Origin of the sequence: Enterobacter cloacae complex sp. R_G8 (assembly GCF_024599795.1) — a bacterium.
Classification (GTDB): domain Bacteria; phylum Pseudomonadota; class Gammaproteobacteria; order Enterobacterales; family Enterobacteriaceae; genus Enterobacter; species Enterobacter dissolvens.
This window is the reverse complement of the sequence record NZ_CP102246.1, coordinates 574762-687161: the sequence shown is the minus strand read 5'-3', so window position 1 is coordinate 687161 and position 112400 is coordinate 574762. Positions and strand designations below refer to the sequence as shown.

General features: G+C 54.6%; 125 protein-coding genes, 2 tRNA genes and 4 rRNA genes (2 of these 131 only partly in view). 40 read left to right on the top strand and 91 right to left on the bottom strand.

From position 1 onward, the window contains the following. The 6 genes from NQ842_RS03285 to NQ842_RS03260 form a co-directional block, all read left to right on the top strand. On the top strand, positions 1-871 hold the 3' portion of the coding sequence (locus NQ842_RS03285) for an efflux RND transporter permease subunit (RefSeq protein WP_257256491.1). The gene continues 2246 nt to the left of window position 1, outside the view; the window shows 871 of its 3117 coding nt (coding positions 2247-3117); the start codon falls outside the window, past its left edge; the stop codon is at positions 869-871. 299 nt (positions 872-1170) lie between these two features. After that, positions 1171-1392, top strand: a complete 222-nt coding sequence (locus NQ842_RS03280) for a lipoprotein (RefSeq protein ID WP_013099001.1) — start codon at positions 1171-1173, stop codon at positions 1390-1392. A 488-nt stretch (positions 1393-1880) separates the two neighbouring features. Next, complete coding sequence (locus NQ842_RS03275) at positions 1881-2906, top strand: amino acid ABC transporter substrate-binding protein (RefSeq protein WP_046888999.1); 1026 nt, start codon at positions 1881-1883, stop codon at positions 2904-2906. 67 nt (positions 2907-2973) lie between these two features. Beyond that, positions 2974-4155: an amino acid ABC transporter permease gene (locus NQ842_RS03270; protein WP_014833505.1), complete on the top strand. Its 1182-nt coding sequence runs from the start codon at positions 2974-2976 to the stop codon at positions 4153-4155. A 9-nt stretch (positions 4156-4164) separates the two neighbouring features. Further along, positions 4165-5268 carry an amino acid ABC transporter permease gene (locus NQ842_RS03265; RefSeq protein WP_014833506.1) on the top strand — a complete coding sequence of 368 codons (1104 nt, stop codon included), beginning with the start codon at positions 4165-4167 and terminating at the stop codon, positions 5266-5268. A 7-nt stretch (positions 5269-5275) separates the two neighbouring features. Further along, complete coding sequence (locus NQ842_RS03260) at positions 5276-6034, top strand: amino acid ABC transporter ATP-binding protein (protein WP_014171880.1); 759 nt, start codon at positions 5276-5278, stop codon at positions 6032-6034. A 106-nt stretch (positions 6035-6140) separates the two neighbouring features. Here NQ842_RS03260 and rrf (NQ842_RS03255) read toward each other — a convergent pair. From rrf (NQ842_RS03255) to NQ842_RS03230, 6 genes are all read right to left on the bottom strand, one after another. Beyond that, positions 6141-6256, bottom strand: a 5S ribosomal RNA gene (rrf, locus tag NQ842_RS03255). 43 nt (positions 6257-6299) lie between these two features. Then, positions 6300-6375 (bottom strand) — tRNA-Thr (locus tag NQ842_RS03250). 14 nt (positions 6376-6389) lie between these two features. Next, a 5S ribosomal RNA gene (gene rrf / locus NQ842_RS03245) occupies positions 6390-6505 on the bottom strand. 69 nt (positions 6506-6574) lie between these two features. Further along, positions 6575-9479, bottom strand: a 23S ribosomal RNA gene (locus tag NQ842_RS03240). Positions 9480-9661: 182 nt separating this feature from the next. Next, positions 9662-9737, bottom strand: a tRNA-Glu gene (locus NQ842_RS03235). An 84-nt stretch (positions 9738-9821) separates the two neighbouring features. Beyond that, positions 9822-11361: ribosomal RNA gene (locus NQ842_RS03230) — 16S ribosomal RNA — on the bottom strand. The 16S, 23S and 5S rRNA genes sit together here with 2 tRNA genes alongside, the layout of an rRNA operon. Positions 11362-11835: 474 nt before the next feature. On the opposite strand from NQ842_RS03230, the gene NQ842_RS03225 reads away from it, so the two are divergent. Then, positions 11836-12390 carry a gamma carbonic anhydrase family protein gene (locus tag NQ842_RS03225; RefSeq protein ID WP_014833507.1) on the top strand — a complete coding sequence of 185 codons (555 nt, stop codon included), beginning with the start codon at positions 11836-11838 and terminating at the stop codon, positions 12388-12390. Here the strand turns inward: NQ842_RS03225 and NQ842_RS03220 are convergent. Genes NQ842_RS03220 through dprA form a run of 6 tightly spaced genes read right to left on the bottom strand, consistent with a single transcriptional unit; the run spans position 12366 to position 16149 of the window. After that, positions 12366-12614 carry a DUF1488 domain-containing protein gene (locus NQ842_RS03220; RefSeq protein ID WP_050861249.1) on the bottom strand — a complete coding sequence of 83 codons (249 nt, stop codon included), beginning with the start codon at positions 12612-12614 and terminating at the stop codon, positions 12366-12368. The genes NQ842_RS03225 and NQ842_RS03220 overlap by 25 nt on opposite strands. Then, positions 12611-13429 carry a shikimate dehydrogenase gene (gene aroE, locus NQ842_RS03215; RefSeq protein WP_257256900.1) on the bottom strand — a complete coding sequence of 273 codons (819 nt, stop codon included), beginning with the start codon at positions 13427-13429 and terminating at the stop codon, positions 12611-12613. The genes NQ842_RS03220 and aroE overlap by 4 nt, the downstream gene beginning before the upstream one ends. A 4-nt stretch (positions 13430-13433) precedes the next feature. Beyond that, entirely contained in the window at positions 13434-14006 is a 573-nt protein-coding gene (tsaC, locus tag NQ842_RS03210) for an L-threonylcarbamoyladenylate synthase type 1 TsaC (RefSeq protein ID WP_257256489.1), read from the bottom strand. Between the two features lie 4 nt (positions 14007-14010). Then, complete coding sequence (locus tag NQ842_RS03205) at positions 14011-14553, bottom strand: type I DNA topoisomerase (RefSeq protein WP_014833511.1); 543 nt, start codon at positions 14551-14553, stop codon at positions 14011-14013. Positions 14554-14579: 26 nt separating this feature from the next. Continuing rightward, positions 14580-15053, bottom strand: coding sequence for a DUF494 family protein Smg (gene smg / locus NQ842_RS03200; protein ID WP_013099011.1), 474 nt, complete (start codon positions 15051-15053; stop codon positions 14580-14582). Continuing rightward, a complete protein-coding gene (gene dprA / locus NQ842_RS03195) occupies positions 15025-16149 on the bottom strand; it encodes a DNA-protecting protein DprA (RefSeq protein WP_062935215.1) in 1125 nt (374 codons plus the stop codon). The genes smg and dprA overlap by 29 nt, the downstream gene beginning before the upstream one ends. Positions 16150-16276: 127 nt before the next feature. On the opposite strand from dprA, the gene def reads away from it, so the two are divergent. The 5 genes from def to mscL all read left to right on the top strand — a co-directional run bounded on the left by def (position 16277) and on the right by mscL (position 21053). Continuing rightward, complete coding sequence (gene def / locus NQ842_RS03190) at positions 16277-16786, top strand: peptide deformylase (protein WP_013099013.1); 510 nt, start codon at positions 16277-16279, stop codon at positions 16784-16786. Positions 16787-16811: 25 nt separating this feature from the next. Then, positions 16812-17759, top strand: a complete 948-nt coding sequence (fmt, locus tag NQ842_RS03185) for a methionyl-tRNA formyltransferase (protein WP_014833513.1) — start codon at positions 16812-16814, stop codon at positions 17757-17759. Between the two features lie 52 nt (positions 17760-17811). Then, positions 17812-19098, top strand: a complete 1287-nt coding sequence (gene rsmB, locus NQ842_RS03180) for a 16S rRNA (cytosine(967)-C(5))-methyltransferase RsmB (RefSeq protein WP_257256488.1) — start codon at positions 17812-17814, stop codon at positions 19096-19098. Between the two features lie 22 nt (positions 19099-19120). Continuing rightward, positions 19121-20497, top strand: coding sequence for a Trk system potassium transporter TrkA (trkA, locus tag NQ842_RS03175; RefSeq protein ID WP_013099016.1), 1377 nt, complete (start codon positions 19121-19123; stop codon positions 20495-20497). Positions 20498-20642: 145 nt separating this feature from the next. Continuing rightward, positions 20643-21053, top strand: a complete 411-nt coding sequence (mscL, locus tag NQ842_RS03170; protein ID WP_014833515.1) for a large-conductance mechanosensitive channel protein MscL — start codon at positions 20643-20645, stop codon at positions 21051-21053. Here the strand turns inward: mscL and NQ842_RS03165 are convergent. The 31 genes from NQ842_RS03165 to rpsJ form a co-directional block, all read right to left on the bottom strand. Continuing rightward, positions 21050-21265, bottom strand: coding sequence for an alternative ribosome-rescue factor A (locus tag NQ842_RS03165; RefSeq protein ID WP_248042710.1), 216 nt, complete (start codon positions 21263-21265; stop codon positions 21050-21052). The genes mscL and NQ842_RS03165 overlap by 4 nt on opposite strands. Before the next feature lie 57 nt (positions 21266-21322). Beyond that, positions 21323-21748 (bottom strand): Zn(2+)-responsive transcriptional regulator, encoded by a 426-nt coding sequence (gene zntR / locus NQ842_RS03160; RefSeq protein ID WP_014833516.1) that lies wholly within the window; start codon positions 21746-21748, stop codon positions 21323-21325. A 2-nt stretch (positions 21749-21750) separates the two neighbouring features. Further along, entirely contained in the window at positions 21751-22119 is a 369-nt protein-coding gene (locus NQ842_RS03155; protein ID WP_257256899.1) for a DUF1992 domain-containing protein, read from the bottom strand. Between the two features lie 107 nt (positions 22120-22226). Then, a complete protein-coding gene (gene rplQ, locus NQ842_RS03150; RefSeq protein WP_001216372.1) occupies positions 22227-22613 on the bottom strand; it encodes a 50S ribosomal protein L17 in 387 nt (128 codons plus the stop codon). A gap of 40 nt (positions 22614-22653) precedes the next feature. After that, positions 22654-23643 (bottom strand): DNA-directed RNA polymerase subunit alpha, encoded by a 990-nt coding sequence (locus tag NQ842_RS03145; protein WP_002919219.1) that lies wholly within the window; start codon positions 23641-23643, stop codon positions 22654-22656. 25 nt (positions 23644-23668) lie between these two features. After that, on the bottom strand, positions 23669-24289 hold the full coding sequence (gene rpsD, locus NQ842_RS03140; RefSeq protein ID WP_003863314.1) for a 30S ribosomal protein S4: 621 nt from the start codon (positions 24287-24289) through the stop codon (positions 23669-23671). Positions 24290-24321: 32 nt separating this feature from the next. Further along, the gene (gene rpsK / locus NQ842_RS03135; RefSeq protein WP_003031137.1) at positions 24322-24711 is read right to left on the bottom strand and encodes a 30S ribosomal protein S11; all 390 of its coding nucleotides are present in this window, start codon (positions 24709-24711) and stop codon (positions 24322-24324) included. A 16-nt stretch (positions 24712-24727) separates the two neighbouring features. Beyond that, positions 24728-25084 carry a 30S ribosomal protein S13 gene (gene rpsM, locus NQ842_RS03130; protein ID WP_013099021.1) on the bottom strand — a complete coding sequence of 119 codons (357 nt, stop codon included), beginning with the start codon at positions 25082-25084 and terminating at the stop codon, positions 24728-24730. Between the two features lie 146 nt (positions 25085-25230). After that, positions 25231-25347 carry a 50S ribosomal protein L36 gene (gene rpmJ / locus NQ842_RS03125; protein WP_000868187.1) on the bottom strand — a complete coding sequence of 39 codons (117 nt, stop codon included), beginning with the start codon at positions 25345-25347 and terminating at the stop codon, positions 25231-25233. Between the two features lie 31 nt (positions 25348-25378). Continuing rightward, entirely contained in the window at positions 25379-26710 is a 1332-nt protein-coding gene (gene secY, locus NQ842_RS03120) for a preprotein translocase subunit SecY (protein WP_003863305.1), read from the bottom strand. A 7-nt stretch (positions 26711-26717) separates the two neighbouring features. After that, complete coding sequence (rplO, locus tag NQ842_RS03115) at positions 26718-27152, bottom strand: 50S ribosomal protein L15 (protein WP_013099022.1); 435 nt, start codon at positions 27150-27152, stop codon at positions 26718-26720. 3 nt (positions 27153-27155) lie between these two features. Continuing rightward, the gene (gene rpmD / locus NQ842_RS03110; RefSeq protein WP_003863301.1) at positions 27156-27335 is read right to left on the bottom strand and encodes a 50S ribosomal protein L30; all 180 of its coding nucleotides are present in this window, start codon (positions 27333-27335) and stop codon (positions 27156-27158) included. Positions 27336-27341: 6 nt separating this feature from the next. Beyond that, complete coding sequence (gene rpsE / locus NQ842_RS03105) at positions 27342-27842, bottom strand: 30S ribosomal protein S5 (protein ID WP_003863299.1); 501 nt, start codon at positions 27840-27842, stop codon at positions 27342-27344. A gap of 14 nt (positions 27843-27856) precedes the next feature. Further along, positions 27857-28210, bottom strand: coding sequence for a 50S ribosomal protein L18 (gene rplR / locus NQ842_RS03100; protein ID WP_013099023.1), 354 nt, complete (start codon positions 28208-28210; stop codon positions 27857-27859). A 9-nt stretch (positions 28211-28219) separates the two neighbouring features. Continuing rightward, on the bottom strand, positions 28220-28753 hold the full coding sequence (gene rplF / locus NQ842_RS03095; protein WP_013099024.1) for a 50S ribosomal protein L6: 534 nt from the start codon (positions 28751-28753) through the stop codon (positions 28220-28222). Between the two features lie 12 nt (positions 28754-28765). Further along, positions 28766-29158, bottom strand: a complete 393-nt coding sequence (gene rpsH, locus NQ842_RS03090) for a 30S ribosomal protein S8 (protein ID WP_013099025.1) — start codon at positions 29156-29158, stop codon at positions 28766-28768. 33 nt (positions 29159-29191) lie between these two features. Further along, a complete protein-coding gene (rpsN, locus tag NQ842_RS03085; protein ID WP_013099026.1) occupies positions 29192-29497 on the bottom strand; it encodes a 30S ribosomal protein S14 in 306 nt (101 codons plus the stop codon). Positions 29498-29511: 14 nt separating this feature from the next. Next, a complete protein-coding gene (gene rplE / locus NQ842_RS03080) occupies positions 29512-30051 on the bottom strand; it encodes a 50S ribosomal protein L5 (RefSeq protein WP_001096202.1) in 540 nt (179 codons plus the stop codon). A gap of 14 nt (positions 30052-30065) precedes the next feature. Continuing rightward, complete coding sequence (gene rplX / locus NQ842_RS03075) at positions 30066-30380, bottom strand: 50S ribosomal protein L24 (protein WP_000729185.1); 315 nt, start codon at positions 30378-30380, stop codon at positions 30066-30068. A 10-nt stretch (positions 30381-30390) separates the two neighbouring features. Then, positions 30391-30762 carry a 50S ribosomal protein L14 gene (rplN, locus tag NQ842_RS03070; protein WP_002919748.1) on the bottom strand — a complete coding sequence of 124 codons (372 nt, stop codon included), beginning with the start codon at positions 30760-30762 and terminating at the stop codon, positions 30391-30393. A 166-nt stretch (positions 30763-30928) separates the two neighbouring features. After that, positions 30929-31183: a 30S ribosomal protein S17 gene (rpsQ, locus tag NQ842_RS03065; protein WP_008503489.1), complete on the bottom strand. Its 255-nt coding sequence runs from the start codon at positions 31181-31183 to the stop codon at positions 30929-30931. Then, positions 31183-31374, bottom strand: coding sequence for a 50S ribosomal protein L29 (rpmC, locus tag NQ842_RS03060; protein ID WP_013099027.1), 192 nt, complete (start codon positions 31372-31374; stop codon positions 31183-31185). Before rpmC ends, rpsQ begins: the two co-directional genes overlap by 1 nt. Beyond that, on the bottom strand, positions 31374-31784 hold the full coding sequence (rplP, locus tag NQ842_RS03055) for a 50S ribosomal protein L16 (RefSeq protein WP_002919759.1): 411 nt from the start codon (positions 31782-31784) through the stop codon (positions 31374-31376). The genes rpmC and rplP overlap by 1 nt, the downstream gene beginning before the upstream one ends. A gap of 12 nt (positions 31785-31796) precedes the next feature. After that, positions 31797-32498, bottom strand: a complete 702-nt coding sequence (gene rpsC, locus NQ842_RS03050; RefSeq protein WP_000529945.1) for a 30S ribosomal protein S3 — start codon at positions 32496-32498, stop codon at positions 31797-31799. A gap of 17 nt (positions 32499-32515) precedes the next feature. Beyond that, positions 32516-32848, bottom strand: coding sequence for a 50S ribosomal protein L22 (gene rplV, locus NQ842_RS03045; protein ID WP_002919773.1), 333 nt, complete (start codon positions 32846-32848; stop codon positions 32516-32518). A 14-nt stretch (positions 32849-32862) separates the two neighbouring features. Next, complete coding sequence (rpsS, locus tag NQ842_RS03040; RefSeq protein ID WP_001138117.1) at positions 32863-33141, bottom strand: 30S ribosomal protein S19; 279 nt, start codon at positions 33139-33141, stop codon at positions 32863-32865. A 16-nt stretch (positions 33142-33157) separates the two neighbouring features. Then, the gene (gene rplB / locus NQ842_RS03035) at positions 33158-33979 is read right to left on the bottom strand and encodes a 50S ribosomal protein L2 (RefSeq protein ID WP_000301859.1); all 822 of its coding nucleotides are present in this window, start codon (positions 33977-33979) and stop codon (positions 33158-33160) included. Between the two features lie 17 nt (positions 33980-33996). Further along, the gene (gene rplW, locus NQ842_RS03030; protein ID WP_000617546.1) at positions 33997-34299 is read right to left on the bottom strand and encodes a 50S ribosomal protein L23; all 303 of its coding nucleotides are present in this window, start codon (positions 34297-34299) and stop codon (positions 33997-33999) included. Beyond that, the gene (gene rplD / locus NQ842_RS03025; protein WP_000424395.1) at positions 34296-34901 is read right to left on the bottom strand and encodes a 50S ribosomal protein L4; all 606 of its coding nucleotides are present in this window, start codon (positions 34899-34901) and stop codon (positions 34296-34298) included. The genes rplW and rplD overlap by 4 nt, the downstream gene beginning before the upstream one ends. A gap of 10 nt (positions 34902-34911) precedes the next feature. Continuing rightward, positions 34912-35541, bottom strand: coding sequence for a 50S ribosomal protein L3 (rplC, locus tag NQ842_RS03020; RefSeq protein ID WP_003863274.1), 630 nt, complete (start codon positions 35539-35541; stop codon positions 34912-34914). A 32-nt stretch (positions 35542-35573) separates the two neighbouring features. After that, positions 35574-35885 (bottom strand): 30S ribosomal protein S10, encoded by a 312-nt coding sequence (rpsJ, locus tag NQ842_RS03015; RefSeq protein WP_001181005.1) that lies wholly within the window; start codon positions 35883-35885, stop codon positions 35574-35576. 381 nt (positions 35886-36266) lie between these two features. Here rpsJ and NQ842_RS03010 point away from each other — a divergent pair, with 381 nt between their 5' ends. Then, positions 36267-36740: an A24 family peptidase gene (locus tag NQ842_RS03010; protein ID WP_046889861.1), complete on the top strand. Its 474-nt coding sequence runs from the start codon at positions 36267-36269 to the stop codon at positions 36738-36740. On the opposite strand, the gene bfr is transcribed toward NQ842_RS03010, so the two are convergent. From bfr to fkpA, 11 genes are all read right to left on the bottom strand, one after another. Continuing rightward, positions 36724-37200: a bacterioferritin gene (gene bfr, locus NQ842_RS03005; protein WP_013099029.1), complete on the bottom strand. Its 477-nt coding sequence runs from the start codon at positions 37198-37200 to the stop codon at positions 36724-36726. The two genes, NQ842_RS03010 and bfr, sit on opposite strands and share 17 nt — an antisense overlap. A gap of 72 nt (positions 37201-37272) precedes the next feature. Next, positions 37273-37467 (bottom strand): bacterioferritin-associated ferredoxin, encoded by a 195-nt coding sequence (bfd, locus tag NQ842_RS03000; RefSeq protein WP_008503493.1) that lies wholly within the window; start codon positions 37465-37467, stop codon positions 37273-37275. A 178-nt stretch (positions 37468-37645) separates the two neighbouring features. Further along, on the bottom strand, positions 37646-38830 hold the full coding sequence (tuf, locus tag NQ842_RS02995) for an elongation factor Tu (protein WP_023326212.1): 1185 nt from the start codon (positions 38828-38830) through the stop codon (positions 37646-37648). A 69-nt stretch (positions 38831-38899) separates the two neighbouring features. Continuing rightward, a complete protein-coding gene (gene fusA / locus NQ842_RS02990) occupies positions 38900-41014 on the bottom strand; it encodes an elongation factor G (protein WP_013099032.1) in 2115 nt (704 codons plus the stop codon). Positions 41015-41110: 96 nt separating this feature from the next. Then, positions 41111-41581: a 30S ribosomal protein S7 gene (rpsG, locus tag NQ842_RS02985; RefSeq protein WP_003861706.1), complete on the bottom strand. Its 471-nt coding sequence runs from the start codon at positions 41579-41581 to the stop codon at positions 41111-41113. Between the two features lie 96 nt (positions 41582-41677). Beyond that, positions 41678-42052, bottom strand: coding sequence for a 30S ribosomal protein S12 (gene rpsL, locus NQ842_RS02980; RefSeq protein ID WP_000246815.1), 375 nt, complete (start codon positions 42050-42052; stop codon positions 41678-41680). 124 nt (positions 42053-42176) lie between these two features. Beyond that, positions 42177-42464 (bottom strand): sulfurtransferase complex subunit TusB, encoded by a 288-nt coding sequence (tusB, locus tag NQ842_RS02975; protein WP_013099033.1) that lies wholly within the window; start codon positions 42462-42464, stop codon positions 42177-42179. A gap of 7 nt (positions 42465-42471) precedes the next feature. Further along, entirely contained in the window at positions 42472-42831 is a 360-nt protein-coding gene (gene tusC, locus NQ842_RS02970; protein ID WP_257256487.1) for a sulfurtransferase complex subunit TusC, read from the bottom strand. Beyond that, a complete protein-coding gene (gene tusD, locus NQ842_RS02965) occupies positions 42831-43217 on the bottom strand; it encodes a sulfurtransferase complex subunit TusD (protein ID WP_014833520.1) in 387 nt (128 codons plus the stop codon). Before tusD ends, tusC begins: the two co-directional genes overlap by 1 nt. Beyond that, positions 43217-43939: a transcriptional regulator gene (locus NQ842_RS02960; protein ID WP_003861697.1), complete on the bottom strand. Its 723-nt coding sequence runs from the start codon at positions 43937-43939 to the stop codon at positions 43217-43219. The genes tusD and NQ842_RS02960 overlap by 1 nt, the downstream gene beginning before the upstream one ends. Positions 43940-44104: 165 nt before the next feature. Next, positions 44105-44926, bottom strand: coding sequence for an FKBP-type peptidyl-prolyl cis-trans isomerase (fkpA, locus tag NQ842_RS02955; RefSeq protein WP_013099036.1), 822 nt, complete (start codon positions 44924-44926; stop codon positions 44105-44107). A 238-nt stretch (positions 44927-45164) separates the two neighbouring features. On the opposite strand from fkpA, the gene NQ842_RS02950 reads away from it, so the two are divergent. Continuing rightward, positions 45165-45383 (top strand): protein SlyX, encoded by a 219-nt coding sequence (locus NQ842_RS02950; RefSeq protein WP_003861693.1) that lies wholly within the window; start codon positions 45165-45167, stop codon positions 45381-45383. A 51-nt stretch (positions 45384-45434) separates the two neighbouring features. On the opposite strand, the gene slyD is transcribed toward NQ842_RS02950, so the two are convergent. The 4 genes from slyD to kefG form a co-directional block, all read right to left on the bottom strand. Then, the gene (gene slyD / locus NQ842_RS02945) at positions 45435-46025 is read right to left on the bottom strand and encodes a peptidylprolyl isomerase (RefSeq protein WP_014833521.1); all 591 of its coding nucleotides are present in this window, start codon (positions 46023-46025) and stop codon (positions 45435-45437) included. A 94-nt stretch (positions 46026-46119) separates the two neighbouring features. After that, on the bottom strand, positions 46120-46320 hold the full coding sequence (locus NQ842_RS02940) for a YheV family putative zinc ribbon protein (protein WP_010436300.1): 201 nt from the start codon (positions 46318-46320) through the stop codon (positions 46120-46122). Between the two features lie 13 nt (positions 46321-46333). Then, positions 46334-48139 (bottom strand): glutathione-regulated potassium-efflux system protein KefB, encoded by a 1806-nt coding sequence (gene kefB / locus NQ842_RS02935; protein ID WP_046889427.1) that lies wholly within the window; start codon positions 48137-48139, stop codon positions 46334-46336. Beyond that, positions 48139-48690, bottom strand: coding sequence for a glutathione-regulated potassium-efflux system ancillary protein KefG (gene kefG / locus NQ842_RS02930; RefSeq protein ID WP_014833523.1), 552 nt, complete (start codon positions 48688-48690; stop codon positions 48139-48141). The genes kefB and kefG overlap by 1 nt, the downstream gene beginning before the upstream one ends. A 138-nt stretch (positions 48691-48828) precedes the next feature. On the opposite strand from kefG, the gene NQ842_RS02925 reads away from it, so the two are divergent. Further along, entirely contained in the window at positions 48829-50733 is a 1905-nt protein-coding gene (locus NQ842_RS02925; protein ID WP_248042113.1) for an ABC transporter ATP-binding protein, read from the top strand. A 14-nt stretch (positions 50734-50747) separates the two neighbouring features. Beyond that, positions 50748-51680, top strand: coding sequence for a LysR substrate-binding domain-containing protein (locus NQ842_RS02920; protein WP_050859985.1), 933 nt, complete (start codon positions 50748-50750; stop codon positions 51678-51680). 39 nt (positions 51681-51719) lie between these two features. Here NQ842_RS02920 and mdcH read toward each other — a convergent pair whose 3' ends face one another. The 8 genes from mdcH to mdcA all read right to left on the bottom strand — a co-directional run bounded on the left by mdcH (position 51720) and on the right by mdcA (position 58766). After that, on the bottom strand, positions 51720-52616 hold the full coding sequence (gene mdcH, locus NQ842_RS02915) for a malonate decarboxylase subunit epsilon (RefSeq protein WP_046889430.1): 897 nt from the start codon (positions 52614-52616) through the stop codon (positions 51720-51722). Beyond that, positions 52616-53233 carry a malonate decarboxylase holo-ACP synthase gene (locus NQ842_RS02910; protein ID WP_257256486.1) on the bottom strand — a complete coding sequence of 206 codons (618 nt, stop codon included), beginning with the start codon at positions 53231-53233 and terminating at the stop codon, positions 52616-52618. The genes mdcH and NQ842_RS02910 overlap by 1 nt, the downstream gene beginning before the upstream one ends. A 2-nt stretch (positions 53234-53235) precedes the next feature. Next, positions 53236-54195, bottom strand: a complete 960-nt coding sequence (locus NQ842_RS02905; protein ID WP_014833528.1) for an AEC family transporter — start codon at positions 54193-54195, stop codon at positions 53236-53238. A gap of 123 nt (positions 54196-54318) precedes the next feature. Continuing rightward, on the bottom strand, positions 54319-55119 hold the full coding sequence (mdcE, locus tag NQ842_RS02900) for a biotin-independent malonate decarboxylase subunit gamma (RefSeq protein WP_046889503.1): 801 nt from the start codon (positions 55117-55119) through the stop codon (positions 54319-54321). Further along, entirely contained in the window at positions 55119-55952 is an 834-nt protein-coding gene (locus NQ842_RS02895) for a biotin-independent malonate decarboxylase subunit beta (protein WP_013099047.1), read from the bottom strand. Before NQ842_RS02895 ends, mdcE begins: the two co-directional genes overlap by 1 nt. Then, complete coding sequence (gene mdcC, locus NQ842_RS02890) at positions 55945-56244, bottom strand: malonate decarboxylase acyl carrier protein (RefSeq protein WP_014833531.1); 300 nt, start codon at positions 56242-56244, stop codon at positions 55945-55947. Before mdcC ends, NQ842_RS02895 begins: the two co-directional genes overlap by 8 nt. 9 nt (positions 56245-56253) lie before the next feature. Then, positions 56254-57111, bottom strand: a complete 858-nt coding sequence (locus tag NQ842_RS02885; protein WP_013099049.1) for a triphosphoribosyl-dephospho-CoA synthase — start codon at positions 57109-57111, stop codon at positions 56254-56256. Then, positions 57111-58766 (bottom strand): malonate decarboxylase subunit alpha, encoded by a 1656-nt coding sequence (mdcA, locus tag NQ842_RS02880; RefSeq protein WP_013099050.1) that lies wholly within the window; start codon positions 58764-58766, stop codon positions 57111-57113. Before mdcA ends, NQ842_RS02885 begins: the two co-directional genes overlap by 1 nt. A 228-nt stretch (positions 58767-58994) precedes the next feature. Between mdcA and NQ842_RS02875 the strand changes: the two genes are divergently transcribed. From NQ842_RS02875 to NQ842_RS02865, 3 genes are read left to right on the top strand one after another with little or no spacing between them, the layout of a single operon-like run. Continuing rightward, positions 58995-60017, top strand: a complete 1023-nt coding sequence (locus NQ842_RS02875; RefSeq protein ID WP_014833532.1) for a hydrolase — start codon at positions 58995-58997, stop codon at positions 60015-60017. Continuing rightward, on the top strand, positions 60014-60232 hold the full coding sequence (locus NQ842_RS02870; RefSeq protein ID WP_013099053.1) for a YheU family protein: 219 nt from the start codon (positions 60014-60016) through the stop codon (positions 60230-60232). Before NQ842_RS02875 ends, NQ842_RS02870 begins: the two co-directional genes overlap by 4 nt. Positions 60233-60262: 30 nt before the next feature. After that, positions 60263-61132, top strand: a complete 870-nt coding sequence (locus NQ842_RS02865) for a phosphoribulokinase (RefSeq protein ID WP_013099054.1) — start codon at positions 60263-60265, stop codon at positions 61130-61132. 66 nt (positions 61133-61198) lie between these two features. On the opposite strand, the gene NQ842_RS02860 is transcribed toward NQ842_RS02865, so the two are convergent. Then, positions 61199-61603, bottom strand: coding sequence for an OsmC family protein (locus tag NQ842_RS02860; RefSeq protein ID WP_010436331.1), 405 nt, complete (start codon positions 61601-61603; stop codon positions 61199-61201). A 310-nt stretch (positions 61604-61913) separates the two neighbouring features. Between NQ842_RS02860 and crp the strand changes: the two genes are divergently transcribed. Continuing rightward, positions 61914-62546: a cAMP-activated global transcriptional regulator CRP gene (gene crp, locus NQ842_RS02855; RefSeq protein WP_000242758.1), complete on the top strand. Its 633-nt coding sequence runs from the start codon at positions 61914-61916 to the stop codon at positions 62544-62546. Between the two features lie 57 nt (positions 62547-62603). Next, a complete protein-coding gene (locus NQ842_RS02850; protein ID WP_014833534.1) occupies positions 62604-64691 on the top strand; it encodes a YccS/YhfK family putative transporter in 2088 nt (695 codons plus the stop codon). On the opposite strand, the gene NQ842_RS02845 is transcribed toward NQ842_RS02850, so the two are convergent. The 4 genes from NQ842_RS02845 to ppiA form a co-directional block, all read right to left on the bottom strand. Continuing rightward, the gene (locus NQ842_RS02845; protein ID WP_014833535.1) at positions 64688-65908 is read right to left on the bottom strand and encodes an aspartate aminotransferase family protein; all 1221 of its coding nucleotides are present in this window, start codon (positions 65906-65908) and stop codon (positions 64688-64690) included. The genes NQ842_RS02850 and NQ842_RS02845 overlap by 4 nt on opposite strands. 86 nt (positions 65909-65994) lie before the next feature. Beyond that, positions 65995-66558 carry an aminodeoxychorismate synthase component 2 gene (gene pabA / locus NQ842_RS02840; RefSeq protein ID WP_020690475.1) on the bottom strand — a complete coding sequence of 188 codons (564 nt, stop codon included), beginning with the start codon at positions 66556-66558 and terminating at the stop codon, positions 65995-65997. Between the two features lie 30 nt (positions 66559-66588). Next, complete coding sequence (locus NQ842_RS02835) at positions 66589-67173, bottom strand: putative adenosine monophosphate-protein transferase Fic (RefSeq protein WP_013099060.1); 585 nt, start codon at positions 67171-67173, stop codon at positions 66589-66591. Between the two features lie 105 nt (positions 67174-67278). Then, complete coding sequence (ppiA, locus tag NQ842_RS02830; protein WP_013099061.1) at positions 67279-67851, bottom strand: peptidylprolyl isomerase A; 573 nt, start codon at positions 67849-67851, stop codon at positions 67279-67281. A gap of 278 nt (positions 67852-68129) precedes the next feature. On the opposite strand from ppiA, the gene tsgA reads away from it, so the two are divergent. Then, positions 68130-69314 (top strand): MFS transporter TsgA, encoded by a 1185-nt coding sequence (tsgA, locus tag NQ842_RS02825; protein WP_014833539.1) that lies wholly within the window; start codon positions 68130-68132, stop codon positions 69312-69314. A gap of 3 nt (positions 69315-69317) precedes the next feature. Here tsgA and NQ842_RS02820 read toward each other — a convergent pair whose 3' ends face one another. Continuing rightward, the gene (locus NQ842_RS02820) at positions 69318-70634 is read right to left on the bottom strand and encodes a cytosine deaminase (RefSeq protein WP_014833540.1); all 1317 of its coding nucleotides are present in this window, start codon (positions 70632-70634) and stop codon (positions 69318-69320) included. A gap of 241 nt (positions 70635-70875) precedes the next feature. On the opposite strand from NQ842_RS02820, the gene nirB reads away from it, so the two are divergent. From nirB to NQ842_RS02800, 4 genes are all read left to right on the top strand, one after another. Beyond that, complete coding sequence (nirB, locus tag NQ842_RS02815; RefSeq protein WP_046889437.1) at positions 70876-73419, top strand: nitrite reductase large subunit NirB; 2544 nt, start codon at positions 70876-70878, stop codon at positions 73417-73419. Continuing rightward, positions 73416-73742: a nitrite reductase small subunit NirD gene (nirD, locus tag NQ842_RS02810; protein ID WP_013099065.1), complete on the top strand. Its 327-nt coding sequence runs from the start codon at positions 73416-73418 to the stop codon at positions 73740-73742. The genes nirB and nirD overlap by 4 nt, the downstream gene beginning before the upstream one ends. 135 nt (positions 73743-73877) lie before the next feature. After that, on the top strand, positions 73878-75251 hold the full coding sequence (cysG, locus tag NQ842_RS02805) for a siroheme synthase CysG (protein ID WP_013099066.1): 1374 nt from the start codon (positions 73878-73880) through the stop codon (positions 75249-75251). A 145-nt stretch (positions 75252-75396) separates the two neighbouring features. Next, a complete protein-coding gene (locus NQ842_RS02800) occupies positions 75397-75567 on the top strand; it encodes a YhfL family protein (protein WP_008503029.1) in 171 nt (56 codons plus the stop codon). 144 nt (positions 75568-75711) lie between these two features. Here the strand turns inward: NQ842_RS02800 and trpS are convergent, their stop codons facing one another. The 12 genes from trpS to NQ842_RS02740 all read right to left on the bottom strand — a co-directional run bounded on the left by trpS (position 75712) and on the right by NQ842_RS02740 (position 85674). Continuing rightward, the gene (gene trpS / locus NQ842_RS02795) at positions 75712-76716 is read right to left on the bottom strand and encodes a tryptophan--tRNA ligase (RefSeq protein WP_013099067.1); all 1005 of its coding nucleotides are present in this window, start codon (positions 76714-76716) and stop codon (positions 75712-75714) included. Further along, positions 76709-77470 (bottom strand): phosphoglycolate phosphatase, encoded by a 762-nt coding sequence (gph, locus tag NQ842_RS02790; protein ID WP_014833543.1) that lies wholly within the window; start codon positions 77468-77470, stop codon positions 76709-76711. The genes trpS and gph overlap by 8 nt, the downstream gene beginning before the upstream one ends. Next, complete coding sequence (gene rpe / locus NQ842_RS02785) at positions 77463-78140, bottom strand: ribulose-phosphate 3-epimerase (RefSeq protein ID WP_008503032.1); 678 nt, start codon at positions 78138-78140, stop codon at positions 77463-77465. Before rpe ends, gph begins: the two co-directional genes overlap by 8 nt. A 41-nt stretch (positions 78141-78181) precedes the next feature. After that, complete coding sequence (gene dam, locus NQ842_RS02780) at positions 78182-78994, bottom strand: adenine-specific DNA-methyltransferase (RefSeq protein ID WP_257256485.1); 813 nt, start codon at positions 78992-78994, stop codon at positions 78182-78184. A 67-nt stretch (positions 78995-79061) separates the two neighbouring features. Beyond that, positions 79062-80369, bottom strand: coding sequence for a cell division protein DamX (gene damX, locus NQ842_RS02775; RefSeq protein ID WP_257256484.1), 1308 nt, complete (start codon positions 80367-80369; stop codon positions 79062-79064). A gap of 92 nt (positions 80370-80461) precedes the next feature. Then, positions 80462-81550 carry a 3-dehydroquinate synthase gene (gene aroB / locus NQ842_RS02770; RefSeq protein WP_257256483.1) on the bottom strand — a complete coding sequence of 363 codons (1089 nt, stop codon included), beginning with the start codon at positions 81548-81550 and terminating at the stop codon, positions 80462-80464. Between the two features lie 57 nt (positions 81551-81607). Next, positions 81608-82129 carry a shikimate kinase AroK gene (gene aroK, locus NQ842_RS02765; protein ID WP_003861630.1) on the bottom strand — a complete coding sequence of 174 codons (522 nt, stop codon included), beginning with the start codon at positions 82127-82129 and terminating at the stop codon, positions 81608-81610. Between the two features lie 286 nt (positions 82130-82415). Further along, a complete protein-coding gene (gene hofQ / locus NQ842_RS02760; protein WP_257256482.1) occupies positions 82416-83651 on the bottom strand; it encodes a DNA uptake porin HofQ in 1236 nt (411 codons plus the stop codon). Next, a complete protein-coding gene (locus tag NQ842_RS02755; protein ID WP_257256481.1) occupies positions 83566-83958 on the bottom strand; it encodes a DUF2531 family protein in 393 nt (130 codons plus the stop codon). The genes hofQ and NQ842_RS02755 overlap by 86 nt, the downstream gene beginning before the upstream one ends. Then, on the bottom strand, positions 83948-84403 hold the full coding sequence (locus tag NQ842_RS02750; RefSeq protein WP_153908162.1) for a HofO: 456 nt from the start codon (positions 84401-84403) through the stop codon (positions 83948-83950). The genes NQ842_RS02755 and NQ842_RS02750 overlap by 11 nt, the downstream gene beginning before the upstream one ends. Before the next feature lie 9 nt (positions 84404-84412). Next, a complete protein-coding gene (locus NQ842_RS02745; protein WP_014833549.1) occupies positions 84413-84901 on the bottom strand; it encodes a PilN domain-containing protein in 489 nt (162 codons plus the stop codon). Further along, positions 84898-85674, bottom strand: coding sequence for a DNA utilization protein HofM (locus NQ842_RS02740; protein WP_153908141.1), 777 nt, complete (start codon positions 85672-85674; stop codon positions 84898-84900). Before NQ842_RS02740 ends, NQ842_RS02745 begins: the two co-directional genes overlap by 4 nt. Before the next feature lie 120 nt (positions 85675-85794). On the opposite strand from NQ842_RS02740, the gene mrcA reads away from it, so the two are divergent. Further along, a complete protein-coding gene (gene mrcA / locus NQ842_RS02735; protein ID WP_118283873.1) occupies positions 85795-88347 on the top strand; it encodes a peptidoglycan glycosyltransferase/peptidoglycan DD-transpeptidase MrcA in 2553 nt (850 codons plus the stop codon). 88 nt (positions 88348-88435) lie between these two features. Here mrcA and nudE read toward each other — a convergent pair whose 3' ends face one another. Beyond that, positions 88436-88996: an ADP compounds hydrolase NudE gene (gene nudE, locus NQ842_RS02730; protein WP_014833552.1), complete on the bottom strand. Its 561-nt coding sequence runs from the start codon at positions 88994-88996 to the stop codon at positions 88436-88438. A 326-nt stretch (positions 88997-89322) separates the two neighbouring features. Between nudE and NQ842_RS02725 the strand changes: the two genes are divergently transcribed. From NQ842_RS02725 to hslO, 4 genes are all read left to right on the top strand, one after another. Beyond that, positions 89323-91461 (top strand): intracellular growth attenuator family protein, encoded by a 2139-nt coding sequence (locus tag NQ842_RS02725; protein ID WP_014833553.1) that lies wholly within the window; start codon positions 89323-89325, stop codon positions 91459-91461. Positions 91462-91523: 62 nt separating this feature from the next. Further along, the gene (yrfG, locus tag NQ842_RS02720; RefSeq protein ID WP_014833554.1) at positions 91524-92207 is read left to right on the top strand and encodes a GMP/IMP nucleotidase; all 684 of its coding nucleotides are present in this window, start codon (positions 91524-91526) and stop codon (positions 92205-92207) included. Continuing rightward, a complete protein-coding gene (hslR, locus tag NQ842_RS02715; protein ID WP_257256480.1) occupies positions 92204-92605 on the top strand; it encodes a ribosome-associated heat shock protein Hsp15 in 402 nt (133 codons plus the stop codon). Before yrfG ends, hslR begins: the two co-directional genes overlap by 4 nt. A gap of 24 nt (positions 92606-92629) precedes the next feature. Next, the gene (gene hslO / locus NQ842_RS02710; protein WP_040022722.1) at positions 92630-93508 is read left to right on the top strand and encodes an Hsp33 family molecular chaperone HslO; all 879 of its coding nucleotides are present in this window, start codon (positions 92630-92632) and stop codon (positions 93506-93508) included. Between the two features lie 34 nt (positions 93509-93542). On the opposite strand, the gene NQ842_RS02705 is transcribed toward hslO, so the two are convergent. Next, a complete protein-coding gene (locus NQ842_RS02705; RefSeq protein ID WP_257256479.1) occupies positions 93543-95291 on the bottom strand; it encodes a DUF4153 domain-containing protein in 1749 nt (582 codons plus the stop codon). A gap of 335 nt (positions 95292-95626) precedes the next feature. Here NQ842_RS02705 and pckA point away from each other — a divergent pair, with 335 nt between their 5' ends. After that, the gene (gene pckA, locus NQ842_RS02700) at positions 95627-97246 is read left to right on the top strand and encodes a phosphoenolpyruvate carboxykinase (ATP) (RefSeq protein WP_014833557.1); all 1620 of its coding nucleotides are present in this window, start codon (positions 95627-95629) and stop codon (positions 97244-97246) included. 96 nt (positions 97247-97342) lie between these two features. On the opposite strand, the gene envZ is transcribed toward pckA, so the two are convergent. Both envZ and ompR read right to left on the bottom strand, forming a co-directional pair. Further along, positions 97343-98689 (bottom strand): two-component system sensor histidine kinase EnvZ, encoded by a 1347-nt coding sequence (gene envZ / locus NQ842_RS02695; RefSeq protein WP_028027909.1) that lies wholly within the window; start codon positions 98687-98689, stop codon positions 97343-97345. Continuing rightward, complete coding sequence (gene ompR / locus NQ842_RS02690) at positions 98686-99405, bottom strand: two-component system response regulator OmpR (protein WP_006177890.1); 720 nt, start codon at positions 99403-99405, stop codon at positions 98686-98688. The genes envZ and ompR overlap by 4 nt, the downstream gene beginning before the upstream one ends. Positions 99406-99637: 232 nt before the next feature. Between ompR and greB the strand changes: the two genes are divergently transcribed. The 5 genes from greB to feoC all read left to right on the top strand — a co-directional run bounded on the left by greB (position 99638) and on the right by feoC (position 105656). Beyond that, positions 99638-100111: a transcription elongation factor GreB gene (greB, locus tag NQ842_RS02685; RefSeq protein ID WP_013099090.1), complete on the top strand. Its 474-nt coding sequence runs from the start codon at positions 99638-99640 to the stop codon at positions 100109-100111. Positions 100112-100197: 86 nt separating this feature from the next. After that, complete coding sequence (locus NQ842_RS02680; protein WP_062856735.1) at positions 100198-102528, top strand: Tex family protein; 2331 nt, start codon at positions 100198-100200, stop codon at positions 102526-102528. A gap of 303 nt (positions 102529-102831) precedes the next feature. Next, on the top strand, positions 102832-103059 hold the full coding sequence (gene feoA, locus NQ842_RS02675; protein WP_010436417.1) for a ferrous iron transporter A: 228 nt from the start codon (positions 102832-102834) through the stop codon (positions 103057-103059). Between the two features lie 30 nt (positions 103060-103089). Continuing rightward, positions 103090-105408 (top strand): Fe(2+) transporter permease subunit FeoB, encoded by a 2319-nt coding sequence (gene feoB / locus NQ842_RS02670; protein WP_257256478.1) that lies wholly within the window; start codon positions 103090-103092, stop codon positions 105406-105408. Positions 105409-105416: 8 nt separating this feature from the next. Further along, positions 105417-105656, top strand: coding sequence for a [Fe-S]-dependent transcriptional repressor FeoC (gene feoC, locus NQ842_RS02665; protein ID WP_013099093.1), 240 nt, complete (start codon positions 105417-105419; stop codon positions 105654-105656). On the opposite strand, the gene bioH is transcribed toward feoC, so the two are convergent. After that, a complete protein-coding gene (gene bioH / locus NQ842_RS02660; RefSeq protein ID WP_194516854.1) occupies positions 105628-106410 on the bottom strand; it encodes a pimeloyl-ACP methyl ester esterase BioH in 783 nt (260 codons plus the stop codon). The genes feoC and bioH overlap by 29 nt on opposite strands. A 35-nt stretch (positions 106411-106445) precedes the next feature. Here bioH and gntX point away from each other — a divergent pair, with 35 nt between their 5' ends. Both gntX and nfuA read left to right on the top strand, forming a co-directional pair. Further along, positions 106446-107129, top strand: coding sequence for a DNA utilization protein GntX (gene gntX / locus NQ842_RS02655; protein ID WP_257256477.1), 684 nt, complete (start codon positions 106446-106448; stop codon positions 107127-107129). A gap of 61 nt (positions 107130-107190) precedes the next feature. After that, positions 107191-107766, top strand: coding sequence for a Fe-S biogenesis protein NfuA (gene nfuA / locus NQ842_RS02650; protein WP_013099096.1), 576 nt, complete (start codon positions 107191-107193; stop codon positions 107764-107766). Positions 107767-107910: 144 nt separating this feature from the next. On the opposite strand, the gene NQ842_RS02645 is transcribed toward nfuA, so the two are convergent. Beyond that, positions 107911-109065 (bottom strand): IS481 family transposase, encoded by a 1155-nt coding sequence (locus NQ842_RS02645; RefSeq protein WP_373371034.1) that lies wholly within the window; start codon positions 109063-109065, stop codon positions 107911-107913. 379 nt (positions 109066-109444) lie between these two features. Here NQ842_RS02645 and gntT point away from each other — a divergent pair, with 379 nt between their 5' ends. Next, the gene (gntT, locus tag NQ842_RS02640) at positions 109445-110761 is read left to right on the top strand and encodes a gluconate transporter (protein ID WP_013099097.1); all 1317 of its coding nucleotides are present in this window, start codon (positions 109445-109447) and stop codon (positions 110759-110761) included. Between the two features lie 86 nt (positions 110762-110847). Here the strand turns inward: gntT and malQ are convergent, their stop codons facing one another. Then, positions 110848-112400: the 3' portion of a 4-alpha-glucanotransferase gene (gene malQ / locus NQ842_RS02635; RefSeq protein WP_257256476.1), read on the bottom strand. Its footprint extends 529 nt past the window's final position; only the last 1553 of its 2082 coding nucleotides appear in the window; its start codon lies off the right edge, out of view; the stop codon is at positions 110848-110850.

Genomic DNA, 112400 nt, shown 5'->3' with positions numbered 1-112400 from the left:
TTCGACGGCATTAGGGGGAACCTATGTAAATGACTTTATCGATCATGGACGGGTGAAAAAAGTGTATGTTCAGGCCGATGCGCGCTTCCGTATGCTGCCCGGGGACATCAACAACCTCTATGTACGCAGCGCGAATGGCGAAATGGTGCCTTTCTCCGCCTTTAGTACCTCTCGCTGGGTATACGGTTCCCCTCGCCTGGAGCGTTACAACGGAGTGCCATCCATGGAGATTATTGGTGAGTCTGCACCCGGTAAAAGTACCGGAGAGGCAATGGCACTGATGGAGAGTCTTGCTGCAAAACTGCCTTCCGGCATCGGCTTTGACTGGACAGGAATGTCTTATCAGGAGCGACTGTCCGGAAACCAGGCTCCTGCCCTGTATGCCATTTCACTGATTGTGGTGTTCCTGTGCCTGGCTGCCCTTTACGAAAGCTGGTCCATCCCATTCTCAGTGATGCTGGTGGTGCCGTTGGGGGTCATTGGGGCCTTTATTGCGGCATCGTTACGTGGCTTAAATAATGACGTCTATTTCCAGGTAGGTCTGCTGACAACGATTGGTTTGTCGGCCAAAAACGCCATTCTGATCGTCGAGTTTGCTAAAGATCTGATGGAAAAAGAGGGTAAAGGCATAATCGAAGCCACGCTTGAGGCCTCAAGGATGCGCCTTCGCCCAATTCTGATGACCTCGCTGGCCTTTATTCTCGGCGTTATGCCGCTGGTGATCAGCACTGGTGCCGGGAGCGGTGCGCAAAACGCAGTCGGGACAGGGGTAATGGGAGGCATGCTTTCTGCGACGCTTCTGGCTATCTTCTTCGTGCCTGTTTTCTTTGTGGTTGTCCGAAGACGGTTTACCCGCCACAAAGCGTGTTGAATACCTGAAAGGCACCGCGGGTGCCTTTTTTATTCTCAATATAAACAGTGTATTAGGTTTTATATTTGTCAGCTTTAAAAATCACTCGTTTGCATTAAGTAAAAATCTCATATTGCCACTCCATAATTTCTCCATTAATTCGCTCTGACTAAACGCTTTTCTCCACGATGTTTACAAACCACATAATTTGAGATTATTCCTCGTGTAACGCGGGGTTATCCCGGTGGTAAAATAAGCTCCAGTTCGTTAATGGCCCTCCTGGCTTTATAGCGAATGCGAAATAATACTGAGGTAACATCATGAAAAGATTCATTTCCGTTGCACTACTCGCTGCGCTGCTGGCTGGATGCGCGCACGACTCTCCATGTGTACCGGTATACGACGATCAGGGCCGACTGGTTCATACCAATACCTGTATGAAAGGCACCACTCAGGATAACTGGGAAACAGCAGGTGCTATCGCCGGCGGTGCTGCCGCTGTAGCGGGCTTAACGCTGGGTATTGTTGCCCTGACCCGGTAACGCCAGTGGCGTAACATACCTTGTGAAAGCGCGGCGTTGTCCGCGCTTTTGCTTTTAAATAGTGCAGTATTTTCAGATAAGTAAAAAAATAGCCCTGCTTTTATGCCTGGAAATTATTTCAGACTGAAGTCAATCACATTTTTTTCCTGCATCTTATTAAGTTTCATATTCTATCGTGATGATTTTCACCTATTAATCCCATTTATTACCCTGCCAATATTCACCTCAGAAACCATCTCTCATTTTAATCTCTCCGACAGGCAAACTTTTGCTCCGATTTGTGGCACAGGTTGTAATTTCGCACTGTTTCGGGGCGCTCGATTTATTTAAGCCTGTCTACACTCAGCATTAAGCGTTCACTTATCACTTATTTTGTCGAGCGCAAAACCTGGCATTACGTTTGCTTTATAAACGTTGGCCAACGCCACAGACGGGTAAAAGTGTTTAAACACCTCAATAACGATAAATTTAGCCACACAGGATGCATTATGAAAAAGACGATGATAGCCAGCCTGACCGCCGCGGGCATGTTGTTTGCTGTTGCGGGTCAGGCCCATGCGGGCACGACGCTGGATGCCGTTAAAAAGAAAGGTTTTGTTCAATGCGGTATTAGCGATGGTTTGCCTGGCTTCTCTTATGCCGATGCGAACGGCAAATTTACCGGTATCGATGTTGACGTCTGCCGGGGCGTCGCCGCTGCCGTTTTTGGTGATGACAGCAAAGTAAAATATACCCCGCTGACGGCAAAAGAACGTTTCACCGCGCTGCAGTCCGGCGAAGTTGACATGCTCTCACGTAATACCACCTGGACCTCCTCCCGTGACGCGGGCATGGGGATGTCTTTCACCGGTGTCACCTATTATGACGGCATCGGTTTCCTGACCCACAATAAAGCGGGCCTGAAAAGCGCCAAAGAGCTGGATGGTGCGACCGTTTGTATTCAGGCAGGTACCGATACTGAACTTAACGTCGCGGATTATTTCAAAGCGAACAACATGAAGTACACGCCGGTGACATTCGATCGCTCTGATGAATCAGCCAAAGCGCTGGAATCAGGCCGTTGCGATACGCTGGCTTCTGACCAGTCGCAACTCTACGCGCTGCGTATCAAGCTGAGCAACCCGGCAGAGTGGATTGTCCTGCCTGAAGTGATCTCCAAAGAGCCTCTTGGGCCCGTCGTTCGCCGTGGCGACGAAGACTGGTTCTCTATCGTTCGCTGGACCCTGTTTGCCATGTTGAACGCCGAAGAGATGGGCATCAGTTCGAAAAACGTCGATGAGAAAGCCGCCAAACCATCCACCCCGGATATGGCACACCTGCTGGGCACGGAAGGCGATTTTGGCAAGGATCTGAAGCTGGATAACAAGTGGGCGTACAACATCATTAAACAGGTAGGCAACTACGCTGAGATCTTTGAGCGCAACGTAGGCTCGGAAAGCCCGCTGAAGATCAAACGCGGCCAGAACAATCTCTGGAATAACGGCGGTATTCAGTACGCACCGCCAGTACGTTAAGTCTTAGCTGTAACGGGCACTGCGAACGCAGTGCCCACTCCAGAGTCATGGTTACCGAGGTTTCTTTATGTCCCATCGCCGCTCCCCCGTAAAAGGATCGCTATCCTTTTCTCATCCCGCGGTCCGCGCCTGGCTATTCCAGATTATTGCCATTCTTGCGGTTGTTCTTATCGCCATTTATTTGATTCATAACACGGTTACCAATCTGAATAATCGCGGTATTACCTCCGGCTTTGCTTTTCTGGATCGCAGTGCGGGTTTTGGCATTGTTCAGCATCTTATTGACTATCAGGAAGGCGATACGTACGGACGCGTGTTCCTGGTCGGTTTACTCAATACACTGCTGGTATCTGCACTGTGTATTGTGTTTGCGTCTATTCTGGGCTTTTTTATTGGCCTTGCTCGCCTCTCAGAAAACTGGCTGCTGCGAAAGCTGTCCACCATTTACATTGAGACGTTCCGTAATATCCCGCCACTGCTACAGATCTTTTTCTGGTATTTCGCCGTACTGCGTAACCTTCCTGGTCCACGTCAGGCTGTCGATGCCTTCGATCTGTTTTTCCTGAGCAACCGTGGTCTCTATATTCCTTCACCTGAACTCGCAGAAGGGATGTATGCTTTTATCGCCGCGATCATCATCGCGCTCGCCCTCTCTGCCGGGCTGTTTCGCTATAACCGCAAACATCAGATCAAAACCGGGCAGCTTCGCAAGACATGGCCCATTGCGGCGCTCCTGATCATCGGTCTGCCGCTACTGACACACTGGCTATTTGGTGCCGCGTTACACTGGGATGTGCCACATCTGCGGGGCTTTAACTTCCAGGGCGGGATGGTGTTAATTCCTGAACTGGCGGCCCTGACGCTGGCCCTTTCCATTTATACGTCCGCGTTTATCGCCGAAATTATTCGGGCGGGGATCCAGGCAGTTCCGCATGGACAGCACGAGGCAGCCCGCTCCCTGGGGTTACCTCATACGGTGACGCTTCGACAGGTCATTATTCCGCAGGCGTTACGGGTCATCATTCCGCCCCTGACCAGCCAGTACCTCAATATTGTCAAAAACTCGTCGCTGGCGGCCGCTATTGGCTACCCGGATATGGTGTCACTCTTCGCCGGCACCGTGCTTAACCAGACCGGACAGGCCATTGAAACCATTGCCATCACCATGTCTGTCTATCTGATTATCAGCCTGGCGATCTCACTGCTGATGAACCTGTATAACCGTCGTATAGCACTGGTCGAGCGCTAAGGAACTATGATGACTAAAGCGATATTGTCGCACTCCTCGCGTCCTGCCCACTCGACAGGTGGACGTTTTATTCTCTGGGCGCGTAAGAATCTGTTCTCCAGCTGGAGTAACAGCCTGCTGACGATTGTTTGCCTGTGGCTTATGTGGGAGTTGATCCCGCCACTCGTTAACTGGGCTTTCTTGCAGGCTAACTGGGTTGGTTCAACCCGGGCAGACTGTACCAAAGCAGGGGCTTGCTGGGTGTTTATCCACGAGCGTTTTGGTCAGTTCATGTATGGGTTGTATCCACACGAACAGCGCTGGCGGATTAATCTGGCGCTTGTCATTGGCCTCCTCTCCATCGCCGTCATGTTCCTGAAAACGCTGCCGCAACGCGGACGGTACATCGCCTGCTGGGCGGTGGTGTATCCGGTTGTTGTGTGGGTACTGCTGTACGGTGGTTTTCTGGGGCTGGAACGCGTGGAAACCCGACAGTGGGGCGGGTTAACGCTGACGCTGATTATTGCTTCTGTGGGGATCGCAGGCGCACTGCCATGGGGCATTCTGCTGGCACTTGGGCGTCGCTCAAAAATGCCCGTTGTCCGCGTGCTTTCCGTTATTTTCATTGAGTTCTGGCGTGGTGTACCGCTTATCACCGTTCTGTTCATGTCTTCAGTCATGTTGCCACTGTTTATGGCAGAAGGCACGACGATAGACAAACTGATCCGTGCCCTGGTGGGGGTCATTCTGTTCCAGTCTGCCTACGTTGCGGAAGTAGTACGTGGTGGTCTGCAGGCATTACCTAAAGGACAGTATGAAGCAGCGGAATCACTCGCACTCGGCTACTGGAAAACACAGGGGCTGGTCATCCTCCCGCAAGCGCTCAAGCTGGTTATCCCGGGGCTGGTGAACACCATCATCGCCCTCTTCAAAGATACCAGCCTGGTAATCATCATCGGATTGTTCGATCTCTTTAGCAGCGTGCAGCAGGCAACGGTTGACCCTGTCTGGCTTGGCATGTCCACCGAGGGTTATGTCTTTGCTGCTCTGATCTACTGGATCTTTTGTTTTAGCATGTCGCGCTATAGCCAGCATCTGGAAAAGCGCTTTAACACCGGGCGTACACCGCACTGAGGAAATTATGAGCCAAATTACTATGACACCCGCCGACGCGATGATTACGCTGGAAAACGTGAATAAATGGTACGGGCAGTTTCATGTCCTGAAAGATATCAATCTTAAGGTCAAGCAGGGCGAACGTATTGTACTTTGCGGCCCTTCCGGGTCCGGAAAATCGACAACCATTCGCTGCATCAATCACCTTGAGGAACATCAGCAGGGGCGTATTGTTGTGGATGGTATCGAGCTGAATGAAGATATTCGCAATATCGAACGCGTGCGTCAGGAAGTCGGGATGGTGTTTCAGCACTTTAACCTGTTCCCCCATCTGACGGTTCTGCAGAACTGTACGCTTGCGCCGATTTGGGTACGCAAAATGCCGAAAAAGGAAGCTGAAGCGTTAGCGATGCACTATCTGGAACGTGTACGTATTGCTGAACACGCCAATAAATTTCCAGGACAGATATCGGGTGGCCAGCAGCAGCGTGTGGCAATCGCCCGTTCCCTGTGCATGAAGCCCAAAATTATGCTGTTTGATGAACCAACTTCAGCGCTGGATCCAGAGATGGTAAAAGAAGTTCTGGATACCATGATTGGGCTGGCGCAATCCGGAATGACTATGCTGTGTGTAACTCACGAAATGGGGTTCGCCAGAACCGTGGCTGACCGGGTGATCTTTATGGATCGAGGTGAAATTGTCGAGCAGGCGCCGCCGGATGAGTTCTTTGCCCATCCTAAATCAGAACGTACGCGCGCTTTCCTGTCGCAGGTGATTCATTAATCGTTTGTTATGCCGGGTGGCGGCTTCGCCTTACCCGGCCTACGCTGTGTGCAGTGTAGAAATGCAAAAAGGCCATCCTTTCGGATGGCCTTTTCACTTAATTGATGTCTGGCAGTTCCCTACTCTCACATGGGGAGACCCCACACTACCATCGGCGCTACGGCGTTTCACTTCTGAGTTCGGCATGGGGTCAGGTGGGACCACCGCGCTAAAGCCGCCAGACAAATTCTTTTACTTCTTGCCGAACTTTAACCTAAGTATAAAGTGGTGCTGATACCCAGAGTCGAACTGGGGACCTCACCCTTACCAAGGGTGCGCTCTACCAACTGAGCCATATCAGCACACTAAATTTGATGCCTGGCAGTTCCCTACTCTCACATGGGGAGACCCCACACTACCATCGGCGCTACGGCGTTTCACTTCTGAGTTCGGCATGGGGTCAGGTGGGACCACCGCGCTAAAGCCGCCAGGCAAATTCTGTTATCTGTATCAGGCTGAAAATCTTCTGTCTCTCGTCCGCCGAAACAGCTTCGGCGTTGTAAGGTTAAGCCTCACGGTTCATTAGTATCGGTTAGCTCAACGCATCGCTGCGCTTACACACCCGACCTATCAACGTCGTCGTCTTCAACGTTCCTTCAGGAGACTTTAAGTCTCAGGGAGAACTCATCTCGGGGCAAGTTTCGTGCTTAGATGCTTTCAGCACTTATCTCTTCCGCATTTAGCTACCGGGCAGTGCCATTGGCATGACAACCCGAACACCAGTGATGCGTCCACTCCGGTCCTCTCGTACTAGGAGCAGCCCCCCTCAATTCTCCAGCGCCCACGGCAGATAGGGACCGAACTGTCTCACGACGTTCTAAACCCAGCTCGCGTACCACTTTAAATGGCGAACAGCCATACCCTTGGGACCTACTTCAGCCCCAGGATGTGATGAGCCGACATCGAGGTGCCAAACACCGCCGTCGATATGAACTCTTGGGCGGTATCAGCCTGTTATCCCCGGAGTACCTTTTATCCGTTGAGCGATGGCCCTTCCATTCAGAACCACCGGATCACTATGACCTGCTTTCGCACCTGCTCGAGCCGTCACTCTCGCAGTCAAGCTAGCTTATGCCATTGCACTAACCTCCTGATGTCCGACCAGGATTAGCTAACCTTCGTGCTCCTCCGTTACTCTTTGGGAGGAGACCGCCCCAGTCAAACTACCCACCAGACACTGTCCGCAACCCGGATCACGGGTCTACGTTAGAACACCAGCCATTAAAGGGTGGTATTTCAAGGTTGGCTCCACGCAGACTGGCGTCCACGCTTCAAAGCCTCCCACCTATCCTACACATCAAGGACCAGTGTTCAGTGTCAAGCTATAGTAAAGGTTCACGGGGTCTTTCCGTCTTGCCGCGGGTACACTGCATCTTCACAGCGAGTTCAATTTCACTGAGTCTCGGGTGGAGACAGCCTGGCCATCATTACGCCATTCGTGCAGGTCGGAACTTACCCGACAAGGAATTTCGCTACCTTAGGACCGTTATAGTTACGGCCGCCGTTTACCGGGGCTTCGATCAAGAGCTTCGCGTTACCGCTAACCCCATCAATTAACCTTCCGGCACCGGGCAGGCGTCACACCGTATACGTCCACTTTCGTGTTTGCACAGTGCTGTGTTTTTAATAAACAGTTGCAGCCAGCTGGTATCTTCGACTGATTTCAGCTCCACCCGCAGGGGCTTCACCTACATATCAGCGTGCCTTCTCCCGAAGTTACGGCACCATTTTGCCTAGTTCCTTCACCCGAGTTCTCTCAAGCGCCTTGGTATTCTCTACCTGACCACCTGTGTCGGTTTGGGGTACGATTTCGTGTTACCTGATGCTTAGAGGCTTTTCCTGGAAGCAGGGCATTTGTTACTTCAGCACCGTAGTGCCTCGTCATCACACCTCAGCGTTAAAAAGGTACCGGATTTACCTGGAACCTCCGCCTACATGCTTAAACCGGGACAACCGTCGCCCGGCTAACATAGCCTTCTCCGTCCCCCCTTCGCAGTAACACCAAGTACAGGAATATTAACCTGTTTCCCATCGACTACGCCTTTCGGCCTCGCCTTAGGGGTCGACTCACCCTGCCCCGATTAACGTTGGACAGGAACCCTTGGTCTTCCGGCGAGCGGGCTTTTCACCCGCTTTATCGTTACTTATGTCAGCATTCGCACTTCTGATACCTCCAGCAACCCTCACAGGCCACCTTCAACGGCTTACAGAACGCTCCCCTACCCAACAACACATAGTGTCGCTGCCGCAGCTTCGGTGCATGGTTTAGCCCCGTTACATCTTCCGCGCAGGCCGACTCGACCAGTGAGCTATTACGCTTTCTTTAAATGATGGCTGCTTCTAAGCCAACATCCTGGCTGTCTGGGCCTTCCCACATCGTTTCCCACTTAACCATGACTTTGGGACCTTAGCTGGCGGTCTGGGTTGTTTCCCTCTTCACGACGGACGTTAGCACCCGCCGTGTGTCTCCCGTGATAACATTCTTCGGTATTCGTAGTTTGCATCGGGTTGGTAAGCCGGGATGGCCCCCTAGCCGAAACAGTGCTCTACCCCCGAAGATGAGTTCACGAGGCGCTACCTAAATAGCTTTCGGGGAGAACCAGCTATCTCCCGGTTTGATTGGCCTTTCACCCCCAGCCACAAGTCATCCGCTAATTTTTCAACATTAGTCGGTTCGGTCCTCCAGTTAGTGTTACCCAACCTTCAACCTGCCCATGGCTAGATCACCGGGTTTCGGGTCTATACCCTGCAACTTAACGCCCAGTTAAGACTCGGTTTCCCTTCGGCTCCCCTATACGGTTAACCTTGCTACAGAATATAAGTCGCTGACCCATTATACAAAAGGTACGCAGTCACACCACGAAGGTGCTCCCACTGCTTGTACGTACACGGTTTCAGGTTCTTTTTCACTCCCCTCGCCGGGGTTCTTTTCGCCTTTCCCTCACGGTACTGGTTCACTATCGGTCAGTCAGGAGTATTTAGCCTTGGAGGATGGTCCCCCCATATTCAGACAGGATACCACGTGTCCCGCCCTACTCTTCGAGTTCACAACCTGTGCATTTTCGTGTACGGGACTTTCACCCTGTACCGTGCGACTTTCCAGACGCTTCCACTAACACACAAGCTGATTCAGACTCTGGGCTGCTCCCCGTTCGCTCGCCGCTACTGGGGGAATCTCGGTTGATTTCTTTTCCTCGGGGTACTTAGATGTTTCAGTTCCCCCGGTTCGCCTCGTTAACCTATGTATTCAGTTAACGATAGTGCAACGAATTGCACTGGGTTTCCCCATTCGGACATCGCCGGGTCAAGGGTTCATATCACCTCGCCGGCGCTTTTCGCAGATTAGCACGTCCTTCATCGCCTCTGACTGCCAGGGCATCCACCGTGTACGCTTAGTCGCTTAACCTCACAACCCGAAGATGTTTCACTTCTGATTGCGAAAATTTGAGAGACTCGAACACACATAACATGTGTGTCGTTTCAATTTTCAGCTTGATCCAGATTTTTAAAGAGCAAATATCTCAAACATGACTCGCAAGTCAGTTTTGAGATATGACGGCAGGTGACTTTCACTCACGAACCAGCAAGTGGCGTCCCCTAGGGGATTCGAACCCCTGTTACCGCCGTGAAAGGGCGGTGTCCTGGGCCTCTAGACGAAGGGGACGTACAGTCTCAATCGCAAGACGCCTTGCTATTTACTTTTCATCAGACAATCTGTGTGAGCACTTCAAAGGCAGGTTCTTTAAGGTAAGGAGGTGATCCAACCGCAGGTTCCCCTACGGTTACCTTGTTACGACTTCACCCCAGTCATGAATCACAAAGTGGTAAGCGCCCTCCCGAAGGTTAAGCTACCTACTTCTTTTGCAACCCACTCCCATGGTGTGACGGGCGGTGTGTACAAGGCCCGGGAACGTATTCACCGTAGCATTCTGATCTACGATTACTAGCGATTCCGACTTCATGGAGTCGAGTTGCAGACTCCAATCCGGACTACGACGCACTTTATGAGGTCCGCTTGCTCTCGCGAGGTCGCTTCTCTTTGTATGCGCCATTGTAGCACGTGTGTAGCCCTGGTCGTAAGGGCCATGATGACTTGACGTCATCCCCACCTTCCTCCAGTTTATCACTGGCAGTCTCCTTTGAGTTCCCGGCCTAACCGCTGGCAACAAAGGATAAGGGTTGCGCTCGTTGCGGGACTTAACCCAACATTTCACAACACGAGCTGACGACAGCCATGCAGCACCTGTCTCACAGTTCCCGAAGGCACCAATCCATCTCTGGAAAGTTCTGTGGATGTCAAGACCAGGTAAGGTTCTTCGCGTTGCATCGAATTAAACCACATGCTCCACCGCTTGTGCGGGCCCCCGTCAATTCATTTGAGTTTTAACCTTGCGGCCGTACTCCCCAGGCGGTCGATTTAACGCGTTAGCTCCGGAAGCCACGCCTCAAGGGCACAACCTCCAAATCGACATCGTTTACGGCGTGGACTACCAGGGTATCTAATCCTGTTTGCTCCCCACGCTTTCGCACCTGAGCGTCAGTCTTTGTCCAGGGGGCCGCCTTCGCCACCGGTATTCCTCCAGATCTCTACGCATTTCACCGCTACACCTGGAATTCTACCCCCCTCTACAAGACTCTAGCCTGCCAGTTTCGAATGCAGTTCCCAGGTTGAGCCCGGGGATTTCACATCCGACTTGACAGACCGCCTGCGTGCGCTTTACGCCCAGTAATTCCGATTAACGCTTGCACCCTCCGTATTACCGCGGCTGCTGGCACGGAGTTAGCCGGTGCTTCTTCTGCGGGTAACGTCAATTGCTGTGGTTATTAACCACAACACCTTCCTCCCCGCTGAAAGTACTTTACAACCCGAAGGCCTTCTTCATACACGCGGCATGGCTGCATCAGGCTTGCGCCCATTGTGCAATATTCCCCACTGCTGCCTCCCGTAGGAGTCTGGACCGTGTCTCAGTTCCAGTGTGGCTGGTCATCCTCTCAGACCAGCTAGGGATCGTCGCCTAGGTGAGCCGTTACCCCACCTACTAGCTAATCCCATCTGGGCACATCTGATGGCAAGAGGCCCGAAGGTCCCCCTCTTTGGTCTTGCGACGTTATGCGGTATTAGCTACCGTTTCCAGTAGTTATCCCCCTCCATCAGGCAGTTTCCCAGACATTACTCACCCGTCCGCCACTCGTCACCCGAGAGCAAGCTCTCTGTGCTACCGTTCGACTTGCATGTGTTAGGCCTGCCGCCAGCGTTCAATCTGAGCCATGATCAAACTCTTCAATTTAAAAGTTTGATGCTCAATGAATTAAACTTCGTAATGAATTACGTGTTCACTCGTTGAGACTTGGTATTCATTTAGTGTCCGAAGACATCAAGAATCCATGTCACTTTGAGTGCCCACACAGATTGTCTGATAAATTGTTAAAGAGCAGTTGCGACGCGCTTCAGCGCTCTGTCGCGAGGTGGCGTATATTACGCTTTCCTCTTTCAGAGTCAACCCTGATTTTCAGGATTTTTTCTCTTCAACCGACCGGGTTGTTTGTGAAGTGATTCACATCCGCCGTGTCGATGGAGGCGCATTATAGGGATCCCATTTTTAAGCACAAGTATTTTTTAGATCTTTTTTTCTGACTGCTGATTTTCCGCGCTTTTCGCTGAAATCCCGCCCGATCTGCTTAAATATTGACGTAATTTGCCTTGCCTCGATCCAATAATATGATCAAAGTCTTCTGTATAGCGCTCATCTGTCGAGGTAGATATGTCTGCAGTCTTACGTCCTTATAAAGATCTGTTCCCACAAAAAGGCGATCGCGTGATGATCGATGCCAGCAGTGTGGTCATTGGTGATGTCCGAATGGCCGATGATGTCAGCATCTGGCCGCTCGTTGCGATCAGAGGAGACGTTAACTACGTAGCAATCGGCGCACGCACCAATATTCAGGATGGCAGCGTGCTGCATGTCACCCACAAATCCTCCTATAACCCGGACGGCAATCCACTCCTCATCGGAGAGGATGTTACCGTCGGCCATAAAGTCATGCTTCACGGCTGCACGGTCGGAAATCGGGTACTGGTAGGAATGGGGTCGATTCTGCTGGATGGCGTCATCGTGGAGGATGACGTGATGATTGGTGCCGGGAGTCTTGTCCCACAACATAAACGGCTCGAAAGCGGTTATCTCTATTTAGGCAGTCCGGTAAAGCAGATCCGTCCCTTAACAGAAGCGGAAAGAGAAGGTCTGAAATATTCAGCGAATAATTACGTGAAATGGAAAGATGAGTATCTGGATCAGGACAACCAGATCCAGCCCTGATCGTCTTCCTGCTGATCGCGGATTAAATCGCTGGCTTCCTCTTCAAGATCCCAGCGATTTTCACAAAATACCTCTAATGGAGTTGAGCCACCAAAGCGGCGCTCGAGCGTTTCACCGCTAATGGCACATGTCAGTTGCATTCCGTGTACGAGCACCGGAAAACAGACCGCTTGCTTACTCTCGTCCCAGTGTTCTCTGTCGGGAAAGTGGATCGCCTGGTTCACGTCGTGAGTTCCTGCTTCAGCTTTTCAATGACCGGTTCTACAGCGGGTAACACACCGTGCCAGAGCAGTACTGCATGCGCAGCCTGCCCCACCAGCATGCCCAGACCATCAGCCAAATGTTTTGCGCCGTGTTGTTCACACCAGCTCAGGAAGGGGGTTTTCCCTTTCTGATAAAACATGTCGTAGCAATAGAGGTGGCTGTTTATCAACGAGGACGGGATCGCCGGTACTTCACCACCAATGCCGCTGGAGGTGGCATTAATGATAAGATCAAACTCATGATGAGCAAGTTCATCAAGAGCGATCGCGCTCACGCTGCCAGTATGTGCAAACAACGCCGCCAGCGCTTCCGCTCGGGCAAAGGTTCGATTGGTAATAGTGACCGCACAATCCAGTGAAAGGAGCGGTAACAATACGCCTCGCGATGCCCCACCGGCACCAATCAACATAACCCGGAACCCGGGTTTGATGAATGAGAGCCTTTCCAGGTCGCTCAGTAAGCCGATTCCGTCAGTGTTGTCTCCCAAAAGGCGGCCATCCTCCAGCCGTTTAAGCGTATTCACGGCACCCGCAAGAGAAGCGCGCTCAGTCAGCTCATCCGCACGTTCAAAAGCGTCTTCTTTAAAAGGCACTGTCACATTGGCACCTTTCCCCCCCGCGTCAAAAAAAGCATTCAGGGTGGTAACAAAGGCATCAACAGGTGCCAGCACTCGGCCATAGGGATGATCTATCTGCAGTTGTTCAGCAAACTGCTGATGGATCAACGGCGACTTGCTGTGTGCGATCGGATTACCAAAAACGGCATAGGTTTCCATCATATTACCCCTGGCGAAAACGTTCGCCGGTCAAGGCGTCGCGGATTTCCGATGGATTAAGACGACCTCCGGTTTCACCGACGGCTACCGGGAAGTCATTCCCGAACTGCGCCAGCACCTCTTCGGTGCTCCGGCAAGGAGGCTGCCCGGTAAGGTTGGCACTGGTTGAGACCAGCGGTTTACCAAACGCCAGACATAGCTCAACCACCAGCGGATGATCGGTGACACGGACAGCGAGGGAATCGAAACGGCCTGTTAACCAGCGGGGCGTTGTTAGCTGCGCCGGGAAAACAAAGGTCACCGGCCCTGGCCACGCAGAGAAAATGGTATCCCGTTGCGCCGGCGTGAGCATGGAATCATCAATATAAGGTTTAAGCTGCTCATAATTAGCAGCGATCAAAATCAATCCTTTTTCGACAGGTCTCTGTTTTAGCGTAAGTAAGCGATTCACAGCTGTCTCGCTGTCAGGATCGCAACCGACCCCAAAGACAGCTTCTGTTGGATAGGCGATGACTTCTTCATTTTTCAGAACCTCCACTGCATGCGCAATGGATCCTGATGGCAGGTTATTATTCACAGGTTTAATCCGCCGAAACCGGCTTTCCACATTGTTTACTGGCACAAAAGCGTTTCATACCTTGCGCCGTTTTCTTCTCTATAAGTAACGGATAATCGCAATGAGGGCAGATACCCGCTACCGGTTTAAAATTGATAACGAACTGGCATTCAGGATAGCGATCGCAGGAATGGAAGGTCTTGCCAAAACGAGAACGACGCTGTACCAGTTGTCCACGCTGGCACTGGGGACAGGCAATTGCTGTTTCATCTGGCTTATCAATTTGTTCTGTATGCTCACATTCAGGATAGCGACTGCAACCAATAAACATACCAAAACGGCCCTGGCGTAACGCCAGTTCACCGCCGCACTGTGGGCAAAGTTGCCCCTCCAGAATTTTAACGATATGTCCGTCCGCCTGGCTCTTCAGGGGACGAACATAATCACATTCCGGATAGTGTGAACAACCGAGAAACGGACCGTGTTTCCCGGACCGAATGACAAGTTCAGCCCCGCACTGTGGGCAGGGCTCGTTTTTATGCACCGTGAACAGTGCTGATTTGGCCATAACAACTCTTGGTGCTGCACATTGAATTAGTGCAGCATACCTTCATTCACTTCAAAGAGTAATTCTTCCATTTGCTGATAGGCATTTTCACAGCCTGGAATATTAAACAGAACCATCAGGATCACCCACTTAAGGTCATCCAGTTCGAACTCTGCCGTATCCAGCGCCATAACGCGCTCTATCACCATTTCTCTTGTTTCGAGGTTTAGCACCTGAATCTGCTCAAGGAATAAGATGAATCCCCGGCAGCTGGCGTCCAGCCTTTCACACTCTTCAGCGGTATAAATGCGCACAGACAATGGGTCAGAAGCAAGCTGCATCGGTTCGGCAAGGCCTTCCTGATAATCAGCCAGTTTTTCCAGCCACATCAACGCATTATAAATATCTTCCCGTTCAAACCCCGCATCGGTAAGATCCTGTGTCAATTTGTCCTGATCCACTCGCATTTCTGCTTCGTTATGGATGTAAGTCTCAAACAAATACATCAGTACGTCGAACATGGCTTGCCCTCCTCAATCGGACATAGCCGCCGGGTACAGCTGCGATCCACCCTGCTAACTCCAGTTCGAGTAGCTGTGCTACCGTTACTGGCACAGGTTGGCCGGCACGTTCAGCGACAACGTCAACAGGTGTTACCTCATCTCCTACGTTAGCCAGGAGGCTGGGAAATGGCAATGCCACCTTCTCCTGATCTGATGAAAAATGTCGCTTTTCGGGTTCATCTGTTAACCAGTGCAAGCCATATTGCAAATTTTCAAGGATGTCCTCGACGCTCGTCACAGGCGTTGCCCCCTGCTTGATGAGCCAGTGGGGGCCCTCACACCCCGGGTTACCTATCGGGCCAGGTAAGGCAAAGACTTCTCGCCCCTGTTCTAGCGCATACCGTGCCGTAACGAGTGAGCCGCTTCTTAAAGCGGCCTCCACCACCAGCACGCCCAGACTCAGACCGCTGATAATTCGGTTACGACGTGGAAAATTTGCCGGCCAGGGCGGCGCTGACAGCGGGAACTCCGACACAATAGCCCCCTCTGATTCGATAAGCCGTGCAGCCAGAGCCTGATGCCGACGGGGATAAATGCTAAACAGCCCGTTTCCAAGCACCGCGACACTTCGCCCTTTTACAGACAGCGCGGCGTGGTGAGCGACGCCGTCAATACCGCAGGCCAGCCCACTGGTGATCGTGAAACCACTTTGTGAAAGTTGTTCGCACAGGATTTTCCCCCATCGCTCACCGTACCAGGATGGTGCGCGGCTACCCACAACCGCCAGTTGAACGGTGTTAAGGGCTTCAGGATTGCCTTTAATAAACAATGCGCCGGGGTAGTCAGGGATCGTGCGAAGTAAAGGGGGGTAACGAGGATCATCCGCCGTCAGCAGATGATTCTCCGGCTGTTCTAGCCACGCCAGATTTCGTTGCAGTTCATTTTCATCAAGCGCAAAGAACTGTTGAGCCTGTTTTGTTGACAGCCCGGCATCTCTGACAACGGCATCATCAATCCTTGTCTGCATAAGTAGTCGCGCTGCCGCTGCGAGCATCTGATCACCACACAGAGAACCTGTGTGGATTAGCCGTAACCATATCTCCGTGGACGTCATCCTATTCCCTGCCATAAGCAGCCTCTGCAATCATTGCGATTGGTCACGGATGCTGTCAATCGATGGGGGATTTGTCTAGAATAGAGATAGTATTCTTATCAACTCCTGAACACGACTCTGGAAATTTATGGCAGTTTTGCAAGTGTTACATATTCCGGACGAGCGCCTTCGCATCGTCGCTGAACCGGTCAAAGAAGTGAATGCAGAAATTCAGCGTATCGTTGATGATATGTTCGATACCATGTACGCCGAAGAAGGCATTGGCCTTGCGGCAACTCAGGTGGACATTCACAAGCGTATTATCGTGATCGACGTTTCTGAGAATCGCGATGGCCGTCTGGTGCTGATCAACCCTGAGCTGTTGGAAAAGAGCGGTGAAACAGGTATTGAGGAAGGTTGTCTGTCCATTCCTGAACAGCGTGCTTTAGTTCCACGTGCCGAAAAAGTGAAAATTCGCGCCCTGGATCGTGAAGGCAACCCGTTCGAACTGGAAGCAGACGATCTGCTGGCGATTTGTATTCAGCATGAGATGGATCACTTGGTCGGTAAACTGTTTATCGATTACCTCTCACCATTGAAGCAGCAGCGTATTCGTCAGAAAGTAGAGAAACTGGATCGTTTGCGCTCTCGCGCATAACATCCCCCCGGATACAAGGATCATCGTGTCTAAAACACTACGTATTATCTTCGCGGGTACCCCTGATTTTGCAGCGCGTCATCTTGACGCGCTGTTATCTTCTGGCCACCAGGTTGTTGGCGTGTTTACCCAACCGGATCGCCCGGCAGGCCGTGGTAAAAAGCTCATGCCCAGCCCGGTGAAAGTGCTGGCAGAAGAACATGGGTTACCGGTTTATCAGCCAGCATCCCTGCGGCCACCGGAAAACCAGCAGCTTGTTGCTGACCTGAATGCCGATGTCATGGTGGTGGTGGCTTATGGGTTAATTCTGCCGAAAGCCGTGCTGGATATGCCACGACTGGGTTGTATCAACGTACATGGTTCTTTGCTTCCACGCTGGCGTGGTGCGGCGCCGATCCAACGTTCGCTGTGGGCGGGTGATGCTGAAACCGGTGTTACCATCATGAAGATGGATGTAGGTTTAGACACTGGCGACATGCTGTATAAACTGGCCTGTCCAATTACTGCAGACGATACCAGCGCCACGCTGTATGACAAGCTTGCGGACCTTGGCCCGCAAGGACTCATCAAAACTTTGCAGCAGCTTGCTGATAATACAGCAGCCCCTGAAGTTCAGGATGAGGCCCTGGTAACCTACGCCGAAAAACTCAGCAAAGAAGAGGCGCGGGTCGACTGGTCCCTCTCTGCAGCACAGCTTGAACGTTGCATTCGCGCCTTTAATCCATGGCCGATGAGCTGGATGATGATCGATGAGCAACCTGTCAAAGTCTGGAAAGCCTCCGTCATTGAAGGCAACACATCTGCTGAGCCCGGAACAATTATCGAAGCCAGCAAGAACGGTATCCAGGTGGCAACCGCGGAAGGGATCCTAAATCTGGAATCACTGCAGCCAGCGGGTAAAAAGGCGATGAGCGCTCAGGATCTGTTAAATTCCCGTCGCGAATGGTTTATCCCTGGCACTCGTCTTGCCTGAGCAACTTTATACTTAAAGCCCGGTGTTTCCGGGCATTTTTATTTTTACGGTTATGAAAAAACAAAATCTACGCAGTCTGGCGGCACAGGCCGTTGAGCAGGTTGTCGAGCAGGGTCAGTCACTCAGTAATGTCCTGCCTCCACTGCAGCAAAAAGTGTCCGACAAAGACAAAGCTCTGCTTCAGGAGCTCTGTTTTGGCGTCCTGCGCACCCTTTCTCAGCTTGAGTGGCTGATTAATAAGCTGATGTCGCGCCCCATGACCGGAAAGCAGCGTACCGTGCATTATTTGATTATGGTTGGCTTTTATCAGCTTCTTCATACCCGTATCCCACCTCATGCTGCGTTGGCTGAGACGGTAGAAGGCGCCATCGTGATTAAACGTCCCCAGCTCAAAGGACTGATCAACGGCGTACTGCGTCAGTTCCAGCGCCAGCAGGAAGAACTTCTGGCGGAATTTGAGCAAAGCGAAACCCGTTTCCTGCACCCCGACTGGCTTCTGAATCGCCTCAAAAAAGCGTACCCGCAACGGTGGCAGGAGATTGCCGAAGCGAATAATCAACGTCCGCCGATGTGGTTACGCGTTAACCGTAATCATCATACCCGCGATGCCTGGCTGGCCTTGCTGGAAGAAGCCGGAATGAGTGGTTTCACGCATGACGCCTATCCTGATGCTGTGCGTTTAGCCTCTCCTGTACCGGTGCATGCATTACCCGGGTTCGATGAGGGCTGGGTAACCGTTCAGGACGCTTCTGCCCAGGGCTGTATGACCTGGCTCGAGCCCAAAAATGGCGAACAGATCCTCGACCTGTGTGCCGCTCCTGGCGGCAAAACGACGCATATTCTGGAAGTCGCACCGCAGGCAAACGTAATGGCTGTAGATGTTGATGAGCAGCGTCTTTCGCGTGTATACGATAACCTGAAGCGTTTAGGAATGAAGGCACAGGTTATGCAAGGCGACGGACGTAAGCCCGCAGAATGGTGTGGCGAGACGCATTTCGACCGTATCTTGCTGGATGCTCCCTGCTCAGCAACCGGCGTTATTCGCCGTCATCCGGACATTAAGTGGCTGCGTCGCGATCGTGATATTAAGGAGCTTGCACAGCTGCAATCCGAGATCCTTGATGCCATTTGGCCACACCTGAAACCAGGTGGAACGCTGGTCTATGCAACGTGTTCCATACTTCCTGAAGAGAACAGTCAGCAAATTTCGGCTTTCCTTAAACGCACCCCTGGCGCTACGCTACGCGAGACGGGGACACCGGAGCATCCGGGCCAGCAGAACCTGCCTGGCGCTGAACAGGGTGATGGCTTCTTTTACGCTAAGCTAATCAAAGAGTGATGTTGAGAACAGGTCACGAGATATGAAGATTATCATTCTGGGCGCAGGACAGGTCGGCGGGACGCTGGCGGAAAACCTTGTAGGTGAAAACAACGACATTACGATCGTCGATACCAACGGCGATCGACTGCGCGTTCTGCAGGATAAATTTGACCTTCGCGTTGTGCAGGGGCACGGTTCGCATCCACGTGTCCTCCGTGAAGCCGGTGCTGACGATGCCGATATGTTAGTGGCCGTGACCAGCTCTGATGAAACCAATATGGTCGCTTGTCAGGTGGCCTATTCGCTCTTTAACACGCCGAACCGAATCGCCCGTATCCGCTCCCCGGATTATGTCCGCGATGCGGAAAAACTCTTTAACTCAGAAGCAGTACCAATTGACCATCTCATCGCGCCGGAACAACTGGTTATCGATAATATTTATCGCCTGATCGAATATCCCGGCGCACTGCAGGTCGTGAACTTTGCAGAAGGGAAAGTGAGTCTGGCCGTCGTTAAGGCCTATTATGGCGGTCCGTTGATCGGAAACGCGCTGTCTACTATGCGCGAACATATGCCGCATATCGATACCCGCGTCGCAGCCATTTTCCGTCACGACAGACCTATTCGACCTCAGGGCTCGACCATTGTCGAAGCAGGAGATGAAGTCTTCTTCATTGCTGCTTCTCAACATATTCGTGCCGTTATGAGTGAACTTCAGCGCCTCGAAAAGCCCTACAAACGCATCATGCTGGTCGGCGGTGGTAATATCGGCGCAGGTCTCGCCCGCCGTCTGGAAAAAGACTACAGCGTAAAGTTGATCGAGCGCGATCAACAGCGTGCCTCTGAACTCGCAGAAAAGTTACAAAACACGATCGTGTTTTATGGTGATGCATCGGATCAGGAATTACTGGCCGAAGAGCATATCGATCAAGTTGATCTGTTTATTGCCGTCACCAACGACGATGAAGCAAATATTATGTCCGCCATGCTCGCCAAACGCATGGGGGCAAAAAAGGTGATGGTGCTTATTCAGCGTCGTGCCTATGTTGACCTGGTGCAGGGGAGCGTGATTGATATTGCGATTTCGCCGCAGCAGGCAACGATTTCCGCACTGCTGAGCCATGTACGTAAAGCCGACATTGTTGGCGTGTCATCACTGCGTCGCGGCGTCGCTGAAGCCATTGAAGCTGTCGCTCACGGTGATGAAACCACATCACGCGTGGTGGGTCGTGCCATTGATGAAATTAAGCTGCCACCTGGCACAATCATCGGCGCCGTAGTACGCGGGAATGATGTCATGATTGCCAATGATAATTTGCGTATTGAACAAGGCGATCACGTTATTATGTTCCTGACGGATAAAAAATTTATTACCGACGTCGAACGTTTATTCCAGCCAAGTCCATTCTTCCTTTAATGAGTCAGGTGCTCGTAACAGAGCACCTGAGCATTATCCATCTGATTCCTGTGCCTTTTATTTTCATAACGTTTATTTATCCCCAATGGCAATTAGCTAATCATTTGTTAAACTTATAGTCGTCAGCTGGCACAAGGAGAACATAATGAGTTTTATTAAAGAATTTCGTGAATTTGCGATGCGCGGGAATGTAGTGGATTTGGCAGTGGGTGTCATTATTGGTGCGGCGTTCGGCAAGATCGTTTCATCTTTAGTGGCTGACATTATCATGCCACCTTTAGGGCTGTTAATTGGGGGCATTGATTTCAAACAATTCGCCTTTACGCTTCGGGAAGCCCAGGGGGATATCCCGGCAGTTGTGATGCACTATGGCGTGTTTATTCAGAACGTATTTGATTTCGTGATCGTAGCGTTTGCCATTTTTATGGCCATCAAGCTCATTAACAGGCTGAACCGTAAAAAAGAAGAGCCTGCTGCGGCACCTGCCCCAACGAAAGAAGAAGTGTTACTGACTGAAATTCGCGATCTGTTAAAAGAGCAGAATAATCGCGTTTAACAGCTAAAAGCAGGAAGGCCAGTGGTAAATAAGCGATTCGCTTGCTTGCCACTGGCCTCCCAGTTACTCCGTTTTGCATGCTTGTTTTTACGCAGATAACTTCCCTTCCCTTTTTTGTTCTTTTCAACTCGCTGTCGAAAAAGCGGGTCGTGAAGTAAAGCCTCAATGGCGTTATCTTTAATTTGTCCCTTCGTATGCTGATAGTGACTCATAATTTCTCCTGAGCATGGTTTATGTCGAGGGGAGTCTAGACCCGGGCTGATAAAAAATCAACAACCCTGGGTTTCTCCACTGGCCCCTTGTTCAAGGGCTTCCAGAATTGAGCAATATATACTGCTGTGAGCTGTACCACAGCACGCATCATTCAGTCTTTGCAGGGAGCGCTGCATGGTTTGCAGTTCCTGAATACGCGCTTCCACTTCATCCAGACGGGCCTGGACAATGCTTTTCGATTCCTGACAGGTGTGATGTGCCGGATCGATACGGATCGACAATAGCTCGCGGATCGAATCCAGCGTGAAGCCCAATTGCCGCGCATAACGAATAAACCGCAGCCGTTGCAGATCGTTGTCCGTGTAGAGACGGAATCCACCTTCGGTTCGCACCTCGTGATCGATCATCTGCTGCTTTTCATAGTAACGGATGGTATCCGGCGTCACGTTCGCAAGCTTTGCAAGTTCACCGATACGATACATGCCTACTCCTCATTTATCTTCTGCATCAGTCTTTCACTATACTCACCATGCAGAAAGTCAGTATCAATCCCCGCCTGGCGTAGTTTGAGTTCAACCAGAGCCAACCGGCGACATAATTCTCCGTGCCGTGGATCGTCTTTACGGATCCCTTTCAGCAAGTCAGCAAGCTCAACAGCCTCTTTGCGCTGTTCGAGCTCCGGGGGTAGACACCCCGCATTTTTTAGTAAGCGATATCCAGCCCGTAGTTCAGGGGGAATATGCGAATCATCACCCAGCACGAGCGGTTCACCGCTACCGGGCAGATTATCGAATTCACCTTTTGTTTGGGCATCGCGAATATGGCGTTCTGCCCACTGGTCGAGCAACCACATCATAAACTCCAGGGGATGAACAGAATTAATACAGATATTGTAGAGAAGTGGTGATAGTGCGGATATAAAAAAACCCGCCGGAGCGGGTTTTTTTACGTTACTGCAGATTACTCTGCAGCAGCTTCTGCTTTCGACTCAGAACGATCAACCAGCTCGATGTAAGCCATCGGAGCGTTGTCGCCTGCGCGGAAGCCACACTTCAGAATACGAGTGTAACCACCGGCACGGCTCGCAAAACGCGGGCCCAGCTCGTTAAACAGTTTTGCCACGATCTCGTTATCACGAGTACGGGCGAATGCCAGACGACGATTAGCAACGCTGTCAGTCTTGGCAAGAGTAATCAGCGGCTCAACTACACGACGCAGCTCTTTCGCTTTAGGCAGGGTCGTCTTGATGATTTCATGACGAACCAGTGAACCTGCCATGTTGCGGAACATAGCCTGGCGATGGCTGCTGTTGCGGTTCAGTTGACGACCACTCTTACGATGGCGCATGACCTTATCCTTCTCAGTAAAACCTTAACCTGTGATCCGGTTACTCGTCAGCAATGCTTGCTGGTGGCCAGTTTTCCAGGCGCATGCCCAGAGACAGACCACGTGAAGCCAGCACGTCTTTAATCTCAGTAAGAGATTTTTTACCCAGGTTCGGCGTTTTCAGCAACTCAACCTCGGTACGCTGTACCAGATCACCGATATAGTGGATAGCTTCTGCCTTAAGGCAGTTAGCAGAGCGGACAGTCAATTCGAGATCGTCAACAGGGCGCAGCAGGATCGGATCGAATTCTGGTTTCTCTTCTTTCACTTCCGGCTGACGTACATCACGTAAGTCAACGAAAGCTTCCAGTTGTTCTGCCAGGATGGTTGCCGCACGACGAATCGCCTCTTCAGGATCGATTGTGCCATTGGTTTCCATTTCGATGACCAGCTTGTCCAGGTCGGTACGCTGTTCTACACGCGCTGCTTCAACATTGTAGGCAATACGCTCTACAGGGCTGTAGCATGCGTCGACCAGCAGACGGCCGATTGGGCGCTCATCTTCTTCCGAATGAATTCGGGCAGAAGCCGGCACATAACCACGACCGCGCTGAACTTTGATACGCATGCTAATAGCTGCGTTCTCATCGGTCAGGTGGCAGATCACGTGCTGCGGCTTGACGATTTCAACATCACCGTCGTGGGTGATGTCGGCTGCAGTCACAGGGCCAATGCCAGATTTATTCAGAGTAAGAATAACTTCATCTTTACCCTGAACTCTCACCGCCAGCCCTTTCAGGTTGAGCAGGATTTCAAGGATATCTTCCTGAACGCCTTCTTTGGTGCTGTACTCATGAAGTACACCATCAATCTCAACCTCGGTCACCGCGCAACCCGGCATCGATGAGAGCAGAATACGGCGCAGTGCGTTACCCAGAGTATGGCCAAAGCCACGCTCTAAAGGCTCAAGGGTCACCTTGGCGTGCGTCGAACTCACTTGCTCGATATCTACCAGGCGCGGTTTTAGAAACTCTGTCACAGAACCCTGCATTGTGTCCTCTCTTTGGTACTAAGCTTTACTTGGAGTAAAGCTCGACGATCAGGTGTTCGTTAATGTCCGCAGACAGATCAGAACGTTCTGGCTGACGCTTGAACGTACCTTCCATCTTGCCAGCATCAACTTCCAGCCAGGTTGGCTTTTCACGCTGCTCAGCCAGCTCCAGAGCGGCTTTCACGCGAGATTGCTTTTTCGCTTTCTCACGAATGCTAACAACGTCATTCGCTTTAACCTGATAAGAAGCGATGTTAACAACACGACCGTTTACCATGATTGCTTTGTGGCTAACCAGCTGGCGTGATTCAGCACGAGTAGCGCCGAAGCCCATACGGTATACAACGTTGTCCAGACGACCTTCCAGCAGAGCCAGCAGGTTTTCACCTGTGTTGCCTTTCAGACGTGCTGCTTCTTTATAGTAGTTACGGAACTGACGCTCCAGCACACCGTAGATACGGCGAACTTTTTGCTTTTCACGCAACTGCACACCATAGTCAGACAGACGCGGTTTACGCGCACCGTGCTGGCCAGGAGCTTGTTCAATTTTACACTTGGTATCGATCGCGCGAACGCCAGACTTAAGGAATAAGTCGGTGCCCTCACGACGGCTCAGCTTGAGCTTAGGACCCAAATATCTTGCCATTTTCTATCTCCAACTAACCTAAAAAACGAGCGTTATACGCGACGTTTTTTCGGCGGACGACAACCGTTATGAGGGATCGGAGTCACATCAGTAATATTAGTGATGCGGAAACCAGCGGCGTTCAGAGCGCGAACAGTAGATTCACGACCCGGACCCGGACCTTTAACCATAACTTCCAGATTCTTGATGCCGTATTCTTTTACGGCTTCTGCGCAACGCTCTGCTGCAACCTGAGCTGCAAACGGAGTGGATTTGCGAGAACCACGGAAACCGGAACCACCGGCTGTTGCCCAACCCAATGCGTTACCCTGACGATCAGTAATAGTAACGATGGTGTTGTTGAAAGAAGCATGGATATGAGCCACGCCGTCAGAGACTTGTTTTCTTACACGTTTACGTGCACGAATTGGTGCCTTTGCCATTATTCAATCACCCCGATTATTTCTTGATCGGTTTGCGCGGACCCTTACGGGTACGTGCGTTGGTCTTAGTACGCTGACCGCGCACTGGCAGACCACGACGATGACGCAAACCGCGATAGCAACCAAGATCCATCAGGCGCTTGATGCTCATGCTGATTTCACGGCGCAGATCACCTTCAACGACAAATTTGGCAACTTCGTCACGCAGCGTGTCGATTTGTCCTTCAGACAGCTCACTGATCTTAACATCTTCAGCGATACCCGCTGCAGCCAGGATGGCTTTAGAACGGGTCTTGCCGATGCCGTAGATCGAAGTTAATGCGATCACAGCATGTTTCTGATCAGGAATGTTAATGCCTGCTATACGGGCCACTATGCACTCCTACTATTTAATATGTACGCACCATGCTGAAAAGCCCGTTTTCAGGATACTCAAATGGAAACGTACAGACATACAAAAGATTGGCTGGCTAATCTAGCCAGCTCAACCCAACTTTGCAAGAAAAATATGCGAAATAATCAGCCTTGGCGCTGTTTATGCTTCGGCTCGGCACTGCAAATCACACGGATGACACCATCACGCTTAACGATTTTGCAGTTACGGCATAATTTCTTGACGGAAGCACGAACTTTCATTTTTACTCTCCGTAACTTCTCAGGCGACCAATTAGCGGCCGTAGCCTTTCAGGTTCGCCTTCTTCAATGCAGACTCATACTGACTGGACATCATCAGAGTTTGCACTTGAGCCATAAAGTCCATAATCACGACAACAACGATAAGCAGTGAGGTCCCACCGAAGTAGAACGGTACTTTCATTGCATCACGCATGAACTCCGGGATCAGGCAGATAAAAGTAATGTAAAGCGCACCAACCAAAGTCAGGCGAGTCATTACTTTATCGATATACTTCGCCGTTTGCTCTCCCGGACGAATTCCTGGTACAAATGCACCGGACTTCTTCAGGTTATCTGCTGTTTCACGCGGGTTGAAGACCAACGCCGTGTAGAAGAAACAGAAGAAGATGATCGCAGACGCATAGAGTAACACATAAAGTGGTTGCCCAGGCTGCAAATACAGCGAAATTGTTGTCAGCCAGTTCCAACCAGTACCGCCCCCGAACCATGACGCGATGGTTGCCGGGAACAGAATAATACTGGAAGCGAAGATCGCCGGGATTACCCCTGCCATATTCACTTTCAGCGGCAAATGTGTGCTCTGTGCAGCATAGACACGACGACCCTGCTGACGTTTCGCGTAGTTCACCACAATGCGGCGTTGACCACGTTCAACGAAGACAACAAAGAACGTCACTGCAAATACTAATACTGCAACCAACAGCAACAGGAGGAAGTGCAGGTCGCCTTGACGCGCTTGCTCGATAGTATGGGCGATGGCTGGCGGGAGACCCGCAACAATACCGGCGAAGATAATGATTGAGATACCGTTACCGATACCACGTTCAGTAATCTGTTCGCCGAGCCACATCAGGAACATTGTCCCTGTGACCAGACTAACAACAGCGGTGAAATAGAATGCAAAGCCTGGGTTTAAGACCAGGCCCTGCATACCAGGCATATTCGGAAGACCGGTAGCAATACCGATCGACTGGAATATTGCCAGCACCAGAGTACCGTAGCGGGTGTACTGACTAATCTTACGACGTCCAGACTCCCCTTCTTTCTTCAGTTCTGCCAGGGCCGGATGAACGACCGTCAGCAGCTGGATAATAATGGATGCCGAAATATACGGCATAATACCCAGCGCGAAGATAGAAGCACGGCTGAGAGCACCACCAGAGAACATGTTAAACATTTCAATGATGGTGCCTCGCTGTTGCTCAAGCAGTTTGGCAAGTACAGCGGCATCGATACCAGGGATCGGAATAAAAGAGCCAATACGGAACACAATCAGCGCGCCGATTACAAACAGCAGTCTGCGTTTCAGCTCACCAAATCCACCTTTGGCACTTTGAAAATCTAATCCCGGTTGCTTAGCCATCTGCTACTTATTCCTCAATTTTACCGCCAGCAGCTTCGATAGCAGCACGAGCACCTTTAGTAACACGCAGGCCACGAACAGTTACCGGAGTAGAAACTTCACCAGCCAGGATCACTTTCGCGAACTCGATCTGGATACCGATAATGTTAGCCGCTTTCAGCGTGTTCAGGTCTACAACGCCGCCTTCAACTTTCGCCAGGTCAGACAGACGGACTTCCGCTGTGATCGCTGCTTTGCGAGAAGTGAAGCCGAACTTCGGCAGACGACGGTACAGTGGCATCTGGCCACCCTCGAAACCGCGACGTACGCCACCGCCAGAACGAGAGTTCTGACCTTTGTGACCACGACCACCGGTTTTGCCGAGGCCAGAACCGATACCACGACCCAGGCGTTTACCCGCCTTTTTAGAGCCTTCGGCCGGAGACAGAGTATTTAAACGCATCTCTTACTCCTCAACTTTAACCATGAAGTAAACCGCGTTGACCATACCGCGAACAGCAGGAGTATCCTCGCGCTCAACGGTATGACCAATACGACGCAGACCCAGGCCAAGCAGCGTTGCCTTGTGTTTCGGCAGACGACCGATTGCACTGCGGGTTTGAGTGATTTTAATAGTCTTTGCCATGGTCAATTACCCCAGAATTTCTTCAACGGATTTACCACGCTTGGCAGCGACCATTTCTGGAGAATTCATATTTTCCAGGCCATCAATAGTTGCACGAACCACGTTGATCGGGTTGGTGGAACCGTATGCTTTAGCCAGAACGTTATGAACCCCAGCAACTTCCAGAACGGCGCGCATTGCACCACCGGCGATGATACCGGTACCTTCTGAAGCTGGCTGCATGAATACACGAGAACCCGTGTGAACACCTTTAACTGGGTGCTGCAGGGTGCCGTTGTTCAGCGCGACGTTAATCATATTGCGACGGGCTTTTTCCATCGCTTTCTGGATCGCTGCTGGAACTTCACGCGCTTTACCGTAACCAAAACCAACGCGACCGTTACCATCGCCAACTACAGTCAGAGCTGTGAAGGAGAAAATACGACCACCTTTAACGGTTTTAGATACGCGGTTTACCGCGATCAGCTTTTCCTGCAGTTCGCCAGCTTGTTTTTCGATGTGAGCCATCTTACACCTCTACCTTAGAACTGAAGGCCAGCTTCACGGGCAGCATCTGCCAGTGCCTGGACACGACCATGATATTGGAACCCGGAACGGTCAAAGGATACATTGCTGATGCCTTTTTCCAGAGCGCGTTCAGCAACAGCTTTACCTACAGCTGCAGCAGCGTCTTTGTTACCGGTGTACTTCAATTGTTCTGCGATAGCTTTTTCTACAGTAGAAGCAGCTACCAGAACTTCAGAACCGTTCGGTGCAATTACCTGTGCGTAAATGTGACGCGGGGTACGATGTACCACCAGGCGAGTTGCACCCAGCTCTTTGAGCTTGCGGCGTGCGCGGGTCGCACGACGGATACGAGCAGATTTCTTATCCATAGTGTTACCTTACTTCTTCTTAGCCTCTTTGGTACGCACGACTTCGTCGGCGTAACGAACACCCTTGCCTTTATAAGGCTCAGGACGACGGTAGGCGCGCAGATCTGCTGCAACCTGACCAATCAGCTGTTTATCAGCGCCTTTCAGCACGATCTCAGTCTGAGTTGGACATTCTGCAGTGATACCGGCCGGCAGCGGATGCTCAACAGGGTGAGAGAAGCCCAGAGACAGGCCTACTGCATTCCCTTTGATCGCTGCACGATAACCTACACCAACCAGCTGCAGCTTCTTAGTGAAGCCTTCGGTAACACCGATAACCATTGAGTTCAGCAGGGCACGCGCGGTACCAGCCTGAGCCCAGCCGTCTGCGTAACCATCACGCGGACCGAAGGTCAGAGCATTATCTGCATGTTTAACTTCAACAGCATCGTTGAGAGTACGAGTCAGCTCGCCGTTTTTACCTTTGATCGTAATAACCTGACCGTTGATTTTTACATCAACGCCGGCAGGAACAACGACCGGTGCTTTAGCAACACGAGACATTTTTTCCTCCGATTAGGCTACGTAGCAGATAATTTCGCCGCCAAGACCAGCCTGGCGCGCTGCACGATCAGTCATAACACCTTTAGAGGTAGAAACAACTGCGATACCCAGACCGGCCATAACTTTTGGCAGCTCATCTTTTTTCTTATAGATGCGCAGACCTGGGCGGCTGACACGCTGAATGCTTTCTACAACAGCTTTACCCTGGAAGTACTTAAGAGTCACTTCCAGTTCCGGCTTGGTGTCGCCTTCAACTTTAAAATCTTCAATAAAACCTTCGTCCTTCAGCACGTTGGCGATTGCCACTTTCAGCTTGGAGGAAGGCATGGTGACCGCAGCTTTATTCGCGGCCTGACCGTTACGGATACGGGTCAGCATATCCGCGATCGGATCTTGCATGCTCATCTGTCTTTACTCCCGTGATTCAATTGGTGACAATTACCAGCTAGCCTTTTTCAAGCCTGGCACTTCACCGCGCATGGCGGCTTCACGCAGCTTAATACGGCTCAACCCGAACTTGCCCACATAACCATGTGGACGACCTGTTTGACGGCAGCGGTTACGCTGACGAGACGGGCTGGAATCACGCGGCAGAGTTTGCAGCTTGAGAACTGCGTTCCAACGATCTTCGTCGGAAGCGTTCACATCAGAGATGATCGCTTTCAGTTCAGCGCGTTTAGCGAAGAATTTATCAGCTAAAGCTACGCGTTTTACTTCGCGTGCTTTCATTGATTGCTTAGCCATTCAGTAACCCTACCTTACTTGCGGAACGGGAAGTCAAAGGCAGCCAGCAGAGCACGGCCTTCTTCGTCAGATTTCGCAGTAGTGGTAATGGTAATATCCAAACCACGCACGCGGTCGACTTTATCGTAGTCGATTTCTGGGAAGATGATCTGCTCACGGACACCCATGCTGTAGTTACCACGACCGTCGAATGACTTAGCGGACAGGCCACGGAAGTCACGGATACGAGGTACAGCAATAGTGATCAGGCGCTCAAAGAACTCCCACATGCGTTCGCCACGCAGAGTTACTTTACAGCCGATCGGATAGCCCTGACGGATTTTGAAGCCTGCAACTGATTTGCGTGCTTTGGTGATCAGCGGTTTTTGACCGGAGATTGCTGTCAGGTCAGCTGCTGCGTTATCCAGCAGTTTCTTGTCAGCGATCGCTTCACCAACACCCATGTTCAGGGTGATCTTCTCGACCCGAGGGACTTGCATGACAGAATTGTAGTTAAACTCAGTCATGAGTTTCTTAACTACTTCGTCTTTGTAGTAATCATGCAGTTTCGCCATCGTACTACTCCAAATTACTTGATAGTTTCGCTGTTAGACTTGAAGAAACGGACTTTTTTGCCGTCTTCGAATCTAAAGCCTACACGGTCAGCCTTGCCGGTTGCCGCATTGAAGATTGCAACGTTAGAAACCTGAATAGCAGCTTCTTTTTCAACGATGCCGCCTGGTTGGTTCAGGGCCGGAACCGGCTTCTGATGTTTCTTAACCAGGTTGATACCTTCAACAATGACCTTGCCGGAAGACAGGACATTTTTTACTTTACCGCGTTTACCTTTATCTTTACCGGTTAACACGATAACTTCGTCATCACGACGGATTTTCGCTGCCATGATTCGCTCCTTAGAGTACTTCTGGTGCCAGAGAGATAATTTTCATGAACTTCTCAGTACGAAGTTCACGAGTTACCGGCCCAAAGATACGCGTGCCGATTGGCTGCTCGCTGTTATTGTTCAAAATAACGCATGCATTACCATCGAAGCGAATGACAGAACCGTCAGGGCGACGAACACCCTTCTTGGTGCGCACCACTACCGCTTTCAGCACATCACCTTTTTTGACCTTACCACGTGGAATTGCTTCTTTGATGGTGATCTTGATGATGTCGCCTACGCCTGCGTAGCGACGGTGCGAGCCACCCAGAACCTTGATACACATTACGCGACGTGCACCGGAGTTGTCGGCGACGTTCAGCATAGTCTGTTCTTGGATCATTTTAGTGCTCCGCTAATGTCAACTACTACCTGAGACTCTAAAATCAGAGCCGTTAAAAAGCCCCATATCGAGGGCGCGGCATTATAACACCGCTTCTGCAATATGGGTAGAAAAAATAAACGGCTCATCGCTGAGCCGTTTATTCGTATTGAGAACGGGTACTGTATTACAGAACCGCTTTCTCTACAACGCGAACCAGCGTCCAGGACTTAGTCTTGGACAGTGGACGGCATTCACGGATTTCAACCTTGTCGCCGATACCACATTCGTTGTTCTCGTCATGTACGTGCAGTTTGGTCGTACGCTTGATGAATTTACCGTAGATCGGGTGTTTCACAATGCGTTCGATAGCAACAACGATGGATTTCTCCATTTTGTCGCTAACAACACGACCTTGCAGAGTACGGATTTTATCGGTCATTACGCACCCGCCTTCTCAGTCAGTAAAGTCTTAACGCGTGCAACATTGCGACGCACTTGCTTCAGCAGGTGGGTCTGTTGCAGCTGGCCACTTGCAGCCTGCATACGCAGGTTGAACTGCTCGCGCAGCAGGTTCAGCAGCTCAGCGTTCAGCTCTTCAACGCTCTTTTCACGCAGCTCTTTTGCTTTCATTACATCACCGTCTTAGTTACAAAGGTGGTTTTGATAGGCAGTTTCGCTGCTGCCAGGCCGAAGGCTTCACGGGCCAGCTCTTCCGGAACACCGTCCATTTCATACAGGACTTTGCCCGGTTGGATCAAGGCAACCCAGTACTCCACGTTACCTTTACCTTTACCCATACGAACTTCCAGCGGCTTCTCGGTGATCGGTTTGTCCGGGAATACACGGATCCAGATCTTACCTTGACGCTTAACTGCACGGGTCATTGCACGACGTGCTGCTTCGATCTGACGTGCAGTCAGACGACCACGGCCAACAGCTTTCAGACCGAAAGTGCCGAAGCTAACATCCGTACCCTGCGCCAGACCACGGTTGCGGCCTTTGTGCACTTTACGGAATTTTGTACGCTTTGGTTGTAACATCAGCGACGCTCCTTATTTACGGCCTTTACGCTGCTGCTTTTTAGGTTGAGCAGCCGGTTTTTCCGGTTGTTCAACAGCAGCCATACCACCCAGGATCTCACCTTTGAAGATCCATACCTTAACGCCGATTACACCGTAAGTGGTGTGCGCTTCAGAGGTGTTGTAGTCGATGTCAGCACGCAGAGTGTGCAGCGGTACGCGACCTTCACGGTACCATTCGGTACGTGCGATTTCCGCGCCGCCCAGACGGCCGCTAACTTCAACTTTGATACCTTTAGCGCCCAGACGCATTGCGTTCTGTACAGCACGCTTCATAGCACGACGGAACATAACACGACGTTCCAGCTGAGAAGTGATGCTGTCAGCAACCAATTTAGCGTCCAGTTCAGGCTTACGAACTTCAGCGATATTGATCTGTGCAGGAACGCCAGCGATATCCGCTACGACCTTGCGCAGTTTTTCTACGTCTTCGCCTTTCTTACCGATAACGATGCCAGGACGAGCAGTGTGAATAGTCACACGGATGCTCTTAGCTGGACGCTCGATAACGATACGAGATACAGACGCTTTAGCCAGTTCCTTAGTCAGGTACTGACGTACTTTAAAATCGCTGTCCAGGTTGTCAGCGAATTCTTTGGTGTTCGCAAACCAGGTAGAGTTCCATGGTTTTACAATACCCAGGCGAATACCATTAGGATGTACTTTCTGACCCATTGCTAGTCTCCAGAGTCTCAGCGATCGGACACAACCACAGTAATGTGGCTGGTGCGCTTCAGGATGCGATCTGCACGACCTTTCGCACGCGGCATAATGCGCTTCATGCTTGGGCCTTCATCTACGAAAATTTTCGCGACTTTCAGATCGTCGATGTCAGCGCCATCGTTGTGTTCAGCGTTAGCAATGGCAGATTCCAGTACTTTCTTGACCAATACCGCAGCTTTCTTGTTGGTATAGGTCAGGATGTCCAGGGCCTGCGACACTTTCTTACCGCGAATCAGGTCAGCAACAAGGCGAACCTTCTGTGCAGAAGAACGAGCATGGCGATGTTGAGCTAAAGTTTCCATCTCTTCCTCCTACCTTATTTCTTCTTCGCTTTTTTATCAGCAGCGTGGCCGCGATAAGTACGAGTCGGTGCGAATTCACCCAGTTTGTGACCAACCATTTCGTCGGTAACAAAGACTGGAACGTGCTGACGACCATTATGGACAGCGATGGTCAAACCGATCATGTTAGGAAAGATCGTTGAACGACGGGACCAAGTGCGCAGGGGCTTCTTGTCTCCGCTTTCCACCGCTTTCTCTACCTTCTTCAGCAAGTGCAGGTCAATAAAAGGACCTTTCTTGAGAGAACGTGGCATGGCTTATCCTCTAAAATTATTTGCTACGGCGACGTACGATAAATTTATCAGTACGCTTGTTGCTGCGGGTCTTCTTACCTTTGGTCTGAACGCCCCACGGAGTTACCGGGTGCTTACCAAAGTTACGACCTTCACCACCACCATGTGGGTGGTCTACTGGGTTCATCGCAGTACCGCGAACGGTAGGACGAACACCACGCCAGCGTGCAGCACCAGCTTTACCCAGAACGCGCAGCATATGCTCAGCATTGCCAACTTCGCCCAGAGTAGCGCGGCAGTCTGCTTCGACTTTACGCATTTCACCAGAACGCAGACGCAGGGTGACATAAGCACCGTCACGCGCAACGATCTGAACGTAAGTACCCGCGGAACGCGCCAGCTGACCGCCTTTACCTGGTTTCATTTCTACGTTATGAACGGTAGAACCAACCGGGATATTGCGCATCGGCAGGGTGTTGCCTGCTTTGATTGCAGCATCAACGCCAGACTGAATCTGGTCGCCAGCTTTCAGGCCTTTAGGGGCCAGGATGTAACGGCGTTCGCCGTCTTTGTACAGAACCAGCGCGATGTTCGCGGAACGGTTCGGATCGTACTCAAGACGCTCAACAACTGCTGGGATACCGTCTTTGTTGCGTTTGAAGTCAACAATACGATAAGCCTGCTTGTGGCCACCACCGATGTGACGAGTGGTGATACGGCCATTGTTGTTACGACCACCGGATTTGCTGTTTTTTTCCAGCAACGGAGCAAAAGGTTTGCCCTTGTGCAGCTCAGGGTTAACCACTTTAACTACGTGGCGACGACCCGGAGATGTCGGTTTACATTTAACAACTGCCATTGTATTACTCCTCCGACTTACTCAGCGCCGCCAACGAAGTCCAGGTTCTGGCCTTCTTTCAGGGTGACGTAAGCTTTTTTCCAGTCGCTACGACGACCGATACGCTGTCCGTGACGTTTAACTTTCCCTTTAACTACCAGGGTGTTAACGACTTCGACTTCGACTTCAAACAGTTTCTGCACAGCAGCTTTGATCTCTGCTTTGGTCGCGTCTTTAGCAACTTTGAGAACGATGGTGTTTGTTTTTTCCATCGCAGTAGACGCTTTTTCAGAAACGTGCGGTGCGCGCAGCACCTTCAGCAGACGTTCTTCACGAATCATGCCAGCATCTCCTCAACTTGCTTAACAGCATCAGCAGTCATTACGACTTTGTCGAAGGCGATCAGGCTAACCGGGTCGATACCAGTCGCGTCGCGTACGTCAACCTTGTGCAGGTTACGCGCGGCCAGGAACAGGTTCTCGTCCAGCTCACCGGTGATGATCAGCACATCTTCCAGAGCCATGTCTTTCAGTTTCTGTGCCAGCAGCTTAGTTTTAGGCGCTTCTACAGAGAACTTCTCGACAACGATCAGACGATCCTGACGTACCAGCTCGGACAGAATGCTTTTCAGCGCGCCGCGGTACATCTTTTTGTTAACTTTTTGACTGTGGTCCTGTGGACGCGCAGCGAAGGTCACGCCACCTGAACGCCAGATCGGGCTCTTAATAGAACCTGAACGCGCACGGCCGGTACCTTTCTGGCGCCATGGCTTTTTGCCAGAACCAGTTACTTCAGCACGAGTCTTCTGAGCACGAGTACCCTGACGAGCACCAGCTGCATAAGCAACAACAACCTGGTGAACCAGCGCTTCGTTGAAATCACGACCGAAGGTAGTTTCGGAAACAGTCAGCGCGCTCTGCGCGTCTTTCAATACTAATTCCATTGCTATCCCCTTACGCCTTCACAGCTGGTTTAACGATCAGGTCGCTACCGGTTGCACCCGGGACCGCACCTTTAACCAGCAGCAGGTTGCGCTCAGCGTCAACACGTACTACGTCCAGGCTCTGAACAGTTACACGTTCGTTGCCCAGCTGACCTGCCATTTTCTTGCCTTTGAACACTTTGCCCGGAGTCTGGTTCTGACCGATAGAACCCGGAACGCGGTGAGACAAGGAGTTACCGTGAGTAGCGTCCTGGGTACGGAAGTTCCAGCGCTTAACGGTACCAGCAAAACCTTTACCTTTAGAGGTACCGGTTACGTCAACTTTTTTAACGTCAGCAAACAGCTCAACGCTAATGTCCTGACCTACGGTGAACTCTTCGCCTTCAGCAAGACGGAATTCCCACAGACCACGGCCAGCTTCAACGCCAGCTTTAGCGAAGTGACCCGCTTCTGGTTTGGTTACACGGTTAGCTTTTTTAGCACCAGTGGTAACCTGAATAGCGCGGTAGCCATCGTTAGCCAGATCTTTAACCTGAGTAACGCGGTTTGCTTCAACTTCGATTACGGTTACTGGGATAGAAACGCCATCTTCAGTGAAGATGCGGGTCATACCCACTTTTTTACCGACTAAACCAATCATTGTTTCAACCTCTCAATCGCTCGATGACCTGATTAACCCAGGCTGATCTGCACGTCTACACCGGCAGCCAGATCCAGACGCATCAGAGCATCAACGGTTTTCTCAGTTGGCTCAACGATGTCAACCAGACGCTTGTGAGTGCGGATTTCGTACTGATCACGCGCGTCTTTGTTAACGTGCGGGGAGATCAGAACGGTGAAGCGCTCTTTGCGGGTCGGCAGCGGGATCGGACCACGGACTTGCGCACCAGTGCGCTTAGCAGTCTCGACGATTTCCGCGGTTGATTGATCGATCAGACGATGATCAAACGCTTTAAGGCGGATACGGATTCTTTGGTTCTGCATGAGACCAGAGCTCCAATTATTTTATAAACGAAAATGATTACTCCTCAAACCCATTACGATTGATGGGAGAGTGTAACCGTTCTTACGTAGCTCCCCAATTGGGAGCATTGTTGAGTAACAAAATGAGTCACTCCGGTTCAGATTGAACCCGCCGTCAATTACGACAAGCCCGCGCATTATACGTAAATCTGGGCAAGACGCAAGTGCCGTTTAGAATTTAAGCGCCAAAGGTGTACCTTGCGTAAGGCCTCGTACTATTTTCTGCAATCCGCCCCCTTTCCTCTGTTCTTATGAAACCATTACGCAATTTCATTTTTTGGCTATTGCCAGGCATTCGTGGTGTGAAGAGTATGCGCTGAAATTCACCTTGAGGTTTCGTTCATGCTTACTCTCCTCCCCTTCCTGCTCATCTATTTTGTTCTCTCAGGTTTACTGGTGCGTGAAGATATTCGCTCAGGCATTCTCCCTGATAAATATCTCTGTCCCCTGTTATGGGCTGGTTTGCTCTATCAACTCTGTCTTCACCCTGATTTTCTGCCTGGCGCAGTGGTCGGGGCGATGGCAGGGTATGTCGGCTTTGCCATGATCTACTGGGGTTATCGGCTCATATTTCGCCGTGAAGGGATGGGCTATGGCGATGTGAAGTACCTTTCGGCACTCGGTGCATGGCATGGTTGGTGCGTGTTGCCCGAACTGGCACTGGTTGCCGCACTATTGGCGCTGCTCTATCTTCTTATGACTTCGTTGTTCAACCCTGCCAGACAGACATTAAAAAACCCACTGCCTTTTGGGCCATTTCTGGCGGCAGCGGGTTTATGCGTAGGTTGGCAGACGCTGGTTAATCTTCCACTTTAATTTGCGACTGGAGATAGTTTTGCAGGCCAATTTTACCAATGAGATCCAGCTCAGTTTCCAGCCAGTCGATATGCCCTTCTTCATCGGCCAGAATCTGGATCATCATATCGCGGCTAACGTAGTCATGGACGCTGTCTGCGTAGGCAATAGCTTCGCGAAGGTCTTTTGCGCCTTCAAGCTCAAGTCTGAGATCGGATCGCAGCATCTCTTCGACATCTTCGCCGATACCAAGTTTGCCGAGGTCCTGCAGGTTGGGGATGCCTTCGAGAAATAAAATACGCTCGATATACTTATCGGCATGTTTCATCTCATCGATGGATTCGTGGTATTCGACATCGTTGAGGCGCATAAGGCCCCAGTTCTTAAACATTCTCGCATGGAGAAAATACTGGTTGATTGCGACAAGCTCATTTCCCAATAATTTATTGAGATAACTTATGATTTTAACATCACCTTTCATTATATAGTCCCTCCGCTTCCACTCATTGAAGCGTAGATCGGGCTACAGGGATGTCAAAAAAAAGATGGGCGCTTACGCGATCTCTTTGTATTCCGGGATCTGCATCAGTTCGTCCTGCATAATCTCACGGGCAGCACGTACGCATTTACCGCATTGATTTCCCACTGGAACAAACTTGCGAAGTTGCTGGAAGGACTGTGGCTGAAACTGGCGAACGGCCTGACGTATTTTTTTGTCACTCACACCATTACATAAACAAACGTACATAAAGACTCCCGTTCAAAATATGCGCAAAGTGTAAGTGAGAATGGTTATGATTACAATAGCACAAACGCCAGTATGCGGGGCGGGAGCAAACAAAAAATGCGAAAATTTGTGACAAGTACAAACGCTAAGAAAACAAAAAAGGACGCCGAAGCGTCCTTTTTTATTCGGGGATAATTAATTAGCCCAGAACTTTTGCAACCACGCCCGCGCCAACGGTACGGCCGCCTTCACGGATTGCGAAACGCAGACCGTCGTCCATCGCGATTGGGTGGATCAGAGTCACAACCATCTTGATGTTGTCGCCTGGCATTACCATCTCTACGCCTTCTGGCAGTTCGATGGTACCGGTCACGTCAGTTGTACGGAAGTAGAACTGTGGACGGTAGCCTTTGAAGAACGGAGTATGACGGCCGCCTTCGTCTTTGGACAGGATGTACACTTCAGATTCGAACTTGGTGTGTGGCTTGATTGAGCCTGGCTTCGCCAGTACCTGACCACGTTCGATTTCTTCACGTTTGATACCACGCAGCAGAACACCAACGTTCTCACCAGCACGGCCTTCGTCCAGCAGTTTGCGGAACATTTCAACGCCAGTACAGGTAGACTTCGCAGTCTCTTTGATACCAACGATTTCAACTTCTTCACCCACTTTGATGATACCGCGCTCTACACGACCGGTAACAACGGTACCACGACCGGAGATGGAGAATACGTCTTCGATTGGCAGCAGGAATGGCTTGTCAATCGCACGCTCTGGTTCTGGGATGTAAGAATCCAGGAAACCAGCCAGTTCGATGATTTTCGCTTCCCACTCTGCTTCGCCTTCCAGCGCTTTCAGCGCGGAACCACGAACGATTGGAGTGTCGTCGCCTGGGAAATCGTACTGAGACAGCAGTTCACGAACTTCCATCTCTACCAGTTCCAGCAGCTCTTCGTCATCAACCATGTCACATTTGTTCAGGAACACGATGATGTAAGGAACGCCTACCTGACGACCCAGCAGGATGTGCTCACGAGTCTGAGGCATTGGGCCGTCAGTCGCAGCTACTACCAGGATCGCGCCGTCCATCTGCGCAGCACCGGTGATCATGTTTTTAACATAGTCGGCGTGGCCTGGGCAGTCTACGTGTGCGTAGTGGCGAGTCGGGGTGTCATATTCAACGTGAGAGGTGTTGATGGTGATACCACGAGCTTTTTCTTCTGGTGCGTTATCGATCTGGTCGAATGCACGAGCAGAACCACCGTAGGTTTTTGCCAGAACGGTAGTGATTGCAGCAGTCAGGGTAGTTTTACCATGGTCAACGTGGCCGATAGTACCAACGTTGACGTGCGGTTTTGTACGTTCAAATTTTTCTTTAGACACGGCTATATTCCTTACTATAGTGCTCTCCCCTCAGGAGAGAGCACGGGACTTAGGTTTTAATCCTGTGGATTACTTACCACGGGCTTCAATAACGGCCTGAGCAACGTTGTTAGGCGCATCATCATACTTCAGGAATTCCATGGTGTATGATGCACGACCTTTGGTCAGAGAACGCAGCTGAGTTGCATATCCGAACATTTCAGACAGCGGAACTTCAGCATGGATCTTAACGCCAGTTACTTCGGATTCCTGACCGCGCAGCATACCGCGACGACGGCTCAAGTCACCGATAACGTCACCGGTGTTCTCTTCAGGAGTTTCTACTTCAACCTTCATGATTGGCTCAAGCAGAACTGGTTTTGCTTTCTTAAAGCCTTCTTTAAAGGCAATAGACGCAGCCAGTTTAAACGCCAGTTCAGAGGAGTCAACGTCGTGGTAAGAACCGAAGTGCAGACGGATACCCATGTCAACAACCGGATAGCCAGCCAGAGGGCCCGCTTTCAGCTGTTCCTGGATGCCTTTATCAACGGCAGGGATGTATTCGCCAGGAATTACACCACCTTTGATGTCGTTGATGAACTCGTAACCTTTCGGGTTAGAGCCCGGCTCCAGTGGGTACATGTCGATCACAACGTGACCGTACTGACCGCGACCACCAGACTGCTTAGCGTGTTTACCTTCAATATCGGTAACTTTCGCGCGAATCGCTTCGCGGTAAGCAACCTGAGGTTTACCCACGTTCGCTTCAACGTTGAATTCGCGTTTCATACGGTCAACGATGATGTCCAGGTGCAGTTCACCCATACCTGCGATGATGGTCTGGTTAGATTCTTCATCAGTCCATACGCGGAATGATGGGTCTTCTTTCGCCAGACGACCCAGAGCCAGACCCATTTTTTCCTGGTCAGCTTTGGTTTTTGGTTCAACCGCGATGGAGATTACCGGCTCAGGGAATTCCATACGCTCCAGAATGATCGGGTGATCCGGGTCACACAGGGTGTCACCAGTGGTCACGTCTTTCAGACCGATAGCTGCAGCGATGTCGCCCGCACGAACTTCTTTGATCTCTTCACGTTTGTTAGCGTGCATCTGTACGATACGGCCAAAACGTTCACGCGCCGCTTTCACGGAGTTCAGGATGGTGTCACCGGAGTTAACCACACCAGAGTATACGCGGAAGAAGGTCAGGTTACCCACGAATGGGTCGGTAGCAATTTTGAACGCCAGTGCAGAGAACGGCTCGTCGTCGCTTGCGTGACGCTCAGCCGGAGTATCTTTACCGTCGTCCAGGATGCCGTTGATCGCAGGAACGTCAACCGGGGATGGCAGGTAGTCAACTACCGCATCCAGCATCGCCTGAACACCTTTGTTCTTGAACGCAGAACCACAGGTTACCAGGATGATTTCGTTGTTCAGAACACGCTGACGCAGAGCTTTTTTGATCTCTTCTTCAGTCAGTTCTTCACCACCCAGGTATTTCTCCATCAGCTCTTCAGAAGCTTCAGCAGCGGATTCGATCAGGTTCTGGTGCCATTCGTCAGCCAGGTCCTGCATCTCAGCCGGGATATCTTCGTATTCGAAGGTAACGCCCTGGTCTGCATCGTTCCAGTTGATGGCTTTCATTTTCACCAGGTCGATAACGCCGGTGAAGCCTTCTTCAGCACCAATTGCCAGCTGCAGCGGAACAGGGTTCGCGCCCAGACGGGTTTTGATCTGACCAACAACTTTCAGGAAGTTAGCACCCATACGGTCCATTTTGTTAACGAACGCGATGCGTGGAACTTTATATTTGTTCGCCTGACGCCATACGGTTTCAGACTGTGGCTGAACACCACCAACTGCGCAATAAACCATTACCGCGCCGTCAAGAACACGCATGGAACGTTCTACTTCGATGGTGAAGTCAACGTGCCCTGGGGTGTCGATGATGTTTACGCGATGCGGTTCGTACTGCTTAGCCATACCTGACCAGAATGCAGTAGTCGCTGCGGAGGTGATAGTAATACCACGCTCCTGCTCCTGTTCCATCCAGTCCATGGTGGCTGCGCCGTCATGAACTTCACCGATTTTGTGGTTTACACCGGTGTAGAACAGAATACGTTCGGTAGTAGTGGTCTTACCGGCGTCGATGTGCGCACTGATACCGATGTTACGGTAGCGTGCGATGGGTGTTGTACGAGCCATTTGATTCCTCGTTTGTTTCTTTAGGCGTTCAGTTAAGTAACCCAGAGCGGGCGGCTTCTCTGAAGCGCCCGCCTGGTGACTAATACTCCGAAGGGATTACCAACGGTAGTGTGCGAACGCCTTGTTGGCTTCTGCCATACGGTGAACGTCTTCACGTTTCTTAACTGCAGTACCTTTGTTTTCTGCAGCATCAGAAAGTTCGTTCGCCAGACGCAGAGCCATGGATTTATCACCGCGTTTACGAGCAGCTTCAACGATCCAACGCATTGCCAGGGCATTACGACGAACCGGACGAACTTCAACTGGAACCTGATAAGTAGAACCACCAACGCGGCGGGACTTAACTTCTACAGTTGGGCGAACGTTGTCGAGAGCGACTTCGAAAGCTTCCAGTTCATTTTTACCAGAACGCTGAGCCAGGGTCTCCAGCGCGCTGTATACGATTGCTTCTGCAGTAGATTTTTTACCATCTACCATCAGGATATTTACAAATTTTGCCAGCAGTTCTGATCCGAATTTCGGATCTGGAAGAATTTTACGCTGACCAATGACGCGACGACGTGGCATGGGAATACTCCGTTGTTAATTCAGGATTGTCCAAAACTCTACGAGTTTAGTTTGACATTAAGATAAATCAGTTTGGCCTTACTTAACGGAGAACCATTAAGCCTTAGGACGCTTCACGCCGTACTTGGAGCGAGCCTGCTTACGGTCTTTAACACCTGAGCAGTCCAGCGCACCACGAACGGTGTGGTAACGAACACCCGGAAGGTCTTTAACACGACCGCCACGGATCAGGATCACGGAGTGCTCCTGCAGGTTGTGACCTTCACCACCGATGTAGGAAGTCACTTCGAAACCGTTAGTCAAACGCACACGGCATACTTTACGCAGTGCGGAGTTTGGTTTTTTAGGAGTGGTGGTATACACACGAGTACATACACCACGTTTCTGCGGGCATGCTTCCAGCGCAGGCACGTTGCTCTTTGCAACTTTGCGTGCACGTGGTTTGCGTACCAGCTGGTTAACTGTTGCCATTAAATAGCTCCTGGTTTTAGCTTTTGCTTCGTAAACACGTAATAAAACGACCTCATACAATATGAGGACGCGAAATTTTAGGGCTACGTCGAAAAGGTGTCAAGAAATATACAGCGATCTCAAATCACCAGTTCATTTGACTGGCGTGCGTCACAGTAAGATTGACGAAATCAGTATAGCCAACCACGTCAATTTTGGCTGAAATTTGACCAGAAAGACCCCGCGCATCCAGATCGTCCTTTAGCGCAGAGACAGTTATGGGGGCATTCGTGAGGATTTCAACGAAACGGCTACCTTCCAGCGCAGCGAGTACGCCATCCTGAATCAACAGCAGATCATCACCTTCGCGCAGCATGCTCAGTAACGTGTCGATATCACATTGCCACGGTGAGCGGCTCAGGGTATGGAGCATGGCGGCCTCAGAAAGTCAGAACAGTGTCGTAGTGGGAGAGTTGTTCGCGCAGCGCAGCAGAAGGTAAGGTCGTCACGTCCAGCACGAAAGGGGTCTTATCGCTCAAACCGCGCGCAGTTAAAGAGTCGGCACAGACATAGCAGTTTTCAATATCGTAAAGCGGAAGCACTTTGAAGGTTGCGATATAGTCGCGCGCCAGAATGGCTTGCGGCTGTTGCCCCGCCAGCATTTGAAACACCCCGTCCCCTAAAAAGAAGACGCCGATATCTTCTGTTAATGCCGATGTCGCAAGCAGCGCATCCAGACCTTCGCGGCCTGAGGCGCTTCCGTGCGGCGCAGAAGTAAAAACAAATGCCACACGCTTCATCAGAATTGCACCACTCTGTCGCAGGTTAACGCCGCCTGGGCCAGCGCGCCAAGACCACTCAACGAAAAACCAGGCTGCAGGTTAGCGCCCGGCAAACCCAGGCGTTCAGCTTCGGCTGCATCCGTCACACCGCGACGCAGGGCCGCTGCCACACAGATATGCAGTTCAACACCCTGCGCCTCATTTAACGCCTGCCAGGCGCGCACCAGATCAAATTCATCGCTTGCCGGTGACGTAAACTGGTTCGCGTTATAGACCCCTTCCCGATAGAAGAAGACGCTCACCAGTTCATGTCCGGCTTGTAGCAGCGCCTGGGCAAACTGCAGCGCGCTGCTGGCCTGCTGAGTACCATACGCCGGGCCTGTCACCATTAACGCAAAACGCATTACTTATCTTGTCCCAGGAAATCACCGCTTTTGAACTGGCGAATGTAGAGATAAACCGTATGTTTGGAGATGTTCAGACGATCGGCCACCTGGTTAATCGCGTCTTTGATATCAAAAATGCCTTTTTCATAGAGATTCAGCACGATCTGACGGTTCTTGGCGTTGTTCGATACGTTGCGATCGGCATTCACTTCTTCAATCGTGAACTCGAGAGTCTGCGTCACGAGATCTTCAACAGAGGAGGCAAAGTTAACAGAAGAGCCCACGTCTGGCGTTTCTGGCGGAATAAAGGTGCTCATGATTTGCGAGAATGGCACATCAAGGTTCATGTTGATGCACAGCAGTCCAATCACACGGTGCTCGCGGTTTCGAATAGCAATGGTTTCTGATTTCATCAGCACGCCGCTTTTGGCGCGAGTGAAATAACATTTGGAGACGCTGCTGTCCGCGCCGGTCATGTCATGCAACATGCGCAATGCAAGGTCGGTGATTGGCGAACCAATTTTACGGCCAGTATGCTCACCATTAGCAATGCGGATGGCGGAACACTTCAGATCTTGCAGGGAGTGCAATACGATTTCGCAGTGGGACCCAATGAGCATCGCTAACCCGTCCACCACCGCTTCGTAGGATTTCAGAATATCGAAGTCGGTCTGGTCGAAAGGACGTTGATCCAGCAAATCAAGTTCACTGGTTTCGTTGGTTAAAAGCGACCTGGACATGAAAAAAACACTCCTTTTCAGGAGCCTGTCGTTAGGTTTTCAGGGCAGGCTCATTATCTACACGGACAACTAAATTAATACAGCGTGCCTAACGCTTTCCAGTGTTAATTATATCTGCCCCACAATAAAAAAACCGCCGCCTTAAAGGCGGCGGTTTTCATACGATTACTTCTTCGCGTCTGCGGCAGCTTTCTGATCTGCCTGCGCTTCTGGTTTCGCATCGGCTTTCGGTGCCGGTTTGATGTCCAGCAGCTCTACGTCAAACACCAGCGTAGAGTTGGCAGGGATACCCGGAACGCCGGTTTTGCCATAGGCCAGATCCGGTGGAATAACCAGCTTGATCTTACCGCCTTTCTTGATGTTTTTCAGGCCTTCGGTCCAGCCTGGGATCACACCATCCAGACGGAAGGAGAGCGGCTCACCACGGGTGTAAGAGTTATCGAACTCTTTACCGTCAATCAGCGTACCTTTGTAGTTCACCACGACAGTATCGCTGTCTTTCGGTGCGTCACCGGTACCTTCTTTCTCAACTTTGTATACCAGACCGGTAGAAGAGGTTTTTACGCCCTTCTCTTTAGCAAAGGTATCGCGGTAGGCTTTGCCTTTCGCTTCGTTGTCTTTAGCGTCCGCTTCCATCTTCGTCTGAGCGGCACCTTTCACACGCGCTTCAAACGCCTGCAGAGTCTGTTCAATTTCCTGGTCAGACAGTTTGCTCTTATCAGCAAATGCATCCTGAACACCCGCGATCAGCTGAGCTTTGTCCAGTTTGATACCCAGTTTCTCTTGTTCTTTCAGAGAGTTTTCCATGTAACGACCCAGAGATGCGCCCAGTGCGTAGGCAGATTTCTGGTCGTCATTTTTGAACGCCGCTTTGCTGTCTGCAGTTGCAGCAGGCTTCGCAGCAGTATCAGCAGCGAAGGACAGCGGCGCGTTCAGCGCAACAGCCATCGTCGTCGCCAGCAGCGTTACTTTAAACAGTGATTTCATCCATATCTCCAGGGCCTGGGGACTCTCACCCCAGCATTAAACGTAAATGAGCTACGTACTATAAAACGTTGAGGAAGAAATCTACAGACAGACTCTCCCGATTCTCGCCACTTTTCAGACTATTTTTGTTTAAATAAGTTTCTTGCCAAAGGGATGGATACTGCACGAAGGGACAAACTCAGTTAAACTTCGCCGCCGCTGGCCCACTATGGCGAATCAGAAACAGACGAGGTGAATGATGAAGGACACAACGATTGAAGCGAGACTGGCTGAACTGGAAAGCCGCCTGGCTTTTCAGGACATCACCATCGAAGAGCTTAACCAGACCGTGACCGCGCATGAACTCGAAATGGCGAAACTGCGGGATCATATGCGCCTGCTGACGGAAAAGCTGAAGGCAACGCAGCCGTCAAACATCGCCTCACAGTCTGAAGAGACGCCACCGCCTCATTATTGAGGCGTAAAAAAAGCGGGATTATCCCGCTTTTTTATTTTCCGTCATACGGAATCAGTGACAACCGCAGCCGCCGTTACCGCAACCACCTTTACCGTGGTCGTGACCATGGTCGTGGTCGTGGCCGTGACCACCGCAGCAGCCGTCGTGGCCGTGATCGTGGTCATGGTCGTGACCGTGCGCACCGTGAACGTGGCCATGAGCCAGCTCTTCTTCCGTTGCTTCACGGATAGCGACAACTTCTACGTTGAACTTCAGGTTCTGGCCAGCCAGCATGTGGTTGCCATCAACCACAACGTGGTCGTCTTCAACTTCAGTAATTTCAACCGGAACCGGGCCCTGGTCAGTTTCCGCCAGGAAGCGCATGCCAACCTGCAGCTCGTCAACGCCCATGAACACGTCTTTAGGAACGCGCTGAACCAGGTTGTCGTCATACTGACCGTAAGCGTCGTTCGCGCCTACAGCAACGTCAAATTTATCGCCAACTTCATGACCTTCCAGCGCGTTTTCCAGGCCGGAAATCAGGGAACCGTGACCATGCAGGTAGTCCAGCGGCGCACTCACCGGAGACTCATCAACCAACACACCGTCTTCTGTACGTACCTGATAGGCCAGGCTGACCACCAGGTCTTTTGCTACTTTCATGATATCTCCTGAGCGTGGGAAAATTGCTGGCGCAGATTGTAGCGGAAATCTGCACCCGTGTACCCTTTAGCTTAAAAAAACTCAGGGCATATCGCTAGTCCGGATGAAAAATGCCGATCACTTGCTCTTCTTTGCGCACGTGATCGCGTGCTTCTTTGTCGGCCTCACGCATCTGGTGACCGCACTTAACGCACTCAACAACATCAATATTATTCTCACGCCACATCGCCAGGGTATCTTGTGCCTGGCAGGTCGGGCATTTTGCGCCCGCGATAAAGCGTTTACGTACAGCCATATTTGGTTACCCTTTATTCAAATTCGTCCCAGCCGTCCAGCTGGCGTCGTTCCTGCTGCATCTCGCGCTGGAAAATCTCCTCCAGCTCACGACGCGCTTCCCGCACGCGGGAGATCTGCGCCGTATCCGTGTGCACGGGCATCAGCTCGCGCAGCATACGCATATCCAGCCGGCGGAAGTGCATCTGGGCACGCTGCGCCTGATGCGGGTGCATGCCCAGCGAAATCAGCGCTTTTCGCCCTAACTCAAGCGCACTGGAAAACGTCTCACGCGAGAAGTGTTTCACCCCCGCCTGCAACAGTTCGTGCGCTTCCACACGTCCCCGCGCACGCGCCAGGATATGCAGATGCGGGAAATGCTGCTGACAAAGTTCTACCAGCTTCATCGTGTCTTCCGGATCGTTACAGGTAATGACGATCGACTCCGCCGCCTCCGCGCCTGCGGATCGCAGCAGTTCGAGCTGCGTCGCATCACCGTAATAAACCTTATAACCGTATTTGCGCATCAGGTTGACCGCGCTGATATCCCGCTCCAGCACCGTGATGCGCATTTTGTTCGCCATCAGCAGACGACCGATCACCTGCCCGAAGCGGCCAAACCCCACCACAATCACCTGCGGCTTATCGTCTTCCACCCACGGGGCTTCATCTTCATCGTCAGCCGGGTTTAAGCGGCGCGACAGCAGTTTATCCACCAGCTTCATCAGCAGCGGCGTGGTCATCATCGACAGCGTGACCGTCACCAGCAGAAGCGCCATCTGATCGTCTTTGAACAGTTTCTGCGACGACGCCGTAGAGAACAGCACAAACGCGAACTCTCCCCCCTGGCTAAGCACGCTGGCAAACTGCATGCGTTCCGAACTGCGCAGCCCGGATATACGCGCCATGACGTACAGCACCAGGGTTTTCACCGCCACCAGCACAGCCACACTCACGATAACCCACAGCAGATGGGTATAGAGCACACCGAGATTGAGCGCCATGCCGACCGAAATAAAGAACAGCCCTAACAGCAGCCCTTTAAAGGGTTCGATCGCAATTTCCAGTTCGTGGCGGTATTCGCTCTCGGCGAGCAGCACCCCGGCGATGAACGTACCAAGCGCCATCGACAGCCCCAGCGCGTCCATAAACAGCGCAGAGCCCAGTACCAGCAGCAGCGTTGCGGCGGTAAACACCTCACGCACGCCTGACGCGGCGATAAAGCGGAACACCGGACGCAGCAGGAAACGCCCCCCAATCAGCATGCCCGCAAAGGCCAGCACCTTCATGGAGACTTTTGCCCAGTCGAAATGATCGTCACCGGGCCCGGCCAACAGCGGCACCAGCGCCAACGCCGGGATCACCGCTAAATCCTGAAACAGCAGAACCGAAAAGCCCAGTTGCCCCGACTCACTGCGGTTCATGCCCTTGTCACGCATCAGCTGCAATGCCATCGCCGTTGAGGACATGGCAAGGCCAATACCGCCGATGGTCGCCGCCTGCCACGAAAAGTCAGTGAGCATCAGCAGCCCGGCCAGAATGGCTGCGCTGAACAGCACCTGCGCCGCGCCAACGCCAAAGATTGAGCGCCGGAGCTGCCACAGCTTTGACGGGTTCAGCTCCAGGCCAATGATGAACATCAGGAACACCACGCCCAGCTCGGAGAAATGGAGAATTTCATCGACATCGCTGATGAATCCCAGCCCCCAGGGGCCAATTGCAATCCCCGCCAGCAGATACCCGAGCACCGCGCCAATACCGATCCGTGCGGCCAACGGTACCGCCACCACCGCGGCAAACAAAAACAGCACCCCGGCGAGGAGTAAATTCGATCCTTCCATTAACGCCCTCCTGCCGGAATCGGTGATGCCAGCCATTCACCATACGCTCTGGCGTGGCTCGCCAGCTCCTTCGGATCCTGACGCCGCGCCCAGTAGATGATAATAGGGCTCATCCAGTGCATACGGCACATCGCCGCCGTCAGCTCGAAGGGCCGCAGGATATCGCTCATCGGATAACGGTTAAGGCCATCGTAGCGGTAAGCGCTCTCCGGCTCACCGGTGGTAATCACGCTACGCCAGTACTTTCCCGCCAGTTGGTTGCCCCCCACCCCGCTGGAAAATCCCCGACTCAGCACCCGATCCAGCCACTCTTTCAGCAGGGCCGGACAGCTATAGGTATAGAGCGGATGCTGGAACACAATCACGTCATGCTGACGCAGCAATTCCTGCTCGTACGGAATATCGATAAAGAAATCAGGGTAGTGCGCGTAGAGATCGTGCACCGTCACGTTACTGAGCTGAGTAGCCGGCTTAAGCAGGACGCGGTTTGCCACCGAGTCCTGAGATTCCGGATGGGCATACAGCAGCAGCACTTTTGCTGTCTGAGACATCACTCCCCTCCCGGTTCTGTTTCTGTTTTTGTGTATCGTCGTTGTTTTGGGCTACCATGGCGGCCCGGTGCGGAAAATGGCCCACACCTTACATTATCATAATGACAAATTAACATAGTCGGAACATACGGCGCTTCTATGATTGTTTTCTCCTCGTTACAAATTCGTCGCGGCGTGCGCGTCCTGCTGGATAACGCCACCGCCACCATTAATCCAGGTCAAAAAGTGGGTCTGGTCGGCAAAAACGGCTGCGGTAAATCCACCCTGCTGGCGCTGCTGAAAAACGAGATTAGCGCGGATGGCGGTAACTTTACGTATCCGGGAAACTGGCAGCTCGCCTGGGTAAACCAGGAGACGCCCGCCCTGAGTGAGCCGGCGCTCGACTATGTTATTGATGGCGATCGTGAATACCGTAAGCTGGAAGCGGAACTGAACGCCGCCAACGATCGCAACGATGGCCACGCCATCGCCACCGTCCACGGCAAGCTGGACGCCATCGACGCGTGGACCATTCGCTCCCGCGCCTCCAGCCTGCTCCACGGCCTGGGGTTCAGCAACGAACAGCTTGAACGTCCCGTCAGCGACTTCTCCGGTGGCTGGCGTATGCGTCTTAACCTGGCGCAGGCGCTGATCTGCCGCTCCGATTTGCTGTTGCTCGATGAACCGACGAACCACCTCGATCTCGATGCGGTCATTTGGCTGGAGAAGTGGCTCAAGAGCTATCAGGGCACTCTGATTCTGATCTCCCACGACCGCGACTTCCTCGATCCGGTGGTGGATAAAATCATTCATATCGAACAGCAAAATATGTTCGAGTACACCGGAAACTACAGCTCTTTCGAACGCCAGCGCGCAACGCGCCTCGCTCAACAGCAGGCGATGTACGAAAGCCAGCAGCAGCGCGTGGCGCATCTGCAGAGTTTTGTTGACCGCTTCAAGGCCAAAGCCTCGAAGGCCAAACAGGCCCAAAGCCGTATCAAGATGCTGGAACGCATGGAGATGATTGCCCCGGCGCACGTGGATAACCCGTTCCACTTCAGCTTCCGCGCGCCGGAAAGCCTGCCAAACCCGCTGCTAAAGATGGAAAAAGTGAGCGCCGGATACGGCGATCGCATCATCCTCGACTCCATCAAACTCAACCTGGTGCCGGGTTCGCGTATTGGTCTGCTGGGACGTAATGGCGCCGGTAAATCAACACTCATCAAACTGCTGGCGGGCGAGCTTAACCCGGTAAGCGGCGAGATCGGCCTGGCAAAAGGTATCAAGCTTGGCTACTTCGCCCAGCATCAGCTGGAATTTTTACGCGCGGATGAATCCCCTATCCAGCACCTGGCGCGTCTGGCACCGCAGGAGATGGAGCAAAAGCTACGCGACTACCTCGGCGGCTTTGGCTTCCAGGGCGATAAGGTCACCGAAAACACCGAGCGTTTCTCTGGCGGCGAAAAAGCCCGTCTGGTGCTGGCGCTGATTGTCTGGCAGCGCCCGAACCTGCTGCTGCTCGATGAACCGACCAACCACCTCGATCTCGACATGCGTCAGGCGCTGACCGAAGCGCTGATTGAGTTTGAGGGCGCGCTGGTTGTGGTCTCGCACGACCGCCACCTGATCCGCTCCACCACGGACGATCTCTATCTGGTACACGACGGTAAAGTCGAGCCGTTTGACGGTGACCTGGAAGACTATCAGCAGTGGCTGACGGACGTGCAGAAGCAGGAAAACCAGCCGGAAGAGTCGGCGAAAGAGAACGCCAACAGCGCGCAGGCGCGTAAAGATCAGAAGCGCCGTGAAGCTGAACTGCGTACGCAGACTCAGCCACTGCGTAAAGAGATTGCCCGTCTCGAAAAAGAGATGGAGAAACTCAACGCCACGCTTGCAGACGTTGAAGAAAAACTGGGCGACAGCGGTCTGTACGACCAGAGCCGTAAAGCGGAGCTGACCGACTGCCTGCAAACCCAGGCGAAGACCAAATCCAGCCTCGAAGAGTGCGAAATGGCATGGCTGGATGCCCAGGAACAGCTGGAAGCGATGCTGCAGGCTGAGTGACCGCCGGGAGGGTTATGGGGTTCGATATCACGAGTGAAATTACATTCCGTAAGCTCAGCATCTTCATGACGTTTATGGAGAAGGGCAATATCGCCCGTACCGCCGAAACGCTGGGTCTGAGCGGCGTCAGCGTGCATCGTGCGCTGCATACTCTGGAAGAGAACGTCCGCTGTCCGCTCTTTACCCATAAGGGACGTAACCTGATTGCCCTTCCGTCCGCCTGGACGCTGCTGGAGTATTGTCAGGAAGTTATGCAGGTGATGGAGCGCGGGCTGGAAGAGTCCCGTAAAATCGCCGGTATTGGTCAGGGGCGGTTGCGCGTCGGCACGCTCTACTCGCTGACGCTGGAAACCGTGCCGCGCCTGATCATGGGCATGAAGCTGCGTCGCCCGGATCTGGAGATGGACCTGACCATGGGCTCCAACGATACGTTGCTGCATATGCTTGACGACGGTACGCTGGACGCGATCCTCATCTCGATTTCCGAAAGCGACATCGACCGCAACAGCCTTGAAGTCCTGCCCCTGTTTCATGATGACATTTTCCTGGCCGCACCTGCCTCTGCCACGCTGAATACCAGCGGGCTGGCTGATTTACGCGATTATAAAGATCAGAAATTTGTCTCGCTGGCAGAAGGGTTTGCCACCTATGCGGGGTTCCAGGAAGCATTTCATATCGCCGGATTTGAACCGGAAATTGTCACCCGCGTGAATGACATTTTCTCAATGCTCAGCCTGGTTCAGGCGGGCGTCGGCTTTACGCTGATGCCGGGCAGGATGAAGAAGGTGTATGAGAACTCGGTGCAGCTGTTAAAGCTGGCGCAGCCGTACCAGATGCAGCAGTTAATCGCGATTGTCTTTGCCCGCAACCGCGAACAGGACCCGAGTCTGCGGGCGCTGGCCGCCGAAGGGCGAATGTATGCCCGCAGCCTGCAGGACGGAGTCTGATGTATTGCCCGGTGGCGCTACGCTTACCGGGCTAAAAACTCACGCACGAAGCCTTCCTGCCAGATGCACCGCCACATCCGCCCCGCTGCGCTCCAGTGAAAGGGTCTCCCCTTCCCACGCGGCCTGTCGCGTCAGACAGGTCAGTACGCCGCCGGGCGGCATCTCGATCGCCAGCCGGGCTTCACGTTCGTTCGCGGAAATCATCGCCTCCTGCCAGCGCACGGTGCGCGCCATGTTCATCGCCAGATCGTCCGCGATTCTCTCCGGTTGCCAGAGCACGCGCCCGGTGCTGCCGCTCAGGTACGCACAGCGCGGTCGGGAAAGGGTGACCGCTTCAAACGCCGAGACCAGCTTTTGTGCCGGCTCCGCCAGCAGTTCACAATGGGATGGCACGCTGACTGCCAGCCTTTGCGCTTTGCTCGCCCCCTTTTCCAGGGCGCGTTTTGCCACCTGCGCCATCCCTCCATCGGATCCGGCAATGACGATCTGCGTTTCGGCGTTCAGGTTAGCAATATACGTTCCGGTGCCTTCGATAAGTTGCTCCACCTGCGGCAGGGTCAGCCCCATAATCGCCGTCAGGCCGTAGCCGTGCGGATACGCCTGCTCCATCAGATCGCCACGCAGCGCCACCAGCTTAAGGGCGTCCGTAAATTCCAGCGCCCCTGCCACGACCGCCGCGGGATAAGCGCCAATCGATAAACCGCTGACGATGTCAGGCGACACGCCACGTCGCTCCAGCTCGTGCGCCCATGCGACGCCAGCAATGAGCAGGGAAAGCTGAACCGCACGGGTATGGGTTAACGAGGCGGCACTGTCCAGCGTATCAACTTCGGCACCCAGCACCTCACGCGCCTGAGCCAGTTCCGTTCCCGGCAGGTTTTGCAGCATACCTTCATGCTGCGTACCCTGCCCCGGAAAGGTAAACAGTATTTTCATCACTCCTCCCTGCGCCATGGGTCTGCCACCAGGCGTGGCCCACGGCGGGTTTTCTGCAGCGTTTTGCCATCGCGCAGCCACTCCGCCAGCGCGAATCCACCCTCTGGCGTATCCACCTGGGTATCAGCCCGGCACAGCGCACCACTTAACTGCAACTGCCAGGCGGTAAACGCGTCGGGTGATATCGGCTGCGGGGCGCGGATCAGCAGATCAAGATCGCTGTCGGCATGGATCACCGGAATGCCGGTCGCCAGCGCAAAGCCGGTGCTGCCGGTAATGCCCCACGTCCACGGCCACGACTGCTGCGCAAGCTGTAACGCCACCTGAACAGGTGGCTGAGTGACAAACGGCGAACGCAGCAAATCGGCGGTGACGCACAGCTCTTCAGGTGACACCACGCGGCGTACGTTTTCCGTCTTCACCCATCCGGCCGCCCGGTGGTCGCGGCGCAGTCCGCGCACGCCAACGGGGATTCGGCCATCGTTATCAACATCACGCCGCACCACCACCGGCAGGCCGGTATGCCAGGCGGCATCCACCCAGGTTTCAGTGATCCCTTCCAGCGCGTCGCGCGCGGTAAGCCAGATGAGGTCGTGCGGGCGTAATGTTGTGGTCATGATTACATTCCTGACGTCAATGAGATAAACAGCGGCAGCGACAGGATACACAGGACTGAGCTTAACAGCAGTACCGCTTCTGCATCCGGTGACTGCACGCCAAAGCGGTTACCAAACACTACCCCGAAGAAACCCGCGGACAGCGCAATCATCAGGATAGCGGTGATCGCCACGGAGCCGTGCAGACCGAAGATTAAAACGATACCCCAGGCAATGGCTGGCTGGATAAGCAGTTTGGCGATGGTCGAGGTGATCACCATGGTGTTGATCTGCAGCTTACGGGCAGAGAGGATCACCCCGGTCAGGAACAGCGCGGCGGCGGTGGCGGACAGTCCCAGCGGTTTAATCGCAGCGAGGACCAGATCCGGCATTTTGATGCCGATAGCGGATAAAATCACACCGAGCAGTGGACCCATCACGATCGGTTTTTTAATGGATCGCCACATCAGCACCGGCAGCATAGAGAGGGTTGAGCCGGAGGTATTGCCTTCGGAACGCGCTTTTTCCCGCTCCAGGATCAGCAGACAGAACGGCGTCATCAGCACGGAACCGCAGGCAATAGAGACCGCCACGGAGAGAGACGTGGAAGATCCTTCACCCAGCACGCTGCCCAGAATCGGCAGACCAAGCGCCGCATAGTTTGGCAGCGCGACGGTGAGCGTCAGCACGGCCGCATCCTGAGGGGATTTTTTAAAGACCTTCGTGGCAAGGAAATAGATAGCTGCGTAGGTGATCCACATCGCCAGGGTCAGCACCAGGATCAGCGGCGACTGCGCCACGATACCGGTCCACGGGGTTTGCACGGTCGCGCTGAACAGCGCGGCAGGCAGGGCAAAATCCATAACGAAGATATTGAGCAGGGAAACATTTTTGTTATCGACCATCTTTGCCTTACCGGCCCAGAATCCCAGCAGCATGATGACGAAAATCGGTGCGAGAGCATGAACAATTACGTAAGTCATAAATCACCTGTGATTAAAAAGAAGTAGCACTGGCGCGATGATTATTATTTTCAGGATGCAGCTTCCCGCACGGGCGTAACGGATACGCCCGTGGGGTTGTGCATCTGGCAGGTCTCTTTTTACTTACCAGCTGGCGCGCATACGTTCGCGTACGAGCGCCGAGCTGCGGCGATTGTCAGCACCCAGACGGCTTTTCAGCGTCGGATCCTGACGAGCGTCACTGATGGCCTGTTGCAGGGTGGTTTTCACCAGCGTCAGGTCGTTATCGGATGGGGCATCCGGGTTGCTGATATCCAGCAGGCTGGAGAGCAGCCCCAGCGTGGCGTAGTTGCTGATGTCATACGCCATAGGTGGAATAGTGGCAGCCAGTTTTTCCAGCGCCTCCACGCTGCGCAGGGTGATCCGCGCGGCAGACGCTTTCCCCATGGCGTGGATGAGCACGCCTTTGTCGTTAAAGGCAATCAGGCGATTGGCCTGGTAGCCGTGCGCCAGAAACGCACCGGACATCGCCTTGCCGACGATAAGCCCAATCACCGGATGACCGGCCAGGCGCGCGTTCGCATACGCGGCAGCGGCTCCCGCCAGCGCCTGGTGAATACCAAACGCCTCTTCACGACGGCCATAGGCCTGGCTTGGGACGTCAATCACCGCCACAATCGGGCGTTTGACGGCTTTATCGGCATCCGCCGCGACGGTTTCGCTGACCACTTTCGCCAGCGTCCAGCCTTCCAGCAGACCGACTTCGCCCTGCGCCGCACGCGGGAAGTGGTTATTTGCATCCGGCACCACGGCGATAAAACGCACCGCTTCACCGTTCAGCTCGCCGTCTGCCGCCTGCACGGACGGGCACAGCCCCTCAATACGTTTGGCGTTCGGGGCGAGGGTTTCCAGCCAGCGTTCGCCACGGCTCATTGCGTTACTCATCATTTCACCTCCCGGGCAAAAAGCGCGTTAATCTGTTCGGCATCGGCCTGCTTGCGGGTGTCGAAATTCATCAGGCGGTTCAGGTAATCGTCGTAGTTATCGGTACGATGTTTTGCCGGTACGCCTTTGGCGATGGCCTCGTTCATCGCGGCTTTCACCGCATTCACGCCGTCGCCGACCAGCGCGTCCACCAGCCCGCTCTGATAGCGCACCTCACCGCCGGTCATGCTCCAGATAAACGGACGGTCGCGGGAGTCGTACTCTTCAATGCCCGCTTCCTGCTCAATTACCTGCGGGCCGTTTAACCCCAGACGCGCTTCGCGGGTCACAATCAGGTAGCTGCAAAGCGCCGCGGCGATAGACATCCCGCCGAAGCAGCCCACGGTCCCGGCCACAATCCCGATAACGGGCGTGTAGCGACGCAGGTCAACAATCGCTGCATGGATATCGGCAATCGCCGCCAGGCCGAGGTTGGCTTCCTGCAAGCGTACGCCGCCGGTTTCGAGGCACAGCACGGCCTGAGTCGGAATGCCGTTGCGGTTATCTTCCGCCGCCAGCTCCAGCGCTGCTGCCATTTTCGCGCCGGAGACCTCGCCCATGCTGCCCCCCTGGAACGCGCCTTCAATCGCCACGACGACCGCAGGCTGGCCGTTGATAGTCCCTTTCGCGACCACCATGCCATCATCGGCCTGCGGCACAATGCCCTGTGGCCCAAGCCACGGAGAGATAATGCCTGCAAACGGATCCAGCAGTTCGCGGTAGCTGCCCTCGTCGAGCAGCGCCTGCGCACGCTGGCGCGCTTTTAATTCGATAAAGCTGCTGTCATCACGCATGGCTCACCCCTTCAAAAACCTGTTCGATACGAATGCGTGCCACGCCCGGCGTCGCGCCAAAGTCGTGGATGGTCAGTTTGCCTGCGGGCAGGCTGCTGACAGTCTCCAGACGGTTGAATAACGCCTCCCAGCGCCCACGGCTGTTGTCGACGGAGGTGGTGATATCAATGGTTAAGGTCTGGCCCGGTTCGGCGGTGAACAGCACCTCCATATCCCCGGATCCAACTACCCCTGCCAGCGCCCGGCCGCTTAACGTGCGGCTGGCTGGCATGGTCAATGTGATTTTTTCCATAACATCCTCTTAATGCTTTGAATAGGGCGTTTCGACACGGTCAAGAAACAGCGTGGCGGCAAGCAGGTCGGCGGCACCGCCCGGTGAGGCATTGAGCGTAAGCATCTGGCGATCTAACCGCGCCAGTGCCTGCTGCCCCGCGAGCGTTGCGCATCCTCCGGCGTTCAGTACCGCCCGGGCGCCGTTCTGCATAGCGTCCAGCCCCTCCATTCCGGCGCGCGACAGCACGCAGGTATCGGTGAGTGAGGTCATGATTGCCATCAGCGCGTCGAGTCTGGCGTTCGTTTCGCTGCTGCCGTTGAGACGGCTCAGGCGAAGCTGCGGCAGCGCGCGCTGCATGATGTGCGGAAACGCCTGCTGAGCCTCTTCCCGCGCGCCCGGCACGCGGTAGCGGTGCGTGGCGCGTAACCCCTTACTGAACACCTTCGGTGCCGCGTCGTCCGGGAGTTTCGCCAGCTGTGCAGCGGTGTTAGCGACGGTTTGCGCGCGGGCGTCGCCGCCCAGCATCGCCACCGCGCTCACCAGCAGCCCCAGCGCCCAGATTGCGCCACGGTGCGTATTCACGCCGTCGGTGGCGATCATCATCTGGCGTTCGCCTTCGCGGCCAAGGCGGCCAACGGTTTGCCTGAGGGCAATATCCGCCGGACGCTGCCAGCTCTGCTGCGCCAGCGCCTGAAACGTGGAGGTCAGGCTGTGCGCGGAGCGCTCCATCAGCGCAAGCGATAAATCGTGGTGCGCACCGTTCCCCCGACTGTCCACCAGACCGGGTTTCGGGCTTAAGCGTGCTTCGTCGATCAGACACTGCGTGGCGGTTCGCGCCAGCCATTCGGCACCGCCTTCAACCTGAATCTGGGGCAGAAGTGTCATTACCAGCTCCGGAATTTCGCAGGTGGGTTGTAGAGACCGCCGGACCACTCAACGAGGTCAGCCACGCTGCCCGCGGCCAGCAGAGAGCGGGTGGCATCGGTACGACGAATCCCCATGTCTTCCGGGTACACGACTTTGCCGCTCTGGCGCAGTTCCGCCACACGTCTGGCATCCACACCCAGACCGATATCGGTGATACCGGCCACGGCCGCGACCATGGCGCGACGCTCTTCCAGATCTTTTGCCCGGTAGAGGTAGGCAATCCCCTCTTCCGTCAGCACGTGGGTGACGTCATCGCCGTAAATCATCACCGGTGCCAGCGGCATGCCGGAGGCTTTCGCCACGTCAACGGCGTCCAGTTTTTCCACGAAGGTAGGCTTCACGCCCGCCTGGAAGGTTTCCACCATCTGCACGACCAGTTTTTTACCGCGCTGCATCGGATCTGGTTCGGTGATCATGTTCAGCCAGGCCGGGGTGGCGTGGCGACGACCGTGTGGATCATGGCCCATGTTTGGCGCGCCGCCGAAGCCGGAGAGACGACCGCGGGTCACCGTTGAGGAGTTGGCGTAACCATCCACCTGCAGGGTGGAGCCGATAAACATATCCACGGCGTACTGGCCCGCCAGCTGGCAGAAGGCGCGGTTGGAGCGCATGGAGCCGTCAGCACCGGTGAAGAACACGTCCGGACGGGCGCGGATGTACTCTTCCATCCCCAGTTCGCCGCCGAAGCAGTGCACACTCTCCACCCAGCCGCTTTCAATCGCCGGGATCAGTGTCGGATGTGGGTTCAGCGTCCAGTGTTTACAGATTTTGCCCTTCAGGCCGAGCTGTTCACCGTAGGTGGGCAGCAGCAGCTCAATTGCCGCGGTGTTAAACCCGATCCCGTGGTTCAGGGACTGCACCTGATGTTCAGCGTAGATGCCTTTGATGGCCATCATCGCCATCAGGATATGTTCCTGTTTGATCAGGCGCGGGTCGCGGGTAAACAGCGGTTCAATAAAGAATGGCTTGTCGGCCACCACCACGTAGTCAATCCAGGAGCCAGGAATATCGACGCGCGGCAGGTCGCATTCGTCGTCCACCAGCTCGTTAACCTGTGCGATGACGATTCCATCGTGGAACGCGGCGGCCTCCACCAGCGCCGGGGTATCTTCGGTACTTGCCCCGGTATAGAGATTGCCTTTGCGGTCTGCTTTAAACCCGGCAATCAGCGCCACGTTTGGTGAAAGGTCAACGTAGAGACGTGAATACAGTTCGATATAGGTATGAATGGCGCCGATTTCGAGTTGACCATCCTCCAGCAGCTGGGAGATGCGCAGGCTCTGCGTGCCGGAGAAGGAGAAGTCCAGCTTACGGGCAATGCCCTTCTCAAAGATATCCAGATGTTCACTGCGGCCAACGCTTGGCATGATCATGTGCAGGTCATGCACAATTTGCGGGTTCACTTCGGCCAGCGAGCGGGAAAGAAAATCCGCCTGCTTCTGGTTGTTGCCTTCCAGAACGACCTTATCGCCTGGCGCGATCAGCTTTTCCAGCATGGCGACAAGATCGCCGGTTGGCAGAACCTTGCCCTGCACCGGTACGGAGGCCAGACGACGCGCTTTTTCGCTGCGTCGGGTGTTCCATTGCCGGGTGGGTATTTGCCCAGATAACATTATTAACCTCCTGATTCAGCACATCATTTTGATTTGCTTAACGCTGAGTAAAGTCTGCACCCAGGCGAGAAAGGCATCAATTAAGCGTAGAGTGGAATCATTAGCCTGAGAGTAATAATCAAGGTAAATATTTGTGATCGGGATCAGTTCATGGTTCGGCAAACCAGGCTAAACGGGGTACAATTCGGAAAGTATCGTAAATTTCCGACAAGAATCAGCATCACCCTTATGACCCAAATCATTCCATCAGACTTCGACCTCACCGCCGAAGACAGCACAGAGTTCGTGCCCATGCGCGGCGTGGCCAACTGCCACCTGCAGACCATGCTGCCGCGCCTGATCCGCCGCAAGGTGCAGTTCACCCCGCACTGGCAGCGGCTGGATTTGCCGGACGGTGACTTTCTGGATCTCGCCTGGAGCGAAGCTCCCGAACAGGCGCGCCACAAACCCCGTCTGGTGGTGTTTCACGGTCTGGAAGGCAGTCTGCACAGCCCGTATGCACATGGGTTAATTCAGGCAGCAAAAGCGCGCGGCTGGCTGGGCGTGGTGATGCACTTTCGGGGATGCAGCGGCGAGCCGAATCGCCAGAAACGCATCTATCACTCCGGCGAAACTGAAGATGGCACCTGGTTTTTGCACTGGCTGCGGGAGAATTTCGGTACCGTGCCGACGGCGGCGGTGGGCTATTCGCTCGGCGGAAATATGCTGGCCTGTCTGCTGGCTAAAGAGGGTGACGCGGTGCCGCTGAATGCTGCGGTGATTGTCTCTGCCCCCTTTATGCTGGAGCAGTGCAGCTACCACATGGAGAAAGGCTTTTCCCGGGTCTATCAGCGCTACCTGCTCAACCTGCTGAAAGCCAATGCGGCGCGCAAGCTGAAGGCCTATCCGGATACCCTTCCGGTGAGCCTGCGTCAGTTGAAAAAGGTCCGCCGCATTCGTGAGTTCGACGACCTGATCACCGCCAAAATTCATGGGTTCGCCGATGCCATTGACTACTATCGTCAGTGCAGCGCCATGCCGCTGCTCAGCAAGATCACTCAGCCGACGCTGATCATTCACGCGAAAGATGACCCGTTTATGGATCATCACTCCATCCCTGCACAGGAATTTCTGCCCGACAACGTTCACTATCAGCTGACCGAGCACGGCGGCCACGTGGGGTTTGTCGGCGGAACGCTGCGTCGCCCGAAAATGTGGCTGGAGACGCGCATTCCTGACTGGTTAACCCCTTACCTGGACGGTGCAACATGATTATCCCCTGGCAGGATCTGGCGCCCGAAACGCTCGATAATCTGATTGAAAGCTTTGTCTTGCGTGAAGGCACCGATTATGGTGAACATGAACGCTCGCTTGAGCAAAAGGTCAACGATGTTAAACGCCAGCTTAAAAGCGGCGACGTGGTGCTGGTGTGGTCTGAACTGCATGAGACGGTCAATATCATGCCCCGCAACGCGTTTCACGGCTGATCTTTCAACCTTTCCAGTCAGGGAGTTGCTATGTCTGCCAGACATCCGGTTATTGCCGTTACGGGGTCGAGTGGTGCGGGAACCACCACCACCAGCCTCGCGTTTCGCAAGATTTTCGCCCAGTTGAATCTCCGTGCGGCGGAGGTCGAAGGCGACAGCTTTCACCGCTATACGCGCCCGGAGATGGACATGGCCATCCGCAAAGCGCGCGATTTGGGCAAACACATCAGCTACTTCGGCCCGGAGGCCAATGACTTCGGCCTGCTGGAGCAAACGTTTCAGGAGTACGGCCTAAGCGGCAAAGGCCAGTCCCGCAAATATCTGCACACCTACGACGAAGCCGTTCCCTGGAACCAGGTCCCGGGCACCTTTACTCCCTGGCAGCCGCTGCCGGAACCTACCGACGTGCTGTTTTACGAAGGATTGCACGGCGGCGTGGTGACGCCGCATCACGACGTGGCGCGACATGTGGATCTGCTGGTCGGCGTGGTGCCAATCGTTAACCTGGAGTGGATCCAGAAGCTGACGCGAGACATCAGCGAGCGCGGCCATTCGCGTGAGGCGGTGATGGATTCGGTTGTGCGCTCAATGGAAGATTACATCAATTATCTGACACCACAGTTTTCCCGCACCCACATCAACTTCCAGCGTGTGCCGACGGTGGACACCTCTAACCCGTTCGCGGCCAAAAGTATCCCGTCGCTGGATGAGAGCTTTGTGGTGATCCATTTCCGTAATCTCGACGGCATCGATTACCCCTGGCTGCTGGCGATGCTGCAGGGTTCGTTTATTTCTCACATGAATACGTTAGTGGTGCCCGGCGGAAAAATGGGGTTGGCGATGGAGCTGATCATGACGCCGCTGGTGCAGCGGTTGATGGAAGGGAAACAGATCGCATAATCATATTCCCTCTCCCAGTGGGAGAGGGTTAGGGTGAGGGCATCAACACGCGTGATGCCCCATCAATCACGCCTCGATCACTTCATACGAATGGGTAATTTTTACCGCCTTCTCCAGCATCAATGCCACAGAGCAGTATTTCTCCGCTGACAGATCGACCGCGCGTGAAACGGCCGCATCTTTTAGTTCTTTCCCGGTGACAATAAAGTGCAGGTTGATGTGGGTGAACAGGCGTGGCGCCTCTTCGCGACGTTCAGACGTGAGCTTAACTTCGCAATCCGTCACATCATGACGGCCCTTTTGCAGAATCGACACCACGTCAATCGCGCTGCATCCCCCAGCCGCCATCAGCACCATCTCCATTGGGCTGGGTGCTTTATCGCCGGAGTTACCGTCCATCAAAATCTGGTGTCCTGAAGCGGACTCGCCCAGGAACGTTAAACCTTCTACCCATTTCACGCGCGCTTGCATATTCATTAACTCCAACGTTGCATTTTTGGTGACAGATTACGCGTGCGTTACATTTCTCGCAATGGAAGGCGACCTGCGTCATGCTGAAGCGAGACACCAGGAGACACGCGGCGAAAGCTATGCTAAAACACTCTGGATGCTACAGTAATACATTGACGTTACACATGTATGCAGAGGACATCAAACTTTACTGGCTGCGAAACGTTACGACAGCCGACTTCCCAGGTATGGGTAAGAATTCGATTGCAACCCCAGAGTCCGGATGCATCTTATGACTCTGGTGACAGCTTATAACAGAGGATAACAGCGCATGGTGCTTGGCAAACCGCAAACAGACCCGACTCTCGAATGGTTCTTGTCTCATTGCCACATTCATAAGTACCCATCGAAGAGCACGCTGATTCACCAGGGTGAAAAAGCGGAAACGTTGTATTACATCGTCAAAGGCTCGGTGGCAGTGCTGATCAAAGATGAAGAAGGGAAAGAGATGATCCTTTCTTATCTGAACCAGGGCGATTTCATCGGTGAACTGGGCCTGTTTGAAGAAGGCCAGGAACGTAGCGCCTGGGTTCGTGCAAAGACAGCATGTGAAGTGGCTGAAATTTCCTACAAGAAATTCCGTCAGTTGATTCAGGTTAATCCTGACATCCTGATGCGTCTTTCTTCGCAGATGGCTCGCCGTCTGCAGGTCACATCAGAGAAAGTGGGTAACCTCGCCTTCCTGGACGTGACCGGCCGTATCGCGCAAACGCTGCTGAACCTGGCGAAACAGCCAGACGCCATGACTCACCCTGACGGCATGCAAATTAAAATTACCCGCCAGGAAATTGGTCAGATCGTCGGTTGCTCCCGTGAAACAGTGGGCCGTATCCTGAAAATGCTGGAAGATCAGAACCTGATCTCCGCCCACGGTAAAACCATCGTGGTTTACGGAACCCGTTAATCCCGATAAAACGGCGTGCCATCGCAAGGTGTCACGCCGTTTTTGTCTCTACTCCTCATGTGGCGCAGGCTGATTTATCACCCGGAAGTTAACTACGCACTGCGACAAACGCTGGTGTTGTGCCTTCCTGTGGCCGTGGGCCTGATCCTTGGACATCTTCAACAAGGGCTGCTGTTCTCTCTCGTACCTGCCTGCTGCAATATTGCCGGTCTCGACACCCCGCATAAGCGTTTTTTCAAACGACTGATTATTGGCGGTTCGCTGTTTGCCGGGTGTAGCCTCGCCGTGCAACTGTTGCTGGCCCGCGATATTCCGCTGCCGCTGATCCTGAGCGTGCTGGCGATGACGCTGGGGGTGACCGCCGAAATCAGTTCGCTGCACGCGCGTTTACTGCCCGCCTCACTCATTGCGGCCATCTTTACCCTCAGTCTCGCAGGTAACATGCCGGTATGGGAACCGCTGCTGATCTACGCCCTCGGTACGCTATGGTATGGCCTGTTTAACTGGTTCTGGTTCTGGCTGTGGCGGGAACAGCCGCTGCGTGAATCCCTGAGCCTGCTCTATGTCCAGCTCGCAGAGTACTGCGAAGCCAAATACACGCTGCTGACTCAGCATACCGACCCGGAAAAATCGCTGCCGCCGCTGCTGACGCGCCAGCAGAAGGTGGTGGATCTGATAAGCCAGTGCTACCAGCAACTGCACATGCTGGCCGCCAACAAGAACCACGAATACAAACGGCTGCTGCGCACCTTCCAGGTGGGGCTGGATCTGCAGGAGCATATCTCTGTGAGCCTGCACCACCCGCAGGAGGTGCAAAAGCTGGTGGAGCGCAGCCATGCCGAAGCGGTGATCCGCTGGAACGCGCAGACCGTGTCCGCACGTCTGCGGGTACTGGCCGACGACATTCTTTATCACCGCTATCCCACCCGCTTTAACATGGACAAGCAACTCGGCGCACTGGAGAAGATCGCCCGCCAGCACGAGGATAACCCGGTGGGTCAGTTTGCCGCCTGGCACTTCAGCCGTATTGCCCGCGTGCTGCGTACCCAGCGCCCGCTCTATCCTCGTGACCTGATGGCGGATAAGCAAAAGCGCCTGCCGCTGCTGCCTGCACTTAAAAGCTATCTCTCGTTTAAATCTTCCGCCCTGCGCAACGCCGCCCGGATTAGCGTGATGCTGAGCATCGCCAGCCTGATGGGCATGGCGCTCCATCTGCCCAAACCCTACTGGATATTAATGACGGTACTGTTTGTCACCCAGAACGGCTACGGCGCCACGCGGGTGCGTATTCTGCACCGGGCGGGCGGAACCATGGCGGGGTTGATTATCGCGGGCGTAACGCTGCACTTCCACGTGCCAGAAGGCTATACGCTGGCAGGCATGCTATTGATTACCCTGGTGAGCTACCTGATCATCCGCAAGAACTACGGCTGGGCGATGGTGGGCTTTACGGTCACGGCGGTATACACCCTGCAGTTGCTTACGCTCAATGGCGAACAATTTATTGTCGCCAGGCTTATCGATACACTGATTGGCTGCCTGATTGCCTTTGGCGGAATGGTCTGGCTGTGGCCACAATGGCAAAGCGGCCTGCTCAGGCAGAACGCCCACGACGCGCTGGAGGCCGACCAGCAGGCTATCCGCCTGATCCTGAGCGACGATCCGCAGCCCTCCCCGCTGGCGTATCAGCGGATGAAGGTCAACCAGGCGCATAACGCCCTGTTCAACTCGCTGAATCAGGCGATGCAGGAGCCCGGCTTTAACTCGCACTATCTGGCGGATATGAAGCTCTGGGTGACGCACAGCCAGTTCATCGTCGAACATATCAACGCGATGACCACGCTGGCGCGTGAACATACCATGCTGACACCGGACCTGGCGCAGCGCTATTTGCAGTCGTGTGAGATTGCCCTGCAGCGGTGTCAGCAGCGCCTGGAGTATGACGCACCGGGTGAATCGGGGGATTCGAACATTCTGGAAGCGCCGGAAACGCTCACCCACGGGCCAATGAGCACCCTGGAGCAGCATCTGCAGCGTATTCTGGGGCATCTGAACACCATGCACACCATTTCGTCGGTGGCATGGCGTCAGCGTCCGCATCACGGCATCTGGTTAACGCGGCGGTTAAAGCGAACCGAATATTAGCCTTTAACGATCTTCGCCACCGCCGCGGCAAAGCGGGTTAATCCATCTTCAATATCGTTCTCTTCGACCACCAGCGACGGCGCAAAGCGCATCACGTCCGGGCCAGCGTTGAGCACCATCACCCCTTCGTGAGCAGCGGCGTGCAGGAAATCGCGTGCGCGGCCTTTGTACTGCGGCTTCAGCTCTGCACCAATCAGCAGTCCCATACCACGGATCTCGCTGAAGACATCGTACGTTTCGTCGATCTGCTGCAGATGTTTCACGAACAGCTCGCGCTTCGCCTGAACGCCGCTTAACACCTCCGGCGTATTGATGATATCAAACGCCGCACCGGCGATGGCGCAGGCCAGCGGGTTTCCGCCGTAGGTGGAGCCGTGAGAGCCAACGTGGAAGGCGGAGGCGATCTCCTGGGTGGTGAGCACCGCGCTGACCGGGAAGCCGCCGCCGAGCGCTTTGGCGCTGGTCAGAATATCCGGCGTCACGCCGTAGTGCATGTAGGCGAACAGGGAGCCTGTACGCCCCATCCCGCTCTGGACCTCATCAAACACCAGCAGCGCCTGATGCTGATCGCACAGCGCGCGCAGCCCTTTGAGGAATTCCGGCGTTGCCGCCGTCACGCCGCCTTCCCCCTGAATCGGCTCAACCACGACCGCGCAGGTATGGTCATCCATCACTGCTTTCACCGCATGCAGATCGTTAAACGGTACATGAATGATATCGGCGGGTTTCGGACCAAAACCGTCGGAATACTTCGGCTGGCCGCCAACGGAAACGGTAAACAGCGAACGACCGTGGAAAGCGTTATGGAAAGCGATGATTTTGGTTTTGTACGGGCTGTGGCGCGTTGAGGCGTAGTAACGCGCCAGCTTGAAGGCGGTTTCGTTGGCTTCCGTACCGGAGTTCATAAACAGCACGCGCTCGGCGAAAGTCGCGTCAATGATCTTACGCCCCAGGCGCAACGCCGGTTCGTTGGTAAACACGTTGCTGGTGTGCCACAGGGTTTCGCCCTGGGTTTTCAGCGCCTCGACCAGTGCAGGATGGCAATGCCCCAGCGCCGTCACCGCAATCCCCCCGGCGAAATCCACGTACTCTTTCCCCTGCTGATCCCAGACGCGGCTGCCTTTTCCCTTTACCGGGATAAACTCGGCCGGTGCATAAATCGGCAGAATGACTTCATCGAATGTCGCGCGGGTAATTGCAGATTGTTCAGTTGCCATGTCATGACCATCCATTTTATGTCACAGTGATTGTGAAAATATAATCACAAAATATGCATAAAAAATCACAACAAGGCAACAGATATTCAGCGATTGAGGAAATTAGCCAGCAGCTGGTGTCCCTGTTCGCTGAGAATACTCTCCGGGTGGAACTGCACCCCTTCGAGATCCCATTCACGATGGCGAATGCCCATGATCTCCTGCGTCTCGCTCCAGGCGGTCACCTCAAAGCAGTCGGGCAGCGTCGGCGGGTCAATCACCAGAGAGTGGTAGCGCGTGACGGTTAACGGGTTATTTAACCCACTAAACACGCCCGTGCCGGTGTGGGTAACCGGTGAGGTTTTACCGTGCATCACCCTGGCAGCACGGACGATGGTGGCGCCAAACACCTGCCCGATGGCCTGATGGCCAAGGCAGACGCCAAGGATCGGCAGCCTGCCGGCGTAGTGGCGGATCACATCCAGAGAGATGCCCGATTCCGATGGAGTACACGGCCCCGGCGAGATAACGATTTTCTTTGGGGCCAGCGCGTCAATCCCGGTCAGGCTGATGTCGTCGTTACGGCGGACAACCACCTCTGCACCCAGCTCACAAAAATACTGGTAAAGGTTCCAGGTGAAGGAATCGTAGTTATCAATCAGCAGAATCATGGCGGCTCCCGAAAAAAATGCCGCCCTATTCTACTCAGATTCCCGCGCTTCGCTCACTACTTTGGCAAAGATAGCGTTCAGGGCGGACAAATCTCCCGTTGCGCCGCTCTGGTTAGCCGCGACCCACTGCTCAGGATCGATATCGCGCCAGTCCAGCAGGTAACCCGCATGGATCGCCAGCTGTTCAAAGAAAACGCGCTGCGCAATGCCATTACCACTCGCAAAAGGATGCAGCATATTGATTTCACAATAGTAATGGCTTATCCGCTCGATAAACTCCTCTTTCTGAAGACCCACCAGGTACCGGTCGCTTTCCAGTGCCGACATCAATTCATTGCCCATCTTCTCAATGTATTCGAAATGGCAAAAAGGGATGTCCCCTTTGAAAATATCGTCCGTACGGTATTCACCTGCCCGTTTCATCTCTCTGCGATACAGATGGCGGTGAATAAGGCACAGATGGGGCAACCCAGGCGCTGAAGGCCCAAGTTCCAGTGTCTCAATCTGGGGATCTGAAGGGCCATGACCCTTTTCAAGGAGACAACTGGCCTGAAAATTGACGTTACGCTGCTGCTCCCAGAGACGGGATTTTTGCTTATCGGTGAGTTTTTTCACTTAACGCCTCCCTGAATATGTCCGTTTGCCAAAGTATAAGCAGCAAAACGCGCTTTCGCAGGGAGGGCTACCAACACGGGCGAGACACGCCCGTGTCAAAGAGGATTACGGCAGTACTTTTGCAGAGAGGATCACGACCGGTTTGGATGGCACATTCTGGTATGGCCCAACGTCGTGGGTCTGTACCTGAGAAATCTTGTCCGCCACGTCCATCCCTTTTACCACTTTACCAAACACCGCATAGCCGAAGTCACGCTGGCCGTGGTCGAGGAAGGCGTTATCCGCCACGTTGATAAAGAACTGGCTGGTGGCGCTGTCTTTATCCGCCGTACGCGCCATGGCGATGGTGCCGCGGGTGTTCAGCAGGCCGTTGTCCGCTTCGTTTTTGATCGGGGGGTTCGGCTGTTTCTGCTGCATCTGCTCGTTGAAACCGCCGCCCTGCACCATAAAGCCTGGGATCACGCGGTGGAAGGTGGTGTTGTTATAAAAGCCGCTGTTTACGTAGTCGAGGAAGTTTTTCACAGAAACCGGGGCTTTCTGGCTATTCAGTTCCAGCTCAATATTCCCTGCGGAGGTGGTCAGCAGAACATGAGGGTCCCCTTTTGCTGCCAGCGCGGCCGGGGAAACGGCAGAAAGAGCAAACACAGCTGCGACAGCCGCCAGTGTTGATTTGAGCATGAGAATTCCTTAACAAAGCGCAGTATAAAAAGCGAATGGCTTGATTCTAAAGAGCAGTATGAACGGAGACCAGCCTTTTACCTAATTTTACGAAATTGAAACAGTTGTTACCGCGCAAACGATTGGTTACGGCGCTATTTTATGTGATCGTGATCACATAAAACCCTGCAATGAAGCTCATATTTTCTTTAAAAGATATGAATGGATCACTTTCGCGACTAAAATCTGCCCGCTCTCAGCGCCCATCCGGCGCTTTTCTTTTCCTGAACAGGCCAGACATGACTAACAGCAATCGTATCAAGCTCACATGGATCAGCTTTTTCTCCTACGCCCTAACCGGCGCGTTGGTGATCGTCACCGGGATGGTGATGGGAAATATCGCAGACTACTTCCATCTGCCCGTTTCCAGCATGAGTAACACCTTCACCTTCCTCAACGCGGGGATCCTGATCTCCATTTTCCTGAATGCCTGGCTGATGGAAATTGTTCCGCTGAAAACGCAGCTGCGTTTTGGTTTTGTGCTGATGGTCGCCGCCGTGGCGGGTCTGATGCTGAGCCACAGCATCGCCCTGTTCTCCGCCGCCATGTTCGTGCTCGGTCTGGTCAGCGGGATCACCATGTCGATTGGTACCTTCCTGATTACCCATATGTATGAAGGCCGTCAGCGCGGCGCGCGCCTGCTGTTTACCGACTCCTTCTTCAGCATGGCCGGGATGATTTTCCCGATGGTCGCGGCCGTTCTGCTGGCGCGCAGCATTGAGTGGTACTGGGTCTACGCCTGTATCGGCCTGGTTTACGTGGCCATCTTCATCCTGACCTTCGGCTGCGAATTCCCGGTTCTGGGTAAAAAAGCACAGACCACGGCAGAGCCTGTGGTGAAAGAGAAATGGGGTATCGGCGTACTGTTCCTCTCCATTGCCGCGCTGTGCTACATCCTGGGTCAGCTGGGCTTTATCTCCTGGGTGCCGGAATACGCCAAAGGTCTGGGCATGAGCCTGAACGACGCGGGCAAACTGGTGAGCGATTTCTGGATGTCTTACATGTTCGGCATGTGGGCGTTTAGCTTCATCCTGCGCTTCTTCGATCTGCAGCGCATTCTGACCGTGCTGGCAGGCCTGGCTACCGTGTTGATGTATATGTTCATCAACGGTTCCCCGGAGCATATGCCGTGGTTCATTCTGACCCTGGGCTTCTTCTCCAGCGCCATTTACACATCGATCATCACCCTGGGCTCCCTGCAGACCAAAGTGGCCTCGCCGAAGCTGGTGAACTTCGTCCTGACCTGCGGCACCATCGGCACCATGCTGACCTTTGTGGTGACGGGGCCGATCGTCGCCCACAGCGGTCCGCTGGCGGCGCTGCACACCGCTAACGGTCTGTACGCTGTGGTGTTCATTATGTGCTTCATCCTGGGCTTTGTGACCCGCCACCGCCAGCATAACGCGGCAGCGGCGTCTCATTAATCCCTACGCCCCTTTGCGCTCGGCAGAGGGGCTGTTTCTGGCAAAGCTCACCTCTTCTCCCCCGATATCCATCTGGATCCAGGTCTGCGCCAGCTGCGTGGTGGCAATCACGCGCCCCTGCCGAATGGACCAGCGCACCGGCACCTGACAGCGTACCGCCTCAAACCCACTTTCTGCAGGCAAAATCACCAGGTTCGCCGGGTTACCCGTCTCAATACCGTAATCGCTCAGGCCAAACGTGCGGGCGCTGTTATGGGTGATCAGGTTCAGGCCGCTGTCAATTTGCGGGTAGCCCATCATCTGACAAACGTGCAGCCCCATATGCAGCACCTGCAGCATATTGCCGGTACCGAGCGGATACCATGGATCAAACACATCATCATGTCCAAAGCAGACGTTAATGCCCGCCGCCTGCAGTTCCTTCACGCGGGTGATGCCCCGACGCTTCGGATAGTCGTCAAAACGCCCCTGCAGGTGGATATTCACCAGCGGATTCGCCACGAAGTTAATGCCCGACATCTTCAGCAGGCGGAACAGCCGGGAGGTATACGCGCCGTTGTAAGAGTGCATGGCGGTGGTGTGGCTGGCCGTGACCCGCGCGCCAATGCCAGCTTCATACGCCAGCGTGGCGACCGTCTCCACAAAGCGGGACTGCTCATCGTCGATTTCATCGCAATGAATATCCAGCGGACGGTCGTATTTCTTCGCCAGGTCAAAGGCGATATGCAGGGACTGCACGCCGTATTCCCGGGTGAATTCGAAGTGCGGGATGGCACCCACCACATCCGCGCCCAGCGTTAATGCCTCTTCCAGCAGCGCCGCGCCGTTCGGGTAAGAGAGAATGCCTTCCTGCGGGAATGCCACGATTTGCAGCGTCACCCACGGCGCGACCTCCTGTTTAACCTCCAGCATCGCCTTCAGGGCGGTAAGCCTCGGGTCGGAGACATCCACGTGGGTGCGGACAAACTGGATCCCGTTGGCAATTTGCCACTTCAGCGTTTTCCATGCGCGCGCTTTGACATCGTCATAGCTGAGCAGCGCCTTACGCTCCGCCCAACGTTCAATCCCTTCAAACAGCGTGCCGGACTGGTTCCAGTTGGGTTCGCCCGCTGTCTGGGTGGTATCCAGATGAATGTGCGGCTCGATAAACGGTGGAATGGCCAGTCCGCCGCGGGCATTTAAGACCTCATAGCTTTCGCTGTGGGTCTCGTCCATGGGCGAGATATCACCAAAACGACCGTTCTCGATGGCGATCTGCCACAGCCCTTCGCGATCCGGTAAACGAACATTCTGCACAAGCCAAAGCGGTGTTGTAGACATACCTTTCCCCTGAAAAACGTGGCTGAAATTAAGGAGTACCTGTTTTTCCAAAAATAGCCACTTTTTTTGTACATAAAATCGACGACAACGAAAAGCCAGCGATTTCCATAACTTATAAAAATCCTGACAAATCATACATCTACCACCTAGGGAGTAGGCGAAGGCGTATTTGATTTGCATCAATAAGTGCCCCTGCTGAATCGTTAAGGTAGGCAGTAATAGAAAAGAAATCGAGGCAAAAATGAGCAAAGTCAGACTCGCTATCATCGGTAACGGCATGGTCGGCCACCGCTTTATTGAGGATCTTCTCGATAAAGCCAGCGCTGAGCAGTTCGATATTACCGTGTTCTGTGAAGAACCCCGCAAGGCGTACGACCGTGTGCACTTGTCTTCCTACTTCTCCCATCATACCGCCGAAGAGCTCTCTCTGGTGCGTGAAGGTTTCTATGAGAAGCATGGCGTAAAAGTGCTGGTGGGCGAACGCGCTATCACCATCAACCGTCAGGAGAAAGTGATCCACTCCAGCGCTGGCCGTACGGTTTTTTACGACAAGCTGATCATGGCGACTGGCTCATATCCGTGGATCCCGCCTATCAAAGGTTCGGAAACGCAGGATTGCTTCGTTTACCGTACCATTGAAGATCTCAACGCCATCGAATCCTGCGCACGTCGCAGTAAACGCGGCGCGGTGGTCGGGGGCGGCCTGCTGGGTCTGGAAGCAGCCGGAGCGTTGAAAAACCTCGGCGTTGAAACGCACGTCATCGAATTTGCCCCGATGCTGATGGCCGAACAGCTGGACCACATGGGTGGCGATCAGCTGCGCCGTAAGATTGAAAGCATGGGAGTGAAAGTCCACACCAGCAAAAACACCAAAGAGATTGTGCAGGAAGGCACCGAAGCGCGTAAAACCATGCGCTTTGCCGACGGCAGCGAGCTCGAAGTTGACTTTATCGTCTTCTCCACCGGTATTCGCCCACGCGACAAGCTGGCCACCCAGTGCGGCCTGGCGGTTGCCCAGCGCGGCGGGATCATGGTGAACGATACCTGCCAGACCTCCGACCCGGATATCTATGCTATCGGCGAATGTGCCAGCTGGAATAATCGCGTATACGGTCTGGTGGCGCCGGGCTACAAAATGGCGCAGGTCGCCGTTGACCATATCCTCGGTAACGAAAACGCCTTCGAAGGCGCGGACTTAAGCGCCAAGCTGAAGCTGCTGGGCGTGGACGTGGGCGGCATTGGCGATGCGCATGGCCGCACGCCGGGCGCACGCAGCTACGTTTATCTCGACGAAAGCAAAGAGATCTATAAACGCCTGATCGTCAGCCAGGACAACAAAACCCTGCTCGGCGCGGTGCTGGTGGGCGACACCAGCGACTACGGCAACCTGCTGCAACTGGTGCTGAACGCCATCGAACTGCCGGAGAATCCGGACGCGCTGATCCTCCCGGCGCACGCCTCCAGCGGCAAGCCGTCTATCGGCGTCGATAAACTGCCGGACAGCGCGCAGATCTGCTCCTGCTTCGACGTCACCAAAGGCATGCTGATCGCCGCCATTAACAAAGGCTGCCACACCGTTGCGGCGCTGAAAGCGGAAACCAAAGCCGGGACCGGCTGCGGCGGCTGTATTCCTCTGGTCACTCAGGTGCTGAACGCCGAACTGGCGAAACAGGGCATCGAAGTGAACAACAACCTGTGCGAGCACTTCGCGTACTCTCGCCAGGAGCTGTATCACCTGATCCGCGTGGAAGGCATTAAATCCTTCGACGAACTGCTGGCCAAGCACGGCCAGGGTTATGGCTGCGAAGTGTGTAAACCGACCGTCGGATCCCTGCTGGCCTCCTGCTGGAATGAGTACATCCTCAAACCCGAACATACGCCGCTGCAGGATACCAACGACAACTTCCTGGCGAATATCCAGAAAGACGGGACTTACTCCGTTATCCCACGCTCCGCGGGCGGTGAAATCACCCCGGAAGGGCTGGTGGCCGTGGGCCGTATCGCGCGTGAATTTAACCTCTACACCAAAATCACCGGTTCCCAGCGTATCGGCCTGTTTGGTGCGCAGAAAGATGACCTGCCGGAAATCTGGCGTCAGCTGATTGAGGCGGGCTTCGAAACCGGTCACGCGTATGCCAAAGCGCTGCGCATGGCGAAAACCTGCGTGGGCAGCACCTGGTGCCGCTACGGCGTGGGCGACAGCGTGGGCTTCGGCGTCGAGCTGGAAAACCGCTACAAAGGCATCCGTACCCCGCACAAAATGAAGTTCGGCGTCTCCGGCTGTACCCGTGAATGTGCCGAAGCGCAGGGGAAAGACGTGGGGATCATCGCCACCGAGAAAGGCTGGAACCTGTACGTCTGCGGTAACGGCGGGATGAAACCACGCCACGCTGACCTGCTGGCGGCCGATCTTGACCACGACACGCTGATTCAGTATCTCGACCGCTTCATGATGTTCTACATCCGTACCGCCGACAAACTGACCCGTACCGCTTCCTGGCTGGATAATCTGGAGGGCGGCATCGACTACCTGAAATCGGTCATCATCGATGACAAGCTGGGGCTTAACGAACATCTGGAAGCCGAGATGGCGCGCCTGCGCGCGGCGGTGATTTGCGAGTGGACGGAAACCGTCAACACGCCAGCGGCACAGACTCGCTTCAAACACTTCATCAACAGCACCCAGCGCGACCCGAACGTGCAGGTAGTAGCAGAGCGCGAACAGCATCGTCCGGCGACACCTTATGAACGTATTCCGGTGACGCTGGTGGAGGAAAACGCATGAGCCAGTGGGTAAACATCTGCAACATTAATGACATTCTGCCGGCAACCGGCGTCTGTGCGCTGCTGGGAAACGAGCAGGTCGCGATTTTCCGCCCTCGCCACGACGAACAGGTTTTTGCCATCAGCAATATCGACCCGTTTTTTGAGGCCAGCGTCCTCTCCCGCGGGCTGATTGCCGAGCATCAGGGTGAGCTGTGGGTCGCCAGTCCGCTGAAAAAACAGCGTTTCCGTTTAAGCGACGGACTGTGCATGGAAGATGAAAGCTACTCGGTGAAGCACTACGACGTTCGCGTGAAGGACGGCCAGGTGCAGTTAAAAGCCTAACCCCCCGCCTTTCCTATAGGAAAGGCTTATGACCCCTTATGGGTAACGGCAGGAAAAACCGTATGTTTCCGGCGATTCCTGCTGTTATTCTGACGTCAATTCTTACCCCCTCCATGAATGCTGTGAGGTAATGTCGTGGACCACCTGCCGATTTTCTGTCAATTACGCCATCGTGACTGCCTGCTTGTGGGTGGCGGCGATGTGGCTGAACGCAAAGCCCGCTTGCTGTTAGAGGCTGGTGCCCGCCTTACGGTTAACGCCCTCGCCTTCGCACCTCAGTTTGAAGCCTGGGCGAAGGAAGGGATGCTCACGCTGAATCAGGGGGAGTTTAACGAGTCCCTGCTGGATACCTGCTGGCTGACTATTGCCGCGACGGATGACGATGAAGTGAATCAGCGCGTCAGCGATGCCTGCGAAGCGCGTCGCATCTTCTGCAACGTGGTGGATGCGCCGAAAGAAGCCAGCTTTATCATGCCGTCGATAATCGACCGGTCACCGTTGATGATTGCGGTGTCGTCAGGTGGCCGCTCACCGGTTCTCGCCCGCCTGCTGCGGGAAAAACTGGAAGCGCTGCTGCCGCAACATCTTGGGCAAATTGCCCATTATGCAGGGCAATTGCGTTCCCGGGTGAAGCAAACCTTCGCGACCGTGGGCGAGCGCCGTCGCTTCTGGGAAAAATTCTTCGTCAATGACCGGCTGGCCCAGTCGCTGGCCAATCAGGACGTGAAGGCGGTTGAAGAGACGACCGAGCAGTTGCTCTCTGAACCGCTGGATCATCGTGGCGAGGTGGTGCTGGTAGGTGCAGGCCCCGGCGATGCGGGATTACTGACGCTGAAAGGTCTCCAGCAGATCCAGCAAGCCGATACCGTTGTCTATGACCGTCTGGTCTCCGATGAGATCATGAATCTGGTACGTCGCGATGCGGACCGGGTGTTTGTGGGTAAACGTGCGGGTTATCACTGCGTGCCGCAGGAAGAGATTAACCAGATCCTGCTGAGAGAAGCGCAAAAAGGAAAACGTGTGGTGCGCCTGAAGGGCGGGGATCCGTTTATCTTTGGTCGCGGCGGCGAGGAACTGGAAACCCTGTGCAACGCAGGTATTCCGTTCTCTGTGGTGCCTGGCATTACGGCAGCATCCGGCTGTTCGGCATACTCCGGTATTCCATTGACCCATCGTGATTACGCGCAGAGCGTGCGTCTGGTGACGGGGCACCTGAAAACCGGCAGCGAACTGGACTGGCACAACCTGGCCGCCGAAAAGCAGACGCTGGTCTTCTATATGGGGCTGAATCAGGCCGCTACGATCCAGGCGAAATTACTGGAACACGGCATGGAAGCGGATATGCCCGTCGCGCTGGTGGAAAACGGCACCTCCATTAAGCAGCGCGTGGTAAATGGCGTGCTGACACAGCTGGGTGAGCTGGCGCAGCAGGTTGAAAGCCCGGCGCTGATTATTGTCGGCCGCGTGGTTGAACTGCGCGATAAACTCAACTGGTTCTCAAATCACTAGCGCATATTCTCCCTTCTTCGGGTAGTCCTTAACCGGACTACTCCCCTGTTACTGCTGTCGATAACATACCTCCCGCGAAATGGAACTTTTCCATTTATTCCCTCGTGTTACATCCAATTTAGTTTTTTTAAGACAAGGAATGCGTATGTTCAAACTGGCTAAAGCTGCCGTTCTGGTAGGCCTGTTATCGACTCTGACGGCCTGCACCGGCCACGTGCAAAACACCAAAAACAACTGCAGCTACGATTACCTGCTGCACCCGGCGATCTCCATTTCGAAGATCATCGGGGGTTGTGGCCCGGCGGCACAGCAGTAAGCTGTTTTACAGGCGTAAAAAAACCGGGGATTCCCCGGTTTTTTTGTTTTGAAAAGTGCGGCGTGATGCCCTCACCCTGGCCCTCTCCCACAGGGAGAGGGGACAAACCCTAAAACGGTAACGCCGTTACCGTTTTGCTTTTACCTACGGCTTACCCACAAACCCAATCGCTTCGTACACCGCTTTCAGGGTTTCTGACGCGCGCGCGCTGGCTTTTTCAGCGCCCTCTTTCATCACCTTCTGCAGGAAGGCTTCATCGTTACGGTAGCGGTGATAACGCTCCTGCAGCTCGGTCAGCATACCGGAAACGGCATCCGCCACTTCGCCTTTCAGGTGACCGTACATCTTGCCTTCAAAGTGCTGTTCCAGCTCAGGAATGCTCTGGCCGGTCACACCGGAGAGGATATCCAGCAGGTTGGAAACCCCCGCTTTGTTCTGCACATCGTAGCGCACAACAGGCGGCTCATCGGAGTCGGTCACGGCACGCTTGAGCTTTTTAACCACCGATTTCGGATCTTCCAGCAGGCCGATAACGTTGTTGCGGTTATCGTCAGACTTGGACATCTTTTTGGTCGGCTCCAGCAGCGACATCACACGCGCACCGGATTTCGGAATAAATGGCTCTGGCACTTTGAACACTTCGCCATACAGCGCGTTAAAGCGCTGGGCGATATCGCGGCTCAGTTCAAGATGTTGCTTCTGGTCTTCACCCACCGGCACCTGGTTAGTCTGATACAGCAGAATGTCAGCCGCCATCAGCACCGGATAGTCAAACAGACCGGCGTTGATGTTCTCGGAATAGCGCGCGGATTTATCCTTGAACTGCGTCATGCGGCTCAGTTCACCAAAGTAGGTGTAGCAGTTCAGCGCCCAGCCAAGCTGCGCGTGCTCCGGCACATGGGACTGAACGAAGATAGTGCTCTTTTCAGGATCGATACCACATGCCAGATACAGCGCCAGAGTGTCCAGCGTGGCTTTACGCAGCTTCTCAGGATCCTGACGGGCGGTAATAGCATGCAGATCCACGATGCAGTAAATGCAATGGTAGTCATCCTGCATGCTAACCCACTGACGTAACGCACCCATGTAGTTACCAATGGTCAATTCACCTGACGGCTGGGCGCCACTAAAAACGATGGGCTTAGTCATTTTTCAATTCCTGATGTTCACTGTATGAAAGCCCGAGTGCGGGCAACAAATCTTTGAAGCGATCGAACACGACGTCCGGCTCACTCAGGGTAATGGCCTCACCGTAGTTGTAGCCATAAGTTAACCCCACGGAGGGACAACCCGCCGCTCTGGCAGCCAGAATATCATTGCGTGAATCACCGACAAAGAGCAGCTCCGCAGGTGTTAAGGATAATTTTCCTGCCACCAGCAACAGCGGTTCCGGGTGCGGCTTTTTATTCTGAACGTCATCACCGCCCACGATCACGGTGAAGTATTTCGCGATATCCAGCGCCTCCAGCAGTGGCGCAACAAACGGCGTCGGCTTGTTGGTAACCAGCCCCAGCGGAATGCCTTTCGCATGCAGCGCACTCAGCGTTTCCGCGACATCCGGGAACAGGAAGCTGCCTTCTTCAACGGTTTCTTCGTAGAAACGGTCAAACAGTTTGCGCAGAATACGTAGCTGTTCTTCCTGCGGGATATCCGCGTGATCAACGCTCGGTTTACCCTGTGCGGAACGTTGTGACGCACGCTCCTGGCGAGCCCACGTCAGGGCGCGCTCCATCAGGACATCTGCGCCATTACCAATCCACGTCACGACGCGATCTTCGCCCGCGACGGGCAGTTCAAGGGCGTACAGCGCCTGGTCGACGGCGCTCGTTAAGCCCGGCGCGCTGTCAACCAGCGTGCCATCGAGGTCAAATGCAATACCCCGGGTTGCCTGCAATTTATCCATGACTTACCTTCGCCAGCTCGCGGCGCATTTCATCAATGACTTTTTTGTAATCCGGTTGGTCGAAAATTGCCGAACCTGCAACAAACATATCCGCGCCCGCAGCCGCAATTTCGCCAATGTTATTCACCTTCACGCCGCCATCCACTTCCAGACGAATGTCGTAGCCTGACTCATCAATACGACGGCGCACTTCACGCAGTTTATCGAGCGTGTGAGGGATGAAAGACTGTCCGCCAAAGCCCGGGTTAACGGACATCAGCAAAATAACGTCCAGCTTATCCATCACATAGTCGAGATAGCTCAGGGGCGTTGCCGGGTTAAAGACCAGACCCGCTTTACAGCCGTTCTCTTTGATCAGCTGCAGCGTGCGGTCAACGTGTTCCGACGCTTCCGGATGGAAGGTGATGATACTGGCGCCCGCCGCGGCAAAATCAGGCACGATGCGGTCAACCGGTTTCACCATCAGATGGACGTCAATGGGCGCGGTAATACCGTAGTTACGCAGCGCCTTAAGCACCATCGGGCCGATGGTCAGATTGGGAACGTAGTGGTTATCCATAACGTCGAAATGGACGACATCCGCACCCGCGGCGAGCGCGTTAGCAGTGTCTTCGCCCAGGCGGGCAAAATCGGCCGACAGAATTGAGGGAGCAATCAAAAACTGTTTCATCCGCATCTCCTTGAAATGTGTTTACCGGCGGGCAAAACGGCTCAGGGGCGATAAAGAGCCAGGAGTTCGTCCACCTTTTTACGTGTGCCGCCGTTGCTGCTAATGCTACGCCGCACTTTGACCTGAAAATGCTTCGCGGCTTTGTACCATTCGCGCGTATCAGGGGTATCGTGATTCGAAATTAACACCGGAATTCTTTTGCTGACCAGCTTTTCCGCCATCTCCGCCAGACGGGCCTGCTCGGCCGGACTGAAGCTGTTGGTGTGATAGGCGGTAAAATTCGCCGTCGCCGACAGCGGGGCGTAAGGCGGATCGCAGTAAACCACCGAGTCTACGCCCGCCAGTTCCATACACTCTTCATATGAGAGACAGTGGAATTCGGCATTCTGCGCTTTTTCAGCAAAGTGATACAGCTCGTCCTGCGGGAAATAGGGGCGCTTATAGCGGCCAAACGGCACGTTAAATTCCCCACGCAGATTATACCGGCACAAGCCGTTGTAGCCATGGCGGTTGAGATAGAGGAACAACAGCGCCCGACGGAACGAATCCTGGCTCTGGTTAAACTCAGTGCGCAACTGGTAGTAAACATCCGGGTGATTGTTCTCGGGCGTAAACAGCTTGCGCGCCTCTTCCACATACTCATCGGTACGCAGTTTGACGATGTTATAGAGGCTGATGAGATCGCTGTTGATATCCGCCAGGATATAACGAGAAAAATCGGTGTTCAGGAACACCGATCCTGCGCCCACAAAGGGCTCGATAAGACACTCGCCTTTTGGCAGGTGCTTTTTAATATCATCGAGCAGGGGGTATTTCCCCCCTGCCCATTTCAGAAAAGCGCGATTTTTTTTCATGCTGACTAACTGATTACACCTTCTCCGGCTGTGGAGAAAGCTCCGACAGCATCCTGCGCTTTAAACATTACTTAAGATCGGCCTGAACCTGATGAATGGGCTTCGCCCACGGGTTTTTCGCCTGAACGTCTGCTGGCAGTGTCGCCACGGCACGTTTCGCTTCATCTTTGGAAGCATACACACCGCTCACCAGCACATACCACGGCTGTCCGTTACGGGTCGTCTGATAAACTACGTAGTTTTTCAGATTCGATTTCTTCGCCCAACCGTTGAGGTTGTCATAGTTAGACGAACTGCTCAGTTGCAGCGTGTAATTACTGGACGGTGCAGATTTCAGTGAACCGACATTACCCGTCGTTTTACCCGCTGTGGTAGCCGGTGCTGTGGCGGTTGCAGCTGGAGCCGTTGTCGCCGCAGGCGCTGTGGTGGTCGCCGTGGCCTTCGGTGCAGTCTGCGTCACTGGCGCTTTTGCGGGCTCGCTTGCCGCAGCGGTTTCAGTGCGTTTCGGCTGCGCCGGTGCAGCTTTGACTTCAGGCGCTTTTACCACGGCCTGAGGTTTGGTCTCACGCTTAGGTTCAATGACCGCCTGCTTACGTTCCTGACGTGGTGCCGTCTGGGTCTGGGTCTGACGCGGTTTGGTTTCCGTTGCTGCGGTTTGTTGCTGAGCGTTGCCACCGCGAACAGGCGCAACGGTTGCAGGTTCAGTTGGCAGCGTAGAGTTAACCACCACGTTATCCACCTGCTGCTGGTTTTGCGGCTGCATCAGCGCGTTGTTCAGATCGCCCTGAACCTCTACACGCTGCTGGCCTTCTGGCGTGACAGGTGCCCGATTCTGAGCAGGCGTGGAAGAAACTGGCGGCAGGGAAACATCCTGCGGCGTCGTTGTGTTACTGGCGGTCTGCTCTGCGGAGGTCGTACCCGGCGCTGGCTGTGCGCCATTTGCCTGGTCTGTCGCATCGTTACCGGAGAGGTTGATGCTCTTCTCAGCGGAAGCCGTTTGCTCGCCAGAATTCGTTGAAGGTGCTTTCAGCGCGGAGCCAATGCCGACAATCAGCAGCACAAGCACCAGAACGCCGAGTCCCATCATGATGTACTGGCGGGAGGCCGGTTTCTGCGCGGCCGCTTTTTTACGTTTACGCGGGCGACGCTCTACTGGCTGTTCGTCCATTGAATCTTCTTCGGACTCATAATCCTCTTCTTCTCGCTCATCACGCGCATTACGGCTACGTGAAGGGCGACGATCGTCTGCATCCAGATCAACATCGTCAAAGTTGATCTGCGGCTCGTTATCACGTTCTGAAGATTGACGAGAACGACCAGTACGACGATCGCTGGGATCGGGTTTCAGCTCGTCTTCTGGTTTGAATTCATCCATTTAACACCCCACTCAAAGGCTTATGCCAACGACTTTGCATTTCGCCTGAAGCTAAACGACCACCGGTAACAGTGGCCTGACCTTTCTAGTTGTTACGCCTGCTGACAATCAGCGATAGCGCCAAGAACGACATCGTGCGGCACTCCGCCGCGCACTTCACTCTTCCCTATTGCAAGCGGGAGTACAAGACGCATCTCACCTGCCAATACTTTTTTATCGCGCATCATGTGGGGTAAATACGCTTGCGCCGACATCTCCTGCGGCCCGGTTACCGGCAAGCCTGCACGTTCCAGCAGTGCGATGATACGCGCCGTCTCTTCTGGTTTGAACTGACCCAGACGTTCGGAGGTGCGGGCAGCCATCACCATGCCAGCCGCGACAGCTTCACCGTGGAGCCAGTTTCCGTAACCCATTTCGGCTTCAATCGCGTGGCCAAACGTATGCCCAAGATTCAGTAAAGCACGTAAGCCCGTTTCACGCTCGTCTGCTGCAACAACTTCTGCTTTCAGCTCACAACAACGGCGAATGCAGTATGCCAGTTTAGCCTCATCCAGGCGCACCAACGCATCCATATTCTCTTCCAGCCAGTTAAAGAACTCGCCATCAAGAATAATGCCGTATTTGATCACTTCAGCCAGGCCAGAAGCCAGTTCGCGTGCTGGCAGGGTTTTCAGACAGTCGAGATCCACCACTACCGAAGCGGGCTGGTAGAACGCGCCAATCATGTTTTTGCCGAGCGGATGGTTGACTGCAGTTTTGCCGCCAACGGAAGAGTCGACCTGAGACAGTAACGTGGTTGGAATCTGAATAAAACGGACGCCACGTTGATAACTTGCCGCCGCAAACCCCGTCAGATCGCCCACAACACCGCCGCCCAGGGCAAGCAGTGTCGTATCGCGACCGTGCGGTTTTTGCAGTAATGCGGTAAAGACGGTATCCAGTACCGTCAGGCTTTTATACTGCTCGCCATCGGGCAGAATCACACTGTCGACCTTCACGCCGGCCTGCTCAAGCAGGTGGCGAACGCGGTCAAGATAAAGCGGAGCCAGCGTCTCATTGGTGACCAGCATCGCCTGATCACCCGCTTTCAGTGGTAAAAAGGAAGCTGGGTCGTTAAACAAACCAGCCGCGATGGTGATAGGGTAACTACGTTCCCCGAGAGTAACTGTAATCCTCTCCATGACGCGACATCCACCTTTAATGCTTTTACCCGCAGGCGAGTGTATATAAAGCCAGAATCAGTTGCTTTCCAGCATATGAATAATCTGGTTTGCAACCACTTTAGCGCTCTGATCATCAGTACGAATGGTCACATCAGCAATCTCTTCGTACAGAGGATTGCGTTCATCGGCCAACGCTTCCAGAACTTCCCGTGGTGGCGTTTCAACCTGCAGCAGCGGGCGCTTTTTATCGCGCTGCGTACGTGCCAGCTGTTTTTCGATGGTCGTCTCAAGATAGACCACTACGCCACGGGCGGAGAGACGGTTGCGGGTTTCGCGAGATTTTACAGAACCGCCGCCGGTCGCCAGCACGATGCCCTGTTTTTCCGTGAGTTCGTTGATCACTTTTTCTTCTCGGTCACGGAAACCTTCTTCGCCTTCTACATCGAAGACCCAGCCCACATCAGCTCCGGTTCGTTTCTCAATCTCTTGATCAGAATCGTAAAATTCCATATTGAGTTGTTGAGCTAACTGACGCCCAATAGTGCTTTTGCCGGCACCCATAGGCCCAACCAGAAAGATATTGCGTTTCTCTGCCATTTTTTCGGTACTACTAAGACTATTCGTTAATGGTAATCCCCGCTTCGCAGACACCCGGCGTAGCAGGACATGAACTGAAACCTCATATGCAATAGAGCGAGAGTCAGACTAAAAATTATCTCAATACTCCGGCTTGTTTGGCAACTGATTAAATCGCCGCGCCAGACGCATAAGACAACAAGACGTCAGTCCAACTCAAATCGGTACTCCTTGTATGCTAATTCATGCCCCACGTCAAACATCTGCAACAAACTGAATGCAAAATCATTGCGGGGATCGTTACCCGTCAGCGAATAGCCACCAGACGTGGCGTAATAAACACCACTAACTCACGCCGTTCGTTGTCTTTACCGTCATGACGAAAAAGCTGCCCAAGCCAGGGGATTTTACCGAGCCCGGGTACGCTATCACTCCCGGTTTTATTCTTTTGCGAGAAAATCCCGCCCAGCGCCAGCGTTTCTCCACTTTTTACCTCCACCTGGGTTTCTATCTCCTGTTTGTCGATAGCCAGCGTTTCGCCATCGGCCTGTTGCAACACCTGCCCCGGCATATTTTCGCTGATGTGTAATTTCAGGCGCACGCGACCGCCCGGTAGCACCACCGGCGTGACCTCCATGCCTAATACCGCCTCTTTGAACTCCACAGAGGTTGCCCCACTCTCACCGCTGGAGACCTGATAAGGGATTTCGCTGCCCTGTTTGATACTGGCCGGTTGCATATGTGAGGCCAGCAATCGCGGGCTGGCGATGATGTCGACCTGCTGTTTTTGCTCCAGCGCCGACAACTCCAGATCCAGCAGCCTGCCGTTAATCCGCCCGATATTAAACCCCACGTGGGTAGTGGCGCTGGCAACGGACAGATCGCTGCCAAGGGCAGTCACCTGCCCCACCTTGCCCGTCTCCGTGGCCTCGGCGAGGCTCCATTTCACGCCCAACTCCCGCAGGCTTTTTTCATTGATGGTCACGATATGCGCCGCCAGTTCGACCTGCTCGACGGGAATATCCATCTGTGTTGCCCAGTGCTGTAGCGTCTCCAGTACGGCCTTATTATCCCGGACCAGCAGGCGGTTGGTGCGCTTATCGAGCGATAAACTGCCCTTCGGACTGAGCTGTTTTTCCGCAGTTTTTTGCAGTTCCCCAGCATCGGCGTAAGAAAACGCAATGCTCTGCGAGAGCAGCGGAGCATCCAGTTCACGGCGGGCCCGAGCCTGCGCTTTACGCTCCTGCTGTTCGCGCTGCCAGGCCGCCGTATGGACATAAAAAATGCCACCCTCTTCATGCAGCACGAGCCCTGCACTGGTGATAACCGTCTGCAGCGCCTGTCGCCACGGAACATGTGTCAGATTGAGCGACAGCGTGCCGCTCACGTCGGGTGACACCACCAGATTACGGTTCGCCTGAGCAACCAGCGCCTGCAGAATCTGGACCACAGGAACATCATCCACCACCAGCGTGACCGGTTTCGGTGCGGCGGCCAGCGGAGTGACGATCGTCAGTAACAGCAGCGTTATCCTTAAATTCATTTTTCTTCGTTCCTTCTCGTTGCCACGACCATTGCGTTGGCTCACAGGTTTCACCAACATCTACGACGAGTTGCGTCTCATTCATTGCGCTGATCCGCCAGCCCGCCGGTAAACGCTCTTGCAGGTAAAGACGATGCCAGCGATTTTTCCCGTCCTGCAAAATGCCAACCCCACCGACCATGCCGCGATAGTGCCACTGCGCCAGCTCGCCAACGGCACAGGGATCGTCCAGGGGACGAAATGGATCGCGCATTCCGGTCAAAATCAGCACGGAGAAAACCAGCAGGTAGCGCAGGCTATTTCGCATGGTCTTGCTCCAGCTGCACCCGCAGACGTAGCGCTGCCCCCTGTGGCACAAGCGTGAAGGCGGCAATCCGGACATCTCGCTGCGCCAGCCGGGTGAATACCGTCAGGATTGCCGGCCAGTCGGCATCCAGCGCTAGCTCCCCACCGCCCGGCAGCGGTTTCCAGTGCACCAGCGTTGCGCCATCAGCCTGAAAGTCCAGCGGGGAAAAGCGCACCACCGGGCGTACGTCAGACTCTGGTGTCCGGCGAGGCCCGTTGCGGGCGACAGGCCACAGCGCCGCATGGCGCTGTACGGCGTCGGCCATTTGCATCTGAAGTGCAGCAAGCTGTGAATTAAGCGGCCTCAGGAACAGGCCCCATGCGGTCCCCCACAGAAAGGCAACGCCCAGCCCACCGCACAGGACCCGGTACCGGCGACGGCTCTCACACCAGCGTTCCAGTATCATGTTCACGCGTTACCCCTGGTCTGTGAGCTGAAAAGTGAACATCCAGCGCCCGTGACCATCCTGCCGTATCTCTCCTGCTGGCCCGGAGGTAAACCCCGCTATGTGCCGGAGAACATCACCCATTGCCGACAGGGCGGGCAGTGCTGAGGCATAGCCGCTGATTGTCACAGAAGGGTGTTGATAACGAAGCTCCGTGAACCAGGCCTGCGCCGGAATGGCATCGGAAAGAGACGTCAGCACCGGCTGCCACGCCCTACGCCGGGGCTGGCGCGTGGGCGCCGGTGTGGCAAGAGGCAGACGTGAAGACAGCACGCGCTGCACGGTCTGCATGCCCGCCAGTTCAGCCTGCAGGGCGTGCTGTTTCAGGTTGGCGTGCATTCTCAGGCTGAAAACCGTTATCAGCGTCAGAACAGACGCGGCTGCAGACAGCCCTCCCCAGAACCTCAGGCGGCGCGCGCGTCGTTGCTGTCGCCACGGAAGAAGATTGGTCATGCTCATTCAGGCACCTCGCTCATGGCCAGCGCCAGCGCGACGGTATAATCGGCACCGCATTCCGGCAGCGGGGGCTGAGTGCGAGAGAGGGTCTCCCACGGATCGCGCTGGCTATCAAACAGCACGATATCGTCCGGCGCGAGGGCCAACAGTGCCGCCAGTTCAGCCACGCTTTTGGCCTCGGTAGCGAAGCGGCGCCCCCACTGGTGGCGCATTGCCCACAACCACTGATGCTCGTCTCGCCACGCGACACACTGCGCCGGCGCCACCGCAGGAAGAAGGTTTGCCAGCGCGCTGGCATCCGGGGTAATCGTCACCAAACGTAAATGCAGCGTTTTCGCGAGCGTCAGAAGTGTTTCAACCTCTTTGTTTTGCGCTGCGGTGACATGAAATGTGTTGCTGAACGTGTCCTGTGCGTAATCGAAGCACAGCGCGTCAGGGGACATCTCCAGTTCACGCGAGAGCGTAGCCCCCAGCCAGGAGAGCTGTTCGCTGTCGCAAAGGGCGATAGCCGGGCGGGGCAGCGATCGTTGCAGGGTACGCGCGGCCGGAAATGAGAGGAACACCCGGTGCTGATGCGGCAACGTACGCCGCCAGTCGCGTAATGCGTCAAATAATTGTTCTGGCTGACAAATTTTCCCGTCGAGGATGATGCCTTCCGTCAGCGGTATCGCCCACCAGCGGCGCAGACACCAGCTGAGACGCTCGCGAACCAGCGCGACAATCAGCACCCTATCTTGTTGAATATGAACGCCCGTTTGCCATGTTTTGAAAGCCATGCTTCACGATCTCCTTATCGCCCGTCGCCGTGACGGCTATATCAATGAATCAGGCTTGCCTTTATACTACCGCGCGATTGTTTAGAAACTGCCCAAGTGAAACCAGATGGGAAATCTCCGGTGAAGTTCGTAAAGTATTTATTAATCCTTGCAGTGTGTTGCATTCTGCTGGGAGCAGGCTCGATTTATGGTTTGTACAAATATATTGAGCCGCAGCTACCTGATGTCGCTACGCTTCGTGATGTGCGACTCCAGATCCCAATGCAGGTCTACAGCGCCGACGGCGAGCTGATGGCGCAGTACGGCGAAAAGCGCCGTATCCCGCTGACCTTAAATCAAATTCCCCCGGTGATGGTGAAGGCCTTCATCGCCACTGAGGACAGCCGTTTTTACGAGCACCACGGTGTTGATCCAGTGGGGATTTTCCGCGCCGCAAGCGTCGCGATGTTCTCCGGGCATGCCTCTCAGGGGGCAAGTACCATCACGCAGCAGCTGGCACGTAACTTCTTCCTCAGCCCAGAAAAGACGCTGACACGTAAGATAAAAGAGGTGTTCCTCGCGATCCGCATTGAGCAGTTGCTGAGTAAAGACGAAATCCTTGAGCTTTACCTCAACAAGATCTATCTCGGCTATCGCGCCTATGGCGTGGGTGCCGCGGCTCAGGTGTACTTCGGTAAACCCGTGGAGCAGCTGACCTTAAGCGAAATGGCGACCATTGCCGGCCTGCCTAAAGCCCCGTCCACGTTTAACCCGCTCTACTCACTCGATCGCGCCACCGCACGTCGCAATGTCGTCCTGTCACGTATGCTGAGCGAAGGCTACATCAGTCAGAGTGAATATGAGCAGGCACGCAACGATGTCATCGACGCCAACTACCATGCGCCGGAGATCGCCTTCTCTGCCCCGTATCTGACCGAAATGGTGCGCCAGGAAATGGTCAGCCGGTATGGCGATAAGGCCTATGAAGATGGTTATCGCGTGTACACCACGGTCACCCGCAAAGTGCAGCAGGCGGCACAGGAGGCGGTGAGAAATAACGTGATGGACTACGATATGCGCCACGGCTATCGCGGCCCATCCAACGTACTCTGGAAGGTGGGTGAAAGCGCCTGGGACAGTAAAAAAATCACCAGTACGCTGAAAGCGCTGCCAACCTATGGCCCGTTGCTGCCTGCAGTGGTCACGCAAGCCGACCCTCAGGAAGCCATTGCGACACTGGCAGACGGCACATCAGTCTCCCTGCGCATGGAGGGTATCCGCTGGGCGCGTCCGTATCGCTCTGACACCCTGCAAGGGCCAACACCACGCAAGGTGACCGATGTAGTACAGACCGGACAGCAAATCTGGGTGCGTCAGGTGGGCGATGCCTGGTGGCTGGCGCAGGTGCCAGACGTGAACTCCGCGCTGGTCTCCATTAACCCGCAAAACGGTGCCGTGCTGGCGCTGGTCGGTGGGTTTGATTTCAACCAGAGCAAATTTAACCGCGCCACTCAGGCGCTGCGTCAGGTCGGCTCTAATATCAAACCGTTCCTCTACACGGCGGCGATGGATAAAGGGCTGACCCTTGCCAGTATCCTCAACGACGTGCCGATCTCTCGCTGGGATGCCGGTGCCGGTTCCGACTGGCAGCCGAAGAACTCCCCTGCGGAATATGCTGGCCCTATTCGTCTTCGTCAGGGTCTGGGACAGTCGAAAAACGTGGTGATGGTGCGTGCGATGCGTGCCATGGGCGTCGACTACGCGGCAGAGTATCTGCAACGCTTTGGCTTCCCGGCACAGAATATCGTGCGTACCGAATCGCTGGCGTTAGGCTCGGCTTCGTTCACGCCGCTGCAGGTGGCGCGTGGGTATTCGGTCATGGCTAACGGCGGCTTCCTGATTGACCCGTACTTCATCAGTAAAATCGAGAATGACCAGGGCGGTGTGCTGTTCGAAGCGAAGCCTAAAATCGCCTGCGCGGAGTGCGATATTCCGGTAATTTACGGCAATACGCCGAAATCTGAGGTGCTTGAGAACAAGGACATGGAAGACGTTGCCGTGTCGCAGGAGCAGCAGAACGGTGTGCTGCCACAGCCACAGCTGGAACAGGCAAACCAGGCGCTGGTCGCACAGACCGGTGCGCAGGAATATGCCCCGCATGTGATCAACACCCCGCTCTCTTTCCTGATCAAGAGCGCGCTGAACACCAACATCTTCGGTGAACCGGGCTGGCAGGGTACCGGCTGGCGTGCAGGGCGTGATTTACAGCGCCATGACATCGGCGGTAAAACCGGGACCACCAACAGCTCGAAAGATGCCTGGTTCTCCGGCTACGGTCCGGGCGTGGTGACTTCGGTCTGGATCGGCTTTGACGATCACCGCCGCGATTTAGGCCGCACCACGGCGTCTGGCGCGATTAAAGATCAGATTTCCGGCTACGAAGGCGGGGCCAAAAGTGCGCAACCGGCCTGGGATGCCTATATGAAATCCGTTCTTGAGGGCGTGCCGGAACAACCACTGACGCCGCCTCCAGGTGTGGTCACGGTCAATATCGACCGCAGCACCGGACAGTTAGCTAACGGTGGCAATAGTCGCGAGGAGTATTTCATCGAAGGTACGCAGCCTACCACGCAGGCGGTACATGAGGTGGGTACAGAGATTATTGATAACGGCGAGACGCACGAGCTGTTCTGACAACAAAGCAAAACGGCAACCTCGGGTTGCCGTTTTTGTGTTTGCTCCCTCTCCCGTGGGAGAGGGTTGGGGTGAGGGCATCAGGCCACTACAGTCGCCCCTGCCCCTTCAGCCATTCCCGTACCAGGAACAGCGCGCTCACGTTACGCGCCTCGTTGAAGTCAGGATCTTCCAGCAAATCCATCAGGTGCGCCAGCGGCCAGCGAACCTGTGGCAGCGGCTCCGGCTCGTCCCCTTCCAGCGATTCAGGATAGAGATCTTCAGCCACCACAATGTTCATTTTGCTGGAAAAATAGGAGGGAGCCATGCTCAGTTTTTTCAGAAACGACAGCTCATTCGCGCCAAAACCGACCTCTTCTTTCAGCTCGCGGTTTGCCGCTTCAAAGACCGTTTCACCCGGGTCGATAAGGCCTTTCGAGAAACCCAGTTCATAAGATTCCGTGCCCACTGCATATTCGCGGATCAAAATCAGATGGTCGTCGACGATGGGGATAATCATCACCGCTTCGCGCGACGAGGGGCGCATACGCTCATAAACGCGACGCACACCGTTGCTGAACTCCAGGTCCACACTTTCGACATTAAACAGCCGCGATTTCGCGACAGTTTCAACATTGAGAATGGTGGGTTTTTGTAGTGGTTTGCTCATCTTGATGGGTCTTTGCAGTGTGAACTGACTTTATTGTGCGATACGCCGCACGGTTTCGGCAATGTCAATTGTTCTTTATTTACATTTGTGCAACCTGACAGGAATCAATCCTCAATTCAAAACAAATGTCAAGAGGTTGAAATGTTTCCAGGAATTTGCTGATATCGCGCCATCACAGGCTTTGCTATCATCATCGGTCACTGGGATGCGCTGCAGAATGCTCAAGTTCGACTCCATGCTTGCCGATAGCCAACCACAGACTCTCATTCATTGTTAAAGGTGCTACTGACTACACCTGTAAGAAGATAAAGTAAGATGGGGAAAGCATGAGCACCATTTTGATCGTTCTCGCTGCTATGCTGGCCGGCGCGTTGGTTGCAGGGTGGTTATACAGGCGTCGCGTACAGCGGCGTTTTCGGCTGCCCTTTTTAAATGCCTTTGCTGGCGCCACAACGCGTAAACTCACGCAAGAAGAGCGTGATGCCGTTGAAAACTACCTTGAGACCCTCAACCGTTCCCAGTTAACGCCTGGGCCAACGGGGGCCACTGCTGCGCCGGTAATCCTCAATCTGAACGCGCAAAGCGACACGGTGCTCTGCGTGACGCGCTCCATTACCCGCTATGGCATCACCACTGACGATCCCAATAAGTGGCGTTACTATCTGGATTCCGTCGAAGTGCATCTGCCTCCGTCCTGGGAGCAGTACATCAACGATGAAAACAGCGTCGAGCTGATCCATACCGATTCGCTGCCGCTGGTTATCTCGCTGAACGGCCATACTCTGGGCGAATACCTTCAGGAAGCGCCGCGCTTTGCTCTGGAACGCGCGAGTTCAAAGCAGGCTTCCATCCGTGGCGAAGAGACCGAGCAAATTGAACTGCTGAACATTCGTCAGGAGACGCATGAAGAGCACGCCCTGAGTCGCCCGGATGGCATTCGCGAGGCGGTCCTGATTGTGGCCGCCTTCCTGCTCTTTTTCTTCTGCCTGCTGACGCCGGATGTCTTTGTCCCCTGGCTTGCTGGCGGTGCAGTACTGCTGTTGGCCGCCGGGCTGTGGGGGCTGTTTGCGCCTCCTGCCAAAACCTCTTTGCGTGAAATTCACTGCCTGCGCGGTACGCCAAAACGCTGGGGCCTGTTTGGTGAGAACGATCAGGAACATATCAACAACATCTCCCTCGGGATTATCGACCTGATCTATCCGCGCCACTGGCAGCCGTGGATCGCCCAGGATTTAGGGCATAAAACCGATATTGATATCTATCTTGACCGCCACGTTGTACGTCAGGGACGCTACCTGTCCCTGCACGATGAAGTGAAGAACTTCCCGCTTCAGCACTGGCTACGCAGCACGGTTATCGCCGGGGGCGCAGCGCTGGTCTTTGCCCTGTTGCTGCTGTTCGTGCCGCTGGATATGCCCATCAAATTCACCCTGTCGTGGATCAAAGGGGCGCAAACCGTTGAAGCCACCAGCGTTAAGCAACTGGATGAAGCCGGCGTACGGGTGGGGGATACGCTCCGTCTGAAGGGAACCGGGATGTGTAACATCCACACACCGGGAGCCTGGAATACCCGTCAGAACTCACCGTTCATGCCGTTCGATTGCTCGCAAATCGTCTGGAACGATGCACCGCCGCTACCGCTACCGGAGTCGGATGTCGTCAATAAAGCCACCGCGCTTACCCAGACGCTCAACCGCCAGCTGCACCCGAAAACCGATGATGATTCACGCGTCAGCCCTGCCCTGCGTTCTGCCATTCAGAAATCCGGAATGGTACTGCTGGATGACTTTGGCGAAATCGTGCTGAAAACGCAGGATTTATGTTCCGCGCAGGACGAATGTGTTCGCCTTAAAAACGCGCTCGTCAACCTGGGTAACAGCAAGGACTGGGACTCGCTGGTGAAGCGAGCCGAAGCAGGTCGACTGGACGGCGTAAATGTACTGCTGCGTCCGGTCAGCGCCGAATCGCTGGATAACCTGGTGGCCACCTCTACCGCGCCGTTTGTGATGCGTGAAACCACCCGTGCGGCCCAGGCGCTGAACAGTCCGGCGCCTGGCGGCTTTGTGATTGTCAGCGATGAAGGGAGCGACCTGGTCGATCAGCCTTACCCGCAGACCGCGCTGTATGACTACCCGGCACAGGAGCAATGGGGGCAGTTCCAGCGTCTGGCGCAGATGCTGATGCAGACCCCGTTCAGCGCCGAAGGGATTGTGACCAGTATCTTTACCGACGCCAACGGCACGCGCCATATCGGCCTGCACCGGATGCCGGACAGCGCGGGGTTATGGCGTTACATCGGTACATCGTTGCTGATGTTTGCGATGCTGGCATCCATTTTCTGGAATGGTTTCATGGCCCTGCGTCGCTACCAGCGTTCACGCACCCGGCTTGCCGAGATCCAGCAATACTACGAAAATTGCCTCAATCCTAAGCTGGTCCCCTCCTCTGAGAGCCTGATCGGATAACATCCCTGCGCGACAAGTTGTGCTACCCTGTCGCGCACGTTTCTTCTGGCTGGAGTTCCCCTATGCATCTTGATATCGCCTGGCAGGAGGTTGATACCGTCCTGCTGGATATGGACGGCACGCTGCTCGATCTCGCCTTCGATAATTACTTCTGGCAAAAGCTGGTCCCGGAAACCTATGGCGAACAGCAGGGTATCTCCCCGGCAGAAGCGCAGGAATTCATTCGTTCGCAATATAGCGCGGTGCAACATACGCTAAACTGGTACTGTCTGGACTACTGGAGCGAACGACTCGGTTTGGATATTTGTGCCATGACCACCGCCCAGGGCCCGCGCGCCGTACTGCGTGAGGACACCGTGCCCTTCCTGGATGCGCTGAAAGCAAGCGGCAAGCGCCGTATTTTGCTGACCAACGCCCATCCGCATAATCTGGCCGTGAAGCTGGAACATACGGGTCTTGCGTCACACCTTGATTTATTACTTTCCACCCACACATTTGGTTATCCGAAAGAGGATCAGCGGTTGTGGCATGCGGTGAAGGAAGAGACCGGTTTACAGCCGGAACGCACGCTGTTCATTGATGACAGCGAGCCCATTCTGGATTCCGCCGCGGCGTTTGGCATTCGCTACTGCCTGGGCGTGACCAATCCTGACTCCGGCCTGGCGGACAAAAGCTATCTGCGGCATCCGGGGCTGGGTGACTATCGTCAGATGATCCCCTCACTGACCGTGAAGGAGATGCCATGAAAGAAAAACCCTCTGATGGGGTAAGACTGGATAAATGGCTGTTGGCAGCCCGTTTTTATAAAACGCGCGCCCTTGCCCGCGAGATGATCGACGGCGGAAAGGTGCATTACAACGGCCAGCGTAGCAAGCCGAGTAAGCTGGTTGAACTGAATGCCACCTTAACGCTGCGTCAGGGCAACGATGAACGAACGGTGGTGATTAAAGCCATTACCGAACAACGACGGCCCGCATCTGAAGCCGTACAGCTTTATGAAGAGACGGCTGAGAGCATTGAAAAGCGCGAGAAGACCGCGCTGGCGCGCAAAATGAATGCGCTGACCATGCCCCACCCGGACCGGCGACCGGATAAAAAAGAGCGCCGCGATCTGATGAAATTTAAACACGGTGAGACCGAGTAACCCTCACCTGCACGAGAGACTATTATGGCCCAACACGACCAATTACACCGCTATCTGTTTGAACAATTCGCCGTGCGTGGCGAGCTGGTCACCGTATCCGAAACCTGGAAACAGATTCTGGAAAACCACAACTACCCGCTGCCGGTGAAAACCCTGTTGGGCGAACTGCTGGTTGCCACCAGCCTGCTGACCGCCACGCTGAAGTTTGCTGGTGATATCACCGTGCAGCTGCAGGGTGATGGCCCAATGTCGCTGGCCGTGATCAATGGTAACAATCAGCAGCAGATGCGCGGCGTCGCGCGCGTTCAGGGCGACGTTCCTGACAATGCCGACCTGAAAACACTGGTGGGTAATGGCTACCTGGTGATCACCATCTCCCCGGAAGAAGGTGAACGCTATCAGGGCGTGGTCGGTCTGGAAGGCGATACCCTGGCCGCCTGCCTGGAAGATTACTTCATGCGTTCCGAACAGCTGCCAACTCGCCTGTTCATCCGTACCGGCGAAGTAGACGGTCAACCCGCTGCAGGCGGTATGCTGCTGCAGGTTCTGCCTGCACAGGATGCGCAGACCAATGATTTTGAGCACCTGGCGACGCTGACCGAAACCATCAAGGCAGAAGAGCTGTTCAACCTGTCGGCGACCGATGTGCTGTGGCGTCTGTATCATGAAGAAGAGGTGACGGTTTACGATCCGCAGGCCGTGGAGTTTAAGTGTACCTGCTCGCGCGAACGCTGCGCTGGCGCACTGAAAACCCTGCCGGATGAAGAGATCGACAGCATTATGGCTGAAGACGGTGAAATCGATATGCACTGTGACTACTGCGGTACGCACTATGTGTTCAATTCGATGGATATCGCTGAGATCCGCAACAACGCCTCTCCGGCGGATCCGCAGGTTCACTGATCATAAAGCAACGGCTCCGCAAGGAGCCGTTTTGTTAACGCACCAGTGCATTATCGTAATTTATCTCTACGCGTTCCCCGAAGATCTGAATATCTGCCCACGGCTTCACAACGGGTTTCACCTTCCCCTGCTGCACTGCGCGTTCCAGCTCTTCCCGTGATAAACCATCAGGCATTTTCCAGGTATCGCCTGCCAGCTTCCAGCCGGTACGGGTTTGCGTGTACACCACAATCGTGCGGTCGCTAAACTGATAAATCACCGCTTCAGGCTTGCCGTCGCCGTTCAGATCCAGCGACATCAGTAAACAGGTTTTCCGCTCGCGGCTGCAGGAATCAAATCGGTACTGGTTATTCAGCATCGCCTGCCACAACCCCTTGTCGGGTCGAGACGTACCCGGTGCGAGCTGGATCTGTTTCTCAAGCACTGCGACTGTCATCTTCCCTGCTCCGTCCCGATTTCCACTGAGAAGGCCGTACAGCTCACGCTGGCGCTTTGGCTCAGCCATAAACTGCCGATCGTATTGCAGCGTCTGCATCGCCTCGCGTCCCTTACGCCCGCTGTTGCTGAGCATATACAGGCTGACCTGATCCGCGTTGATGCGCCCGTCATGATAACGGGACATGTGGCTTTCAACGCTGATACGCCACGGATCAAGCACCGGCGTATGAACCAGAATAAGAAGAGTAAGCGCAAGTAATCCCGTTACCGGGATAACGTAAGCCTGCAGCTTTTGCGCTTCGCGGCGGGTGAAGACAACGCTTATGCAAAATCCTACCGCCCAGACCAGCGCCACCAGCGTAATGAGCACGCCAGAGAGACGTTCCGGTGACCAGCCATATTGCGAAATGCGCAGCCATAACGCCCACCCTGCTAACACCGGATAGGCGGGAACGATAGCGATGGCGAGACGAACCATCCCGTTGAGAAGCGCATAGTAAGGTAGCGTCTGACGCTGCGGATGCCAGACAATCGTCACCAGAAAAAGGAGCAGTAGCGCTAAGGCGGTCAGCAGGCCCGCCGCGGATATCCGTGCGGAAATGGCCTCAAAGCCCATCACGGGCAATGCGCCAATAAACAGCAGCGCTAAGGCCGCCATCAGAGGCAACAGGCCGGTGGCGATTAGGGTAAGCAGGTTTTGTAATGCGCGCATCAAGCGCACCTGCATGCGCGCCAGCACGGCGACACTGGCGGAAACCACGCCAATCGCCACTGAAATAAACCAGTCAGACTGGAAGAAAAGGCGATCAAAAAACTGAATGCCAATGAGTTTGAAAAGTTCAGCCCAGAGGAAAAGCACCAGCCAGAAGAGGCCGTTGGAGATAAAAATAGTCAGTACAGTCAGCGCGTTGTGCCAGTGCTTATCGTAAAAATCACTGTAGAACGAGGCCGTCGTCTCAGGCGACAGACGCCTTTGCAGCCATGGCAACATCAATAGCATCATCAACAGAAGATGAAAGCCCCAGACGAGTACGGCTTCTTTGATTTCCCAGTGTTCAAGCCCCGATACGCTCCACTTAAGCCAGGCGCCCATACCGGCGACAACAGCGCCAACGATCGCGAGCGCCAGCCAGAGTAACGGTTTTCTGAATGACGTCACGGAAAGCGCGACAGTGGCGGTCATCGCCACCGTTGCAGGCATCACGCACAACGACCACACCGTATCGGATGGCAATTTCGCATACGCGATGTACTCACTGATCCCGTAGCAAATCAGTCCCTGTAAAGCACCCACCAGCACGACGGCCAGGCGCGTTGAAGGGGATAACGTTTCACTGTTTTCCATCTCTCATCCCTTTTCCAGAAAAGCGTATTGTTTCATCAATCCGCGAATGACATGAATCGTTTTCATACTGTAACCCTTACGTAATTTTCTTACGTGTATGCGATTACATTCACATTCTTTCCGATAAAATCACCAGCCATTAACCTTTTCGGAACATTTTCCCCAACAAAAAAGTGATTCCTGCGATAATCCGCCTGCCCTGTGACTGGAGTCGCAGCGTTTTCCGTTAGTAAGGGTTTTGACCAGATACGTAAATCTATGAGCCCCGTCGCGGTTAACAACCTCAGAAAAACCCTACAATTTCAGGCAGTACATATTGGCTAAGGAGCAGTGATATGCGTGTTACTGGTTTAACCCCGCAAGATCTCAAGGCTTATGGTATTCACGACGTCCAGGAAATCGTCTACAACCCCGATTACGATACGCTGTATCAGGAAGAGCTCAATCCAGCACTGGAAGGATACGAGCGAGGTGTGTTGACTAACCTTGGTGCTATCGCCGTCGATACCGGTATCTTTACCGGTCGTTCGCCGAAAGATAAGTATATCGTCCGAGACGAAACCACCCGCGACACGCTGTGGTGGGCTGACAAGGGCAAAGGGAAGAACGATAACAAACCGCTCTCCCCGGAAACCTGGCAGCATCTGAAAGGGCTCGTCACCCAGCAACTTTCCGGCAAGCGTCTGTTCATTGTCGACGCTTTCTGCGGCGCTAACGCCGACACCCGTCTTTCCGTGCGTTTTATCACCGAAGTGGCCTGGCAGGCGCATTTCGTGAAAAACATGTTTATTCGTCCAACCGACGAAGAGCTGCAGACGTTCAAACCCGATTTCATCGTGATGAACGGTGCCAAATGCACCAACCCGCAGTGGCAAGAGCAGGGCCTGAACTCCGAGAACTTTATCGCCTTTAACCTGACCGAGCGTATCCAGCTGATTGGCGGTACCTGGTACGGCGGCGAGATGAAGAAAGGCATGTTCTCGGTCATGAACTACCTGCTGCCGCTGCGCGGTATCGCCTCCATGCACTGCTCAGCGAACGTCGGTGAAAAAGGGGATGTGGCGGTGTTCTTCGGCCTGTCCGGCACCGGTAAAACCACCCTGTCTACCGATCCAAAACGTCGTCTGATTGGGGATGACGAGCACGGCTGGGATGACGACGGCGTGTTTAACTTCGAAGGCGGTTGCTACGCGAAGACCATTCGTCTGTCTGAAGAAGCTGAGCCGGATATCTTCCATGCCATCCGCCGCGATGCGCTGCTGGAAAACGTCACCGTACGTGCCGACGGCTCTATCGACTTCGACGACGCATCCAAAACCGAAAACACCCGCGTTTCCTACCCGATCTACCACATCGACAACATTGTGAAGCCGGTGTCGAAAGCGGGTCATGCGACGAAGGTGATTTTCCTGACGGCGGATGCGTTCGGCGTGCTGCCTCCGGTTTCCCGCCTGACCGCCAGCCAGACGCAGTATCACTTCCTCTCCGGTTTTACCGCCAAACTGGCGGGCACCGAGCGCGGCGTGACGGAGCCAACCCCAACTTTCTCCGCCTGCTTCGGCGCGGCCTTCCTGTCGCTGCACCCGACGCAGTACGCAGAAGTGCTGGTAAAACGCATGCAGGCCTCCGGGGCGCAGGCGTACCTGGTTAACACCGGCTGGAACGGTACCGGCAAGCGTATCTCCATCAAAGATACCCGCGCCATTATCGACGCCATTCTGGATGGTTCTCTGGATAACGCTGAAACCTTCACCCTGCCGATGTTTGATCTGGCTATTCCAACGGCGCTGCCGGGCGTGGATACGCATATCCTTGACCCGCGTAACACCTATGGATCCCCGGAACAGTGGCGTGAGAAAGCGGAAACGCTGGCGAAGCTGTTTATTGAGAACTTCGAGAAGTATACCGATACCCCAGCGGGTGAAGCGCTGGTGAGTGCGGGACCGAAGCTGTAGGTAAAAGCAAAAAGGCAACGAAAGTTGCCTTTTTTAATGGTTTATCCCTCTCCCCGTGGGAGAGGGCCGGGGTGAGGGCATCAGGCCGCACCCCGATTAACCCTCTTTCACCTGCCCCCGCGTCACCGGCACCGGCAACCAGGCGCGAATGCTCAACCCACCCCGCTCGCTGGTACCAATCTCCAGCAAACCGTTATGGTTATCAACAATACGCTGCACAATCGCCAGGCCTAAACCGGTTCCGCTGGTGCTGCGCGCGCTGTCGCCGCGCACAAACGGCTGGAACAGATGCTTACGCTGCTCGGGCTTGATACCCGGACCGTCATCTTCCACCTGGAACCAGGCGCGGTTAAGTTCCGATCCGCTGCTGACTTTAATCCAGCCATTACCGTAGCGGGCCGCATTCACCACCATGTTCGCCACCGCGCGCTTGATGGAGAGCGGATGCATGCGAACCTGAATCTCACCGGCCTGAAGGTCGGTCTCAATCTCGCGCTCGTAGCCGCTCTCTGCCGCCACCACTTCGCCCAGCACCGCGTTCAGGTCTGCCATCTCCATCGGCATCTCCTGCCCGGTACGCAGGTAGTCAATAAACTGCTCAATGATGGCGTTACACTCTTCGATATCCTTGTTGATGGACTCGGCGAGATAACCGTCCTCTTCGCCCATCATCTCCGTCGCCAGGCGGATACGCGTGAGTGGCGTACGCAGATCATGGCTAACGCCCGCCATCAGCAGCGTACGGTCATCCGCCAGCTGTTTGACGCCAGCCGCCATATGATTAAACGCGCGCGTCACCGAACGCACCTCCGATGCGCCATATTCACGCAGCGGCGGCGGAATAATGCCTTTACCGACCTGCAGCGCTGCGTGCTCCAGGTCGACCAGCGGTCGGTTCTGTATACGGATAAACAGCCACGCGCCACCTATCGCTAACAGCATGATGGCAAGGGTGTAGCGGAACAGCGGCGAGAAGTCGCCCTGGTGGATTTCTGTCAGCGGAACGCGCACCCAGATATTGGGTGACAGCCAGGTTTTCAGCCAGACGACAGGCGAGCTTTTGTTGACCTCAACACGCACTTCCGTCGGGCCACCCAGCTGCTGCGCCATCTGCTGGCTGAGGAATTCATAGTGCTGTGCCCAGCGCAGACCCGCGTCTTCCGCCGCTTCATTCGAGTAGAGCGAAATGCCCAGTTCACGGTAGATTTCACGGCGAAACGCCGGAGGAACCACTAACTGCGTGCCGTCCTCCAGCTGCAGTTTATCGGTCATCAGCATACGCACTTCGTACGCCAGGACCTTATTAAACTGCTGAAGGCTCGGCAGGATCGCAAAGTTCAGCACCACCAGGTAGGTTGTCACCAGGCTGACAAACAGCAAGGTGACAATCAAAAGCAGGGTACGGGCAAACGAGCTTCGCGGTGAGAAGCGCATTCGCCTCATGCTTTAGCGCCGTCCGGGACGAACACGTAGCCCAGACCCCACACGGTCTGAATATAACGAGGATGCGCCGGATCTTCTTCCACCATGCGGCGCAGACGAGAGATCTGCACGTCGATGGAACGTTCCATTGCCGAGTATTCACGACCACGCGCCAGGTTCATCAGCTTGTCACGGGAGAGGGGCTCACGCGGGTGGCTGACCAGCGCTTTCAGTACCGCGAACTCACCGCTGGTGAGCGGCATTGGCTCGTCTTCACGGAACATCTCACGCGTACCGAGGTTCAGCTTGAACTTCCCGAACGCAATCACCGCTTCTTCCTGCGACGGTGCGCCTGGCAGTTCGTTCGCCTGACGGCGCAGCACGGCACGAATACGCGCCAGCAGTTCACGCGGGTTAAACGGTTTAGGAATGTAGTCGTCAGCGCCGATTTCGAGGCCCACGATACGGTCAACCTCTTCCCCTTTCGCCGTCACCATAATGATCGGCATGGGGTTGCTCTGGCTGCGCAGTCGGCGGCAAATAGAGAGCCCGTCTTCGCCCGGCAGCATCAGGTCAAGGACCATCAGATGGAAGGATTCACGGGTCAGCAGGCGGTCCATCTGCTCAGCGTTCGCGACGCTACGAACCTGGAAGCCCTGCTCGGTCAGATAACGTTCCAGAAGCGCACGCAGGCGCATGTCGTCATCCACGACCAGAATTTTGTAGTTCTCTTGCATTGTGTGTACTCCCAAAGGTTCGGATAGTCTAATAACAGCGTATTCTAAAAAAGTGCACGGGTTCGACCAGCGAATTCTGGTATAAATTCTAGTCGAAATTGTTACAAAGCATATTTAACAGCAGCTTATCTGCACAATTCATCACATAAATGATTATTAACGCTGTCTGATAGACTACGTGATACGTAATGTGCGCAATGTTTGCAATGAAGTCGAGTCTGAAGGTCACAGTATGAAAACGCCCCTGATCACCCGCGAAGGGTACGAAAAACTCAAAAAAGAGATGGATTACCTGTGGCGCGAAGAGCGTCCGGAAGTGACCAAAAAAGTGACCTGGGCGGCAAGCCTGGGCGACCGCAGCGAAAATGCTGACTACCAGTACAACAAGAAGCGGCTGCGTGAGATCGACCGCCGGGTACGCTATCTGACCAAATGTCTCGAAAATCTTAAAATTGTCGATTATTCGCCGCAGCAGGAGGGCAAAGTGTTCTTCGGCGCGTGGGTTGAGATCGAGAATGATGATGGCAATACCCTGCGCTTTCGCATTGTCGGGTACGACGAAATTTTTGGCCGTAAGGATTATATCTCCATCGACTCGCCGATGGCCCGCGCGCTGCTGAAAAAGGAGGTGGGTGATTTAGCCGTCGTCCAGACCCCGGCCGGAGAAGCGAGCTGGTACGTGAACGAGATCACCTACGTAAAATAGTCCGAGAGCGCCCTCCACGGCTGGCATTTTACCGTGTCAGCCCGTATAACTATCCCCTGATTTTTGACCCACAAGATGATAAAGCCATGATGAAAGATTCGCTCTGCCGCATTATTGCGGGTGAACTTCAGGCCAGAGCCGAACAGGTAGAAGCTGCCGTTCGCCTGCTTGATGAAGGGAACACCGTGCCGTTTATTGCACGTTATCGTAAGGAAGTCACCGGCGGTCTGGATGACACGCAGTTGCGTAACCTGGAGACCCGCCTGGGCTACCTCCGCGAACTGGAAGACCGCCGTCAGGCAATCCTCAAATCCATCGGCGAACAGGGCAAACTGACCAGCGATCTGGAAAAGGCCATTAACGGCACCCTGAGCAAAACTGAACTCGAAGACCTCTATCTGCCTTATAAACCGAAGCGCCGTACGCGCGGGCAGATTGCGATTGAAGCAGGTCTGGAGCCGCTGGCCGAGTTGTTGTGGAACGAACCGTCACATGACCCGGAAACCGAAGCGGCCAAATTTATCGACGCTGACAAAGGCGTGGCAGACACCAAAGCGGCCCTTGATGGCGCACGCTACATTCTGATGGAGCGCTTCTCCGAGGATGCCGCCCTGCTCTCCCGTGTGCGTGATTATCTGTGGAAGAACGCCCACATCGTCTCTACCGTGGTGGCAGGCAAAGAAGAGGAAGGCGCGAAATTCCGCGACTACTTCGATCACCACGAACCGATTTCAACCGTGCCTTCTCACCGTGCACTGGCCATGTTCCGCGGCCGTAATGAAGGCGTGCTGCAGCTCTCTCTCAACGCCGACCCGCAGTTTGATGAGCCGCCAAAAGAGAGCCACTGCGAGCAGATCATCACCGACCACCTCGGCCTGCGCCTGAATAACGCCCCGGCAGACAGCTGGCGTAAAGGCGTGGTGAGCTGGACGTGGCGCATTAAGGTGTTGATGCACCTCGAAACCGAACTGATGGGCACCGTGCGCGAGCGCGCTGAAGACGAAGCAATCAACGTCTTTGCCCGTAACCTGCATGACCTGCTGATGGCCGCACCTGCTGGCCTGCGTGCGACCATGGGTCTCGATCCGGGTTTGCGTACCGGCGTAAAAGTGGCAGTGGTTGACGGTACCGGCAAGCTGGTGGCAACCGACACCATTTACCCGCATACCGGTCAGGCGGCGAAAGCGGCGGTTGTGGTGGCCGCGCTGTGCGAGAAATATAACGTCGAGCTGGTGGCCATCGGCAACGGTACGGCCTCCCGCGAAACCGAACGTTTCTACCTCGACGTGCAGAAACAGTTCCCGAAAGTGACGGCGCAGAAAGTGATCGTCAGCGAGGCCGGTGCGTCCGTCTATTCTGCGTCTGAGCTGGCGGCCCAGGAGTTCCCGGATCTGGACGTCTCCCTGCGCGGTGCGGTCTCTATCGCCCGTCGTCTGCAGGATCCGCTGGCGGAGCTGGTGAAGATCGACCCGAAATCCATCGGTGTGGGCCAGTATCAGCACGACGTGAGCCAGACGCAGCTGGCGCGTAAGCTGGATGCGGTGGTGGAAGATTGCGTAAACGCCGTGGGCGTGGACCTGAACACCGCCTCCGTTCCTCTGCTGACCCGCGTGGCAGGCTTAACCCGCATGATGGCGCAGAACATCGTTGCCTGGCGTGATGAGAACGGCCAGTTCCAGAACCGCCAGCAGTTGCTGAAGGTAAGCCGTCTGGGGCCGAAAGCGTTTGAGCAGTGTGCGGGCTTCCTGCGCATCAACCACGGCGATAACCCGCTGGATGCGTCAACCGTTCACCCGGAAGCCTACCCGGTGGTTGAGCGCATTCTGGCAGCGACCCAGCAGGCACTCAAAGACCTGATGGGCGACAGCAACGCACTGCGCAACCTGAAAGCAGTCGATTTCACCGACGAGCAGTTCGGCGTGCCGACCGTGACCGACATCATCAAAGAGCTGGAAAAACCGGGCCGCGATCCGCGTCCTGAGTTCAAAACCGCGACCTTTGCCGACGGCATCGAGACCATGAACGATCTCCTGCCGGGCATGGTGCTGGAAGGTGCCGTCACCAACGTCACTAACTTTGGCGCTTTTGTCGATATCGGCGTGCATCAGGATGGCCTGGTGCATATCTCATCGCTCGCCGACAAGTTCGTTGAAGATCCGCATACGGTGGTCAAAGCGGGCGATATCGTGAAGGTGAAAGTGCTGGAAGTGGACCTGCAGCGCAAGCGCATCGCGCTGACCATGCGTCTGGACGAACAGCCAGGTGAAACCAACGCGCGCCGCGGCAGTAACGGCGGTGGCCGTGAGCAGCAGCGCCCGGCCGCAAAAGGCGCGAAGCCACGCGGACGTGATGCTCAGCCTGCGGGCAACAGCGCGATGATGGATGCGCTGGCGGCCGCGATGGGTAAGAAACGCTAAGGTTGTAAATGCCCCTCACCCTAACCCTCTCCCCAAAGGGGAGAGGGCCGGGGTGAGAGGACAAATTATATCGCAAGAGATGAAACCGATTGCATATCCATATTTAAACCACCATTTATCACTCCGTTAACAAATACATTTATTATTCCCTGCCCCGTAATTCAGCAAATATTGAGCAAGGTCAAACAGGCCGTAAATTAATACGCTTAACAACATTCCGTCACAGTTTTCATATTGCTGATAAAAACTATTCTCATTATCATCCCATAGTAGATAATTTAACCTTCCGTGGAATCAGGCATTATGCAATTCACTCCAGACAGTGCATGGAAAATTACCGGTTTTACCCGCGAAATTAGCCCGGCCTATCGGCAAAAGCTGCTGTCGCTGGGCATGCTGCCCGGCTCGTCATTCCAGGTGGTGCGCGTGGCCCCGTTAGGGGATCCTGTTCATATCGAAACCCGGCGTGTGAATCTGGTACTGCGTAAAAAAGACCTCGCATTAATTGAAGTCGAAGCCTTATCCCAATAACAAGCCAGCGGTTTCAGTGAGTCGAAAACAATGAAAAAATTAACTATTGGCTTAATTGGCAATCCTAATTCCGGCAAGACAACGTTATTTAACCAGCTCACCGGTGCACGCCAGCGTGTGGGTAACTGGGCGGGCGTAACGGTAGAACGTAAAGAAGGCCAGTTCACCACGACAGACAATCAGGTCACCCTGGTGGATCTGCCCGGCACCTACTCCTTAACCACCATTTCGTCACAAACCTCGCTCGATGAGCAGATTGCCTGTCACTATATTCTGAGTGGCGATGCGGACCTGTTAATCAACGTGGTCGATGCGTCTAACCTGGAGCGTAACCTCTATCTGACGCTGCAATTGCTTGAGCTGGGGATCCCCTGCATTGTGGCGCTCAACATGCTCGACATCGCAGAGAAACAAAAGCTGCGTATCGACGTCGATGCCCTCTCCGCGCGTCTGGGCTGCCCGGTAGTGCCGCTGGTTTCTACCCGTGCCCGCGGAATTGACGCGCTGAAGCTGGCCATTGACCGCCACGCGGGCAACGCCGACGTTGAGCTGGTGCACTATGCGCAACCGCTGCTGCGCGAAGCCGGTCTGCTGGCGCAGGAGATGGACAACAGCATGCCCGCCAGACAGCGCCTGTGGCTCGGCCTGCAGATGCTGGAAGGCGATATCTACAGCCGCGCCTATGCGGGCCATGCCGCCGACAAACTGGACGTGGCGCTGGCGCTTCTGAGCGATGAGCTCGATGACCCGGCCCTGCACATTGCCGACGCGCGCTATCAGGCCATCGCCGCCATTTGCGACGTGGTCAGTAACGCCCTGACGGCCGAGCCAAGCCGCTTTACGGCCGCCGTGGACAAGATTGTGCTCAACCGCTTCCTCGGTTTGCCGATCTTTTTACTGGTGATGTACCTGATGTTCCTGCTCGCCATTAACATCGGCGGCGCACTACAGCCTGTGTTCGATGCCGGTTCGGTGGCGATATTTGTCCACGGCATTCAGTGGCTGGGCTACACCCTGCACTTCCCGGAATGGCTGACCATTTTCCTCGCCCAGGGGATCGGTGGTGGTATCAACACCGTTCTGCCGCTGGTACCGCAAATCGGCATGATGTACCTATTCCTGTCGTTCCTTGAGGACTCCGGGTACATGGCGCGCGCGGCCTTCGTGATGGATCGTCTGATGCAGGCCCTGGGCCTGCCGGGTAAATCCTTCGTCCCGCTGATTGTCGGCTTCGGCTGTAACGTGCCGTCGGTAATGGGTGCGCGCACGCTTGATGCCCCCCGCGAACGTCTGATGACCATCATGATGGCGCCATTTATGTCCTGCGGAGCGCGACTGGCTATCTTTGCGGTCTTCGCCGCGGCCTTCTTTGGTCAGCAAGGAGCACTGGCGGTCTTCTCGCTGTATGTGCTGGGCATCGTGATGGCGATCCTGACCGGGCTCATGCTTAAACACACCATCATGCGCGGGGAAGCGTCACCGTTTGTGATGGAACTGCCGGTGTATCACGTGCCGCATCTGAAAAGCCTGGCGATCCAGACCTGGCAGCGCCTGAAAGGTTTTGTGCTGCGCGCCGGTAAAGTGATTGTCATTGTCAGCATCTTCCTGAGCGCGCTGAACAGCTTCACCCTGAGCGGGCAGGCGGCGGATAACATCAACGACTCCGCCCTCGCCTCCGTCAGCCGCGTCATTACCCCGGTGTTTAAACCGATTGGCGTGCATGAGGATAACTGGCAGGCGACCGTTGGTCTGTTCACCGGAGCGATGGCAAAAGAGGTGGTGGTCGGCACCCTGAACACGCTCTACACCGCTGAGAATATCCAGGAAGAAGCGTTTAACCCGGCAGCGTTCCACCTCGGTGATGAACTGCTCGGCGCGGTGGAAGAGACCTGGCAGAGCCTGAAAGACACCTTCAGCCTGAGCGTACTGGCGAACCCGATTGAAGCCAGCAAAGGCGACGGCGAAATGGCCACCGGTGCCATGGGCGTAATGAGCGAGAAATTTGGCAGCGCGTCAGCGGCCTACAGCTACCTCATCTTTGTCCTGCTCTATATTCCGTGCATCTCGGTGATGGGGGCGATAGCCCGTGAGTCCAGCCGCGGCTGGATGGGGTTCTCCATCCTGTGGGGATTAAACATCGCCTACTCGCTGGCGACGCTCTTTTACCAGACCGTTAACTTCAGCCAGCATCCGCGCTACAGCCTGGTCTGCATCCTGGCGGTTGTGCTGTTTAACGTGCTCGTTCTCGGTCTGCTACGCCGGGCACGCAGCCGCGTCGATATCAACCTGCTGGCAAACCGTAAAACCGCCGCGACCTGCTGCAACAGCCCGGCGGGCGACTGTCACTAGGGGGAGCCATGGCATCGTTGATTCAGGTTCGTGATTTACTGGCGTTGCAGGGGCGTATGGAGGCAAAACAGCTGAGCCTCAGCCTGCATACGCCGCAGCCGATGATCGATGCCATGCTGGAAAGACTGGAAGCGATGGGTAAAGCCATACGTATTCAGGAAGAGCCGGACGGTTGTCTGTCCGGCAGTTGTAAACATTGCCCGGAAGGGAAAGCCTGTCTCAGGGAGTGGTGGGCACTTCGTGACTGAAGGCGATCAACGCTGAACAAAACTCGGCAGGATGCGAGATAAACGGCGCATGGGCCGCTTTGGCGATTGTCAGCGATTGACTCTCTGGCCACAGTTCATCCAGCAGTGGTACCACTTTGCGTGGAACCAGCCCATCCAGATAACCATAAATGCGCAGGTGGGGCACCGCCAGCGCGGTCAGCGGCTCACGCAGGTCGACCGTTTTCAGTAACTCGAGTCCCCCGTTCAGCACCTCCACGTCCGGCATCGGCAGCGACAGCACGGTCTGCTTCAGCATCCGGGCATCCTTACGGGCACTCTCCGTCCCCATCGTCTGCAGGGCCAGGAAGCGTTCTACTGTTCGCTGGTAATCTTCGCTCAACTGCCGCTGGAAGTTGCTCAGTACGTCCGGCTTAATACCCGGCCACTCCTCCTGCGCACTGAAGTTCGGCGACGAGGCCACCGTTACCAGCGCCTGCACGCGTTCAGGGTTCGTTAATGCAACCTCACTTGCCACCAGCCCGCCCAGACTCCAGCCGAGCCAGATGGCCTGTTGCGGTGCGGCGGCCAGAACCTGCTGCGCCATCTCTTCAAGCGACATCGCCCCATAGCCGCGGCTGCGGCCAAAACCGGGTAAATCCACCAGATGCAGCGTGAAATGCGAGGCAAGTTCCTCATTTACGCAATGCCATACTTCCGCATTCAGTCCCCATCCGTGCAGCAGCACAAGATGGCGATTTCCCGTCCCGACGGTCTGCCACCACAGCGTGTTCATCAGTTACTGTTCTCTTTTTTACATGGAGGTTGCCTATGCTAACAGTGCCCGGCTTGTGCTGGCTATGCCGAATGCCGCTTGCGCTGAGCACGTGGGGAGTCTGTTCTGTCTGCACGCGTTCGCTGGCAAGCAGCATCACAACGTGTCCACAGTGCGGTTTACCGGCGTATAGCCCAGAGTTTCCCTGCGGTCGTTGCCTGAAAAAACCACCGCCGTGGAGCGCTCTGGTGGCGGTTGATGATTACGTTCCACCGTTAAGCAGGCTTATCCACGCGCTGAAGTTTTCCGGCCAGAGTGCGCTGGCTCGCCCTCTCGCCCGCCTGTTATTGCTGGCGGTGTTGCAGGCACGGCGCACGCGTGCGCTGCCGAAAGTGGATATGGTGGTGAATGTGCCCTTATACCAACGCCGTCACTGGCGGCGTGGCTACAACCAGAGCGACCTGCTCTGCCGTCCGCTCGCCCGGTGGCTCGGCTGTCAGTACCCCGCCGCTGCGCTGACACGCCGCCATGCCACCGCCATTCAGCATCAGCTGAATGCCCGGCTTCGCAAAAGGAACCTCAAAAACGCCTTTCTCCTTGAATTCGCCGTCGAAGGGCTCCATATCGCGATTGTGGATGATGTCGTCACCACAGGCAGTACCGTTGCTGAACTTTCCCGACTGCTTTTGCAAAGCGGCGCCGCGTCGGTTCAGGTATGGTGTCTGTGCCGTACCTTGTAGCCCTTCTCCAATGGGCGTATGATTATACCCAGGTAATTTAGTCAACTATTAGGCCAAAGCTATGATCCGTATTTCCGATTCTGCACAAGCGCACTTTGCCAAACTGCTGGCAAATCAGGAAGAAGGGACGCAGATCCGCGTGTTTGTGATCAATCCAGGCACTCCGAATGCAGAATGTGGTGTCTCCTATTGTCCGCCAGACGCGGTGGAAGCAACTGACACTGCCCTTAAATTTGACCAGCTCACCGCCTATGTTGATGAGCTGAGCGCGCCGTATCTTGAAGATGCGGAGATCGACTTCGTCACCGATCAACTGGGCTCGCAGCTGACGCTGAAAGCGCCAAACGCCAAAATGCGCAAGGTTTCTGACGATGCCCCGCTGATGGAGCGCGTAGAGTATCTGCTGCAATCCCAGATCAACCCGCAGCTGGCCGGCCACGGTGGTCGCGTTTCCCTGATGGAAATCACCGACGAAGGCTACGCAATTCTGCAGTTTGGCGGCGGCTGTAACGGTTGTTCCATGGTCGATGTGACCCTGAAAGAAGGGATCGAGAAGCAGCTGCTGAACGAGTTCCCGGAACTGAAAGGCGTGCGTGACCTGACCGAACACCAGCGCGGCGAGCACTCTTACTACTGATTCATTGCCCGTCTGTATTGCCCGGTGGCGCTGCGCTTACCGGGCCTACAAGTACAATGCGGTCTGATGCCCTCACCCCGGCCCTCTCCCGTGTACGGTCCGGGGACATGGTAGACAGGTGTTCGGGGACATGGTGAACACTTTTTAACATCCTTTACCCATGGTGATCGACTTTTTCTTCAGGTCGATCACCCCCACTTTTGTGCTGTACCACCACACCTCGTAGCGGCCGTCTTCCTGCATCTCCTTCAGCCCGACCCGTTCTCCCCTGAACGCCTTGCCTGCGCTCAGACTTACCCCTTTCACGCTCAGCTTTCCGCTGATATCCACTTTCCTGACCATCACGCCCTCGTCGTATTCCGGGGGCGTTGTGTTGCCGCTGTACCGTCGCGATGACGGCTGATACCGCGAGCCCGGTACCGCCATATCCAGCGCCTCATGCGGGCGTTCAAGGTTATAGACCGTCCGCCAGTGGTCGAAGGCGCGCTGCAGTTCGCCCTCACTCGCGAACCATTTACCCTGCAGCACCTCCGTCTTCAGGCTGCGGTGAAAACGCTCCAGCTTGCCCTGCGTCTGCGGATGATACGGCCGGGAGTGTCCCACCCGGATACCATGGCGCATCAGCCACAGCTCGAGCGCCGTCCAGGTGCCGGTGGTGTCTCCCCACGGGGCGCCGTTGTCCATCGTCATCCTGTCCGGCAGGCCGTAGCGTTCAAACACGCTGACCAGTTGTTGCTGCACGGTCTCACGCCGTTCATCGCTACAGTGCGCCAGGCACAGGGAAAAACGGGAGTGGTCATCCAGCAGGGTGAGCGGATGGCAGCGGCCACCGCCAAAGGGAAAGTGGCCCTTAAAATCCATCTGCCAGAGCCGGTTCGGCGCGTCATGTTCGAACCGTCCCGTGGCGGGAATGCCCGGTGAAGTGCCCGGCAGCAGGCCGTGACGGGCCATCAGGTTATGAACGGTGCTGAAGGCGGGCATACGGTGCCCCTGGTCTTCCAGCCAGCGCTTTATCTTGCGTGCGCCCCAGCGTTCATGGCGGTCATGGGCCATACGCAGCAGGGCAGTGATGTCGTCAGATGAGCGGTTCGGGGAATGGTGCGGTATGCGCGGGCGGTCCTGAAGGCCGGAGGAACCTTCCTCCATCCAGCGACGAAGCCACTTGTAGCCGGTGGCAGGTGAAATGCCGAAGCGACGGCAGAGGGAACGGATGTTCGCCCCGTCCTGCGAGGCGAACAAAACAAACTCGGTACGTAATGACATGGTATCTCTCGCATCCCAGGGCATAAGCGACTCCATAAACGGGTTCTTATGCCTTAGTTGTAAGTGTCTACCATGTCCCCGAACAAGTGTTCACTATGTCCCCGGACCGTACACCCGCGGGAGAGGGTGAAAACATAAAAAACGGTAACCTCATGGTTACCGTTTTGCGTTTACCTCTATATGTTGACCTGCGTCTCATAATTTAAATTTTGCCCTCCAGGGTGATTCTCAATCACGCCATGTTACCCGTATCATTCTCATGGGCACTAAAAACACTCATAACAGCCGACTAAACTAAATAGTTTCCAAGGTATCAGTATTAGTGCCGTTAACCACTCTGTTCCCAGTTGGGACAACCGGAACGTGTCGTTGAAACAATGACGTTACCCATAACAATTCAAAGGCCAGGTAAATCATGCCATTAGTCATCGTTGCTATCGGTGTTGTGTTATTACTGCTCTTGATGATCCGTTTCAAAATGAACGGGTTTATCGCTCTGGTTCTGGTGGCACTTGCAGTCGGTCTGATGCAAGGGATGCCGCTGGTCAAAGTTATTAGCTCCATTAAAGCGGGTGTCGGCGGCACGCTCGGCAGCCTGGCGTTGATCATGGGCTTTGGCGCCATGCTCGGCAAAATGCTGGCAGACTGCGGTGGCGCACAGCGTATTGCCACCACGCTTATCGACAAATTTGGTAAGAAGAACATCCAGTGGGCAGTTGTGTTAACCGGTTTTACCGTCGGTTTCGCACTGTTCTATGAAGTGGGCTTCGTGCTGATGCTGCCGCTGGTCTTCACCATTGCGGCGGCGGCAAGCATCCCGCTGCTCTATGTCGGTGTGCCAATGGCGGCGGCGCTGTCCGTGACGCACGGCTTCCTGCCACCGCACCCGGGCCCAACCGCTATCGCCACCATTTTCCATGCCGATATGGGTAAAACCCTGCTGTTCGGTACGATTCTGGCGATCCCAACCGTGATTCTGGCCGGCCCTGTTTATGCCCGCTTCCTGAAAGGCATTGATAAGCCGATTCCGGAAGGTCTGTACAGCGCGAAAACCTTCACCGAAGAAGAGATGCCTGGCTTTGGCGTCAGCGTCTGGACCTCTCTGGTCCCGGTGATCCTGATGGCGATGCGCGCCGTGGCAGAGATGGTTCTGCCGAAAGGTCACGCGTTCCTGTCCGTTGCTGAGTTCCTCGGCGACCCGGTGATGGCCACGCTGATTGCGGTGCTGATTGCGATGTTCACCTTCGGCCTGAACCGCGGTCGTTCCATGGATCAGATCAACGACACGCTGACCTCTTCCATCAAAATCATTGCCATGATGCTGCTGATCATCGGCGGTGGCGGTGCGTTCAAGCAGGTTCTGGTCGACAGCGGCGTGGATAAATACATCGCGGCCATGATGCATGAAACCAACGTGTCGCCGCTTCTGATGGCCTGGTCTATCGCCGCTGTTCTGCGTATCGCGCTGGGTTCTGCAACCGTTGCGGCAATCACCGCAGGCGGTATCGTTGCGCCACTGATTGCCACCACGGGCGTCAGCCCTGAGCTGATGGTTATTGCCGTCGGTTCCGGTAGCGTGATTTTCTCACACGTGAACGATCCGGGCTTCTGGCTGTTCAAGGAGTACTTCAACCTGACTATCGGTGAAACCATCAAGTCCTGGTCCGCGCTGGAAACCATTATTTCGGTGTGCGGTCTGGTCGGGGTGCTGCTGTTGAATATGGTGGTTTGATGTAAAAAAGCCGGGTGGCGCTGACGCTTACCCGGCCTATATTCTATTCCCTCTCCCTCTGGGAGAGGGTTAGGGTGAGGGTGAAACTACCGCTTCTTACCCACCCCCCTTCTGCGCTTATCCAAATCCTTAATCAGCCTGTTCACCCCGTCATCGGCAAACATCGTTTCAAGCGTGGTGGATAACTTGCGGCGCCAGTTCTTGTACTGATAGCTGGTGCCCGGGATGTTCACCGGCTCCGCCATATCAATCCAGTCTTCCGGCTGCAGGCCCAGCAGGGCGCTGTTGCTGTCGGCAATGTAGCGCTGCAATCCACGATTGAGCGTCGGCGTCATCGCCATCAGCGATGCTTTATGCCCGGCGCGTTTCGGCAGACAGCCGTGCTTATGCAGTGCATCCAGCAGACCCTGCTTCGCCAGCTCGCGATCCTGATACAGGCCGCGAAGCACATCTTCATCGGGATAGAGGCCCAGGGTTTTACCGAGCGTCAGATCGCCACTTTCCCAATAGCCACGAAGCGTAGGAAGGTCATGCGTCGTCGCGACTGCCATTGACTGTTCCGGGTACGCTTGCGGCGCGCGGAAGGTTTTCTCATGGTCGTTTTCAAAATAGAGCACTTTATAGGAGTAAACGCCGCTGTCGCGAAGCTTACTGACGATTTCTACCGGCACGGTACCGAGATCTTCGCCGATCACCATGCACTGATGGCGCTTGCTTTCCAGCGCCAGGATCGACAGCAGATCGTCAACCGGATACTGAACATACGCCCCGTGATCGGCCGTTTCACCGTACGGGATCCACCACAGGCGCAGCACCGACATCACGTGGTCGATACGCAGCGCACCGCAGTTCTGCATGTTGGCGCGCAGCAGATCGATAAACGGCTCGTAGGCACGCGCCGCCATCACGTGCGGATCCATCGGCGGCAGGCCCCAGTTCTGGCCGAGCGGGCCCAGAATATCCGGTGGTGCGCCTACGGAGGCCTTCAGGCAGTACAGCTCGCGGTCGCACCAGGTTTCTGCACCGCCCTCTGCCACACCGACGGCCAGGTCGCGATACAGACCGATCGGCATCTTATAGCCCTGACTCACCTGCCAGCAGGCGGCAAACTGGCTGTACGCCAGCCACTGCAGCCACAGGTAGAAGTCCACTTCATCGGCGTATTTTTTACAGAACGCTTTCACTTCAGGCGTGTCGACGGATTGATACGCTTCCGGCCAGACCGGCCAGCCCCAGCGCATTTCGTCCTCTTTCACCTGATACGCATGCAGCGCATCGAACGCCGCCTGCCAGTAGAGGCTCTCGCCCTCCTGCGCCACAAACTGACGGAAGGCGGCCATCTCCTCATCATCACGCTGAGAAAAGCCTTTCCACGCCAGACGCAGGGCAGCCATCTTCAGCGCCGTCACGGTGGAGTAGTCCACCCAGTCAGCTTCGCGGGCCTGCTTCAGCGCCTGCTGAGTGGTGCTCAGTGCCCACCACGCCTGCGCCTCCGGGCTGTTTTTAAAATCGTCTAACGCATTCACGTCGATGTAAATCACGTTCAGCCAGCGACGGGACGACGGGCTGTACGGGCTGGCGCTCTCCGGGTTGGCCGGATAAAGGGCGTGGATCGGGTTGAGGCCGATAAACGCGCCAC

Bases quoted from the DNA above. Each gene is read 5' to 3' on its own strand.
- pabA (WP_020690475.1), bottom strand. From the start codon at position 66,558: ATGATTCTGCTGATTGATAACTACGATTCCTTCACCTGGAACCTTTAC.
- rpsS (WP_001138117.1), bottom strand. From the start codon at position 33,141: ATGCCACGTTCTCTCAAGAAAGGTCCTTTTATTGACCTGCACTTGCTG.
- feoC (WP_013099093.1), top strand. From the start codon at position 105,417: ATGGCATCGTTGATTCAGGTTCGTGATTTACTGGCGTTGCAGGGGCGT.
- rpsE (WP_003863299.1), bottom strand. From the start codon at position 27,842: ATGGCTCACATCGAAAAACAAGCTGGCGAACTGCAGGAAAAGCTGATC.
- envZ (WP_028027909.1), bottom strand. From the start codon at position 98,689: ATGAGGCGAATGCGCTTCTCACCGCGAAGCTCGTTTGCCCGTACCCTG.
- fusA (WP_013099032.1), bottom strand. From the start codon at position 41,014: ATGGCTCGTACAACACCCATCGCACGCTACCGTAACATCGGTATCAGT.
- NQ842_RS03010 (WP_046889861.1), top strand. From the start codon at position 36,267: ATGCTTACTCTCCTCCCCTTCCTGCTCATCTATTTTGTTCTCTCAGGT.
- ppiA (WP_013099061.1), bottom strand. From the start codon at position 67,851: ATGCTCAAATCAACACTGGCGGCTGTCGCAGCTGTGTTTGCTCTTTCT.
- NQ842_RS02950 (WP_003861693.1), top strand. From the start codon at position 45,165: ATGAAGGACACAACGATTGAAGCGAGACTGGCTGAACTGGAAAGCCGC.
- NQ842_RS03260 (WP_014171880.1), top strand. From the start codon at position 5,276: ATGAGCCAAATTACTATGACACCCGCCGACGCGATGATTACGCTGGAA.
- NQ842_RS03145 (WP_002919219.1), bottom strand. From the start codon at position 23,643: ATGCAGGGTTCTGTGACAGAGTTTCTAAAACCGCGCCTGGTAGATATC.
- smg (WP_013099011.1), bottom strand. From the start codon at position 15,053: ATGTTCGACGTACTGATGTATTTGTTTGAGACTTACATCCATAACGAA.
- NQ842_RS02895 (WP_013099047.1), bottom strand. From the start codon at position 55,952: ATGCGTGATGACAGCAGCTTTATCGAATTAAAAGCGCGCCAGCGTGCG.
- def (WP_013099013.1), top strand. From the start codon at position 16,277: ATGGCAGTTTTGCAAGTGTTACATATTCCGGACGAGCGCCTTCGCATC.
- NQ842_RS02875 (WP_014833532.1), top strand. From the start codon at position 58,995: ATGACCCAAATCATTCCATCAGACTTCGACCTCACCGCCGAAGACAGC.
- aroK (WP_003861630.1), bottom strand. From the start codon at position 82,129: ATGGCAGAGAAACGCAATATCTTTCTGGTTGGGCCTATGGGTGCCGGC.
- NQ842_RS02870 (WP_013099053.1), top strand. From the start codon at position 60,014: ATGATTATCCCCTGGCAGGATCTGGCGCCCGAAACGCTCGATAATCTG.
- NQ842_RS02940 (WP_010436300.1), bottom strand. From the start codon at position 46,320: ATGGCTGTACGTAAACGCTTTATCGCGGGCGCAAAATGCCCGACCTGC.
- aroB (WP_257256483.1), bottom strand. From the start codon at position 81,550: ATGGAGAGGATTACAGTTACTCTCGGGGAACGTAGTTACCCTATCACC.
- rplR (WP_013099023.1), bottom strand. From the start codon at position 28,210: ATGGATAAGAAATCTGCTCGTATCCGTCGTGCGACCCGCGCACGCCGC.
- rpmC (WP_013099027.1), bottom strand. From the start codon at position 31,374: ATGAAAGCAAAAGAGCTGCGTGAAAAGAGCGTTGAAGAGCTGAACGCT.
- pckA (WP_014833557.1), top strand. From the start codon at position 95,627: ATGCGTGTTACTGGTTTAACCCCGCAAGATCTCAAGGCTTATGGTATT.
- dam (WP_257256485.1), bottom strand. From the start codon at position 78,994: ATGAAAAAAAATCGCGCTTTTCTGAAATGGGCAGGGGGGAAATACCCC.
- bioH (WP_194516854.1), bottom strand. From the start codon at position 106,410: ATGAACACGCTGTGGTGGCAGACCGTCGGGACGGGAAATCGCCATCTT.
- rpsL (WP_000246815.1), bottom strand. From the start codon at position 42,052: ATGGCAACAGTTAACCAGCTGGTACGCAAACCACGTGCACGCAAAGTT.
- mdcH (WP_046889430.1), bottom strand. From the start codon at position 52,616: ATGAAAATACTGTTTACCTTTCCGGGGCAGGGTACGCAGCATGAAGGT.
- feoB (WP_257256478.1), top strand. From the start codon at position 103,090: ATGAAAAAATTAACTATTGGCTTAATTGGCAATCCTAATTCCGGCAAG.
- rpsK (WP_003031137.1), bottom strand. From the start codon at position 24,711: ATGGCAAAGGCACCAATTCGTGCACGTAAACGTGTAAGAAAACAAGTC.
- rplO (WP_013099022.1), bottom strand. From the start codon at position 27,152: ATGCGTTTAAATACTCTGTCTCCGGCCGAAGGCTCTAAAAAGGCGGGT.
- tsgA (WP_014833539.1), top strand. From the start codon at position 68,130: ATGACTAACAGCAATCGTATCAAGCTCACATGGATCAGCTTTTTCTCC.
- NQ842_RS02820 (WP_014833540.1), bottom strand. From the start codon at position 70,634: ATGTCTACAACACCGCTTTGGCTTGTGCAGAATGTTCGTTTACCGGAT.
- rplN (WP_002919748.1), bottom strand. From the start codon at position 30,762: ATGATCCAAGAACAGACTATGCTGAACGTCGCCGACAACTCCGGTGCA.
- NQ842_RS02750 (WP_153908162.1), bottom strand. From the start codon at position 84,403: ATGATACTGGAACGCTGGTGTGAGAGCCGTCGCCGGTACCGGGTCCTG.
- NQ842_RS02800 (WP_008503029.1), top strand. From the start codon at position 75,397: ATGTTCAAACTGGCTAAAGCTGCCGTTCTGGTAGGCCTGTTATCGACT.
- rplF (WP_013099024.1), bottom strand. From the start codon at position 28,753: ATGTCTCGTGTTGCTAAAGCACCGGTCGTTGTTCCTGCCGGCGTTGAT.
- NQ842_RS02850 (WP_014833534.1), top strand. From the start codon at position 62,604: ATGTGGCGCAGGCTGATTTATCACCCGGAAGTTAACTACGCACTGCGA.
- gntX (WP_257256477.1), top strand. From the start codon at position 106,446: ATGCTAACAGTGCCCGGCTTGTGCTGGCTATGCCGAATGCCGCTTGCG.
- trkA (WP_013099016.1), top strand. From the start codon at position 19,121: ATGAAGATTATCATTCTGGGCGCAGGACAGGTCGGCGGGACGCTGGCG.
- hofQ (WP_257256482.1), bottom strand. From the start codon at position 83,651: ATGAATTTAAGGATAACGCTGCTGTTACTGACGATCGTCACTCCGCTG.
- nfuA (WP_013099096.1), top strand. From the start codon at position 107,191: ATGATCCGTATTTCCGATTCTGCACAAGCGCACTTTGCCAAACTGCTG.
- NQ842_RS02725 (WP_014833553.1), top strand. From the start codon at position 89,323: ATGAGCACCATTTTGATCGTTCTCGCTGCTATGCTGGCCGGCGCGTTG.
- tusB (WP_013099033.1), bottom strand. From the start codon at position 42,464: ATGCTCCATACCCTGAGCCGCTCACCGTGGCAATGTGATATCGACACG.
- rpsQ (WP_008503489.1), bottom strand. From the start codon at position 31,183: ATGACCGATAAAATCCGTACTCTGCAAGGTCGTGTTGTTAGCGACAAA.
- hslR (WP_257256480.1), top strand. From the start codon at position 92,204: ATGAAAGAAAAACCCTCTGATGGGGTAAGACTGGATAAATGGCTGTTG.
- NQ842_RS02645 (WP_373371034.1), bottom strand. From the start codon at position 109,065: ATGGAGTCGCTTATGCCCTGGGATGCGAGAGATACCATGTCATTACGT.
- slyD (WP_014833521.1), bottom strand. From the start codon at position 46,025: ATGAAAGTAGCAAAAGACCTGGTGGTCAGCCTGGCCTATCAGGTACGT.
- gph (WP_014833543.1), bottom strand. From the start codon at position 77,470: ATGGATAAATTGCAGGCAACCCGGGGTATTGCATTTGACCTCGATGGC.
- NQ842_RS02865 (WP_013099054.1), top strand. From the start codon at position 60,263: ATGTCTGCCAGACATCCGGTTATTGCCGTTACGGGGTCGAGTGGTGCG.
- rplX (WP_000729185.1), bottom strand. From the start codon at position 30,380: ATGGCAGCGAAAATCCGTCGTGATGACGAAGTTATCGTGTTAACCGGT.
- rpmJ (WP_000868187.1), bottom strand. From the start codon at position 25,347: ATGAAAGTTCGTGCTTCCGTCAAGAAATTATGCCGTAACTGCAAAATC.
- NQ842_RS02745 (WP_014833549.1), bottom strand. From the start codon at position 84,901: ATGAGCATGACCAATCTTCTTCCGTGGCGACAGCAACGACGCGCGCGC.
- rplV (WP_002919773.1), bottom strand. From the start codon at position 32,848: ATGGAAACTTTAGCTCAACATCGCCATGCTCGTTCTTCTGCACAGAAG.
- NQ842_RS03275 (WP_046888999.1), top strand. From the start codon at position 1,881: ATGAAAAAGACGATGATAGCCAGCCTGACCGCCGCGGGCATGTTGTTT.
- NQ842_RS03280 (WP_013099001.1), top strand. From the start codon at position 1,171: ATGAAAAGATTCATTTCCGTTGCACTACTCGCTGCGCTGCTGGCTGGA.
- NQ842_RS03165 (WP_248042710.1), bottom strand. From the start codon at position 21,265: ATGAGTCACTATCAGCATACGAAGGGACAAATTAAAGATAACGCCATT.
- rplW (WP_000617546.1), bottom strand. From the start codon at position 34,299: ATGATTCGTGAAGAACGTCTGCTGAAGGTGCTGCGCGCACCGCACGTT.
- dprA (WP_062935215.1), bottom strand. From the start codon at position 16,149: ATGACGTCCACGGAGATATGGTTACGGCTAATCCACACAGGTTCTCTG.
- nirD (WP_013099065.1), top strand. From the start codon at position 73,416: ATGAGCCAGTGGGTAAACATCTGCAACATTAATGACATTCTGCCGGCA.
- mdcE (WP_046889503.1), bottom strand. From the start codon at position 55,119: ATGAGTAACGCAATGAGCCGTGGCGAACGCTGGCTGGAAACCCTCGCC.
- rpmD (WP_003863301.1), bottom strand. From the start codon at position 27,335: ATGGCAAAGACTATTAAAATCACTCAAACCCGCAGTGCAATCGGTCGT.
- fkpA (WP_013099036.1), bottom strand. From the start codon at position 44,926: ATGAAATCACTGTTTAAAGTAACGCTGCTGGCGACGACGATGGCTGTT.
- NQ842_RS02845 (WP_014833535.1), bottom strand. From the start codon at position 65,908: ATGGCAACTGAACAATCTGCAATTACCCGCGCGACATTCGATGAAGTC.
- rplP (WP_002919759.1), bottom strand. From the start codon at position 31,784: ATGTTACAACCAAAGCGTACAAAATTCCGTAAAGTGCACAAAGGCCGC.
- aroE (WP_257256900.1), bottom strand. From the start codon at position 13,429: ATGGAAACCTATGCCGTTTTTGGTAATCCGATCGCACACAGCAAGTCG.
- gntT (WP_013099097.1), top strand. From the start codon at position 109,445: ATGCCATTAGTCATCGTTGCTATCGGTGTTGTGTTATTACTGCTCTTG.
- rpsG (WP_003861706.1), bottom strand. From the start codon at position 41,581: ATGCCACGTCGTCGCGTCATTGGTCAGCGTAAAATTCTTCCAGATCCG.
- NQ842_RS02905 (WP_014833528.1), bottom strand. From the start codon at position 54,195: ATGACTTACGTAATTGTTCATGCTCTCGCACCGATTTTCGTCATCATG.
- NQ842_RS02755 (WP_257256481.1), bottom strand. From the start codon at position 83,958: ATGCGAAATAGCCTGCGCTACCTGCTGGTTTTCTCCGTGCTGATTTTG.
- rpsD (WP_003863314.1), bottom strand. From the start codon at position 24,289: ATGGCAAGATATTTGGGTCCTAAGCTCAAGCTGAGCCGTCGTGAGGGC.
- kefG (WP_014833523.1), bottom strand. From the start codon at position 48,690: ATGTCTCAGACAGCAAAAGTGCTGCTGCTGTATGCCCATCCGGAATCT.
- NQ842_RS02925 (WP_248042113.1), top strand. From the start codon at position 48,829: ATGATTGTTTTCTCCTCGTTACAAATTCGTCGCGGCGTGCGCGTCCTG.
- rplE (WP_001096202.1), bottom strand. From the start codon at position 30,051: ATGGCGAAACTGCATGATTACTACAAAGACGAAGTAGTTAAGAAACTC.
- rsmB (WP_257256488.1), top strand. From the start codon at position 17,812: ATGAAAAAACAAAATCTACGCAGTCTGGCGGCACAGGCCGTTGAGCAG.
- NQ842_RS03265 (WP_014833506.1), top strand. From the start codon at position 4,165: ATGACTAAAGCGATATTGTCGCACTCCTCGCGTCCTGCCCACTCGACA.
- rplD (WP_000424395.1), bottom strand. From the start codon at position 34,901: ATGGAATTAGTATTGAAAGACGCGCAGAGCGCGCTGACTGTTTCCGAA.
- NQ842_RS02680 (WP_062856735.1), top strand. From the start codon at position 100,198: ATGATGAAAGATTCGCTCTGCCGCATTATTGCGGGTGAACTTCAGGCC.
- trpS (WP_013099067.1), bottom strand. From the start codon at position 76,716: ATGACTAAGCCCATCGTTTTTAGTGGCGCCCAGCCGTCAGGTGAATTG.
- rpsJ (WP_001181005.1), bottom strand. From the start codon at position 35,885: ATGCAGAACCAAAGAATCCGTATCCGCCTTAAAGCGTTTGATCATCGT.
- greB (WP_013099090.1), top strand. From the start codon at position 99,638: ATGAAAACGCCCCTGATCACCCGCGAAGGGTACGAAAAACTCAAAAAA.
- NQ842_RS02885 (WP_013099049.1), bottom strand. From the start codon at position 57,111: ATGACACTTCTGCCCCAGATTCAGGTTGAAGGCGGTGCCGAATGGCTG.
- mdcA (WP_013099050.1), bottom strand. From the start codon at position 58,766: ATGTTATCTGGGCAAATACCCACCCGGCAATGGAACACCCGACGCAGC.
- NQ842_RS02860 (WP_010436331.1), bottom strand. From the start codon at position 61,603: ATGCAAGCGCGCGTGAAATGGGTAGAAGGTTTAACGTTCCTGGGCGAG.
- tusD (WP_014833520.1), bottom strand. From the start codon at position 43,217: ATGCGTTTTGCGTTAATGGTGACAGGCCCGGCGTATGGTACTCAGCAG.
- NQ842_RS03155 (WP_257256899.1), bottom strand. From the start codon at position 22,119: ATGTGGTTGCTCGACCAGTGGGCAGAACGCCATATTCGCGATGCCCAA.
- rpe (WP_008503032.1), bottom strand. From the start codon at position 78,140: ATGAAACAGTTTTTGATTGCTCCCTCAATTCTGTCGGCCGATTTTGCC.
- crp (WP_000242758.1), top strand. From the start codon at position 61,914: ATGGTGCTTGGCAAACCGCAAACAGACCCGACTCTCGAATGGTTCTTG.
- rpsC (WP_000529945.1), bottom strand. From the start codon at position 32,498: ATGGGTCAGAAAGTACATCCTAATGGTATTCGCCTGGGTATTGTAAAA.
- rplC (WP_003863274.1), bottom strand. From the start codon at position 35,541: ATGATTGGTTTAGTCGGTAAAAAAGTGGGTATGACCCGCATCTTCACT.
- nudE (WP_014833552.1), bottom strand. From the start codon at position 88,996: ATGAGCAAACCACTACAAAAACCCACCATTCTCAATGTTGAAACTGTC.
- rpsH (WP_013099025.1), bottom strand. From the start codon at position 29,158: ATGAGCATGCAAGATCCGATCGCGGATATGCTGACCCGTATCCGTAAC.
- rpsN (WP_013099026.1), bottom strand. From the start codon at position 29,497: ATGGCTAAGCAATCAATGAAAGCACGCGAAGTAAAACGCGTAGCTTTA.
- NQ842_RS02920 (WP_050859985.1), top strand. From the start codon at position 50,748: ATGGGGTTCGATATCACGAGTGAAATTACATTCCGTAAGCTCAGCATC.
- kefB (WP_046889427.1), bottom strand. From the start codon at position 48,139: ATGGAAGGATCGAATTTACTCCTCGCCGGGGTGCTGTTTTTGTTTGCC.
- NQ842_RS02705 (WP_257256479.1), bottom strand. From the start codon at position 95,291: ATGGAAAACAGTGAAACGTTATCCCCTTCAACGCGCCTGGCCGTCGTG.
- damX (WP_257256484.1), bottom strand. From the start codon at position 80,369: ATGGATGAATTCAAACCAGAAGACGAGCTGAAACCCGATCCCAGCGAT.
- zntR (WP_014833516.1), bottom strand. From the start codon at position 21,748: ATGTATCGTATCGGTGAACTTGCAAAGCTTGCGAACGTGACGCCGGAT.
- NQ842_RS02960 (WP_003861697.1), bottom strand. From the start codon at position 43,939: ATGTCCAGGTCGCTTTTAACCAACGAAACCAGTGAACTTGATTTGCTG.
- mscL (WP_014833515.1), top strand. From the start codon at position 20,643: ATGAGTTTTATTAAAGAATTTCGTGAATTTGCGATGCGCGGGAATGTA.
- rplQ (WP_001216372.1), bottom strand. From the start codon at position 22,613: ATGCGCCATCGTAAGAGTGGTCGTCAACTGAACCGCAACAGCAGCCAT.
- bfd (WP_008503493.1), bottom strand. From the start codon at position 37,467: ATGTACGTTTGTTTATGTAATGGTGTGAGTGACAAAAAAATACGTCAG.
- mdcC (WP_014833531.1), bottom strand. From the start codon at position 56,244: ATGGAAAAAATCACATTGACCATGCCAGCCAGCCGCACGTTAAGCGGC.
- NQ842_RS03225 (WP_014833507.1), top strand. From the start codon at position 11,836: ATGTCTGCAGTCTTACGTCCTTATAAAGATCTGTTCCCACAAAAAGGC.
- secY (WP_003863305.1), bottom strand. From the start codon at position 26,710: ATGGCTAAGCAACCGGGATTAGATTTTCAAAGTGCCAAAGGTGGATTT.
- NQ842_RS02910 (WP_257256486.1), bottom strand. From the start codon at position 53,233: ATGACCACAACATTACGCCCGCACGACCTCATCTGGCTTACCGCGCGC.
- ompR (WP_006177890.1), bottom strand. From the start codon at position 99,405: ATGCAAGAGAACTACAAAATTCTGGTCGTGGATGACGACATGCGCCTG.
- yrfG (WP_014833554.1), top strand. From the start codon at position 91,524: ATGCATCTTGATATCGCCTGGCAGGAGGTTGATACCGTCCTGCTGGAT.
- hslO (WP_040022722.1), top strand. From the start codon at position 92,630: ATGGCCCAACACGACCAATTACACCGCTATCTGTTTGAACAATTCGCC.
- nirB (WP_046889437.1), top strand. From the start codon at position 70,876: ATGAGCAAAGTCAGACTCGCTATCATCGGTAACGGCATGGTCGGCCAC.
- NQ842_RS03270 (WP_014833505.1), top strand. From the start codon at position 2,974: ATGTCCCATCGCCGCTCCCCCGTAAAAGGATCGCTATCCTTTTCTCAT.
- tusC (WP_257256487.1), bottom strand. From the start codon at position 42,831: ATGAAGCGTGTGGCATTTGTTTTTACTTCTGCGCCGCACGGAAGCGCC.
- bfr (WP_013099029.1), bottom strand. From the start codon at position 37,200: ATGAAAGGTGATGTTAAAATCATAAGTTATCTCAATAAATTATTGGGA.
- rplB (WP_000301859.1), bottom strand. From the start codon at position 33,979: ATGGCAGTTGTTAAATGTAAACCGACATCTCCGGGTCGTCGCCACGTA.
- feoA (WP_010436417.1), top strand. From the start codon at position 102,832: ATGCAATTCACTCCAGACAGTGCATGGAAAATTACCGGTTTTACCCGC.
- NQ842_RS02740 (WP_153908141.1), bottom strand. From the start codon at position 85,674: ATGGCTTTCAAAACATGGCAAACGGGCGTTCATATTCAACAAGATAGG.
- NQ842_RS03205 (WP_014833511.1), bottom strand. From the start codon at position 14,553: ATGGCCAAATCAGCACTGTTCACGGTGCATAAAAACGAGCCCTGCCCA.